The sequence below is a fragment of the Rhodanobacter sp. MP7CTX1 genome (assembly GCF_014205795.1).
Lineage (GTDB): Bacteria > Pseudomonadota > Gammaproteobacteria > Xanthomonadales > Rhodanobacteraceae > Rhodanobacter.
This window is the reverse complement of sequence record NZ_JACHCN010000001.1, coordinates 170,339-285,681: the sequence shown is the minus strand read 5'-3', so window position 1 is coordinate 285,681 and position 115,343 is coordinate 170,339. Positions and strand designations below refer to the sequence as shown.

Here is a 115,343-nt window from a genome sequence, read left to right as displayed (position 1 = left end):
ACTGATGTACGGCACGATTCTTTCCGTGACTGGCGGCGCCTTGGCGTTCGGCGACCAGGACAAGCTCGGCGACACATTCTGGCGCTCGATCGATGCCATGGCTATCAGCACTGCGGGTGCCGAAGTGATGAAATACACGTTCCAGCGCGAACGGCCCTCGCAGACCAACAATCCGAACGAGTTTTTCAAGGGCGTACACGCGACCAGCTTCCCCAGCGGCGAAGTGACCGCAATATCTGCCGCCGTGACACCTTTCATGGCCGCCTATGGCGACGATCACCCGGCAATCTACGCGTTGGCCTTGTTGCCTGCCTATGACGCGGTGGCGCGCGTCAAGACCCACGGCCACTGGCAGAGTGACGTGCTGGTTGGCGCGGCGCTCGGCACCGGGGTCGGCCTGTGGGCCTCACACCGGCAGTCACCCTTGATTCTCAGCTGGTTGCCGGGCGGTTTTCAGATCGGCTTCGTGCATCACTTCAAACCTTGATCAGATGAAACGTGGCTGACTCTGCGAATGGCGTTCACGCGAATGAAGCTGTCATAGCAAGTATCATGTGGCGCAATGTCCACCCCTGCCGCCGCGGATCCCCACGCTGCCGCCCCCGCTGAATCGATACCAGCGACGGTTTCAGCAGCCCTGCCCGACATTTCCTCTCGTGAGCAATTTCGCGGCCTATTGTGGCTGGTTGCCGCCGCGTTTTTCATGCAGGCGCTGGATTCCACCGTCGTCAATACCGCCGTGCCGGCGATGGCCGAGGCGCTGAAGGTCACGCCGCTGGGCATGCGCACTGCGCTGACCAGTTATGTATTGACCCTGGCGATCCTGATTCCGGCCAGCCCATGGTTGTGCGACCGCCTCGGCACGCGCCGGGTATTCGGCCTCGCGATCATCGTGTTCGGCGTGGGCTCGCTTTTATGTGGCGTCGCGCAGACGCTGCCGCAACTGGTCGCGGCGCGGGTGCTGCAAGGTATTGGCGGCGCCTCGTTGATGCCGGTGGGTCGCTATGTGCTGGTACGCAGCATCGCCAAGCGCGAATTCGTGCACGCTATGAGTACGGTGGCTACGTTCGGTTTGCTCGGTTCCGTGCTTGGGCCCTTGTTGGGCGGCGCGTTGGTGGAGTTCACCTCGTGGAGGCTGATCTTCCTGATCAACGTGCCGGTCGCGGTTGCCGGCGTATGGATGAACCGCCGCGACATGCCCGACTATCGGCTGGAGCGCGCGAATCGTTTCGATTTCCTGGGCTTCCTGCTGTTTGCCGCCACCTCGGCCTTGCTGCTCACCGCTTCGGAACTGGCTGGCAGCAAGCCGGTGCCGTGGGAGCGGATCGGATTGTGCACTGGCGTCGCACTGCTGCTGGGCACGGTCTATGTGTGGCACAGCCGACGCACGGCGCATCCAGTGGCCGACCTGAGCCTGCTGCGCGTACGCAGTGTGTGGGTGGCGCTGGCGGGCGGCCTGTTTACCCGGCTGGGCATCTCCGGCATGTTTCTGCTGTTGGTGTTGTTTCTGCAGGTGGGTTGCGGCTGGTCGCCGCTGATGGCCGGCTTGATGATGGTGCCGCAGGCGCTGGGTTCGATCAGCGCCAAATGGGTGATCAACCGCGCACTGGTTTACTTCGGTTACCGTCGTCTGCTGCTTGGCAACACGCTGCTGGTGGCGGTGCTATTGGCCATGTTCGCCTTGCTCGGGCCCACTTCGCCGGTCTGGGTCATTGCGTTGCTGACGTTCCTCTACGGCAGTTTCTCGGGGCTGCAATACACCGCGATGAATACGCTGATCTACAACGACCTGGACATCAAGCACGCCTCGATGGCCTCGTCGATGGCCTCGACCGCGCAATACCTCGCGATGAGTTTCGGCATCGCACTGTCCACCCTGCTGATGGAAGCGATGCTGCAAGGTCATGCGCACGAAGACTACGTCGTCGCGTTCCGCTGGACGGTCGTATTGCTGGCGGCGATCACCGCCGCAGCCAGCCGTGTATTCAGCCGGCTGCGGCATGATCGTCCCTTGCCAGGCGCACCCGTACCCGAGTAGCCCGCACAAGCTCGCGTAGGTTGGGGTGAGCAAAGCGATGCCCAACATCATCGCCGAGTGATTGTTGGGCATCGCTGACGGCTTATTCGAGATGTGAGGCAAGTAAATCACGCCCGCACGGGCCTGCTGGGCAAGCGTCGCGTAGGTTGGGGTGAGCGCAGCGATGCCCAACATCATCGCCGAGTGGTTGTTGGGCATCGCTGCGCTCACCCCAACCTACGATGGGTCACGCCGTGCCGGCCTGCATGTAGCATGCAGGCACTGCCGACAACCTGGATGCGCGCCTCATGCATCACGCCAGCGAGATCCTGTTTACCTTGTTCATCGTGTTCGTCGCCGCGCAGATCGGCGGCGAGATTGCGCAGCGCTTGAAACTTCCTGGCGTAGTCGGCGAGATCGCCGCCGGCTGCGTGATCGGTCCGTCGTTGCTCGGCTGGATCACTCCCGATCAGATTGCTACCGGCATGCCGCTCGATGTACTGGCCGAGATCGGCGTGGTGTTGCTGCTGTTTTCGGTCGGCCTGGAAACGCGGCTTGAGGATCTGAAGAAAGTCGGCAAGGTGGCGCTGCTGGTCGGCGTGCTCGGTGTGCTGGTTCCGTTCGGCATGGGCAGCGTATGGGCCCATGGCAGCGGATTCGGCTGGGATAAATCGTTGTTTGTGGCGGCCGCGTTCGTTGCCACCTCGGCCGGTATCACCGCGCGCGTGCTGCAGGAGTTGAACGCACTTCAGCGGATCGAGAGCAAGGTGATCCTCGGGGCCGCGGTGATCGACGACATCCTCGCCATGCTGCTGCTCGGTGTGGTGGTTTCGCTGCAGGGCGGTGGCGGCTTCGACCTCTCGCACCTGCTGATAGTCCTGGCCGGCGCGATCGGTTTTATCGCGGTGATCGGCTGGGGCGGCGCGCGCGTCATGCGCTGGAACTCCAGCTGGCTGGAGCGGCCCCTCAGCCCGCATTCGCCATTGATGATCGTGCTGGCGTTGTGCCTTGGGCTGGCCTACCTGTCGACCCTGTTCGGGCTGGCCGCAATCATCGGCGCGTTTCTGGCCGGCATGATCGCTTCGGAGTCCCGTCAACGACATACGCTGGAACAGCAGACCGTGCCGCTGCTCGCCTTGCTCACGCCGTTCTTTTTCGTGGTCACCGGCAGCAAGATCGACCTGCACGAACTGGCCAACGCCGACGCACTGCTGATGCTTGCCGTGGTCACCGTGATTGCGATCATTTCCAAACTCATCGGCGGCTGGCTCGGTGCGCTGTCGCTGGGCCAACGCAGCGCCTTCATCATCGGTTTTGGCATGGTGCCGCGCGGCGAAGTGGGCGTGGTGATCGCCAGCCTCGGCCTGGCCGCCGGGGTTTTCAACGATCGTATCTACGCGATCATCGTGGCCATGTCGCTGCTCACCGCGATGGTCACGCCGCCGGTGCTGGCGTGGTTGTTGAAACGCTCGGGACGCGGAGACGGCGGGGTTTCGCAGGCTGGTTCAGAAAGTATTCCGTGAAGCCGGGCAGTACGTGATTGCGGCTACTTGAGCTCGTCACTACGAGGGCTAACTCTCCCGTTCGTTACTACGGTGCCAACTACCTCGCCCGTTATCCCTGCCAAGGCAGGGACCCAGCGACTTCAAGTTCTGCGCAGGTGGGGGTACGGGGTCCCTGCCTTCGCAGGGATGACGGGCGGGCGCCTTCAAGTTCTTCGGGGGTGTGGGTACTGGGCCCTTGCCTTCGCAGGGATGACGAGTTGAGCGCGATCCGCAAGAATTTGACAAATGATTCAGCTGACTTATCTAGACTGGTCAACGTCCCACCCCTGCGCACCGACACCCAAGGAGAAACACATGAACATCAAGCCCCTGCTGACCCTGTCCGTCGTCACCGCGCTCAGCCTCGCCGGCACCGGCGTTGCCCTCGCGCAGCCAAGCAACGGAGTTTTGGTGCGCCAAGACGGCATTTACTTGCGCTGCGATCAGTGCGGTACCGTGCAAGGCGTGCAACACAATGTCACCCAGGGCCGCAATAGCGGTACTGCCGGCGCCATCATCGGCGCCGTGGCCGGTGGTGTGCTTGGCAACCAGATCGGCAAAGGCAGCGGCCGCACGATCGCCACGGTCGGCGGCGCTGTCGGCGGCGGCTTCGCTGGCAACGCGATTGGCAAGGGTGGCGGCAGCGATACCTGGGTACTGAACCTGCGTATGGGCAATGGCACCTACACCAACATCCAGGTAAAGGATGCCAGCACCATCCGGCAGGGCGACCTGGTGGAAGTCGACGCCAACGGCAATGTGACGCGGATTCAGTAAGCACTCGCAGCAGCGACAGCGAAACGCCCCGCCACGGGGCGTTTCGTTTATGTGGCCGCGGAAGCCATCAGTTTAAGGCCATCCGTGGCGCCCTCGCCGTGTGTGCCATGCTCGGCTCGGTGTCTGCGCACTCCGCGCAGTGGGAGCACCGCGATGACCGAGCAAACCCCTACCGATGAAGGTCGAACGGGACCCTTATGGGGTCGACTGAGTGCCGGGCTCATTACCGGTGCTGCCGACGACGATCCCAGCGGCATCGCGACGTATTCGCAGGTCGGCGCGGCATTCGGCTATGGAATGCTTTGGTGCATCCTGCTGACCATGCCGCTGATGATCGCGATCCAGGGCATCAGCGCAGGTATTGGGCGGGTCACCGGTCACGGCCTGATGGACGGCATCCGCAAGTACTACCCCAAAACTCTGGTGTATGGCCTGGTGCTGTCCATCATCGTCGCCAACGTCATCAATCTTGCGGCGGACATTGGCGCCATGGGTGCTGCATTGAAGTTGCTGATCGGCGGCCCTGCGCTGTTCTATGCCGCGGCGTTTGCCTTGTTGTCGCTGCTGCTGCAGATGTTCATTCCGTTTTCGCGTTATTCGCCGGTTCTCAAACTGCTCACGCTCAGCCTGTTCGCCTATGTGGCAACCATCATGGTGATCAACGTGCCGTGGCTGGCCGTGCTGAAGAGCATCGTCGTACCGCCGATCACCTGGAATGCGAAATACGCTGTCGGCCTGGTGGCCCTGCTCGGCACCACGATCAGTCCCTACCTCTTTTGCTGGCAGGCGGCGCAGGAAGTGGAAGAGATCCACGCCAACCACGAACGAAGATCCTTGAGGAAGGCACCGCTGCAGGCACCGAATGCATTGCGCCGCATTGGCATTGATACGGCGGTCGGCATGGTCTTCTCGAACCTGATCGCATTCTTCATCATCCTGACCACGGCTGTGGTCCTGCACGCCCACGGCAAGACCGACATCAACACTTCGTCCGATGCAGCCCTGGCGTTGCGTCCCCTGGCGGGCAAGCTGGCGTTTGCACTTTTTGCGGCGGGTATCATCGGTACCGGCCTGCTGGCCGTCCCGGTGCTGGCCGGTGCCACGGCATATGCAGCTGCAGGGGCGTTTGGCCAGCGTGCTGGACTGGAGCATAAGCCGCGCAGAGCGAAATTCTTCTACGGTGTGCTGATCGTGGCCAGTCTGGCCGGCATCGCGCTGAACCTGACGCCGCTGGATCCGATCAAGGCGCTGTACTGGAGTGCGGTGATCAACGGCGTGGCGGCCGTGCCGTTGATGTTCGTCATGATGCTGATGGGCTCGAGCTCGAAAGTGATGGGTGAATTCACGATGCCCCTGCTGTTGAAGATCTTCGGCTGGCTTGCTACCGCAGCGATGGCTACTGCCGCGATCGTGATGTTTGCCACCTGGGGACATTGAGCAGCAGCCGCTGGATTCCATCGCCCAGGCTCAGATGACGGTCGAGATGAAGAACCGCCCCCCGTCGTCAAGTGGATGCAACCGCGTCACGCAAAGTCAACGTGAGCTGCACATGTGAAAGGCCAGGCTTGCCCCACGGACATCATTCGAGGCCCCGCCCATGAAGAAGTCAATCTTGCTGGCCACCTGTTTCGTCGCTGCTGTTTCATGCACGTCGTTGTATGCGCAAGCCTCGGCCGGTGATGGCCCGAAATTGGCAGGCGACACTATCCCGCAGGAAGACCGCATGTTCGTCAGCCAGGCTGGTGCCGCCAATATGGCCGAAGTCGCGCTGGGAAATCTGGCTATCTCGCAAGGCCAATCCGACGCAGTGAGAAATTTCGGAACCCGGATGGTCGCTGATCACACTGCAGCCAATGTAGCGCTGAACAACCTCGCCGGTCCGATGGGGCTAGCCTTGGCCCAGCAGCCGACGATGCTGCAGGAAAAGACCATTGATTCCCTGACGAACATGAGTGGCGCTTCATTCGACCGGCATTACGGCAGGGTCGCGGTGAAGGACCACGAGGATGCCGTCAGGCTATTTACCCAGGAGGCGTCGTTCGGTGCCAACGCGGACTTGCGCACCTTTGCAGCTCGAATGCTTCCCGCGCTGAAGCAGCACCTCAGCATGGCGCATTCACTGCCTGGTGGTGGGCTGTGATGGATTGCTGGCCATCCGCTTCAGGCTATCGCCGGCGAGTCAGGTGGCCATGCAAACCCGCAGATGTTCGGCGAACCGCAGGCACAACGCGACGATGCTGAAGGTCGGAAACGCCCAGCCTCCGGTCGGGAAGACCGAGCTTCAGCAACATAGAATTGCCGACACTGTGCACCCGGCACTGACGGTCGACGCCCCCTTATGCGGATCGTCGGAGATCAGGGTCGCTCCCACCGGCAGCCTCACGCGCACACTCCAGGTCAGCCTGCCCCGATTAAGAAGGGCCCCCTAGTTTTCGCCGAAAACCTCGTGGGCTGTTGAACCTCCGCGGTCATGGCTCTGAGGAGGCCGCCCCTTGGACCACGAGCGAGGCCGTAACGGGGCCTTTCGCGACGCCATCGCGCCGGACATGAAACGAGGCCGGCCGTGTGCGGACGGCAGCGTTACAATAGGCGCCCGCAATCCTGCCAAGCCAGTCCCGTCCACGTATGCGCAATCCCCTGCAGGAACAACTGCTCAAGGCCGGCCTGGTCAACAAGGCCAAGGCTGCCCAGGTCGTGCGCGAGCAAACCAAACAGCGACAGGGCAAGGCGCCTGCACCACCCAGCGCCGAACACGTGGATGCACAGCGACTACAAGCGGAACGCGCCGAGCGGGATCGCACCCTGGCTGCCGAGCGCAACGCGCAAACCCGCGCTAGCGAGCAGCGCGCGCAGATCCGTCAGATCGTGGAAGCCCACAAGGTGAAACGTGAAGGCGAGATCGCTTACCGCTTCACCGACGGCGACGCGATCAAAAGCCTGCTGGTCAACGACCCCCTGCGCGCCCAGCTCGCCAGCGGCACACTCGTGATCGTTCGCCACGACCAAGGCTACGAGCTGCTGCCCCGCGTCGCCGCTGACAAGGTCCATGCCCGCGATGCGACGATGATCGTGCTTGACCATGGCAGCAGCGCGGCGACCGGCGAAGTCAGCGAAGACGACGAGTACTATCTGAAGTTCCAGGTGCCGGACGATCTGATCTGGTAGGTGCTGCTCGTGTAGGTACCGATCTACCGGGTCGCGATTTGATCGCACTCACGACGTGGCACGCGTCTGTCCAAACGATTCCCCTTGGGTGAAGTGCTGGATAGTCGCCACGCTCCGTGGCGGCGTATATTGCCTACGGCGTTACCGCAGGGGGCGGTAGCAGCCCACTCTCGGGGGTCCATACCGTATGAAGCGGATCGTCAACGTAACCGACGGTCCCAGGATGCATCGTGTCCTGGGCGTGCGGGATCTTGTGCTGCTCAATATCGCTGCGGTGGTTGGATTGCGTTGGCTATCGACTGCCGCGCAGATCGGACCGTCGAGTCTGGCCCTGTGGGTATTGGCGCTGATCATTTTTTTCGTGCCACTGGCATTGACGGTACTGGAATTGAGTTCGCGTCTTCCGGGCGAAGGCGGTCTCTACCTTTGGTCCAAAGCCGCTTTCGGCGACTTGCATGGATTCATTGCCGGCTGGAGTTACTGGACCTCCAACCTGGTGTTCTTTCCTTCCGTGCTTCTGTTTGTTTCAGGCGTGTTTGTGTATGCCGCCGGTGACCGATGGTTGCCGCTCGCGGGCAACGCCATCTACAACGCTGTGTTCTGTCTGGTGGCGCTGTGGGGCGCCACCCTGCTCAACATCGTCGGCCTTTCGCGCGCGAAATGGCTGCAGAATATCGGTGGCATGGCCACCTGGCTGGTGACCGCGGTGATTGTTTTGAGCGGAGTTTGGGCCTGGTATCGATTCGGTGCGGCTACGGCATTTACCCAATCAAATGTGCTGCCCCATATTGGATCGGTGAATGAATTGACGACACTGGCGATCATTGCATTTGCCTATTCCGGCCTTGAGCTGGGGCCGATTCTCGGTGGCGAAATCAAGGACCCGAGAAAAGCGATACCGCGCGCCATCCTGATGGCTGGAGTGATGATCGCAGCGATCTACATCGCAGGAACAGCCGCGCTCCTGGTATCGCTCCCCACCAGCCAAATCGATCTTATCGGCGGTATTCCACAGGCTCTGGCCGCCGTCGGAAAACGCATCGGAGTGCCGACATTCGGACCGATAACTGCCGGACTGCTCGCCCTTTCGCAACTGGGTAGCTTCGGAGCGTGGATCACCGGTACCGCGCGCCTTCCGTTCGTCGTAGGTGTCGATCGCTATTTACCCAAGCCATTGGCCGTGTTGCATCCGAAGTTCGGCACTCCCTATGTCGCACTGCTGATTCAGAGCACGGTGGTAACCATCATTCTGCTCGCCGCACTCTCCAGCGCCACGATTCACGAAACGTATTCGATCTTGATCGACATGACCGTGATCCTCGGCCTTTTGCCGCTGCTGTATATCTTCGCTGCCCTGCCGATGCTCCGACGGCGAGCGACGGCTGACACCAAGGGCATCATGGTTGTCCCGGGAGGAGCCGTCGGTTGCTGGCTCGTGAGCGGACTCGGCTTTTCGACCACCTTGCTGGCCATCGTCACTTCGATGATGCCGCCTGAACACAACGGCCACCCCGGCCTGTTTTTCCTCAAGGTCGTCGGCGGCAGCTGCCTGATCATCGCCATCGGGCTGATGTTTTACGTGCGCGGTCGCCATGCACAGCGGAGGGAGGCGATTCATTTTCGCGGCAGCCATGCTGCGGACAATGTTGAGTGATGGCATACGAGCAACATGGGTTGCGCTGTGCCCGTCGCCGGTGCGCGACGCATCACGTTGTGTCGGAGCCAGTTCTACTTCACTGACGACGCAGGCGCCGGAGGCTTGTGCGCCAGCGACTTTTTGATGAAGTCATGCACGTCATCCTTGGACACCAGGCCACGATGTTGCGTGTCGATCGCATCAAAGTTTTTCACGATGAAGGGAATGCCCCCTGCCTTCGCTTCGTCCTTGCTCAAAAGACCGTCGTGGTTCCTGTCGGCAATATCGAAATTCCTGTCCAGCCTCATCACGCTGGTGGCAACACCACTGAGTCCCGCCTGCGCGATGACAGGCGATGGCGAGACAGCGTAGACCGCGAATGCCAGTGCGACGAGCATCATACGAGGCATGGCACTCTCCCTAAGGCAGGTGGCTGCGAATCTACCCGACGCGCGATGGCCATGGCTCGGCAGCGTCGGCGAAGATGCTACTGAGGCATAGCGCATCGTGCAGCGAAGAGCCTGTCAGTTCGCTTTTGAAATGCTCATTCCACCGATGCTGACGCCCAGATCAATCCCTTGCCCCGAGCCGGAAAGCGCCAGCGAAACGGTGCCCTTCGTCAGCACCTGAGCGGTACCGGACTTGATGGCACCGGCACTGGCATCGGCTTGCGCGTACACCCCGGGGATTTCGCTGATGCTGCTCACCCCACTGAACTTGCCGATACCACCCTCGATTTTCGACTTGCCCGCGGTGAGGCCACCACCGTTGGCGGTGATCTTGACGTTCATATGTGTTCCGTCGGAACAGCTGATCTTGCCGGTTCCGCTGGAGTGCTTGTAGATCAGCGACCAACCAGAAATATTGAATGACATTTTGCATTCGACCGATCCGGCCGATGCCACCTGGGCGAGCAACAAGGCACTGACGAGCACAGCCGTTTTGACCAACATGAGCTTTTTCATCGCTGATCCCTCCCGAGAGCAATCCGCGTCGATGGAGAGGTGAGCACCAAGGATCGCGTCGTTGATGGTTGGTCAATCTTGCGCCGCAAGATCTCAAGCTGCAACACAGCGAGAGCCGTCACCTGAAAACACTGTCAGGTCAGCACCGGGCTTCGGCCATGTCACAACAAGGTGCCCGCCTCCCTGCGGCACCTTGCTTGAGACGCTGCCCCGTCAGCCAGGCGGATTGACCACGACGTAAGTTACCTGGCTGCCGGAATAACTGGGCTGGTACCAGGTGGAACCGCATTGCGAGTACGTGGCGCCATTCTGCACGACGGTCACGCAGCTGGGCGGTATGGAGTGAACCATCGATCCCACGACGGCCGCGGTGACGGCGACCGTTGCGGTGACGGCCGCAGCAGTGGCGACGGGATGGTCATGCCAGCCATTGTCCCAGCCATTGTCGACATCGACATGGACATCACGATTCACGTTGACGTTGTTGTTGACATTGACGTTACGGTTCGCGTTGACGTTGGTGTTTCGGTTGCCATTCGCGTTGACGTTGCGGTCTCCATTGCCGTTGACATTGCCGCCGGCATTTCTGTTGCCCGCCGGCGCGTTGATGCTGGAGCGCGAGGCCGAGCGCGCGCCGCCACCACCACCACCGCGTGCGGCGCCACCACCCCCACGGATGGCGGCATCAGCCTGAGAAGAAGCCATCAGGCACGCGGCGGCCAGGATCACGACGCACGAAAGTCCCGAAAACGAGAGATTATTTCGACGATTCATGGCGAGGCCTCCGTTGTCTGCGAACTATCTCCAAGGACCTTGATGGGATGGTCATCCTTGCCTGGCGTGAAAGCGAAGGCGCTATCCGGCAGGCTGCTGGTCGTATCCCAGTTGAACGTTGCGGTGTACTCGGGCTGGGTTGGATCATCCCGATTGGCAATGACGAGCTTTTGCGGAAGCAGGGTTGCCCGCGAGATCCAGACCTGCCAGTCCACGCTGCCCTGATGCATCAGGAGATGGTCGCATTCGACTTTGTTGATGTGCGCGGGACCTATCACGACGGCTGACTGGATCGCGGACAACGGAGCCCGCTCCGTACCCCAATAGAACAGGTCGGCCAAGGGCATCTCGATACCGTATTTATCCTGCGCGGCATCCACGAGATCACGCACTCTCCCGGTCATCGGCTTCTGTGCGTAGTAATGCATCCGAGGCGCGTAGATCGTAAACTTCGACCCGTCGTAGTAGAAGCTGCGCTGCTTGCGATCACTGTCGAGCGCGGCGAAGAACTTGTCGGGTGCCCTGATCTTGTAGGTCACCGTTCCGCCGTAGCTGACCTTCTGACCTGAATCGAGCACTTCTTCAGTGGTGACGTCGGCGCTCACGGTAAACGCTGTCAGCGTCCGCAGCTTCTGCGCCATCAGATCGATCGCGTGAAGCGCCGATGGATCCACAGCAGGCGCAGCCTGTATTTTCTGCGCGGATTTTGGCGCGGGAGTCGACGCATCCAGCGCCCACGTCGGTGTCGCAACGCACGCCGCCGCGATCATCAAGCCCAAGGGCAAACTCCATTGACGAATCATGATTCAACCTCCTCCGGAAACATTGAGTCGGGGTCTGCAGACCGGGCGCTCGGACATCCATCGAGAGCGACGCTGGAGCTTGCCGACCTGCAGGTCGGCACGGACCGGAAGATGGCGTTTCTCCACTCCAGTAGCCACTGGCAGTAGCTGCTGGTCGCAATGCCATCAGATTGAAGCTGAGTGGGCAGTGGGACTTTAACAATTCCTGCGCGCACTCAGTACGGAGGTTTTGCGTAACTGGCTGCCGTAGTTCTACGTACGGGTGAATGCGTCCGAATGAGTTCGGTTTCGTCGTTTCACATGGCGCATTCGACGCCCCTTTCTCGATCATGCCGTGACGACATTGATCAGGAGAGGGCTGGCGCAAGGGAGTGGGGGTCGCGGGAAAATGTTGCTCTTGTGGGAGCGACTTCAGTCGCGATGCTCTTAGGCACTTAGGCACTTAGGCACTAAAGCGCTGAAGCAAGAACTGCAAAGCCAAAAGCCAGAGCATCGCGACTGAAGTCGCTCCCACAAGATCGCTCGCTCTTGAGTTTCTCCGTGACGACGATACCTTGCAGCTGTGCGAGGTGTGCAGGCGATATCTGCAGGGTGCCCCGCCCTTGAATCTCGGCAAACCGCCAGCGCACCAAAACCAGGTTGCCAGCCGATCCGCAGAGGAAGAAACTCCAGAGATACCTATCGCCGCCGGGTCGCATCATGACGCTACTCGAAACACGCAGGGCACAACTCTTTCCTGTGCTTAACGCAACGCAGCTGGCGCTGGTCGGCCGTTTCGCGATGGCGCCGCCACGACGCTTCGAGGCTGGCGAGACCCTTTATGCGGTGGGTGAGCGCAACGCTTCGGTGTTCGTGGTGACGGCCGGTGACGTGCTGGCTAGCCGGCGGCAGGTGACTGGCAAGGAAGAGCTCATTGCCATTCTCGGCGTTGGCGGTTTCACCGGCGAAATCAGTCAGCTCGGCGGTCGGTCCGCATTGGCCACCGTACGTGCGGGAACACAGGGCTGCGAGGTCCTGTCTTTCGACACGACGCATTTGCGCGCGCTCATCATTGGCTCCGCCGATATCGGCGAAATCGTGATGCGCGCTTTCATCCTGCGTCGCACCTCGCTGATTTACGAGGGCGCTGGCTCCATCCTGGCCGGTCGTCAGGGCGATCCCGCGCTGGTCCATCTCGAGGGCTTTCTGTCACGTAACGGTTACCCCTACTCCGTGCTGGACGTGGCTGACGGTGGCGATGGCCAGGCGTTGGTCGAACGCTTCGGCCTGCAAGATGACGACTTGCCCATCGTGCTGTGCCCCAATGGCGCATTGCTCAAGCGTCCGTCCGACGTCGAGGTGGGCGCCTGCGTCGGCATCACGCCAGAGATGGACCCGGAGCGCGTGTTCGACGTAGCCGTGGTCGGCGCTGGGCCGGCCGGCCTCGCTACTGCGGTGTACGCGGCCTCGGAGGGGTTGTCGGTGCTGGTACTCGACGCGTGCGCGTTCGGTGGGCAGGCCGGTGCATCGGCACGGATCGAGAACTATCTCGGCTTTCCCACCGGTATCTCCGGTCTTGCGCTGACCGCGCGTGCCTTTACCCAGGCGCAGAAATTCGGGGCGGAAATCGCTATCCCGGTCAACGTGACGTCACTGCAGTGCAAGGGACAACAGCCGGGCGACCTGTTCACGCTGCATCTGGAAAACGGCACCGGGGCCCGCGCGCGCGCCGTTGTGATTGCCTCGGGCGCGCGCTACCGTCGTCCGCAGATCGAGAACCTGGATCGTTTCGAGGGCGCTGGCGTGTCTTATTGGGCTTCGCCAGTGGAAGCACGACTGTGTGCGGGCGAGGAGATCGCCTTGATCGGCGCGGGCAACTCGGCGGGTCAAGCGGTGGTGTACCTCGCGCCGCAAGTCAGACACCTGCATCTTGTGGCCCGCGGCGAAGGACTTGAAGCGCGGATGTCGCGATATCTGGTTGAGCGCATCGCGGCACTTCCCAACGTCACCCTGCACACCCGCACCGAGGTCGTCACCCTGCACGGCAGCGAGTCGGGTCTGTCCGGAGCGACCTTCCGCCGGCACGACACCGGGGCCGAATGGACCGGACCGCTGCGGCACCTGTTCCTGTTTGCCGGCGCCGAGCCCAATACCGCCTGGCTGGAAGGCTGCGACGTACGGGTCGATGCCAAAGGATTTGTCTGTACCGGGCAACCCGGCAGTGGGCCGCTATGGTCAGCGATGGGCCGCGAGCCGATGGCACTGGAGACGACGACGCCAGGCGTGTTCGCCATCGGCGATGTGCGTGCAGGCTCCACCAAACGCGTGGCTGCCGCGGTGGGCGAAGGCGCACAGGTAGTCGCCGCCTTGCACCAGTTTCTTGCCAGCACCAAGGAGCGCGCACCATGAGCAAAGAGTGCCTCCACCTTGCGCACGTGGCCAACGTGATACCCGGAACGCGTGGTTGCGAGGAATGCCTCAAGACAGGTTCGACCTGGCTGCACCTCAGGCTGTGCCGCAGCTGCGGCCACGTGGGCTGCTGCGATCAGTCGCCCGGGCGCCATGCGACCGCGCATTTCCACGCTACCCAACACCCCATTATCGAGGGCTACGATCCGCCCGAGGGCTGGGGTTGGTGCTACGTCGACGAAATCTTCTTCGAGCTGCCGAACCAGACACCTCAGAAAGGGCCGATTCCGCGATTCTACTGACGCGCCGTTGGTGACGCCGCGCCATAAAAAAAGGGCCGCGCAATCCGTTTGCGCGACCCTCAGGGGATAAAACGTCACTCAGAACTTGACGGTGACCCGGCCGAAGAAGAAGCGGCCAATCGTGTCGAAGTCACTTGGATCGGTATTCGCATTGAGCGTGTTATTGGCAAATAGAAACGGCGGCTGCTTGTCGAAGACATTGTTGACGCCAAACTCGACGCGCGTATTCAACGGTTCGATGTTGTAGCCCAGCGTGACATCGTTGTAGGTGGTCGCACCGAACTTGTACACCGCACCTTGAATCGTGCAGTAGCTGCCGAAGTAGCACGAACCATCCGGATGCACGTCCTGCGACGGGCTCTGCGAACCCATCTGGAAGCGACCGATGTAGCGCAGGCGCCACGACGCGTCCCAATTACCCAGTCTCCAATTCACGTAGCCCTGGCCCTTCCAGCGCGGGAACAAGCAGTTGCCGGCAGCACCCGGACAGGCCGCAGCCTGAGCAGAGCCGAATGGCATGTAATGCCCGGCGTCGTTGTAGGTGACGTTGGCGGGCGTTCCGGGTGCCGTTTGCTCGTTGTAGTACTTCATGTAGGTGGTGTTGAGGCCTACGCTGAACTGGCCGAACGAGAACTCCGGCAGCTTGTAATTCAGCGAGAAATCGACGCCACCGGTGCTGGCGGTGCCGAGGTTGACCGTGGGCTGCAGGGTATTCGGCGCGATCTGTCCCTGATTGACTCCGCTGTCGACGCGATGGATGAACTGGCAGTAGAAGAGCTGCCCTGCCGAGCACAGGTCGAGCTCGCTTTGCAGTGCAATCGGGGTGATGACGTCATTCAGATACAGATGCCAGAAATCCACCGTGGCGGACAGGCCAGGGGCCCACGCCGGACTATAGACGGCACCAAAATCGAAGGTCTTGCCCTGTTCCGGCTTGAGCGCGACGCCTGCATATTGGGCACCTGTCGCGAGCGTAGCGGCCTGCACACCGGTAACCACGTTGGTGTTTTTGAAGCTGCCGTCGGTAGGTACATTGACGCAGGCGGGATCGACCGGCGTGCCGGTATAGCCGGTGCAAGGATCGGTGGAGAGCCTGGGTGCCGAGGAAGCCGGTGACCCGAACACTTCAAAGAGGTTCGGCGCGCGGAACACCTCGGCCACCGTGCCGCGCAGCAACAGATCATCGATTGGTTTGTATTCGATGGCGACCTTCACGTTGTTGGTGGTACCGGACATGCTGTAACTGGAAAAGCGGTCGCCGATGTCGACGTTGAGCGATTTGATGAATGGCAGATCGTTCAGAATCGGGATGAATAGTTCGGCGTAGGCCTCCTTCACGTTGTAGCCGCCCTGCAAGCCCGAGGCGCACTGGCTGCCCAAAGTGCAGGTGCCGGTGGCCGGATCGATGGTCAGCAAGCCATCGACTTTGGCGTCCACGTATTCCTTGCGATAGTCCCCACCCACCGCCAGGTTGACGGTACCGGCAGGCAGGTCGAACAGACCACCATTGAGGTCGACGTGCCAGATCTTCTCGATCTGGGTAGCCGTGGCAAGACCTGGCGAGGACGCCGCCTGAAGCGCGGCGAGCGACTGCCGGGTGTTGGTGTCGAACGGGTTGAACGGAATGCAGCCGACGATGATGTTGCCCGGCGTACCGCAAACCACCGCACCCGAGGCCGGATCCAGGAAGGAGGGACCGGCCTCCTGATTCAGGATATTCAGATTCACCAATTTCGTGACCGTGGTGGTCGAGCTGACATGCCCATAGTCCAGGCCCGCGTCCCACTGCCAGGTCTGGCTGCCAATCGGGAAGTCGCCCTTGAGTCCGGTATGGACCTCTCCGGTGGTGATGCCGGCGAAGGTTTCGCGCAGGCCCAATGATGTGAGGCGCACACCAAAATCGCTTGCGCCATTCGCGTACTGGACACCAAACGGATTGAAGAAGTTATCGGGCGAAATGACCAGTCCGCCGGCGGTGGTCAAGGGGTCCGGTGCCAACGCAAAGTTGGAAGCCGTCTTGTCGACGTAGGCGTCCAGATAGGCGATGACATGATCGGTCAGATTGTAGTTGCCCATGATGAACGCATTGGTGCGCTCCTGCGGCGTCAGGATCAGGTTCACCGTCGCGTAGTTGTACTTGTCGCTGGCCGGACCATTGTTCTGGAAGCAATGGTAGTCAGCGGGGGCATCGGTGCCCGCTCCCGGGTTATGCGCCAGGTAACCGCAAGTGGGGATGGAGCCGAAAGCCGACTGGAAAGCCGGGTTGGTGGTTCCCGTCAGCTGGATATGTCCGTTCGCCCCCGAGGAGGAACCGCCAATGTTCCCGGTGACCGGCTGCGGTGCGGACGGGCCCCGTCCATTCGTGCCATACAACGACACCGCGTTCCTGGAGAACTTGCGACTGCCGGCCTCGATGCCATCGGTCTTGTTGTAGTCCACGCCGCCCATGATGTTGCCTTTGTCGGACGTCTGGCCAAACGTGAAACTGTAACCCTGCTGCTCGCCGTCGTTATGGTCGGACTGACCAAAGTTCGCAGAGAACTCTGCGCCCTGGTAATTCTTTCGCAGGATGAAGTTGACCACACCGCCGATCGCGTCGGAACCGTAGACCGAAGACGCGCCGGTAGTCAGCACATCGATGTGATCGATCATCGAAGCCGGGATCGAGTTCGGATCCACGCCGCCAGCAATGAGTGGATTGCCGATGATGCGATGGCCATCGACCAGGATTAGCGTGCGGTTTGGACCCAGGCCGCGCAGACCGATGGTGCTGGCGCCGGTGCCACCGCCGTTGTTGACCGAAGGATTGACGTTGCCGCCGGTCACCGCCGGTAAATCCTGCACCAGATCGCCCAGCGTCAGCTTCCCGCTGGCCTGGATCGCCGCGCGATCGATGGTGACGACCGGGCTGGCCGTTTCCAGATCCACGCGACGAATGTGAGAACCGGTAACCACCACGGTCTGCAAGGTAGATGCTTTTTGAGGAGCGGCCGGAGTGGTATTGCCCTGCGTCGGCGCGGGTTGATTCTGTGCGAATGCCGCGCTCGTGGCGCCCGCCGTGACGACTGCACCCAACGAAAGTGCCATACGGACTGCTGAGGAAAGCCTTGTGGCCCCAAGTTTCATGAAAACGTCCTCCGATTTATTATCGACCATGGGTCGGAATGCTTCCGCCCAAACCCGTAATTCAGCCAACATCCGAGGTCGGCCAGTCCACTGGCACGGTAACGTCAACAGTTGATCGTTATCGCCATGTAGAAATCAGTCGAACAGTCATTATCAAGATCGCGACGGGATGGAAAACATCTATCCCGCCTTGTCCAGCAACCGGGTCGTCAGTTCGATCAGGACATCACGCTCCATGACGACTTCATGCAGCCGCGTCTTCAATTCAGCGACCTCACCCAACCGCGATCTGTTATTGCGAAATCGCTTGACCCATATCAGAACGGTCTCGTTCCGAATGTGGAACTTGGACGCAACCTCCGAAGCCGAGTAGCGCTTCTCAATCACCAAGCGAACGGCCTCGGCCCTTAATTCATACGAATAGAATTTAGTACGCATGGGCATACCAATCGTGTCGATTGAAATTGAATGGTAAAACTCAAGACAAATTGTGCGTTTATTAAGTCACCAACAAACTTGTCAGGAATTGCAGCTCATGATCTACGCATACATCACAAACCGCACAATCGATCTTGCAACGACGGCTTCACGATATATGAACTAAGACATTTTTTACATGACCAATCGGGCTATTTTTTTCATAGCCAATCGGAATAAATCGTTAAAATTCATAGCCAATTCAGCGGCTATTTTTTTACCAATTCTCAGGCGTGTGTGAGCTTGACAAGCTCTCGGATCGACCTGAGTGCGCACAGCTGGTTCATGCCATCGCTGATGTGTCAGATCATTGACCTGTCCTGGATCGATGTCACGCGCAGCTCACCGGACAGTTCGGCGTGGCCGTAGCTGCAGACTGTCGAATTCGGCGTTCGGCGGTTTCCGGTCCGACATCAGCCGATCGGCGGGAGTGCTTCGGATCTTTCATCGGTGTAACGAACCGCAGAAGTCAAGAATGCGGGCGCACGCCCGCGGTCCGCGTATGCGTAGGCACATGCGTACGCAACTATTGTCGAAGCACCTATGCTTGATGTCCGATGCCCGTCGTTCAATGTCCTGCGTCAGAAGTAGCCACCCTGGTTGCATCAAAGTGCCCGTGTCAGAGCACTAACGTAATGCTTGGAGTCTGTTGAAAGCGAATGACGGCATGGGATGGCGGCATGGGGTGGATGAGCATTGGCGGTGCCTTGAATGCGCCATGCCTTTGCTTCTGCATCCTGCAACTTGCCCAACTATCGCCGTCGTCAGCGAGATTTTTCAGTGGCCGTGCCGATCCAGCAACGCGCCCATCGATAGCCCATAGGTCACGTCGAAGTTCTGTCCTCGCGCCTCTACAATCCAAGCAGCAGAGCTTCCATCTTGCTGACGGCGATCTCACCCACTTCAGCAGCAGTCAGCTCTGGAAACTCTCGGCAGGGTCGTCGCTCCCCATCGCGCTTGACCCTGCACGGAACTGCCAACTCTTCTGCCATCACTGATGCAATTGAGAGGCGTTGATCTGTATGTTTCTTGAGCTTGACGGACACGGACCGCACTACGCTCAGCTGACCCGCGCGATCAAGGCGGCTGTCCTGAGTGGGCGTCTGGCGTCCGGCTCGCGCCTGCCACCGACTCGCGCGCTGGCACAGGAACTTGGTCTGTCGCGAATTACCGTCCTCGCAGCCTACGAACAATTGCGCGGCGATGGTTTCATCACGGGTCGGGTGGGTTCGGGTAGCTTTGTCTCCACTCTGCAGCTCACGCCCGCCTTGCCTCCTCCGGAATCCACGGTCGCCCCACCATCGCGCTATGCCAAGCGCTCGCGGGCGGTCCATGACCGAATGATTCCTCTTTTACACAATGGTCTGCCCTACAACCTGCAATATGGAAACCCGCTGACCAATCCCGCACTGAATACAGCCTGGGGCCGCGAACTGGCACACGCCGCCGCTTACACGCCAATGCGAGGCGTCGGCACCCAGGGCCTGGAGGCTTTGCGCCAACAGGTATGCGATTACCTGGCGCGGCGGCGCGGCATCAAGGTCTTTCCGGAAAACGTGTTGATCGTCAATGGTACCCAGCAAGCCTACGCGTTGAGCGCGCGCGTACTCATCGACGAAAATGACGTCGTGGTGATGGAGGAACCGCATTATTTCGCGGCGTATCAGGCACTGGCCGCCCACGGAGCAGCCATCCACGTGGTACGCACCGACAACGACGGCATCGTCTGTGACGAACTGCCCGCGATTGCTCCGAGATTGGTCTGCGTAACACCTTCCCACCAGTTTCCGAGCGGCGTCGTTTTGTCACTGCCGCGGCGGTTGCAACTGTTGCGTTATGCAGCATCGAAACAGTGCTGGGTCCTGGAAGACGACTACGACGGTGAGTTCCGCTATGACGGCCATCCGTTGGCTGCACTGCGCTCGCTCGATAACGGCGACCGCGTCATCTACGTCGGCACGTTTACGAAGGCGCTGTTCGGCTCGCTCCGATTGGGCTATATGGTGATGCCCGCGGCACTGCGCCAGGATTTCATCACCGCGAAGTACTACAGCGACATCTCCTCGTCAGGCATCGAGCAAACGGCGCTGGCGCATTTCATGGGTAACGGTGGTTTCGAACGGCATTTGCGACTCACGCGCAAAGAGCTGCAGGCACGTCGCGAGGCGTTGGTCGACAGTCTGCGCCGACATGCCGGCGATCGGGTCGATATTGTCGATACACCCGCCGGCATGCATGTCGTCGTCTGGCTTCGCCACTACGACTACGCACTCGCTGACGCACTCGTCGCGCTGGCCCACGCGCGCGGGCTCGGCTTGCATCCGATGGCACCACACTATTTGAAAAAGCCACCACGCCCAGGTTTGATACTTGGTTACTGCAGCCTGTCGCCGAGTGCACTGCGTGAGGCAATGAAGCTGTTCGGCGAATGCCTGGATGTGATCGACGCCAAAGCGCGAGGGTCACTTCACGTCGCCTGACGTGGCTCGAAAGCTCCGATCCCGGTAACGACCGGCAACTTCCTCGCGCACACGGACTATCCGGGAGCAGTCCAGACGGACCTGCCTTGAATTCACATCACGGGTGGATCCGTCGGATTGGGCATCGGCGGATCGGTGGGATTGGGCACAGGCGGATCAGTAGGGATCGGCATCGGTGGATCGGTCGGCGTGGGTGGTTGCGGATCGATCGGAATGGGTGGTGCCGGATCGATCGGCCTGGAAGGTGGTGGATCGATCGGGCTGGAACCGGCCACCGTTGAACGCGGTGTTTCACCGAAGCCATCGATTCCCTTGACGAACGTCTTGCTCATACTCGTTGCTCCTGACTTATCCAGGAAGCAGCGTTCACCACGCGATGTCACGGGAACGAGAATTATGCGTGGCTTTGCACGGGACGCGTCAGCGAAGCGCTTCGCTTCAGCCGATGAGTCAACAAGACGTGCACTCCAACCCACGCAAGCGTCACAGGCTGTCCACACCGCTCAGAAGAGCATCCACCACGGCGCCCGGGCTGCGAAGTCCTGGCTGTTTGGATGACTGTCAACAGAGGGTGAACACCATGGGTGCTACTGATCGAGCAACTGGCTCCGAAGCAGGTAAACAAAAGGGCGGCATTGGGTATGTGCTGTTATGGCTGATGGGTGTCCCGATTCCGCTGCTGATTCTTTTCGCGCTCTTGCGTGGATGTGCGTGAAGCGTGCCGTACGCGTTGCGTGTGGTGCGATGCCTGCTCACTTGAAGGGAGATGACAATGTCTTATGTTCCAGATCATTCGATCGCAGCCGTTGAACGAGGCCTGCATCCAACAATGAAGTTTCGGGCTGTGATTGCTGGTTGGCTGGTCGCGACGGGCGTGGCTGGTCTTCTTTACATCGCGGGGCTCGCCCTGGGCTTTTCCAGTTTTGACGCGTGGCACGCTGCGGGCAGTGCCAAGGGAATCGGTATTGGGACGGCTATCTGGTTGGTCATCACCTGGGTCGCCGCGCTGTTTCTCGGCGGCATGTTCGCGAGTTGGTTTGACGGCCGAAACGACGACACCATGGGCGCGCTGCACGGCGTAACGGTCTGGGGGTTGTCTGTCACCACCACGGCGTTGTGGGTCGCATTGGGGCTGGCACACTCCATGTCCGGCCACGGCGGTATGGGCGGCATGCACGACGGCGGGCCAAACCCGCACGAAGGCGGGCCTGCGGCCATGGCAGGCCACGGCGCCGTTGCCGTCCTTGACGCGAACATCGCGTACCAGCTTACGGGTCGCGAACGTGGTGGTTCTGATCCGATCGTGGCTGCATTGATTGCCAATCAGGACGATACCGCCAGCGCGCTGCTGGCCGCAGACACCGGAACGACCCAGGCCAGTGCGGCGCAATCGCTGCAGCGTCTCGCTCCGCAGATCGATGCGGCTCGAGCTGAAACAAAAACGACGGCGGACCGCACTGCCCACTACGCCGCCCTTACGTTGTGGATCGCCTTCATCAGCGGCTTCCTTGCCCTGCTCGCTGCCGCGCTGGGCGGCTCGATGGGCGCGAGCCACATCCATCGCGTCTATCATCTTCGCCAATACCCAGCGGCCCCAGCCCGCCGCCTTGGTTAAGTTCCAGAACTTGGAAGAGGCCGGTCGAACCTTCGACCGGCCTCTTCGCTGGTTGACCATCTGGATGGTTCAGCGCTCTATTCGACTCGCGCGTACCGACCGACTGATCCGCATGCCCGCCGACGGATTCGCTTCCACGTTGCCAACCGAACTGGCCAACGCTTACTGCGCACAGGTGTCGAGTCTCAGGGCGCTTATGTTCACGTTGGAGCACCCATGCCCTGCCCCCTTCAACGCTGGAAGCTTCAGGATTTGGCAGAGACCACGAGCGAAGCCACACCCTCGATAAAGGTTGCAGCGGTATAGGGCTTGGACAGCACCGGACAGTCTTGAAACTGTGCCGGAATAGCATCAAGGCCACCACCGGTGGCGAAGGCGAATGGGACATCCAATTCACGCAGGCGCCCCGCCAGTGGAAAGACGGGCGCGTCACGAAGATTGATATCGAGAATGGCGGCGTCAAAGCGCTCCGTTTCCAGAATGTTCAGCGCTTCATCCAAACGATTCGCGGACGTCACGCGATAGCCCTCATCTGAAAGGATGTCTTCTAGCAACATGATGATGAACTCTTCATCTTCAGCAATCAGAATGTGTGGACCATCGCCCATGTTGACTTCCTCGGAATTGAATTTCTTTTGTGACCTATGCTCTGCCGGTCCCGATACTGGCGTTGACCGTGTGATCGCCGTGTCATCAAGCCACTGTCCATGCCGTTGCAAGCGAGGGAATGCCGCTTCGCACTACGGGTGCGCAAGTCTGCCCTGACCGTTGTCGATCAACCCGTCAATTGCGCTGAGTGCCAGGTGACAGACTTATGAAGCGTGCGCGCAAGCTCCTCCATCGAGTACGGCTTGTGAAGCAACTCGAACCCGAAGGTTCCACTCTGCGCAAGCACGTGGCTGTAACCACTGGTGAGCACGACGGGCAGATCACGGTAAAGGCGACGAATTTCCTGCCCCAGTTCTATGCCGCTCATTCCCGGCATGACAACGTCTGAAAACACGACGTCAAAGCGCGAGGCATTCCCTGCAAGTACGGCAAGCGCGTCCAACGCATTCGCCACCAACAACGTGGTGTGGCCAAGCTCCTGCAATGCTTGTGTTGAAAACGCACCGACTTCTTCATTGTCTTCGACGACAAGCACCTGGAGCCGGGTCCCCGCTAGCGCAACCTGAGACGCTTCTACCCGCTCACCGGTCGACAGTTCACCATAGACCCGTGGAAGGTAGAGCGTAAAAGCGGCCCCCTGCCCCTGTTCGCTTTGAACCTGTACCTCGCCACCCGATTGCTTGCTGAAGCCAAAAACCTGAGACAGGCCCAAGCCAGTGCCATGCCCGATTGGCTTGGTGGTAAAGAACGGCTCGAAAATCTCGTCCAGATTGTCTGCGGGAATGCCCTTCCCGCTATCAGCCACCGTCACGGCGACAAATTCGCCAGGACTCATCGGCTGTCCACGCAAGGGCGGCATCTGAGACACGCCGCGCACCTGGATCATCAACCTGCCGTCCCCACCCATTGCGTCGCGCGCATTGACGGCCAGATTCAGTAGCGCGGTATCGAACTGACTTGGATCCGCACAGACCAGGCAGGGTTCTTCGGGCAATTGCATGGTCAGGACGATGTGCGAGCCGGTCAGTGTTCGAATGATATTGGTGACGGACAGTACGCTCTGAACGACATCAAAGACCTCGGGTTTGAGTGCCTGGCGACGCGCGAAAGCAAGCAGCTGACCTGTCAGTTTCGTGGCGCGGCTCGCCGCATCTGCAATCGCTTCGACGTAGCGGGGGCGCCTGCTTTCCAGCGTAGTCGGCCGGCGCAGCATCTCCACCGAGCCGCAAATGATCGTCAACAGGTTGTTGAAGTCGTGGGCCACGCCTCCCGTGAGCTGACCCACAGCCTCCAGTTTCTGAGACTGTCGCAGTTGCGCCTGGGTGGTCTCCAGCGCCGCAGCTGCCTCCTTCTCCGCTGTGATGTGTCGACCGCTCGCGTAGATCAACTCACCCTCGGGAGCGCCGACCCAGGAGACCCATCGATAACTCCCGTCCTTGTGTCGACATCGATTTTCGACAGCCGACGCATGTTCCCTCACGGCCGCTGACAGCGCGTTGGTACTGAATGCGCGATCGTCGGGGTGTACGAATTCGAGATAGTGACGACCGACAACTTCTTCGGGCTTCCACTCCAGCACCGTCGTCCAGGCGGTGTTCACCGCCCTGAAGATTCCGTTCGACCCCAGGACAGCCTGAAGATCCTGAGAATTGTTCCAGGCGCGATCTCTCTCCCTGGTGCGCTCTTCCACACGCCGCTCGAGCGTCTCATTGAGTTCGAGTAGCGCTGCTCGCGTGCGCCGTTGTTCCGTGACATCGATAAAGGTACACAGAGCGCCATCAAGCCTGCCGTGTCTAATGATCGGGTGAACCCAGTACTCCACCGCAAGCGATGAACCATCGACGCGAAAAAATACTTCGTCCGTCACATGGGCAGACTTGCCTTCGCTCGCACATAGATAGATGGGGCACTCCTGAAGAGGATAGTGCTCACCGCATGGATGCGAATGATGAATGACTTCATGCAGTCTCAGCCCCAACGCCTGGGTTTCGTTATCGAAGCCCAACATGCTGAGAAAGGCAGCGTTGCACAGAGTGGTATTTCCATCGCAATCGACGGCATAGAAGCCTTCCGATGTCGATGCCAGCAAGAGGCGAATGTAGGCCTCGCTTTCGCGCAACGACTCAGCTGTTCGATGGACATCGGTGACATCGTAACCACCGACGAAAATGCCGGTCACCTGACCGTCGTCATCTCTGATCGGCTCATAGAGAAGATCGATTCGGCGATCCTCCTGTTCTCCGGACAATCGAATCGGTGCCGATGACATCGAGAAGGCCTCGCCGGTCGAATAAACCTCGTCGAGACGTTCGAAAAACCCCTGATCGTGCAACTCCGGAAACACATCACGGACGCTGCGGCCAATGAAACCGCGTGGCCCGGCGATGCGTACATAAGCATCGTTGACATACTGATATAAGTGCGCCGACCCGGAAAGCACCGCCACGAATCCAGGCATCTGCTGCAGCAGGCGCCGTTGCCGCTGTCGCTCAGCCTCCAGCCGACGCTGGGCGAAAACCTGCTCTGTCGTTTCCGTGCACGCACAATACAAACCTTTGACCGTACCGTTCGCGTCCCGCACCGGAGTGTAGGAAAAGACGAAATGCGCTTCACTGGTAGCACGGCTTCGACGATCCAGCGTGACCGTAATGTCTTCCATGTGAACGGCGTGCCCTTCGGATACCCTCTGAAAGAGCGGCGACACGGTGTCCCACGCCTCGGCGAAAACTTCGTGAAATGGCTGACCAAGACTTTCGGGATGTTTGTCGCCGACTATCTCGATGAAAGCATCGTTGTACAGAAGTGTTCTCGCTTCACCCCACGTGATGAACATCGGCTGCCCCGCGTTCAGCATCACGTTGATGAGCGTCTTCAGCTCGGGAGCCCAGTGCAAAGGCGGACCGATCGGACTGTCGGTCCAGTCGCGGGAGAGGATGATCGCTCCTACTTCTCCACCATTGGCCAGGAAGTAAGGCAGCTCCCCCATCGAACCTCGGGCATGGGTTGAACGTTCGCTGACATCGGCCATGGTCTGCGCTTCCTCTTATTCGATGTGCGGCGGCCCGCCCCCATCTTGCATGACGAATTGAACATTCACACGTACATCACCCTTGGTTGGTACTTCGTCGTGCGGTGGTGCAGTAGAGCATGAAATCCAGGCGTGTTTGTTTCCCTGGCGTCCAGACTCTCGAGGTTTCTTTGCTTCTCGGTTTTTTCACTGCAACGCAAGCACGCTCGGCACAAATACCAGGAGACAACGCCGTGCTGCAGCTCAATCCTCCCATTCCGATGAATACGCCAAAGGGCGAAGGGTTTGCGCATATCCTGATCGACTATGGACCCGAATCCGATCTGTACTGGACCGTACTCATCACGGCAACGGGCGAAATATGGACTTATGCAAATCGCCACGTCCGGGCGTCCAAGAACATCACCCTTGGACGTACCGACCCTTCTCCTCCGACAACAGGCGGATCCGATCCGATTCCCATGCGACCGCGCAGCGTTGAAAGTCCGGAAAGGTCGTGAGACACAGGCCAACGGCGATTGCGTCGTTCATCTGGTTGGTGCGACCAGACGTATATGGCCGGTATTTACGGGCAACCAACACGTTCCAACGCCAGTCGCAGCGGCTAATTCATTAGTCGGACATCAGTTTGATTTCGCCGGAAGGCACCGGATAACCCTCGTGCAACTTGCCGAATTCGTCCAGGATGCAACCGATCTGGCCATGTATCCATGCATGATCTTCGCTGGCGGCGTCACTCGTGATGAGGTCTGCTTCACGCACGAAAGCCGACATGAAGTCGCCGCCACCAGGATACTTCTCGATCATGGCAGGCATGGATTTTTCGAGAACCAGCAGGATCTCATGAAATTGTACGCGGGATTTCGGCATGGCCATGTCCTCTTCTGATTTGGGACAAGCATTACCGCGACGACGTCAAGCTGGAGTCAAGTCGCATGGCACCAGCAGATACCGCGCGCCCGATCCGGCGAGACACGATCCGCTATCGGTTCGATGCATCATCGACTGCGTCCGCACTGACTATCGTCGACTTTCTTCGCACGTGAAAATGGCATCGCGATGTTCGGCATTTTTCCTCACGGTTTTCGCACGCAGGCGTCTCTATAAATTGCCCACCGCAATTCCGCGGGACGGAGAAAATCATGGACAAGAATCGTACTGAAGGCACCAAGCACGAAGTGAAAGGCGCCGTGAAGGAAGTGGTCGGCAAGGTGACCGGCAACAAGGCGAAGGAAGCTGCGGGCAACATTGAAAAGAACGTCGGCAAAGTACAGAAGGAAGTGGGCAAGTCTGCCGACAAGGCACGCGACGAGGCGAAGAAGCACTAATTGTGCCCATATCAGCGACGTCAAACCTCCCCGAATGGGAGGTTTGTCGTTGCCTTGGCTGCTTGCCCGAAGACGTTCGTGGGTTGGCGGCAATGATCTTGACCGCGGCTTGACGATAGGGACGCTATGTTTCGCCACATTCAACCACGTCATCATTGAGAATCAGGGGTTGACCCATGGCCAAGTCTCGCGACGAACTGCTGAACCTGCTGGATACCCTCGACAAGCATATGCCAATACTGATCAAGGCAAACCCTCGCGAGGTGGAGTTTTGGCAAGCGTTCTGGAGCGCATCCGACCCTATCGTCGGAGATGCCGGCCCATTCGACTACGATTGGGTCCTGATCAGGTTCGATCAAATCCTTGAAAGACACGGCAAGGTGCCGAGCCAAGACCTGTTGTCCGGCAGCGGCGGCCTATAGCCCGTCGTAAGTCCTGAAAGTTGAAGCCGGCACGCGCTACAGCCATGCGCTCGCAAGCGCCTATACTCGATGAATCGGGCGCTTGATCTCGATCCAATCAGGGGTACAGCATGAAAATTCAGCCAGTCGTTGTCGTCATCGACGATGACGTTGCCGTGCTGTCCGCCATTGAGGATATCCTCGAGGCAAAGACCGAATTTCTTGTTCAGACGTTCCGCACCTATAGCGAAGCGATGCAAATGCTGAGCGCCGGTCGCGTAGACATCGTGATCGCAGACATCATCCTGGGTACTGATGCTACTGGCATCGACGTGTGTATCGCCGCTGTTGAGCGACATCCGCAAATCGCTTTGATTTTGATCTCGGCCGATTCAGCTCGCGACCATGGTGGCTATCCACTTCGAACTGTGTGCCTACGCAAACCCTTCAGCGCCACCGAACTGATGGACGCGATTGCACAGGCTCAGGAAACGAGCGCCACAACCGAGCAAGAATAGTCCGCTGGCTAAACTGTGATTCGAAAATTTCATTCAGGACGAGTTCTTCCATGATCCAGGCGATCAACACGCCCACCAAGGTGACCCCGCGATTTCACGTCCGCTGGGTATTCGGCAGCGTAACCGAGGCCATGCGGCAACAACTGATAGCGTTCTGGCTACAAGAAGGAGCATTGACGAATCCGGATGAGGCCTGGTGGCGCTCGTGGGAAGTCGCGTGTGTTCTTCAGGAAGAAGAGAGCCATCATATCGTCGGCGTTTGCACCGTCGCGATTCGCATGGACGAACATAATCGGTCTTACGGATTTGTCCGCATGTTCATCCGTCCAGGCAGCCGACTGATCGGCCTGAATGTTAGCCTGATGGAACGGATGATCGAAGGTTTCACCGCACTCGCGCGCGAGCCCGGCGCTCCGCATCGCCTGATTGCCACGATCGAGAATCGCAAGCTCGAACGTCGAGGCGCTCAGCGAATCTTTGCAAGACTTGGTTTTGTCCATGTCGGAACGGCGCCAAATGGCGAACTCGTCATGCAGCGTGTTTTAACAACCTAGTTAGAAGTTCCTGGTGAGGCCGTCTCCATCAAACCTTCAATCCGTTTGCCCTGAGCGTAGCGCAACGAAGTCGAAGGCTCCTCGGAGCGTGCCCTTCGACTTCGCTGCGCTACGTTCAGGGCGAACGGAGAGGGGCGTACCAACAAAAGTCTCCACGCTTTGCGAATACGAAGAGGCCGCAGTGATTGAACCAATCAATGCGGCCTCTTGGTTTGTATTCCCCCCAGCAGCCCTGCTGCCGGGGAGGTGTTATCAGAAGCTGACGTTCAACGCCATCTTCGCGCCCTGGTCAGTGGCCTGGTTCGCGAATTGACCGTGGTAGCCCGCATCGACCGTGACGTTCTTGCTTATCGTGAAGCGGATGCCGAGGTCGACGACGCCAGCGTTCGTGGCCACCGGCAGACCGGCGACGGTGAAGCTGTCGCTGCCGCCAGCAAACTGCTGCTGGTTGATCGATTGCAGGTCACCCCAGGCATGCTGATAACCCACGCTCGCATGCAGCTGCAGGCCCGGCGAGGGCTCAAACACGCCGCGCACCCCTGCCGTCCCGTAGTTGACGCTGCTGCTGTTCGCCTGCACATCCAGTGCCGGCGCCCCACCGCTCTCGCTGATCGCACCCTGGTGGATCCAGACACTGGCGAGATCCACGAACGGCGTCAGCGTGCTGCGTGCAAACGTGAACTGGTAACCACCGTCGACATACGCCTGCGTCAGGCCACTGTCGTAGCGAGCCGTCTCGGAACCGGCGATGCCCGGCACGTCGATCTGACGATGACTGCGCGTCGTATACCAGCTATGCGCCGCCCCGCCCTGCAACTGCCAAGCCCCAAGGTCCAGACCGGTGTACAGCCCCAGCACGGTGTCGGTGCTGTGTGCATCGGCAGACGTACCTTCGGTGCTGCTGTTGGACAGCTCTCCGGAACCTGCCACCGCGCCTACGCGCCAGATGCCCAGATCACGATCCGCACCCACCAGTACACCACTACCCGTGCTGCTCATGGCCGCGGCATTGTCGTCGCCGTCATGATTGCCACCGTGGCCCCAAGTGCTGACCCAGACGCTGCCCTGGTCATCCTGATGTGTCGTCTCGCCAGTGCCCTGCACGCCCTGCAGGTGGTTGTTGATCGCATCGCGCACATAGTGGCTGTCATCGATCATCGCCGTGCGTGTGCTGGCCAGGCTGTCACCCGAAAGGCTGGCGAACGCGGCCTGCGCCGGGCCCACTGCCAGCGGCAGCACCGCGTTGTAGAGCGGCTTGGCCGAGCCCAGCGCTTCGATGGCGGCAGCGGTATGGACTTCGTTCGCTGTCACGCCCACCGACGGGAACGTCGTGGCGTTACGCACCAGTGTGAGGTACGCATCGTTCGCGTCGTAGCTCATCGTCGGAGTCAGGAACGCGAAGTTGTTGCTGACCGAACCGAAGGTGCCCACCACGCCGCCGCCGGCCGTCAGGATCGTGTACCGGGTGGTGGCGTTCCAGTTGCTACCCGCTTCCACCGCGATCACCGAGCCGCCGCCCAGCGCCGCCGTACCGGTCGCATGGATCAGATCGCTGCCACCGGTATCGTTGGCATTGACCTGATACATCGAGCCAGCAGCCAGGCTCACGTTGCCGTTCACCGTCAAGGTGCCGATAGCATTGGCGCCGGGCGATACCAGGCCACCACTAGCCACCGTCAAACCGCCAGTGCTGCCCGTGCCCACCAGCGTCGCGCCACTATCCACGCTCACCGCACTGGTCAGGCTGCCTTCCACGTCCAGCGTGCCCGCTGCCGCTTCGGTGCCACCGGTGTAGGTGTCAGCGCCCGTGAGCACCAACGTACCGGTGCCGGTTTTGACCAGATCGCCCGCCTGTGCGCCATCGCTGATGCCACCGCTCAGCGTCGTGCTCAGACCCGTGGCGACATTGACGGTAGGCTCGCCCGACAACGTGATCGCGTTCGCTAGCGTAAAGCTGTTGGCGAACTCCAGCGTCGTGCCGGCCGCCATCGCCAGCTTACCGCTGCCGATTTCCGAGGCATTGCCCAGCACCAGCGTGCCAGCGTTGAGCGTCGTGCCACCGGTATAGCTGTTGGTGTTGGTCAGCGTCAGGCTACCTGCGCCGAACTTGGACACGCCACCTGCGCCTGAAATGACGCCGGCAAAGCTCACATCGCCGGACCGATCGAACGCCAGCGTGCCGTTGTCCGTGACATTGCCGACGATCGAGCCGGTCGTGCCACCGCTACCCAGCTGCAGCGTGCCGCCTGTGATCTTGGTACCACCGGTATAGGTGTTGGTACCGGTCAAGGCAGTGATGCCGCTACCGATTTGCGTTACTGCACCGGTGCCGCTGACGACACCGTCGACGGTCACCGCGTTGGCGCGATCAAATGCCAGCGTGCCGTTGTCCGTGACATTGCCGGCGATCGAGCCGGTGTTGCCGCCGTTGCCCAGCTGCAGTGTGCCGCCGCTGATCGTGGTGCCACCGGTGTAAGTGCTGGCGGATGTCAGCGTCAATGTCGCGTTACCGGTCTTTTCCAACGTACCGGCACCGGACACTACGCCGGCATAGATACCGTTCTGCGTCTGATCAAAGTCGACGATCGCGGTATCGCCTGTCGCTGGCGCAAACGTGACGTTACCCACAAGGCTGGTTGTGTTGCCAGCCAAGGTGCCGTCGACGATGGTCCATGCTTCGCTCGCGTTGCCGGCACCAGTCAGGGTCCAGGTGCTGGAGCCGGTCTTGGCGAAGTTGGCAAAGCCTTGATACTGCGTACCGCCGCCGACTGCGCCGATCTGCGACACGTTGAAGCTGTCGTTGGTGGCACCGCCCAACGCGAGGGTATCCCCACCCTGTGTCGTGCCGCTGGTGCTGACGACGTTACCGGTCAACACGTAGCCCGCGTCGATTTCCAGCGTGTTGTTGCCACCGCTGAAATTGACGGCGTCGGCCTGCGTACCGTCGGCGCCCAAGCCACCGGCGATGGTGCCGCTGTCGACCACAATCGAGTTGCTCGTCGAGATCACGCCCACGCCACCCGCACCACCGGCACCGGCCACGCCGGCAGTGCCTGCAGCTGCACCGCTGTAGTAACTGCTGCCCGCACCAGCCGCGCCGCCGATACCGCCGGCACCGCCCGTGATGCTGCCACTGTTGATCACAGTGAATCCCGTGCCGATAACACCCGCACCGCCCGCGCCACCAGCGCCGCCGTTACCGCCGTTGCCGTTGGCGTTATTGAAGGAGGAGCCATTCTTTCCGTAGGCCCCGGTGCCGCCCACACCGCCGGTAACCGTAGCGACATTGTTCAACTCGAAAGCGGAGCCCGCGATGCCTGCACCGCCGGTGCCGCCGGCGCCGCCTACGCCACCGGCGGACAGGAGAACCGTGTCATTGAAGTCGTTAGCGCCGTAGTGACCGCTACCGCCCATGCCACCGTTGATGGCGCCTGCATTGTTGATCAGTAATTGCGTGCCGCTGATACCGGCACCGCCGACACCGCCCGCACCACCCGCACCGGACGTGGCTCCGGTGGCATTGCTGTAGCTGCCGTAACCACCCGTACCACCCTGGCCACCGGTGACGGTGCCAGTCGCGTTGTTGGTCACGGTGACATAACTGCCGCTGATGCCCGCCCCGCCCGTGCCGCCCATGCCGCCAGCCATCGCTGTGGCCGTCGTGAAATTGTCGCCAGGCTCGCTACCCATGCCGCCGTAGCCGCCGCTGATCGCGCCATTGTTGGTAACGTCGAAATGATCGCCGCCGATGCCCGCACCGCCAATACCCGCCACACTCGCGATACCACCTGCGCCATAGCTGCCTGTCGCGCCGCCGCCCGCCGTGAGGCCGCCATTGCTGCCACGGCGGCTGTAGCCGCCGTAGCCGCCTTGGCCACCGGTGATGCTGCCGGTCGTTTCGTTCGTCACGTTGAAGTAGCTGCCCGCCACGCCGGCGCCACCTGAGCCGCCCACACCGGCCACGCCACCCGTACCACCGTTGCCAGGCGCCGCGCTGCCGCTGGAGTAGCTGCCGCTACCCGCCGAACCACCCTCGCCTGCCGAACCACCTGATCCGCCAAAAACGAGACCGCTGTTGTCCAGGCCGAACTGGACACCGCTCACGCCGGCGCCGCCGTTGCCGCCATCGCCGCCGACACCCCCATTGCCGCCGGCCTGCGCCGCATCGGTCGCACCCTGGGCACCGTAACCACCTTGACCGCCGCGGCCGCCGTTACCTCCGGCAATGCTACCCGCATTGCTCAAGTTGAAATCCGTACCCATAACGCCGTCATTGCCGGCGCCGCCTGCACCACCGTTGTAGCCGTTGCCAGCCGCTCCCTGGGTCGCGTTCGATATGCCACCACCACTTCGACCGCCGTCACCGCCGGCGCCGCCACTGATGGAACCCGTGTTGGTCAAGCCAAAGCCTGCACCACTCACGCCGGCACCCCCGGCTGCCCCCACGCCACCGTTGCCGCTCAGCCCATTGCCATATTTTCCCGCACCGCCACCGCCGCCGGAGCCACCGCTGACAGTGCTGTTGTTGGTCAGCGCAAAGCCGCTGCCGCTGATACCGGCACCGCCGGCAACGCCGTTGCCGCCCGCACCACCATTGAAGTATTTGGAACCCGAACCGTTGGATGTGACTATTCCACCGTTGGAACCAGACATGCCGCCAGCACCCGTCACATTGACGCCGGCGCCCGCACCACCCACCAGCAGCGTGGTGCCGTTGGCCAGGAAGATACCGCCGTCGAAGGTGCTGTTGTTGCCATTCAGATCCAGCTCGCCCGCGTTGACGGACAACAATCCGCTGGTGTTGTCCTGGCCGCTGAGAAGCAGCGTGCCATCGCCAGCTTTAGCAAAGCCGGCACCGCTGACTGTCCCGCTCAAAGTGAGCGTGGTACCGGCATCGGTGTCGAACGTGCCACTGTTTCCCGTGACGGAAACCGCTCGCGCCGAGGTAAAGCTGGCCGTGTTCTCCAACGTGCCGCCATCAAGCGTCAAACCACCGCTGGCGTCGCCGAGGTTGGCATCACTGCCTACCGAGAGCGTGCCGCCTGCGATCGTGGTGCCACCGGTATACGTGTTGACGCCAGTCAGCACCGCGGTGCCGAAGTCGTTTTTAACCAGCCCGTCCGTACCGGCCAGCACGTTGTTGATGGTGGCGACGTCGCTCGCACTTTGAATCGTGCCATCACCGACATTGATCGTTGGCGCTACGTTGTTGCTGTCCGCAACCAGCGTCAGCGTGTCGCCATTCATCACGTAACCCGTGCTCATGAATTGCATGCCGGTCGTGCTCACCGCGCCGACACTGTTGTCCACCGTCACCGTGCCTGCCGTGCCTGCGAAAACCGCGAAGCCTGGCTGCGGCTGCATCGCGCCGACGAAATCGGCGTTGGCGTCCGTCCAGTTCGGCGCGGTCACCGACCACGTGCCACTGCCGCCGCCCATCTGCGTGGACGAGGCCTGACCGTCGGCGTCCCAGAACTGCAGGCTACCCACGGCACTGAGCAGATTGATCTGGCCCGTCAACGTTTGAATGGCGAGCGCATCGCCGGCAGGCTGGTTGCCCAGCAAGATGCCCCCGTTGGTCTCGGCCAGCGTGCCACCGTAGCTGATCAGCCGGTATACACCGGGACTTGTGACGGAGTTGATGTTGAGCGTGGCGCCATTGAGCGTCAGGTTGCCAGCAACGCTGACCTGATCGCCGGTACCGGCCTGCGTGCCAAAGGTGTAATCAAGGATGCCGCCCTGGGCCACCGTAAGATCGCCGGCAACGGAAAGCGTACCGATGGCCCCATTGGTCCCAGGGTCCAGATGTGCGCCGCTGCCGATAACGACATTGCCGCCGACCAAGCCATCGCCAGCCAGCGTCGCGCCGCTGTCGACATTGACGTTGCCCGCCACCGCCGCGTTAGCCGTGCTGCCGTCACCCACTACCAACGTGCCACCTTGCAGCGTGGTATCGCCGGTGTACGTGTTGGCGCCATTGAGAGTCTGCAAGCCACCTGTCAAAACCAGGCCGCCGGTGCCGCCGATCACGCCCGCAAACGTGTCGTTCGCGTTGGTCAATGTCAGCGTCTGTGCACCAAGAGTCACGTTGCCTGTACCACTCAACGTGGTGATCGAAGCTCCGGGCGTGTTGCTGATATCGAACGTGCCGTTGTCCACCACACCGCTGGAATTGGCAATGCTGCCATTACCGCTCAACGCCAGCGTGCCGCCGCTGATCGTGGTAGCACCGCTGTAGGTGTTGTCCGCGGTAAGAATCGTCGTGCCGGCCAGCACATCAACTGCGCCGTTACCGCTGATCGTCGGATCGACCGTGTAACCGGTATCGGTAAGGTTGAACACCAGGGAGCCGGTACCCGCACCAAACGTGACCGTACTTGTATTGAGCGTGCCCGCAGCCGTCGCGGCACTACCTGCGGCCGCACCGATGTTCAGCACACCGACCGAGCCTGCATCGCCCGCAATCACCACACCGTCCGCCGTGACCGAAGCACCGTTAGCGACGGTCAGCGTGCCATTGCCAGCATGGTTGCCGACGATGATTTCGCCGCCTGACGCAACTGTCAGCGATGAACCGACATCCGTCACGGTCACCGCGCCGGTCGAACCGGCCTGATCGGCGATCGACAGAAAGCTGCTGTCGACCGAACCGCCATCGGAGACCGTCAGCGAACCGCTGCCGTATTTGCCAACATTCATGCTCCCCGCCGCGTTTACCTGCGCACCGCTGGTGACGTTCACCGTACCGGTATCGCCAGCGCTCTGGCCGATGTTGATTTCACCCGTGCTGTTGACGGATGCACCATTGCTCGCCGTCAGGCTACCGGTGCCGTTGCTGCCTACCTCGAACGGTGTGCCGCCAGCATTCGCGGTGATGCTCGAACCGACGCCGTCCACCATCAACGTGCCGTTGTCGATGACGTTCCCGGTGCTGTTGACGCTACCGCCACTGGTGATCGCCAGCGTACCGCCGCCGTTGATCGTCGTGTCGCCCGTGTAGGTACTCGTGCCGGTCAATGTTTCAGTGCCGGCCGCGAGCGTGAGACCGCCGCCACCATTGATCGCACCACCGAATGTATCGTTGGCGTTGGTCAACGTCAGCGTCTGTGCGCCTAGGGTCACCGTGCCTGTGCCACTCAACGTCGTGATCGAAGCGCCGCTCGTATTGCTGATATCGAACGTGCCGTTGTCCACCACAGCGCTGGCATCGGCAATGCTGCCGGTGCTGTCAAGCGCCAGGGTACCGCTGTCGATTTGCCATGCGACGCTGGAGCTGTCGGTGCCCGAAAGCGTCCACGTGCCGGTGCCGATTTTCTCATAACTGGTGAAGCCCTGATATTGCGTACCGCTGCCAAGGTCACCCAGTTGCGAAGCGTCAAACGCCGCATCAACAGCGCCCCCCAGAACAAGCGTATCGCCGCCATTCGTGGTGCCACTGCTGCTGACCACGTTGCCGGCGACGTTGTAACCGGCATCGAGTTCCAGCGTGTTCCCGCCTCCGCTGAGGTCGATTGCGTCGGCCTGCACACCACCAGTGGGGGTGAAACCGCCGATGATGCTGCCTGAATCGATGATGGTCGAACTGCCGGTGGACACCACGCCCACGCCGCCTGCACCGTCAACGCCGCCGGAGTAGGTAAACCCATAGCCACCGTTGCCACCCGTCACGCTACCCGCATTGATCAGCGTGAAGGACGAACCGCTGACACCAGCGCCGCCATTGCCACCAGCGCCGAAGAGGGTGACCAACCCTTGGCCGGCGTAGGCCCTAAATATACTGCCCTGGCCTCCGCGGCCTCCGGCAATCTGGCCGGCATTGGTCACCGTGAATGTCGAGCCACTGACGCCAGCGCCACCTTGGCCGCCACTACCAAGCAATCCGATGTTGCCAGTAGTGCCTTGATAGGCGCCAGTCGTCCCATTCCGTCCACCGCGGCCATACCATCCGCCGAAATTACTGCCGGAGCCGCCAGCGCCACCACTGATCACCGCGTTATTGTTATTGGTCAGTGTGAACCCGGAACCATCAACGCCTGCGCCACCCTGACCGCCCATGCCGGCGCCACCACCGTTGCCACCGTTGCCGAAACTGCCATTTCCCGAAATGCTACCGCCGCCGCGACCACCACTGGAACCTTGCGCGCCGTAACCGCCGCTACCACCCGCAATGGACCCGTTATTGGTCAGCACGAAATCAACGCCGGTCACGCCGTCACCGCCCTTACCACCTGCGCCACCCGCACCGCCATTGCCACCGTTCGAGCCAACGCCATCGTAGGTATAGGTGACGTTGCCACCATAACGACCTTGTCCACCGGCACCGCCGGCACCGCCGTTGATGGATCCGCTATTGGTCAGTGTGAAGGCGGGACCACTGACGCCCGCCCCACCTGCACCACCGACACCACCGGAACCAGCATTGCCACCGGCACCGCTGACTCCGGAATGCGAGTAAGCACCGTAGCCACCGTTGCCGCCATTGCCGCCACGACCACCGGCTCCGCCTGAAATGCTCGCGTTGTTGGTCAATATGAATTGTGCACCGGTAACGCCGTCACCACCCATGCCGCCCTGGCCGCCGGCACCGCCTTGGCCGCCACTCCCCCCATTCCCAGAAAAATCTTCGTTTCCACCCGCGCCGTAACCGCCGGCACCGCCTGTGCCACCCGCGCCAGCGGCAATCACGTTGTCGTTGGTGAGCGCAAAAGTCGACCCACTGACCGCCGCGCCGCCAGCCCCGCCTGCCGCCCCCACGCCGCCATCACCGCCCACGCCACCGCGGTAACCGCCATATCCAGCCTGACCGCCAGCGCCGCCTGCGCCACCCGCACCGCCGACAACAGCGCCGTCGTTGGTCAGCGCAAAACCAATACCGTCGACGCCCGCGGCGCCGGCACCACCATTCCCACCATTCCCACCATTGCCGCCATTGCCGCCAGCGCCGTAACGACTGTAACTGCCACCGCTGCCGCTGCCACCGTTACCGCCGATGCCACCCGCCCCGGCCGCGATGTTGCTGTTGTTGGTCAGCGTAAAGCCCGTCCCGACAACGGCTGCCGAACCCGTGGCGCCGTCGTATCCCGCGCCGCCGCCAGTGCTGGCGTAGCGACCGTAGCTTCCGTTGGCGCCATTGCCGCCTGAGGCACCGATAACGTTCACACTGGCACCCGCACCGCCGACAACCAGCGTGGTGCCGCTGGCCATGGTGAACCCGCCAGTGAAGTTGCTGCCATTGCCGTTCAGATCCAGCTCGCCGCCGTTGACCGACCACGGGCCGTTGACATTCGCCGCGCCGGTCAGCGTCCAGATGCTGGTGCCGGTCTTCTCGAATTGATTGAAGCCTTGATACTGCGCGCCGAGTTGCGACGCATCGAAGCTGGAGTCGGTGTTGCCACCGAGATCAAACGTATCACCACCGTTGGTGGTACCGCTGGTGCTGACCACGTTACCAATAATGGTCGAGCCCGCGTCGATCTCCAGCGTGTTGCCGCCACCGCTGAAATCGATTGCGTCGGCCTGTGCACCGCTGCCGCCGTTGGCGAAGCCGCCCTGTATCGTGCCGGTATTGATTACCGTGGCATTGCCCGCTGCGATGATACCGACGCCACCATTGCCGACGTATCCACCGCTGCCGGCCACACCACCATTGCCACCGCTGATGCTGCCGCCATTGGTGAGGGTGAAGCCCGAACCGCTGACGCCCGCGCCGCCGTTGCCGGCGTTGCCACTCGCTCCGCTGTTGCCACTTGTGCCGCGTTGCCCCCAGTACTGTGAGTTGCCGCTTGAACCGCCGTTCCCGGCAGCACCGCCATTCCCACCGGCGCCACCGGTGATGGTGCCCGCGTTGGTCAGCGTGAAGCCGACGCCGCTGACACCGGCGCCACCGTTGCCTCCGTTGCCGCCATTGCTGCCATTGCCGCCATTGCCGCCGTATTTGTAGCCATTGCTGCCATTGCCACCGTTGCCACCGACCCCGCCGCTACCGCCGGCACCGCCGACAACATTGCTGTTGTTGGTCAACGTGAAGCCACTGCCATTGACGCCTGCACCACCGACACCACCATGGCCACCGATGGCACCGCTGCCGCCGACGGCACCACGCGAATATTTGTTGTTGTAATAACTGGCATTAATACTGCCGCCTGCGCCGCCTGAGCCGCCGACGCCGCCAGCGCTACCAGCCCCACCAACAAGATTGCCGCTATTGGTCAACGTGAAGCCAGCACCATCAACGGCTGCCGCACCGGCGCCGCCATCCCCACCACTGGCACCGCTGCCGCCGGTGCCGCCGGTATTTTTTACACTGTAACCGCCGCTGCCGCCGTTGCCGCCAGCGCCGCCAGCGCCACCGGCGCCGCCAGCGAGGCTGCCATTGTTGGTCAACGTGAAACCGATACCGCTAACGCCCGTGGCGCCGTCAGCGCCAGTACCACTGGCAGCGCCGTTGCTACCGTTGCCACCAGAATTCCAACCGCCGCTACCACCGTTGCCACCGTTGCCGCCGCTGCCACCGACACCACCGGCACCGCCCGTGATGTCACCATTATTGATCAGCGTAAAGCCCGATCCTGTGACCGCCACGGTTCCCGCACTGCCATTGGCGCCGGCCGTGCCGTTGTAGCCGGCGCTGTGATAGCCGCCCACACCCCCGTTGCTGCCGTTCGTACCGGGGCTGCCATTGGCACCCGTGACATTCACGCTGGCACCCGCGCCGCCAAGCACCGCGGAAGCGCTGTTGAGCGTCATGCCGCTGGTCAGGCTGGTGCCGTCGCCCGCGAGGGTCAACGTGCCGCTGCCGGTCAAGGTCACCGGCGCGCTGCTGAGCAAAACACCATTGACGGTCACATTTCCGGCTTCGTCGATGCTGGTCGGCGTAGTGATCGTGGGCAGCGGACCGCTGACGTCGATCGTGTTGCCCGAGGCGAGCACGATGCTGATCGTGCTGCCCGGCACGGCGTTGGCCTGCTGGATCGCCCAGCTCAGCGTGCCGGTGGTCGCGCCCGTGCCGTCATCGGTGGACTGCGTGACCGTATAGCTCGACGGCAGTGCGGATGCCGGAGTCGCGATCAGCATCATCGCGCCGCCAAGCGCGATCGGCGCGAGCAGACCAAGCAGCGCGCGCGGCAGCGGGCGCAAGGCAATGCCCGGCACGCGATCCGCGGCGCTGGCGACATTGCCGCCTTGCGGCGAGCTTGCGAATTCGGAGGCGACTTGCAGTGCGCCCAAGGCGCGGTTCCAGACCAGACGATAGATACGGTTCATTGAAATGACTCCCTGAAAGGTCGCGCGAGGCAAGCCCGCTTGATGTAAATCGACATGACTTCGGCGTGGTCGGCGCGCGGTTATCCCTCGCGTCGTACCGGCGATATGAAAATTTGATTACGGAAGTAGACGAACGCTGAGTGGTTGCTCAGACCACGCGCACCCCGCGCAAGTTGAGCTGCGGGTCGCGCCAGAAGGCGTCGTTTTCGAATCGCCGGAAGACATCCGGCGGCAACACGCTGGTACGTTCACGCACGGCTATCTTCCGTCGTACGGTATGCAGGCCCGGCGTGCCGGCACGTATATCGAACTCGTCGGCGTCGTAGCTGACGTTGTCGAAATCGTGGATAAAAGCTGGCTCGCCGATGAAGTCGTAGATCGCCTTCAGGGCCGAAGCCGGATTGCTGACCAACGTCTCGTACTGCAGCAGCATCAGGTTCGCGGTGTCTTCGCCGTAATACGCTTCCTTCAGCGCGTTATAGGCAAAGCCGACCATGCCGTCGCCGTTGGCGAGACCTTCGCTGCGCGAGTACACGGTGCCACCGGGCTGATAGTTGAAGATGGCCGACGGCTGGAAGGTATTGCGACGGATCAGCTGCTCGATGCTGTCGATGATCCACGGCACGTGACGCACGCAGGCAATCACCTTGGCCGCGGGAAACAGCTCTTTCAGGCTGCGCAGCTTGCTGCACCAGATGCGGTTGGTATCGAAAACCACCTCGGCGGCGAATTCCGGACCGTAGTACTCATCGAACAGACCTTGCAGGATGCGCCGGCGCTGCGTATCGGAAATGAAGACCGAGTACTCGTTGCGACCGCTCATGTCGCCCTGCAACGTGTTGAACAGGCCGCCGACAGGGCCGCTCATGCCGGCATGGAAACGTGGGTTCTGGCGCAACAGACCGGCAAGCAAGGTCGATCCGGACCGGGGTAGGCCCGAGATGAAGTGAACAGGTCGCAAGAATTTCCCCTGATGAATGTCGCTTAGCCACAACGCAGCAGCAACGAATGTGCCATGTAATTGCGAAAGCGTGAAATGAGTCGCAATCTATCTTCATGGAGTAGGTTGCAGCGAACAATGAGTTGTGGCAAACGCATTAAGGGCACCTTGTGACGCGAAAGACTCGAATCGCGCCAGTTTTTTTTAAAGGAGTCGCGGCACACAGATGACCCTTCGCCGTGTGTTTGGCGCCCGACGCCCGGACCGTGACCCACACCAGCTCAGCAATGGGCAACGTCATCCCTGTATCCGCAAGCAATGTCATGCCCAGCTCATCTGACGACTCCGGCGGGTGCCCAACGAACTGAATTTCCAGTTTTGTGATTGCGACCTCACAATTTCGATAGATTTGACCGTCCGTCTCACTCTTCAAAAACAATTTTTCATCCGTGGCCAAGCCAGCCCTGATAGGCTGTAACCGGATCTCAGTTCCTGACGCCCGCGCCAAAGAAGTTGCGCTGGCCGAAGCCACTGGGCGGGTACTGCATCCATCGTTCATCGAAATGCGCCTATGTCTCAATGCTCAATGCCGCCTCGACCTGTTCGCGGCAACTCGCCGTGCTCTCGCATCGAGACGAGCAGCTTCAGCACGCGTGTGCTGGCTGCCGACAAGCAATAGCTGGCCTGGCGTGCGCGCGTGGGGCATGTGGTTGATGTGCCCCCTTCAATCAAACAATTTGCTGCGGGATTCGGCGCAAACATCGACAGGTATGCGGTCGACGGGAGGGCGTTTACCGATTCCCGCACCGACGCGATGGTGCTGGAGCGCTCGGTGGCGCGCGTTTCGACCGACTCCCATCAGGTTACGTCTTTCATGTTTTCCTGGAGGGTGAAGCCGGCAACGTGACGGGCATGCAGAAGAAGCGCAGCGCGACTGGCTCAGGACACGAAATCATCGCGTTCAATCTCAACCAGGCATTTCGCGTCGAGCGACCGGCCTGTCATGTTCTGAGTCTGTTCGTACCGAGGCGAATCGTGGATGCAGGCTTGTCCGACGGCGAATCGATTCATGGCCGCGTCGTGCAGCAAGGCTCTCCACTTGCAGGTCTCGTGCTGGATTCGCCACGGCCATCAGCCGTTTTCCACAAATTCCTGTGACAGAAATAGCGTACGGGCTCGGCTTAAAAAGCGCCTCGGATTTCACTCGCGCGTTTCGCCGCGCTTTCGACATGAGTCCGCAGGACACGCGCGCACGCGCGCTCGCTTTGCAGCACGCCCGCACGTCGGACGCCTCGGCTGTGCCTGCCTAGCCCTCTTGGTCGTACGCCGATAGCCAATATCGTGGCTCGCTCAAGCGGCGACGAGGTCGTGATCATGCTGAGCGGACACGCCGATCCCACCGCAGCTTCCGCAGCAGCGGCCCGAATCCTGAACGCGATGGCACAGCCGTTCACTCTGAACGGAGAGGACCTGTTTGTAGGGGCAAGCATCGGCGTCAGCCTCTGTCCGGATGACGGGCGTGACGGCGTGACGCTGCTCAAAAATGCCGCCGCCGCGATGTATCGGGCAAAGCAAAGTGTTCGTAACGCACTTGGTTTCTACAGCGCATCGCTCACCAAGCAAGCAAGTTATCTGCTGCAACTTGGTACTTCCTTGCGCCGCGCATTGGAGCGAGAGGAGTTCGTGCTGGTCTACCAGCCGCAGGTGCATGTGTCTTCGGGCGAATCGTCGGCGTGGAGGCGCTGAATCGCTGGCAGAGTAATGCGGGCCTGATTCTCCCTCCCAGTTCATTCCCTTTGCAGAAGAAACGGGGTTGATCGAATCGATCGGGCTCTGGGTGCTGCACACCGCCTGCCAACAACTCGCTGCATGGTTGGCGGCCGGCTTGCCGCCCGTGCGGATGGCAGTGAATCTTTCGCCCCGCCAGCTCGCCAGCGCCGACCCGGTGAAGCAGGTGCAAGCGGCCCTGCATGCGTCGCAGATACCCCTCAGCTACTGGAGCTGGAGATCACAGAAAGCGCGCTCATGGTGCATGGGGCTGCTGCAACGGAGATTTTGATGGCTCTGCGCGAACTGGGCTTCGGGCTTGCCGTCGATGACTTCGGCATGGGGTACTCTTCCCTGGCCTATTTACGCCAATTCCCGATCGAGCTTGTGAAGATCGACCAAAGCTTCATGCGGGGCGTACCCGAGGAAGCAGGCGCAGTGGAGATCGCCTCGGCCATTGTTGTGATGGCCCACACCCTACACATGCAAGTGATCGCCGAAGTCGTGGAAAACGTCCAGCAATGGACGTTCCTGCAAAACATCGATTGCGACTACGCCCAAGGCTGGTATCTCGGCAAGCCGATGTCAGCCGTTGATATGGAAGTCGTGCTCCGGGCGAACATCTTGTCTATGCAAGGAGTCGCTAACGAATGAATGCTGGTAAGCACCGGCTGTTCTAGCCAGGCCGAAGACTCACCCAATTAGGGATCCACAACGGCAATGCGTCGCATCAGATGATGTCTCAAACCGCTTTGAATTCACACGCCGGCAAAGGCGACGCGCTAGCCGATCATACGTCTGAGGCGTCGGCACGAAATCCGATGTACCGGCTTAGCCCTGAGGAGGTGTTCGAGGTGAGGTGGGCGCCGGCACCCGCCGATGTCAGTGCCTTGATGGTGCTCGCTTGATTCGACAGGATCGTCCACGATGGAAAATTTTCCAGATCGACGTCTTGAATACCCACGCGAAGTGCCTCAAGCAGCTGATCCGCCGGCGGTGCATGCACGGCAAACCCCTCCCCGCCGAGGCCAGCGCTACCGATGCCCAGTAAGGCACAGAGCGCCTGCTTCGAGACCGCCTCGCGCTCGTCGTCGCGACGTGACTGCGCAACATGCAATCGTATTTCGTCATCGGCGATCGTATCGCCGCGCATCAAAGGCACTTGCGATGCCCATGCCTCCGGGGGACAGAGCTTGTTGGCGGGCGAAAGCGCGATAAATGGGTTGATCTCGGCGGGATATATACGGCACACATGGGGCCGGATCTCGTAAATGCTGCAACGGAAGTCCGCATCAAGGTTGGGGCAGGCACCGGTGTAAACGGCCGTCAAAACGACGATCACACGCACAGGAAGGTTCCCGCTCATCGTGGGAAAGGACCGGCGGCGCTTGTGTTGCGCTTGCAGATTCGACGGATCAGGCTCTTCAAGCCACGGCAATGCCTCGCACAGGAGTTCGACGGTTCCCTTACGCGCAAGCCAGTCGGTGGCTTCATGCCAAGTAAGAGGCAGGCGAAGGTCGTGGCAACATTTGCCGCACGAGACACAACTGAAATTGAGGTTTGGCATCGTTGAATTCCCTCGGGGCCAATGAACGCCCCTTACGGGCCCTGGATAATCTGGTTCACGGCATCATGCCTCAATGGGCGATGGATGCGTTCGGTTTGAAGGTTGATTAGCTTGGCGCTCTATCTTCTTAAAGGTGTTGGAGCAGCGATTCGGTACCGTCTTCGGCATGCCACTGATCGAACCATACGACGTCGCGAAGTGGCATGCGCGGAAGCCAGCCGGCCGTTTCCAACTCGGGCCTTTTGAGGAAGTGGGTGACGTAGCCGACACAGAGGTAGGCGATCGGAACAATGGAATCGGGAATGCCCAATGCTTCGCGCAGGTGTTGCGGATGCACGATGCTCACCCAGCCCAGGCCGATGTTTTCCGCCCGCGTCGCCAACCACAGGTTTTGTACCGCGCAGACCGCGCTATAGAGATCCATCTCGGGCTGGTGCGTGCGACCAAGAACGACGGGACCGGACCGGCTTCTGTCGCAAGTAACGCAGATGCCCACTGGCGCATCGAGAATGCCCGCCAATTTAAGTGACTGATATGTCTGTCGGCGTTCGTCAGAGAACATGGATGCCGCTTCATCGTTCGCAATCTTGAATGCGTCATGGACGCGACGCTTTACAGCGGGGTCCCGCACCACGATGAAATCCCACGGCTGCATAAAACCGACTGACGGTGCGTGATGAGCCGCGCGCAGAATGCGGGCCAGCACATCCTCGGGAACGGGATCGGGAAGAAATTGGGAACGGACATCGCGCCGATTGAAGATGCACTTGTATACGGCATCTCGCTCCGCATCCGAAAAAGTGGCATCCGCATCACTACCGACACTCATTGTGCTCATCTACTACTACCTCGGACCCAAACCGTAGAGCATATGGTATCGGGTAGCATGGATAGATGCTGATCTCCGACTTGAAACATGGTCCATCCGAAACGGTGGTTGCCGAGTTGCACGATTACCCGGAGTGGCATCGGCAGCGGCAGCGATATGGCGTTTGGATCATCCCCGTGAATGATTCTCCGCTGTTGGATTACATCGAAGCCACGCAACGACAGCTTGCTGACCTGCTGCATCCGTCCCAGCAGCGCCAACCGCATCTGACCCTGTTCGTTTGCGGCTTCGAGCAGCCAGTACACGTCGCGGATGATGATTTTTCACCCACGCAACTGCACGATCAAATCGAGTCCCTGCAGCGTTTGCGAGGTGCCACATGTTCGCTTGCACTTGGCGCGCCCGATAGCTTCGCCACTGCCGCCTTCATTCCCGTGATGGATCCATCCGCGCAGCTGACCCTGTGGCGCAACGCCCTGGAAGGGGCCGCCAACGAAGTTCGGCAGGCCGTCTATGTGCCGCACATCACGCTGGGGCTGTATAAGCGCAAAGCCACGGCGGACGAACTTCGCCAGCGACTGCGTGAGATCGATGCGCCATCGATGTCGCTACGAATAAGCCAGCTGCACTACGCAACCTATGATGCCCGCCTGCACTTCGGGCCGCTGGAGACACAGCAGGTCATCAGCCTGGAATGTGCTTAGAGCCTGTTTAAAGTCCTTTCTGGCTGACATTGAATCTGAGCGAGCTTGGCTTTTGGCTCCCTCCCCTGCTCGCAGGTGAGGGTTGGGGTGGGGTAACGCTCTTGCCTCAGACGTGCTCGCTTGCCTAAGCCATGCTCCAAAGAGAGGGCTCTTAGACCAGCACGACCAGCACTGCCGCTTCGGCGAGTTCGGTCAATGCTCCCAGCGTATCGCCCGTCATGCCTCCCAGCCGATGCATGCAGGCATAGCGCCAGCATCCAAACACGACCGACACAGCCAGCAATGCACGCACGCCATGCCATCCAGTACACGCGGCCACTGCAACAGCCGCTACCACGCCAGCGATGCTGGCCAGTCGGGGCGCATGTGCCAGGGCGCTGCCAAGGCCTTCGCTACGTACATAGGGCGTACACAGGAAGGCCGCTGTGATCGCCGCACGCGCCAGCATCGGCGCCAGCCATATCGCCGCCCCCGCGAGCGGCAGGCTCGCCAGTGCGGCGAACTTGAGCAGCAACACAAGCACCACGGCGGTCACGCCCATCGGACCGCTACGTGGATCTTTCATGATCGCCAACGTACGCTCACGATCGCCTAGGCCACCCACCCAGGCATCGGCACTGTCGGCCAGACCGTCCAGATGCAGGGCACCGGTCAATCCAGTCCACACGAGCAAGAGCAGTGCGGCCTTCAGCAGCGGCGGCAGGTCGCTGCCAACCCACGCCAAACTCCAAAGCAGCCCTCCTATCAGCAACCCCACTGCCGGGTACCAGGCCAGCGAGGATTTCGTTGCTCGGGCATCATTGAATACCCACGCAGGCACCGGTACCCGCGTGAGAAAACCGAGCGCGGCAAGCAACGAACGCATCAGGCTGATACTCGCCAAGGCAATGGATGCAGCGAAGCATGCGGCACTTCAATGCTGGCCATGTCGCCGAAATCGCGCCCCTCGGACTCGCAACGCAGCAGACGGATGGCACCACCGTGAGTCACCACCAGGACGCGCCGAGCTTCGACGGCGATATCGTTCAATGCCGCAAGCAGGCGATCCCGAAATGCCGCGAAGGTTTCAGCGCCCGGCGGTGGAAAATTCACCGGGTCAGCCCAGAACTTTCCCAGCGCATCACCCTGCTCCTGTGCAAGCCGTTCGATGCTCACCCCCTGCCATTGGCCGAAGTGATACTCCGCGAGTCGACTGTCTACGCGCAGGGACACGCCCTGCTGCGTGGCCAGCTCCCGCGCAAAATCAGCGCAGCGGCATAGTGACGAAGTGACGATGGCATCCCATCGGCGATCCGCAGTCGCCGCACGCAGTTGCTCCCAACCCAATGTACTGAGTGGATCGTCGAGCTGACCTCGATAACTGCTCTGGCCAGTGTCGCCGTGACGAAGCAGCTCGATACTTCCACTCATGCGTTGCTCACTCCAGCCTGGGCAAACGTTGCCATGCCCGCATGCAGCTCGCAGGCCAGACGCAACAAAGGCACCGCCGTCGCCGCACCACTCGCCTCGCCCAGGCGTAAGCCAAGATCCAGCAGAGGATCAGCATCCAGTGCCGCAAGCACGCGCGCGTGTCCCTGCTCGTGCGAACGATGACCGAAAAACATCCAGGCACGGCAAGCGGGATTGATGCGCACCGCAACCAGTGCGGCAACCGTCGTAATGAAACCGTCGACGAGCACTGCCATGCCACGCTGCGCCGCCGCTATGTAGGCACCGGTCAGCGCTGCGATCTCGAAGCCGCCTACGCGCTCCAGCCAGACCAGCGCATCATCCGCGTCTTCGGGATACCGGGCCAGCGCGCGCGCGATCACCTCGGCCTTGTGCCCAATACCTGCAACATCCAGCCCCGTGCCCGCGCCGGCCAGTGTCACTGGCGACTCGCGTAGTAAGGCGCAGGCCAGCGCCGTTGCCGACGTGGTGTTGGCAATACCCATTTCCCCGCCGATGAACAATTGCGCGCCAGCTGCATGAGCTTGCGCCACGCTGTCGGCACCGGTACGCAACGCAGCATCGAGCTGGGCCGGCGTCATCGCCGCCTGCTCGCTAAAATTTTGCGTCTGTGGCGCGATGATCGCCCGACGTACCCCAGGCAATTCGCCGGGATCGTTCACCGTACCCAGATTCACCACTTCCAGCTGGGCGCCAAGGACTCGTGCGAGCACGCTGATCGCGGCGCCGCCGTGGGCGAAGTTGCGCACCATTTCGCCAGTGACTACTTGTGGGAAAGCCGACACGCCTTCCGCCGCAACGCCATGATCGCCGGCGAAGACACTGATCCATACCTGCTGCACCGATGGCCGGGCACTGCGTTGCAACCCGGCCAGACGAATGGCCAGCGTTTCCAGCGCACCGAGTGAACCCGGTGGTTTGGTCAGTTGTGCCTGATGATCGCGGGCAGCATTTTCGCTGTCCGCGTCGCTGACGGCACACGGCTGAAACAACCAATCATGACTCATGCAAGATTTCCTTTGAGAGGCAGCGGTAGCCCCGCTGCCACAAACAACACACGTTCGCAGCGGGCCGCCATGGCCTGATGCAGGCGCCCCGCTTCATCAACGAAACGGCGCGCCAATTCACCCATCGGTATCACGCCGAGTCCAACCTCGTTGCTGACAAACAGTAACTCGCCGGGTAGCGCAGGCAACACCTCGAGCAAGGCTTCGCATTCACGCCCGAGGCGCTGGTCGTCGGCATCACCAAGCAGGTTACTGAGCCACAGGGTCAGGCAATCGACCAGCACGCAACGGTTGGCGCGCGCGTATGCGCGCAAGGTATCGGCCAGCGCCAGCGGCTCTTCCACACTTTGCCAGTGCTCCGGGCGACGATCGCGGTGATGTGCGATACGGGCAGCCATTTCTGCATCGTGTGCCTGTGCGGTCGCGATGTAGATCACCTCTTGCCCGGATTCACGCGCCAGTCGCTCGGCCAGAGCACTCTTGCCCGAACGGGCACCTCCGAGTATCAGTGTGCGCACGATGGTTCTCCCATGCCGATCAGTCCAAGCAACGCGGCACTATCCAGATGATTTTCCACGGCATCGGCCAGCCGGTCGATACTCTCTTCGCGCAAGGCATGCACCTCCATTGGCGCAGCATCGCGTACACCGGCCCATGCCAGCAACGCGGACAACGCCTGCGGCTGATCGAACAAGCCATGCAGGTAACTGCCGAGAATTTGCCCGTCCGCGGAGAGCGCACCATCGCTGCGCCCGTCATCGAGCAGACTCGATGGACAGGCCAATGCACCACCGTGACTGATGCCACAATGGATTTCATAGCCAATGACCGCAGCATCCGTCCATGCCAGTCGGCCATGCGCGCGACGCAACTGCTTTTGCGGCTCCAGCACGGTCTCCATATCAAGCCACCCCAAACCTTCCGTTGAACCGGGCTCGCCTTCGATACCGTGCGGATCGTGCACGACTTGTCCCAACATCTGAAAACCGCCGCAAATGCCGATCACCTTGCCGCCGTAGCGCAGGTGTCTGGCGATGGCTTGCGGCCAGCCCTGCCTGCGCAGCCACGCCAGATCGGCGCGGGTGGACTTGGAACCCGGCAGCACGATCAGATCGCAGGCTGTCGGCAACTCGCGTGGCCCCAGCACCATCAGCTCGACATCGGGATGCGCGCGCAAGGCATCAAGATCGGTGTGATTGCTGATGCGTGGCAACGCCGGCACCATCACGCGCAGCCGCGCCTGCGGCTTGTGTTCGCGACGGCGCGGCAAGGCATCTTCCGCTTCCAGTTGCAGGCCATGCAGATAAGGCAGCACGCCCAGCACTGGCTTGCCGGTTTCGCGTTCCAGCCAGTCCAGGCCTGGTTGCAGCAATGCCATGTCACCGCGAAAACGATTGATGACGAATCCCGCTACCCGCTTGCGCTCGCTCTCGGACAATAGCGCCAGTGTGCCGACCAGATGCGCAAACACGCCGCCACGATCAATGTCGGCGATCAACAGCACCGGGCAATCCACAGCTTCGGCATAGCCCATGTTGGCAATGTCGCGGTCGCGTAGATTGATTTCGGCGGGGCTACCGGCGCCCTCGACAATCACCACATCGTATTGCGCGACCAGCCGTGCATGTGAAGCCAACACGGCATCCATCGCCACGCGCTTGTAGTCATGATAGTGGCGTGCGTCCATGTTGCCGATGGCGTGCCCATGCACGATCACCTGCGCCCCGACATCGCTATTGGGCTTGAGCAGCACCGGATTGAAATCGGTATGGGGATCGAGTCCCGCCGCTTGTGCCTGCACCGCCTGCGCGCGACCAATTTCTCCGCCATCCACCGTGACGGCCGAATTGAGTGCCATGTTCTGCGGCTTGAACGGCGCCACGCGTACGCCGCGTCGGCGCAACCAGCGGCACAGCCCGGTGACCAAGGCGCTCTTGCCGGCGTCGGAGGTACACCCTTGGACCATCAGGACGCCGCTCATCGCCGACACCGTGCCAGTGCAGCATTCAATCGCTCAAAGGCGGTGTCGTCTTCCGGCAGGCCGAAACGAAGGCTGTGCGGCCGGTCAAAAAGTCGCGTGAGAATCCCTTGCCCGGCGAGTGCGCGGTGCACATCGCCAGCCCGCTCACTCCGCCACCACTGGAAGAACGCGCAACCTGCGGTGGGCGCGATATCGTGTTTCGTCATCAATTGCGCAAGACGTGAACTGCACTCCTGCAGGCGCGTTCGTGCCTGCGCGTGCCACGCGAAATCGGCTAATGCATGACGCAAGGCATAGCGGCCCGGACCACTCACAGTCCATGGGCCAAGCTGCTCACGCGCCGCATCAAGCAAAGTGGCGTTGGCACAAATGAAACCGGCGCGTGCGCCCGCCATACCGAAAAACTTGCCCACCGAGCGCAACACGATCAGCCCCTCGTTGGCAGTCTGCGGACACAGGCTGTCGTCAGGCGTTGCATCCATGAAGGCCTCGTCCACGATCAGCCAACCGCCGCGAGCTGCCAGGCGTGCATGGCAAGCCAACAAAGTGGCTGGATCAAAACGATCACCACCGGGATTGTTCGGATGGATCAGCACCACTACGTCGACATCATCGACCCGGGCAAGCAACTCTTCCGCTGCAAGCTCGATGACTTGATGACCGGCGCGCCGCCACGCATGGGCGTGCTCGTTGTAGCCGGGCGCAATAACGCCCACTCTCGATAGGGATCGCAACAGGGGCAACGTCTGGATCGCCGCTTGCGAACCTGCGACAGGAAGCAGCTTTGGCGCGCCGTAGTAAGCCTGAGCCACCTCGACGAGACCGTCCTCGTCGTCGGGCAGTCGTGCCCATGCGTCGGCTGGTATGGGTGGCACCGGCCACGCGAAAGGACTGATACCCGTAGACAAGTCGAGCCAGTCCGCTGGCGCGATGCCATAGGTGCGAGCAGCACGCAACAAACGTCCGCCGTGTTCAAGCATGGGCTAGCCCACCGCATAGAAACGCAACCACCAACCACAGGACCATACTGCGGCGTACCAGCACCAGCGAGCGCACGATGACGTTGGCGTCTGGTGGATCGCCTTCGCCAAGATTCGGACGCGATTCCCACACTCCGTCATAGGGCGCGGCGCCTCCCAATTGGACTCCCAAAGCACCGGCACCGGCGGCCATTACTGGTCCGGCGTTCGGGCTGTCCCACAGCTTTGCCTGCGTGCGCCAGCAGCGCCATGCGCTGCTTGTCTGACCAAGCAGCGTGTAACTCAATGCAGTGAGTCGCGCAGGAACATAATTGAGCCCGTCGTCGATGCGCGCCGCGGCCCAGCCGAAGTTCTCGTAGCGCGCCGTGCGATAACCCCACATGGCATCGAGTGTATTCGCGAGCCGATACAGTAGCGCTCCCGGGACTCCCAGCACGGCGAACCAGAACAACGCGCCGAACACGGCATCGTTACCGTTCTCCAGTACCGACTCGGTGGCAGCCGCAGCCACTTGACGCTCGTCCAGCAGCGGCGTGTCGCGGCTGACCATGCGCCCGACCATTTGGCGGGCGCGCGCCATGTCACCGTCCCGCAAGGCCGATGCCACTGGCCTCGCATGATCGCCAAGACTGCGCAGCCCGATAACGGCATAGAGCACCAGCACGTTAAAAACAAATGCCGCCCATGCCGACAGCCGGCCCAGCCAAGCCTCGGCGCACCACGCCAAAATCACCAGCGGCATGACCGTCAACAACCATGCGAAGACACCCGAACCACGACGATCAGCGTACAGGTGCGCTTCGATCCAGCGCGCCAGGCGCCCGAACCCCACCAGGGGATGCGCGCGCGATGGTTCGCCCAACCACGCATCGATCAACACCGCCGCCAGCATCGCGCACGCCGTCGTCATGGCATGAACAGCCTTGGGGTGGTCAGCAGATTCAAGGCGTAGGCGCCATGCGCTAAAGCTCGATACCCTTTTGTGCACGGATGCCCGCCTGGAAAGCGTGCTTCACCACGCGCATCTCGGTGACCGTATCTGCCAGCTCAACCAACGCATCCGGAGCACCACGGCCCGTCACCACGACATGCTGCTGTGTAGGGCGCACACGCAGCGCGGAGCACACTTTCTCCACATCGATGTAACCCTTCACCAAGGCAATGTTGAGTTCATCCAGCAATACGAAATCGTACTGTGGATCGGTCAACATGCCAGCCGCCACCTGCCATGCAGCGTCAGCGGCCTGGATGTCGCGTGCCTTGTCTTGTGTCTCCCACGTATAGCCCTCGCCCATCACGTGATAGTCGAGCTCATCGGGAAAACGACGAAAGAAGGCCTCTTCCCCAGTGGAGAAACTGCCCTTGATGAACTGCACTACGCCACAGTGAAAGCCATGCCCGAGCGAGCGGGCGAGCATGCCGAAGCCCGATGAACTCTTGCCTTTGCCATTACCCGTGTTGACCACCAGTACTCCACGTTCGATTGTGGCTCGAGCGATACGTCGATCGATCAGGTCTTTCTTGCGCTGCATGCGCTCGCGATGGCGCTCATCGGCGGTCAGTTCATCGGGGCGTGATTCGTCGCTCATGTGCGCGCCGCCGACGATTGGTGTGCGCCGTACCAGGCCACCAAGAGGCTGCCCATGACGTAAGCGACCAACGCTGCCGTGACATAACCGAGTGTGGTGCGAACGAAGAGCGGACCCCACTGCCACAGGCGCTCCAGATATTCGGCCATGTGAGGATTCGCGTAGCGACCGCCAAGCCAATAGAACGATCCATTGGAGACGGCAAAGGAAAGCGATGCCGAGATCAAAGCCACGCACCATGCCCCAAGCAGCGACCATCCGTCAGCATGCAAGCGTGGCGAGTACAAGCGACCGCCGTACCACAGCACCGCATAGGCCAGTGGAAGAAACGCATAGGCGTCCGTGATGCAGAAGTCGCTGATGCCGGCGTAATGGATCGACACCTCATCCAGTCCTACGGCCAGAAGGATGAAGACGGCGAAAGCCCAGTGCTTGCGCAGGAACAGACCGCCCACAAAAAAGATTGCCATCGACGCGTCAGGCAAATGCAGCATGTCGCCGAAGTGCTTGAACCGGGTCGTAAGCATGACCAGTACGAGTGCGGAGAACAGCAGGATAAAGCGGGAACCCGATAGTGATTTCATCGCACGACTCCTCAAGTGCTCATGTGGGCGTTGCACGGCGGTGATGGACTGGCGGGCGCCATTCCATCACCGCCGAACATTACAGTCCTGGCTGGTGACGCAGCGTCAGATACCAGGTGCGACCAAGCTCGTTGTAGTAATAAGCCGTCTCGTAGCTGTGATCGAACACATTGTCGAGTTTCGCCTCCACCTGCCAGCTGGGCGCGAAGGTATAGCTGGCGCGAAGAGCGGTGGTGGCGTAGCCGCCGAGGCGGATCTGGTTGGCCGCATCATCGAAGCGCTTGCCGGAAGCGAAGAAGGTGGCGCCGACGTTGAACTTGCCGAGCTTGCGGTCTACGTCCACGCGCGCCGTCTCACCCGCACGCCGCGGCAGCCAGTTGCCGTGGTTGGCATCATCGCTGTTGTCTTTCGGTTGCAGCCAGCTCAGATCGGTCTGCACGCGCCAGTCGTCCAGGGCGAAACCGAACTGGCCTTCGACGCCACGGATCTGCGCGCTGCTGATGTTCTGTGGCACAAAGTTGCTGTCGAGCGTGATCAGGTCACTGATGCGCGTCTGGTACGCATTCAAACCCCAATGCCAGTTGTCGAGCTGCTGGGTGAGACCGAGTTCGGCCGAGTCTGAACTTTCCGGCCTCAGGTTCTGGTTTGCGGTCGGCGTGCCGTCGAAAGGCGGATAGTACAGATCGTCGAAAGTCGGCGCGTGGAAGGCACTGCCATAGCTGGCCGACAACACGAGACCGTGATCGAAGTGGTAGCCCCAGGCCACCGCGCCGGTGTTGTGGGAACCGTACTCGTCGTCATTGTCGTGGCGTCCGGATACCTGTACTTCGTTCTGGCCGAAGGTGCCCTGATACTGCACGAAGGTGCCCGTATCGCCGCGGGTATTGATGGTGAAGTCGGTATCGCTGGCGATGTGCTGCTGCAGGTAGTCGACTCCGGCGCTGAGCACCTGACCGGGGGCCAGTGTGAAGTCGTTCTGCCACGACGCCTGGTTCTGACGCGAGTCGAAATAACCCGTCGGCGTGCGCGGGTAATACTGGCCGAAATAGTTGCCCTGGAAGAACGTGGAAGAATCATCGCGCGTCTGGCCGGCGCTCAGCGTGACTTTCCAGATATCCAGTGGACTGAAGCTCAGGCGCGTGCCGGTGGCGTATTGCTCTTCTTCGTTGTTGTTGCCGCCGAAAGGGCTGCCGGCGTAAAAGTTGTCGCTCTTGCTGCGCAGCCAGTTGAAGGCCAGTTCCGTGCCGTCGTCCCAACGGTAGCCGAAGTTGGCCAGGCCGTTGTAGTTGCGGTACGGATCGTTGCGCGGGTCATCCGAAAAACAGGCCACGCCCAGCTCAGCCGCTCCCATGCGACAGGCCGGCGTGCCGCTGGTGTATTCGCCACCGAGGGTGGCGTTAAACCAGTAGTGGCCGTCTCCACCGGATACGCCCGCCTGACTATTGATGAAGCCATGGCTACCGGTGGTCACGCTCAACGACGGCACGATGTTGCCGGTGTCTGAACCATGACGGGTGAAGATCTGGATGACGCCGCCCAGCGCATCCGAACCGTACAGGCTCGATCGTGGACCCCGCACGATCTCGATGTGATCGATCGCGTTCACCGGAATCTGCTCCAGCGCCGGCCTGCCCAACGACACGCTGCCGATGCGGATGCCATCGATCAGCACCAGCGTATGGGTGGAGTTGGTGCCGCGCAGGAACAGCGAAATCGGCTGGCCAATACCGCCCAACTGGGCGATCGACACACCAGGCAGGCCGGTGAGCAAATCCACCAACGAGGTCGGCCGCAGGCGCTCGATGTCCTCTTGCGTGATGACGGTGACCGACGACAGCGTATCGTTCACGGTCTCGGCGGTACGCGTCGCGGTGACGACCACGGTCGGCAAGGTGCCCGTCTCTGTGGTGGTTTGTGCAAAGGCAACGGGCGCAAGCAGGCCCAACAAGGCGGCCGTGAGCGCGCGGTGTTTCAAAGTTGTGTCGTGCTTCATTTGGCAATTCCCCAGCCGCACGGCCCCGTACGGCAAAGATAAATATGCCGGCGACCGTGGAAGAATGGAGACATGAAAAGCTCGACGGGCGCGTGACCCGCACCCTGCGCTCTCAAGCCTCGCCCCACCGCGAGTAAGCCGGAGTTCACGCTTAAGGCCGGTCTCCGGGCTCGTGGTCGAAGACTTTGCGTCTTCTGGATCGACGCCTTCCCATGCATGAAGCACAGTGGCTTGATGTCGATCCGGCGACCCTTGCGGGTCGCAACTCACTTACCGTTGCGGGGGCAGCTCCGGAATAGACGCATCAGGCAAGCCTGTGTGTCGCACCGGATTCACGTTTCAACTGCCGGCCTCATGCTGGCAGTCACCTTAGGCCGGGGCATCTTAGCAGAAGTGCGGGGAGCTTTATTTCCAACGCCAGCACCCTGTGTCCGATGCCTCTTGCGGCCAACCCAAGCGGCCCATGCGCTCCCCGCACGGGTCATGCCAAAGCGGCTCGTCCACCCAGTCGCCATGGGAGAAGAACCCGACCGCACCGTGCATTCGATCGACGCGGCGTGACCTGTCGGTTGGAACTTCGCAAGCCAAGCACGCCCGGCGGAGCGATCACTACGTCAACTGGTTCGCGACGCATGCCGGAACGACTGACCGATCGCTACTTCAACAGTGACGCCAAAGTGAAAGCGCAGATCGACACAGCGAACGTACGCGACAGATTTTGAATCTGTGATCGCCACACCGACAAAATCATGCCGCGACCGTCACGCACAGCCAGGCCAAATGAAGTGGCAACTCCCCTTCGTTCAATAAGGGAATTTCTTCAAGAGCCCCAGGAGCGCATTCGATGGAAAACAGTCACGACATCAAAACCCTCAACAGCCTGATCGAGACCACACTTGACAGTGCAGACGGCTACGCCGAAGCCGCCAAGGATGCCAAGAGCCAGTCACTCATTTCGCTTTTTCGGGAACGCTCAACCGAGCGCAAGCAGGTCGCTTCGACCTTGCAGCAACGTGTGCTCCTTCTGGGCGCAGAACCCGAAAAGGACGGCACGGTATTGGCCTCCGCACATCGCGTGTTCGTGAACCTGCGTGCGAGTCTCACCTCCAACGACAACAAGGCGGTGGTGGACGAAGTCGAACGCGGCGAGGATCACATCAAGGCGAAGTTCGAGGACGCCATGAAGGACAAGGAGGTTTCCCCCGATACAAAGGCCGTCATCACCGATGTCTACACATCAGTGCGCAACGGCCATGACCAGATGCGGGATATCAAGCACACATTCCACGAATAACCTGTCTGCACACAACTTACTGCAGGGGGCACTTTCGGGTGTCACCCTGCATTTTTTAGTGCCGATGGTACATGTAGCGCTCAGTACACAGCGCAGAACTCGACATGAGCCATGGGTGATCAGACACATCCACACTGCGCACATCCAGCTTGCCGCTGCGAAGTTAGTGGCGGCGAAGCGTGATGCAGAGAACATTGCCGAAGACGCGCCGGATCCCCACTCCCCGACCAGCCCGCTGGCTGCCAGTGCGAACATCCCGACTGTCAAGATGCTGCTGCACCATAGCGATACCATTGCCCAGGAAATCTGGACGCCAATGATCCGCTTTCGCCTCTTCGGCAGCCGTGCGAATACGGACACCGTCATTCCCACGTAGAAGAGGTCGACGATAAGAGCTCGCGCGCGTTGGCACGCAAGCCCCGTAAGTAGTCATGCAGACATCTCTTGTCCGCGGCTCAAGGCTGTGTATGGACGTCCATCATGGAGCTCGGGGCGATCATGTTGATATTTAGGTGGTACATGATCCATAGCGATCCAGCTATGACGATCCCGACAATCAGTACACCAAAGGCAAGCGCCAGGGCGTTGTTGGCGTTATCCGGACCTGTCGTGATGTGCAGGAAAAAGGCGAGGTGCACGCCCATCTGTGCAATCGCGAGCGCAGCCAATGCCATCGGTACGCCTGGCACGTAGATGAGGCTCGTACCACTGGCAACCCAGAATGATCCCGCCGTCAGGCCTGCAGCAAGCGCCACGCCGATGAGATAGTTGCGGACACCCTCCGACACACTATGCGTGCCCGGCTCCTGATCGCCAGGGGCGGAATCATCGCCCAATTCGGTTTCAGTCTCGTACTCGCTCATGGACCGGTCCCAAGAAGATAAACGTTGGTGAAAATCCCTACCCAGATGATGTCGAGCGCGTGCCAGAACAACGCGAAACACAGGCCTCGCCGAATGATGTCGGGGCGAAATCCCTTCGCCCAGAACTGAGCCATCATTGTCCCCAGCCACAACAGGCCGACTGTCACGTGCAGCCCATGCAGGCCTACCAACGCAAAGAATGACGAAAGAAATGCACTACGCGAGGGCCCTGCCCCCTCTGCCAACATCTTTCCGAACTCGCTGACCTCCAGAAAGAGAAACCCCACTCCAAGTAATCCGGTGATCAAGTACGACACCTGGGTCCAAAGCATGTTGCGCACGTTGCTCGCGATCGTAGCCATGCCGCAAGCGAAGCTGGACAACAGAAGAAATGTGGTTTCGAGCACAACGATCTTCAGGTCGAATAGACCCTTCGCCGCCGGACCGCCCGCCGTTGCGTGTGACAACACGGCATAGGAAGCATAGAAACCAGAGAACAACACGAAATCGGAGAGCAGGAAGATCCAGAAGCCATAAGCCGTGGTGATGCGCTTCGACGCCGGCCCCTTGTAGCCAGCATCCGGATCCATGTGGAAACCCGTCTTGTACGAGCCATGAGCAGGGACGTCGGAATATTCCACCGGTGTTATCCCGGGCTCACGACCTTCGACGAGCGCGATACGCGCCTCACGCCGCCGGTGATCGGCCTCGGCCAGTTCCTCCGCGGACAAATGGAATTCCGAAACGTCGCGCCAGGCGAAGGCAACAAACGTGGCGAACGCGCCGATGAGACCAATGATCACCATCCACCAGATGTGCCAGATCAGGGCGAACCCCGTCAGGACAGCGAAAAATGCCGTTACAAAGCCTGTCGCGCTGTTGTGCGGCATCTCGATGGTCTTGTAATCGGGCAGCTCGGTGAGGCGTCGTTGCTCGAGCGCCTTTTGCTTCATCCCCCAATAGGCTTCTTCGCCGGTGACGTTCGGCATCACCGCGAAATTGAATGACGGCGGCGGCGAGGTGGTGATCCACTCCAGCGTACGGCCGTCCCAAAGATCACCGGTGACATCACGCAGCGAGTCGCGGTTGCGAATGCTGACGACAAGCTCTGCGACCTGACAGCAGATCCCGAGAAGGATCAGCACTGCCCCGACGGCGGCAACGATCAGCCAAGGCTGCCACTCAGGCACGTCGTAGTGCTGCATGCGCCGTGTCATGCCTTCAAGACCCAACACGTACAGCGGCATGAACGCAACATAGAAGCCGATAATCCAGAACCAGAAGGCGGCCTTGCCGAGCCGATCATCCAGCCTGAAACCGAACGCCTTGGGGAACCAGTACGTGTAGCCCGCAAACGCGCCGAACAGCACACCGCCGATAATCACGTTATGGAAATGCGCGACAAGGAACACCGAGTTGTGCAGCACGAAATCGGCTGGCGGCGCGGCCAGCAGCACGCCGGTCATGCCACCAATGACAAAGGTGACCATGAACCCGATGGCCCACAGCATCGGCACCTCGAAGCGCACCCGCCCGCCCCACATGGTGAAGAGCCAGTTGAAGATTTTCACTCCGGTGGGGACGGCGATAATCATCGTCATGATGCCGAAAAAGCCATTGACGTCCGCACCGGCGCCCATCGTGAAGAAGTGATGCAACCAGACCAGGAATGACAGGATGCAGATCGCCATGGTGGCGACGACCATCGACCGGTAACCAAACAACGGCTTGCCGGAAAAAGTCGAGATTACCTCGGAGAAAACGCCGAAGGCAGGAAGGATCAGGATGTAGACCTCCGGATGTCCCCACGCCCAGATGAGGTTGACGAACATCATCGGGTTTCCGCCGGCGCCCACCGTGAAAAAATGGAAATCGAGATAGCGGTCAAGCAGCAGCATTCCCAGGCTCGCAGTCAGGATGGGAAAGGCAGCCACGATAAGCAGGTTCGCCGCCAGCGCCGTCCAGCAGAAAATCGGCATACGGGTGAGGATCATGCCGGGCGCGCGGATTTTCAGGATCGTCGTGACGAAGTTGATCCCGGTAATCAGCGTTCCGATACCTGATATCTGGATGGACCACAGGTAGTAGTCGACGCCGACCCCGGGCGAAAATTTGAGTTCCGAGAGTGGCGGGTAGACAAGCCACCCGGTCTGCGCAAATTCGCCGACGAACAGCGACAGGTTCACCAGCAATACGGCGGCGGCGGTCAGCCAGAAGCTGACCAGATTGAAGGTCGGGAACGCTACGTCGCGCACGCCGAGTTGCAACGGCACCGCAAAGTTCATCAGGCCGATCATGAACGGCATCGCGACGAAAAAGATCATGATGGTGCCGTGCGCGGAAAAGATCTGGTCGAAATGTTCCGGAGGCAGGTAGCCCGGCGAATGAAGCGCGACGGCCTGTTGCGCCCGCATCATGATGGCATCGCTGAAGCCACGGATCAGCATGACCAGCGCCAGCAAGCAGTACATGATCCCGATCCGCTTGTGGTCGACCGAGGTGAGCCACTCGCTCCACAGATAAGGCCAGTGTCGCTTGACGGTAAGCCAAACCAGCAGGGCGACAATGATGACGATCAGCACGATCGACGTGATCAGCGGAATCGGCTGGTCGAGCGGCAGGGATGACCACGAGAGTTTGCCGAGTATCACGGTTGTTTCCTCGCAGGCGCAGGCATCATCTGTCCGCCGTTCGCGGTGCCGATACTCGGCGTGGGTAGGCGTTCGTCGACAATAGAGTCGAACAAGGCCGGATCGATCGCCTTGTAGGTCGTGGGAGCCACGTTCTCGCTTGGCTCAGCGAGCGCGGCGTACGCCGCGTTGTCGAGGTTCGGCCCCGCCCTCTTCGTATTGGCTACCCAGTTCGCATAGGTGTCTGGCGCTACGGCGCTGACTTCGAAGTGCATGTCGGCGAACCCGTGCCCGCTGAACTGTGCAGAGAGGCCGTGATAGGTTCCGGCGTGATCGGCCTGCAGGTTGAGTTGGGACGTCATGCCGGCCATCGTGTAAATCTGGCTGCCGAGTTGCGGCACGAAGAAGCTATTCATCACGCCCGACGACGTCAGGCGAAAATGCACAGGCAGCCCGACGGGAACCACCAGCTGATTGACGGTGGCGATGCCTTCGTCCGGGTAGATAAACAACCACTTCCAGTCCAGCGATACGACCTCTACCTCGACCGCCTTCGACGCCGATGGAAGCGGCTTGTAGGGATCGAGCTCATGCGAGCCGAACCAGGCGATGCCACCGAGGAAAGTCACCACGATCGCGGGAATCGCCCAGACGATAAGTTCCAACGTGCCTGAAAACGCCCAGTTCGGCCGATACGTCGCCCGCTTGTTCGAGGCGCGAAACCACCAGGCAAAAGCAAAGGTCGCCAGGATGACCGGTATCACGATCACCAGCATGATCGCGAACGAATCGAAGAGGATAAGTCGCTCCGAAACGCCAACGGGGCCGCGCGGATCAAGCACACCGCTGCATCCCATGAGAGGGGGCCCAAGAATCACGGAGGCGAGCAAGGCTCTTCTGGGAATACCCAGAGTGAAAAGAGTTTTCACACCGGCTCCAAAAAACATCCCGGATCTCCCCTTCACCCAATTCTACTCGTGGCTTGTCCACCCGTGGGTGTGCACGAAATGTGAAATTCGCGTCCGGCCGGTATCCTAAGCGCGCCGCGCTGCCCAACGTTGCTTTCCCGGCGACAATCGGGACCGAGGCGGCGCGGCTTCATGATTGTGACGCGGCTTTTCTAGAATGTGCCCTGTCACAAATGTCGCGGGTGTATACCTAGAAGGGTTACGTTTGGAGGTTCTGCCGCGTAACGTTCGATCGGCCTCACGCCCCCTCAATGAGGATGCCGCCATGCCCGTCCCGAGCGACCTCTTTCTCGACCCGTGGCCCTCTCTTTCCTATCCGGATTTTGCGGACGCGCATTATTTTCTCCGCATGGGCCTGCAAGCCATTGGCAAGCTGAAGCTGAAAGAGCCGTTTCAGCCGCAATGGTCCGGAGTACCTCTGTGGCTCAGTGCTCGAGGACTGACAACGGGGCCGATCCACTACGCCGGCGGAGCGTATGAGGTCAGTGTCGACCTTATCTCGCATGAGACGGTATGCGTTACCAGTTGGGGCACCTTGGGACGGCTTAAGTTGGAGTCGATGTCTGTCGCGGAGTTCGTGGAGCGTCTCCTTGATCTTCTCAAAAAGGCGGGAGTTGATGTTTCCATTAACTTGAAGCCGCAAGAAATGCCTAACCCCATTGCCTTTGACCAGGATAAAGCGCGACGCTCCTATGAGCCGCAGATGGCCAATAACTGGTGGCGAATTCTACTGAGCACGCAACACGTGATGCGGATCTTCAAGGGGAGCTTCCTGGGTAAGACTCAACGCATTGGCCTCATGTGGGGAACACTGGATATCCGCGACGCGCTTTATAACGGCAAGCCCGCGTCACCTGGCGCCAAGGCCGACTACATACGTCGTAATGCCATGAATGCGGAGCTCATCGAAATGGGCTGGTGGGCTGGCAGCGCCGCATACCCGAAACCGGCGTTCTACTCCTTCGCCCATCCGCAACCTGCGGGAATCGAAGACGCAAAGATCAGCCCGCCAGGCTCACGGTGGGAATCTTCCATGGGTGAGTTCATTCTGGACTATGACGATCTGCGCAAGTCCAAAGACCCCGATGGAGATTTGCTATCGTTTTTCCGATCCGCCTTCAAGGCTGGCGCAGAGTGCGCGGGTTGGGATCCGAATCTCATGGGGACCGGACAGCCTGATTAGCTTAGTTCCAAAGTGTGGTCGGGTTGAGCTACCCGGCCTTTCTCGGACAGTGGAATCACGAGACACGCACCTGACCATTACTCAGGATGAAGCTCAGGACTTGCAAGCCGGCGTCTGATTGTCGACAACGCGGGCCCTGACGCACTCGATAAACATGGGACGTCGACATGACAGAGTTGCACTTTGAGATCGATGTTCGAGCCCCGCTGGAACAAGTGTTTGCCCTCGTCACCAACCTGAGGGCTTACGACACCTGGCTACCGGGCTCCACCGCGTTTCATGGCACCACAACGATCTCCAATGGCCCGATCCGCGTAGGCACAACGTACGTTGAGCCAGGCCCCTTCGCTGTGCGTCATGGTCGCGTCATTGAACTCCTGCCACCCACACACGTGGCGTTCGAACAACCCATGACACTGAGGCCGGGTTTCTTCGGAGTGGTCGGCATCCACCTCGCTTGCGACCTCACTCAGGCCGTCGATTTCGTGCGTGTGCGACGATCCCTTGACTTGTCCTTCCACGGGCCCGTCAAGCTCGCAAGAGCCGTCATCATTCGCTTGTTCAAAGACGAAAACGAGCGAACACTGGAAGCCCTTAAAACATTCGCGGAACGCCATGTTCAGGGCAGCTGACTAATGGCCCATTACCTGCCTGCGATTGTCCCTGACACCTTTTCTAGCACTTGCATCAGTGATTCGCTCCTTCCGCGTCAGTGCCTTTTTCGTCGGCGAGCTCGCTATCCAAGGTTTGCGTAGCTTGGTCTGCAAGGCGGCGGCAAGCCGAAGTGCCTACAAGTCCTTTGGGCCGCCTCCCGGATACGTCCGGCATGGCACGACCCGGGAAATCACTCGCCTCGGGATGGACGGTCATCAATATGTCGCAAGGCATGCCGCGGATTTTCGCAATCGACTGGCGAAACTGTTCGACGCGTTGAGGGCGGGATACATCGTCGGTGTATCGATACGTGCCATTGGTGATGGCGGTAAGGCTATCGGAGTAGACCATGTGCAAGCATTTGCCCTTTTCGCACGACTGCCAGGTCCAACTCATGCTGCCTGGCGTGTGTCCCGGGGTGGCGTGCCCGACAAGATCCAGATCGCCGACACGTACATGTCCGAGGTCTGCAACGACCTTGGCGTCGACTGGCGGAAATTTCACGTTGCCGTCGTATTGGGGGTCCTGTGGATCCTTGCCCCCGAGACGCAACGCAAGCGCGCCTGCCCGGCTGGCATAGACCGGTGCCCCCGTGTCTTTGGCCAACTGCGCCAGTGCCCCGGCGTGGTCCGAGTGCGCATGGGAATTGACGATCGCCTTGATGTCCGAAAGCTTGAAGCCTGCCGCTCGAATGTTCGCTTCAATCAGCGGCGCATTTTGCTTCAGCGTTCCATCGATAAGGATATGGCCCTGCGGGGATGTCACAAGCACCGCACTGAGCCCCTTGCTGCCCACATAGAAGCTATTTCCGTAGATACGAAATGGCTTTATCGGGGTTGTCCAGCTCGCATGTGTATCTGGCGCAGATGCGCCGAAGGCCTGATTGGATAGCGCCGCAAGCACAAAGGCGCCGAAAACCATTCGCTTCAACACAGCCATCGGTCGCTCCTGTTGACAGTTGAGGGCCGGATTCTATCGATGTCGACGAAACGAAAAATGGCTGAAACATGGCGGGACTCTGATCATCAGAGAGAACCTCGAATTACGAGCCACTTCGACAATGCGTCGCATCAAGTCATGCCTCCAACCTCTTTGATTGCTGAAGCTCAAGGTCCGACACGATCCCACCGCATCGAAATGATCTGTCCTGACCTCGACCCACGACGAGAACCGATCCGTCCCCGGCACCTTCCAGGAATTATCCCTGGCACCTTTTTCGTTCGTGGGTTCTTGTTGAACTGTTTATGACTCAATACCGTTGATGGGATTCGAGTGGATCAGGCTGTGCATCGTCAGCGGGCCGCCAAACTGTTGCAGCAAACCGCCTTCTTCAAGACGGCCAAGGATGATGGGACTGAAGCCAAGCAAGGTAGCGAGCAATGCGACCTTCTCGTTGGCATCGGCGTTGCCACCTGAAACGAAGATCGTGCGATGGCCCTCGCTCCGGCGCGGCTCATCCGCGAGCACTGCCGCCGGTAGCGTGTTGAATGCCTTGACGACCTTGGCGCCCTTGAACTGCTTTGCTACGACGTGACTGGAAGGCTGCCCGCCAAGATCCAGCGGCTTGAAGGAGGGAAACTCGATTGCGTTGGTGGCATCCACCACGATCTTGCCGGTCCAGTCGTTGCGCAACTTGGCGACCTCCCCCACCGCCCCGAACGGGACGGCAAGGATGATCACTTCCGCATCCATCGCATCGGTGATTTCGGCGGCGCTTACGGTAGGGGCGAAGGCTTGCAGTGCATCCCCAAGCGAGGCTGGTCCGCGACGATTGGCAACCACAGCCTTGATCTTGCTGCGGGCAAACTGCTTGGCGAGGGCGCCGCCGATGGCGCCCGATCCGATGATGGCGTAGCTCATGTGATGTCTCCTGATGGACGATCGGCAAGATGGATGCGAGGGATCAGCGCGACTTGTTGTCGATGCTGATGCGGCCTGCGCCATTGACAGTCAGCAGCAGGAAGGCGCCGGCGATCGACACGTTCTTCATGAACATGATCATCTGGATCTGGTCGGCGAAGTTGTGATGGAACACCAGCGCCGTCAGCACTGAATAACCAGCAAGCAAGAACGCCGCAGTACGCGTCTTCCAACCGATGGCGATGGCCACGCCGCCAAGAAGCTCGGTGGCAATCACCACTGGAAGCAAACCGCCGGGAACGCCCAGTACTGACATGTAGCCGATGGTGGCGGCGTAGGCGCCGATCTTGCTCAGGCCAGAGAGAACGAACAACGCCGACAGAAGGATGCGACCGCCCAGTTCGGCCGTATCGCGAAGCTTGACGTTGGAGTACGTGGTGCTGCTCATGTTGGCTTTCGTGGAAGCAATCGTTGAGGTGTTCATGGCAATCTCCAGGTGGATGAGTGGAACGATGTCGCCATATTAAGAATCCCGAATTGACGGATAAATAGCTTTTTGCGGTAATATTTATCCCGCAAAACAGGATAATCCGGGACAATCTTATGGACCGATTCCTCTCGATGCAGGCATTCTCGAAAGTGGTCGAGGCCGGCAGCTTCGTGCGCGGCGCCGAGAAGCTCGGCATGTCGACAACCTCGGTGTCACGGCTCATCGCCGAGCTCGAAGATCATCTCGGCACACGACTGTTGCAGCGAACGACGCGCCGGCTTCATCTGACCGATGCCGGCCACCGCTTCATCGAACGCACGACGCAATTGCTGACCGATCTGCAAGAAGCGGAAGCCGAGGTCGGTTCGGCAACCACGACACCGCGTGGCCGGCTGCGCATCAGCGTGCCGCTCACGTTTGGTGTTCGTCACCTGGCCGAACTATTCCCCCGATACCGCATGAAGTACCCCGAGGTGGAACTCGAAGTACATGCCACTGATCGGCGCGTCGACCTGATCGAAGAAGGCTTTGATCTTGCCCTGCGCCTGTCGCTGGAAATTCCTCCCACCTATGTGGCACGTCCACTAACCGTGGTGCGACTGGTGGTCTGCGCGGCTCCTGACTATCTCAAGCGCCACGGCACGCCACGCACGCCACAGGACCTGGCAGGACACAACTGCCTCACCCTACCGAGCGGAGGGTTCGAGAATCGCTGGCCGCTTGAGGGCACGGACGGTGTCGTCACCGTTCGCGTCAGCGGGGACTTCCGTGCTGACAGTGGTGATCTATTGCGCAGTGCTGCACTTGCAGGGCAAGGAATTATTCTGCTGCCTACATTCATCGTCGGCGACGATCTTGCGCGCGGCGACCTGGTGCCGCTACTGCCGACATGGCGACCACCACATACCGACGCCATGATCATCTACCCGACCCGCCGATTCGTGTCCGCGAAGGTCCATACGTTCACCGAGTTCCTGCAACAGGAGTTCGCCGGTGATCCTCCGTGGGATCGTTGGATGGCTGTCCGGCGCCATGGGACTAAACGGCAATAGTCGACGATGTCAGGACCTGTTCAACGACCACAGTCACACGTTCCATCGGGATCCGGGTCCGGGAACAGGTTCTTTTTCCAACGCTCAGAAAGGGCGCCGGGCTTGGCGAAAAATCAGTCCCACCCCAGGCTCCGCGGCGCTTCAGCGAAATAGCGCGGACATATATCCTATGTCCATGTACGTCTATCGGTTGGTTAGATTCTGGAATTCGGCTTTGTAGCAAACATGGCCCACAGGAGCAGACTATGCAGGTATATCTCTTCAGAGGTCCTGGTCGCGTATTCGGGTGTACGACGGAGTCATCGGGAGCAAACCTTCCGTCCAAGTACGCGCCCTGGACTGCTTTCAAAACCGTCGATCTGCAAAAGGGCGAGCCAACACCGGGTCTAGTCGTTGACGACTGCCTGCGCGACCTGGAAACCTTCGGCGTGCATGTCACTGATGCGCATGATCGCATTACGGAAGATGCCATTCCGTGATCGGATATCGATGGATGCCGCGCGTTGGAAAGATATGGTGTCATGGAGAACTTGAAGAACGCGGTCGTCGTTGGATCTCTTGCACCGACACGAAATGATCCTTTCTGGCTTCGATCGACGACCGGAACCGATAGGTCCCCAGCGCCTTCCAGGAATTGCCCCTGATACTTTTTTGGGAGCCTGATTACTCATAGGTAGCATTTGTAAGCAGGGCTTCTGCCCATAACCTGACGATTCACCGGATCGCCACTTCCTGGAGAATGACATGTCTGTCCTGATCTCTGCTTTTGTGTTGGGTTTTGTGTGTGGCCTGCGCGTGATGGTTGGTCTTGCGGCAATAAGCTGGGCCGCCAGCACTCAGCATCTTCCTCTGCAGGGGACGTGGCTCGCATTTATGGGTAGTCGCATAACGTCTTACATCTGTAGCGCGCTGGCCATCGGGGAGATGATCAACGACAAGCTGCCCAAAACCCCAAGCCGCCTCGTGCCGCCCCAGTTCGGCGCCCGAGTCGTCATGGGCGCTCTAACGGGTACGGCCATCGGGATCGCGCACGGAAGCCTCTTGCTGGGGATCCTGGCCGGCATCGTAGGCAGCGTGATCGGAACACTCGCTGGTGCGAAAGGTAGGGCTTATGTGCGGAAGCTGTTCAGCGGACACGACCTGCCTGCCGCCCTGCTTGAAGACGTTTTGGCTGTCGCCCTGGCTTTTTCTGCCCTGAGCTACGTCGGGTAAATTCGACGCCGGGTCAAAGTTGAGAAGAAAGAACAGGAGCCGATCCCAGGTTGATCTGGCCCCTTTGACCCGTTTGTTTGACGGAACTACGGCAGCACCCTCGCCCACGCACGCACAGGGAAAGCGCCGATCCCGACGATTCGCATCGGAGCGGCGGAGAAGCGAAGGCCTTCGGAAGGCAGTGAACTCAGCCGCGCGAGATTCTCCACAATCGGGATCCCTGCCTCGAGCAGAATCGAATGCGCTGGCCGCTGGGCATCCTGGGTGTCATCGATGTTGATGGCGTCAATGCCGACCAGCACCGCACCGTTGTCGCGCAGATACTCCGCCCCATCGCGCGACAGATAGGGTGATGCGTCCGTGTAGGCCGGCATCCCCCATTGCACCGCTTTACCGGTGTCCAGAAGCACGGCTCGTCCACGTACTTCTGTTGCGGCAATGGCCTCGCGCGAAATAGTGCGCCCTTTCATTCCCGCCAAACGAATCACGACCGCTTCGACGTCGGCAATCGATGCCAGGGGAAGGCCCGCCACGTCCATCGTTCCCGGGTAGCGATGAAAAGGCGCGTCGATGGCGGTGCCGGTATTGGCAACCATTTCCACCCGGCCGATCTGGAAGGTCACGTCAGGCGCATAGCGGCCACGACTTGCCTCGTGGCTCATGTGCTCCGTGATGCTTGGCGCCGGCAGCCCGGGATAGACAACTTCACCGTCCCGAACCGGATGGCTCAGGTCGATCAGGTCGCTGCGCGCAGCACCTTGCGTGATCACCGCGGCACTGGCACGCCGCTTGTGCCGCTCGTTGATGATCTGCTTATTCAGGATGCGGACCTCTCCTACCATCAACAAGCGAAGGTCCTCGATGATGTATTCGGCCAGCGCCTGATCGTTGATGTCGTCTGCGTCGATATCCAGACGGAATCCCTGCCCCTGTATCCCTCCGCCGTTCGAGAAATCGACTTCGAAGTCGAAGCAAACCCGCTTGTCCGTGGTCTGGTCGCTGGTGGTCACAGTACTGGCCCTCCGTGTGATTGATTGCCGAGTCACTAGCCAGGTTGGATCGTCAAGACAATCCAATAGTTCTTATGTCATCTATAAATAATTGATGACGTCACTCGACCTCGATCTCCTGCACTCGTTCGTTGCGGCTGCAGAGCGCGGTTCCTTTGGCGAGCCACGAAATGGATGAGTGGACCCATGTCCCCGAGCGCCCGAATTGAGCCGGCCGCGAACCGAGTGCGACTTGAACGAATACCTAGATGGCCAGCCTGAGCTCATAGAAGCGCGTGCCGGGTAAGTGAGTGCTGTTGTACGCGGGGATCTCGGAAAAACCAAGCGAACGGTACAGTCCTTGCGCCGCCTCCATACTCGGAAGCGTATCCAATCGCAGCATGGTGTAACCCGCGCGGCGAGCGGTCTGGATGGTTTCGCCAATGAGATGTTGGCCAAGACCCCAACCGCGAAACGCCGGCCTTACGTACAGGCGCTTCATCTCGCCGGTTTGCTCGTCAATACGCCGCAGGGCAACGCAGCCAGCCGTCTCGCCGTTGATCTTGGCGATGAGCAGGGCACCGTGGGGCAGCACGTAAGGTGACGGCAAGGCAGCAAGCTCCGCAGTGAATCCCTGGTACTCAAGATCCACGCCGATCGCGGCCGCATACTCAAGAAACAGTTCGCGCACAGCTACGGCTTGCTCTGGGCTTTCTACCGATGTGAGCGTGATTGGGTCTGGCATGAGCGTCTAACACCTAAGTTCCGGACCAGAGGATTCAGAGTCATTATCCACTCTGACCCCTTTGCTATCAGCAATGCGGAATGAAGGATCCCCGGCTATCATTCAGTCCATAGCTACCGTCAGGCCCGCAGGATCCGAGGTTTCTGGCTTGCGAATGTCGACCCCTCTGATTTGGAAATCAGAAGGTCCAGCCCAACCCCTGCCTTTTTTTCGGTAGGGCTGGCGGTGTTGGCGATTCTTCACAGGGGAAATCATGAAACTGATCTTGTTTGCGGTAGCGATAGCTCTCCCGCTGGCCTGCACAGCCGCGCCCAACGATGCAGCCGACACGTTCATGCACGGGCTCAATGAAGTCGCGTCGCATTGCCAGACCATGGGATTCAACATCGCTTTTGATCAAGAAACGGCTGCCCTGCAGCGCAGACAGCAGGCCGCCCTAAACAACAATCCCGCAGAGACAGTGCCGGACTCTAACGTGCTGATCGCTCAGGCCAAGCCATTTGTGGACTGTGTGGTTGCCGCAAGAGGCGCCGGCACCAAGCTATACATGGACTTCGTCGCAACCACGACTGACCCGAAGATCACAGAGGATGCAAGAAAGGTTCTCGCTGCATGGCTGGTCTACGTAGACAGTCTGACCATTTCCAAAGACCCCATGTCCAAAGCCCAGGCGGCTGCGGCCGATCAAGCCGAGTCCGAAATGCTCACCGACATGCTCTGATACCCGCATTGCACAAAGAGTGGCTCGCCACGCAGCAGTACTGAAAATTCTTACCAGGGGAGAGCCATGAAACCGATCTTGTACGCAGTTGCATTGATGTCGCTTGCCGGATGCGCGACGAAACCCGTTGCGCCAAATCTCGCGTCCGAAGCCCCAGCCGAACGCATCATCGCGCATCAAATGCCCATACTTGGCGGCGGTTCGGTCACAGTCGTCCGCGACAAGGGGTTTACGGGGAAAGGATGCTATTTCGGCGTGTTCGTTAACGGCGACTTGGCGGCAAAACTGGGGACGGCAGAGCGCGTCCAGCTTTACCTGCCTGCGGGTCGTTCGCTTCTTGGGTCGCACACGGTAGGCGGCGGCTTATGCCACGAAAATGACCGCAACGAGCGCGCCGAGGCCGTACAAATCGCGTCAGGCGACTCATTCACGTACCGGCTTGCGATGTCGTCCGATGGCATCGTGACGATCACTCCGCTGAATTGACGGGATCACCGAGCAGAGTCGGTTTGCGCACACCAAGAAACGAGCCGCCGCAGGGCGGCCTTTTTGTTATGCGCTGGCGGCTCGATAAGCATCAGCACGCGTGCTCTGCATCGCAGTCTATGAACCCGATATTGGGGAAGGAGGTAGGAAAGCCCTCGTCATCGGCAGTTAGGGCCGACGCAAGACGATCGCAACGCGGCAAACGGACGAAAGCTGAGTCCGGCGATCGATCAACTACTCCCGTTCCCTTTGCCGGCCCTCGTCCGCAGCTGGCCCTCATAGTCCCGCTTGCCAATCGGCACACCCTTCATCCGCAGGATGTCGTACGCGGTGACTGCGTGGAAATGGAAGTTCGGCAGCGAGAAGGAGAGGAAGAAGTTCTCCGCCGTGAAGAGTATCCTCCGCGGGCCGATCTGGAAGTCCAGATCCCTGCCCGCCCAGCTGTTGACCTCGTCGGGGGTGAACGCCTTCAGCGCCGTTTCCGCCTGGGCCATCATGGCCTGCAACTCGACGAAAGGGATCGGTCCGACCAGCGCGGGAGGGGCGAACAGGCGGATCTTTACCGCCTCCAGCGCCCAGACGGAATGGTGGTACACGCATTCAATCTGGAAATGGAAAGGCGACATATCCTCGAACAAGCGCGCGCCCACGTAGTCGTCCGGATCGGAGCCTGTCTCCGCGCAATGCTTGGCCGCGCGATCAAGGAAGCCAGCCACCGCGCCCACCGTCTGCAGGTAGCTGGCTACGCTGAGGTCATAGAGTGAAGTCGCCATCGCAAATCCCCTGACGTTCAGTTCCTGAACATTCTGCCACACGGACCGCGCACGGGAACTCAGTTCAATTGCGGGTATCGTTTCGCTTCCGACGTGAGATTTTTCGCCCCTCTTGGTGAGACCTTTTCCCAGAGCGACAATGAGGACGGAGGTGGCTAAGCCACCGTCTTCGCCAGCTGCGCCGACGCAAGACGATCGCGACGTAGAGAAACGGACGAAAGCTGAGCCCGACGAACGATTCAACTACCTCGCTCACCTTTGCTGGGACGCCGAACGGACAAGGGGACGTCATGAGACGCCGAAGTGGACAGGTAAAGTTGAATCGGCTGGAATGGGTTCGCCACACCAAGGTGAGGACCCAGCATGCGACGCGTATTTTTTCTTTCGATGCTTGTGTGGCTCGCGCTCATCGCGCCTTCGGTGCATGCGGCTGTTTCCATCGATCTCGGTGAATCGGTCGTCGCGCTGAACGGACCGTGGAAGTTTCATACAGGCGATGACCCTCGCTGGGCCGCGGAAGGTTTCGACGATTCCAGCTGGGAAACTTTCGATCTAACGCCCGCGTCGGGATCGCATGACGACGATGTCGGCCTCAAGAACTATGTGCCGGGTTGGGCGGCGCACGGCCATCGCGGCTACAGCGGATTCGCCTGGTACCGCACAACTATTCGCGTCAACGATACGGGCGAAAACACGTTTTACCTTGTTGGGCCCGCCGACGTTGACGATGGCTACCAGGCCTTTTTCAATGGTCACCTGCTAGGCGGCATTGGTGACTTTACCCACAATCCGCCGTCGCTCGTCAGCATCCAGCCACGTCTGTTTGCACTGCCGCCTGCATGGTGGACGAGAAATTCTGATGGCTTAAGCGCCCTTGTCGCGTTTCGCGTTGTGCTGCTCAAAGGGGCATCCGCGTCAGCTTCGGCGGATGGTGGTGGTATTCATATCGCGCCACTTATCGGTACAGGCAAGGGCGCTGGCGATCACTACCGGCTGCAATGGCTGCAAACCGTCGAAGGCTATGCGGTCGATACTGTGCAACCGTTGCTGTTTCTGGCCCTCGCGATCATGGCTCTCTGCCTGCTTCCGTTTGACCCTCAAAACAGGTTCTATCCCTGGCTTTCCGCAACGCTCGTGCTGCTTGCTGCCGCAAGAGCAAACCAGCCCCTGTTCTTTCTCTGGCAGTTCGAAACGATCCGCGAATTCGTACTTTGGCGATTGACCGTCGTTGACGCTCTCACGTTCGCGGCCTGGACGCTGGCATGGAGTAGCTGTTTCGGATTGCAAGATGTGCGATGGATAAAAATCTCCAGCGTGACGCTTGCCATCGCCTACCTGGTCGCGCGTCTTCTCAGCACACCTTTGCTTTTGCCGTCGCTGCCGTCGGCGCTGCCGCAGACATTCGCTGCGATCTTGCAATACGTTCGCTACGCCTTCCTCATCCTTTCGGGGTATATCTTTTATCGGGGAATTTTGCGGCGTGATCAAACGGACTGGATCGCTCTGTGCTCCATGGTGCTGGGTGCGATTGGCCTGTTCGCATCCGAATTGAGTCGACTCGGCGTGCCGGGCATATGGTTCCCTTACGGGGTGGGTGTTTCGCGCACGGAATACGCCTACTTCGTATTCGACATCGTTCTTTTTATCTATCTGCTGCAAAGGCTCTGGCGGTTCACCCCATCACGGCGATTGCAAATAAAAAGTCCAAGCTGACCCTCGTTTGCAGCATCAGTCAGAGCGTCACACCTACCAGCACCATGTTCTCGCCACGGTTGGACCTGGACTGGAAGTTGCCATCGGAGATGTGGCGAATGCCGATCACCCAGTGACGTGCCTGCCAACCGAGTGTGAAGGCAAACTCGTAATCTGTACTCAAGGCCTGCGTTCGACCGTCATGGAGAAGCGGGTCAAAACTGAAAAAGATCGGTCGATACCAGGCGTAGGGTTGACCGTACTGGAGGCGCACACCGGCACCAAGCAACCCTATGCTGTCGCGAGTATTGGGGTGGGCGCGCTCGTAGCGCTCTACGTTGCGACCACCAACCCAGCCGCCGAGGATGTTGGGGGCCAGGCTGAATTGGCTGCCGCCAATGAAGTGTGGGGCGAATACAACCTGCCCAAAGGCCGCGACAGCGCCGTAACTATCCATGTAACTCACAGCGCCCTCCAAAGTGAACTGCGCGGCGTCGACGCGCAGCACACGAAGACACAAAATCAATGCGATGGCAACGCGACAGATTCTCTGTGGCCGGCACATCTTATTTCCTTACGGATCGGGTTTGGACCGGTGAACTCCCTCTCGCCTTCGAAGCTTCGACACCTCAAAAACACATCCCCTGTTGTCATCGACATATTCGAACGCTCGGCCAATATCCGTTTGTCGCTTCCTGTGTGAGCGTGAGCGCTTCTTCAGTTAGCGAACTCGCCGCCAGAGCCTCCAGGCAAGATGAACTCATACTCCGCCTCATCATCCAACGCAAAGCGAGGCGCAACGGACATCCCTCCCGGGAGTCGCCCCATAGGGAAAATCACTCAACCGCCCCGAGCGATCCGGGGCCGTCTTGCCTATCGCAAACGAATGGGGAAGCTGCCCTTTGCCTGAAGGCGGTTGAGATCCCCGCGACCACAAACCCTTGGCCTTGATAGCAGGCCAGCCAACGCAGATAAATGGACGGAATGTGAATTCCCTTTGGTCGCCATACCGGGAATCTTGTCGTTAACAAAAGGACAACCAAAAGGAAGTGGCTTGGACGTGCCTTCAGCTCCTGCAAGAAACCGACGTCGCAGCTACCGGCGCGATCACCTTGTCGATGAAAACGCCGTTGCGTCGTCGGCATTAGCCGGAAGCCGCTTGGCCAACTCAGCGTGTAGAAAATCGACGAACCGGCGTACACGCGGCGGCTGAAAGACGTTCGGGTGATACATCGCATGGATTGGCGTGGGGGTAGACCACGCGGGTGCGTTGACGAGCATCAACCGACCTTCGCGTACATCCGCGGCCACCGCCCAAAGCTGCCGATAGGCGAACCCGCGACCGAGAACAGCCCAAGTGCGTATGACCTCGCTGTCGGTGCACTCGTGATATCGCCGAACCCGCACGACGGCTTCCCCAAGACGCCACTCATTTCGTGGCCCGGCCTTCGTGGTCAGTACCAGCGTCGGCAATTCGACGAGATCTTCGGGATGCTTTGGTGTCCCATAGGTCGTGATGCAGCTTGGCGAGGCACAGACCACGCGCCAACTATCAGCAAGATGACGCGCGACGAGATCGCTGTCCTCCAAGGGGCCGACGCGGATGGCTACGTCGATATCATCCGGCACGAACCGTGAGAGCGAATCCGACAGCGTCAGGACCATGCGCACCTCCGGGTAGAGGTCCATAAAACTGTCAAGGATGTAGACCAGCAGGTTGCGCCCCAGATCGGATGGCGCCGATACGCGCAGCGTCCCGCTTACGCCGTCGGTGCCGCTGCGAATCGCGCGCTCGGCTTCCCTCATGGTCTCGATAGCGACCCGACAGGACGCGATGTAGATGCGCCCCTCATCGGTCAGGCGCAATTGACGACTCGTGCGTTCGAAGAGCCGCGCGCCGAGCATGGCTTCGACCCGTTGCAAACACGCACTGGCGGCGGCAGGCGAGAGCCCTGCCCTGCGCCCGGCAGCCGACAGGCTGCTGAGGTCGGCCGCATCGATCAGGAGCTGCATATCACTGAGGCGGTTCATCGGGTCAGGTCCCAGGTGCAGAAGGCACAGGCGGAATCATCTTCAAATTCCATTTGAAGATCAATAAAGATCAAAGCCTATTATCAAAATGGGAAGCACAGGAGACGATGCCACCCACCCCACACACGCGAAGGTGTCGCCATGTCACGCGCAAAACTCCTGTTGCTCGCCTCTCTCCTCGCCCCAATGAGCACATCGCCGATCCTGGCCGCCGCCACCGCCCGAGATGTGGCGATGAAACACAGTGAAACGGCCGGTGATCACGTGATGGTGCCCAAGGAACTGATCGGCGCCTGGACCCTCGTTCGCTGCGATAACGTCTACCCGGATGGTCACCGCGTAGAGCTATACGGCCCCCACCCGGAGGGCATGTGGCTTATCGATGCACAGGGCGACTACATGATGCAGATCGTGCGGGCGAAGCGCATGCCATTCGCGGCCAACGACAAATCCAAGGGGACCCCCGACGAATACCGTGCCGCCTCGATGGACAGCAATGCCCACTTCGGCCACGTCAGTGCCGACGCCATGGTCATGCACAGTCAGATCCTGCATGCATCGTTCCCGAACTGGGACGGCAAGAGCGGTGACTCGAATTACACCATCGTCAACGATGAGTTGACCTATCGCGTGGCCAAGCCATCGAGCGGTGCGGCCGAGGGAGCCCATGGCGAGGTCATGTGGCGTCGCGTTCACTCGTAGTGGCTGAGCTGACGCCGTGGTGACAGGGACGAATTGAGGAAGGTGGTGGCTGACCGATCGGGCGCACGGCAGTGAAACAGCCCGTCCTGGTTCCGATCGCCGATCCGTCCCAGCGCTTTTCAGGAGGTGAGGTGTCCCTGTTCAAAGGTGTCCGTCAAATCCGGACCAGCTCAACTGGCCCCAAGCTCGCCAATGCCCAGGCGGCTGCGGCCGATCAAGCCGAGTCCAAAATGCTCACCGACATGCCCTGATACCCGCATTGCAGGAATAGACACTAGCCGCCTCAGGGCGGTTTTTTTTGCGCTGGCGTTGGCGGCTCGGCGGAATCGGAGGGCTGCACCATGGGCATCAGGCGCGCGGGTAGACCAACTTAACTACCTCCATCCGCTTCGCTGCAGGACTTGCAGCCACCCAACTGAGAGCGCAAGATCGTGCGGCTAAAGGAGCATCGGGGGGGTGCTATGGCAACAGTGGACGTTTACCTGGACGGCACGCTCTTTTCCGCCGATGTCGCCGCGCGGACCGCGCATCGCTACCAGCGGACCGTCAATGGCATCGAACGAGGACGCAGCGCGCTCGGTGAACACTCGGTCTCTGCACTGACCACCATCACCCGCAAGAGTCTCCAATCGCCGCACGAAATCATCGACGAGTATCGAAAACTTGGCTTCCATTCAATTTCCCTGCGTCCGCTTAGCCCCTATGGTTTTGCCCGAAAAGCAAAAGTCCGCAACGGCTACCCCATTGACGACTTCCTGAAGTTCTACCAAGTGGCACTCGACCATCTGCTGGCCGTCAACCGCGAAGGCTACTTCATGGAAGAGACCTATGGACGCTTATTGCTCTCCCAACTGCTGACACCGTTCTCTCATGGGTATGTCGACCTTCGCTCGCCCACAGGTGTCGGGCTTGGTGCCGTGGTCTATGACTACGATGGTCAGGTTTAGACATCCTCGATATCTGGACGATCTACGCCAGATTAGAAAGTCCAACCTGACCCTGAAGTTTCCCCACAAATCCCCTCGATCAATCAACACGTTGCGCGCAGATTGAAGGAACAGTGCACGCATGATGCGGTCGTTCCTCATGGGTTACGAAGCCAGAGGAGACCACACCATGCGCGCCACCGAAGTATTGCAAAAGTGCCTGTGCGACGCTCTGGGTTCGATGCATGCGTTGCGCAGCCGCGTGCTGCTGCGGGCCGTCGAGGCGATGATTCACGGCAGACGCCTGACGCTGATGGATCTGGCGCGCGCGTGGCCCGGAGCGGAGCGCATTCGCGCGCCACTGAAGGCACTGGATCGGTTGTTGGGCAATCACCATCTGCACGCCGAGCGCGAGCACATTTATCGGGCGATGACACAGTGGCTGGTTCGCAATAAGCAGCCCGTCATTGTGATCGATTGGTCGGATCTGAAGCAGGATCGAAGCTGGCATCTGCTGCGCGCCGCGATACCGGTCGGTGGTCGCTCCTTGCCGATCCTGGACATGGTATTTCCCGGCGGGCAGCAAGGTTCGCCGAAGGCCGAGAAGCAGTTTCTGCAACGTCTGGCACACGTGCTTCCCGATGGCGCATGCCCGATCCTGGTGACTGATGCCGGCTTCCGGGCGCCGTGGTTCCGGGCGGTCGAAGCGATGGGTTGGCAATGGCTGGGGCGCTTGCGCAACACAACTTATCTCAAACCCGCCGAGGTGCCGAACGAGCCGTCGCAGTGGGTGTCGTGCAAGGCCATGTATGAACTGGCGAAGCGAACTTCACGCGACTTGGGGCAGATGGAGATCGTGCGCAGCAATCCACTGACCGCACACGTGGTACTGCATGCCAAGCCGCCCCGAGGCCGCAAGCAGCGCAACCGACAAGGTGTGCCGGCGCGTAATTCAAATAGCCGCAAGCATGCGCAACGGGAGCGCGAACCATGGCTGCTGATGGCCTCGCCAAGTCTCAAGCTCGCCGCGCGTCAGTTGATCGCGCTGTACGCGCGACGCATGCAGATAGAGCTGTCGTTTCGCGACCTCAAATCGCATCGTTACGGGCAAGCGTTCGAAGACAGCCTCACGCGCAAAGGTCCTCGTATCGAAGTGCTGCTCTTGCTCAGTGCGCTGGCCGCGTTCGCCGCCTGGCTAGTCGGCATGGCATGTGAGGCGAGCGGCATCGACCAATGGCTGGCACCGTTTCGATCGAAGCGGCGACTTTACTCAGTCATGCGTCTGGGCCGTGAAGCCCTGGTGCGACGATGGCTACAGATCCCGCTCTGTCGACTTATCGAACAGATAAGGCAGCTCTCGCCCGGTTTGCTTGATCAGCTTAGCGTTCCCGCATGAAAACGTGGGGAAACCTCAGAACCTGACCCCCATTTTGGATCCGCTATACGCCAAGAGCTCCGCGCGCAGAGGCAACCAAGCTACCTTAGCTTCACCTTGCGCAGCGCAGTCTCCGCCCTATCTTTCATGTATCGACAGGAGGAGTCCGACCCATGGCCACGCAAGTCAAACGCAAGCCGGCAGCGAGCAAAGAAGTCACGGCCAAACCGGCGAAGAAAGTCGCCGCCCCAAAAAGGCCAGCCAAGAAAGTCATCGCCAGGAGTAGCGCCTCCAAGAAAAGCGCGGCGACGAACGGCAAGGGCGTGATTGGTGTCGTCGGCATGGCCGTGATGGGCCGCAACCTGGCGCTGAACATCGAAAGCCGTGGCCATGTGGTGTCGATCTTCAACCGCAGCCGTGAGAAGACCGATGAGGTCATCAAGGACAACCCCACTGCCAAGTTCGTCCCCAGCTATACCATCGAAAAATTTGTCGCCTCGCTGGAAAAGCCGCGACGCATCCTGCTGATGGTGCAAGCGGGCGCCGGTACCGATGCAGTGATCGCGGAACTCAAGCCGCTGCTGAGCAAGGGCGATGTTCTGATCGACGGCGGCAATACCAATTTCAAGGACACCATCCGGCGCAACCAAGAGCTGGCCAAGGCTGGCCTGCACTTCATCGGCACTGGCGTATCCGGTGGTGAGGAAGGCGCCCTGCATGGTCCGTCGATCATGCCCGGTGGCCCGCGCGATGCGTATGACCTGGTCGAACCGATCCTTACGGAGATCGCCGCGAAGGCGCCTGACGGCGAACCTTGCGTGGCCTATATGGGCGATGACGGTGCCGGTCACTACGTCAAGATGGTGCACAACGGTATCGAATACGGCGACATGCAGCTCATCGCCGAAAGCTACTCGGTACTCAAGCATGTTCTTGGCCTTACCAACAAGGAACTGACCAGGGTCTACCGCAAATGGAACGAGGGCGAACTCGACAGCTACCTGATCGAGATCACCACCACCATTTTCCAGAAGAAGGATGAGGAAACCGGCAAGGATCTGGTCGACGTGATCCTCGACCGCGCCGCGCAGAAGGGCACAGGCAAATGGACCAGTCAGAGTGCGCTCGATCTCGGTGTGCCGCTACCCCTCATCACTGAGGCAGTTTTCGCGCGTGTGCTGTCCTCGCTGAAAGACGAACGTGTCGCCGCCAGCCGCTATCTGCACGGACCGAAGACCAAGGCCTTCAAGGGCGATCGCAAGGTGTTCATCGAATCGGTGCGCCGCGCTTTGTACCTGAGCAAGATCGTCTCGTACGCGCAGGGCTTCGCGCAGCTGCGCGCTGCTGCCGAGGAGTACCAGTGGAAGCTGGACTACGGCACCATCGCCAAGATCTGGCGCGGCGGCTGCATCATCCGCGCTCGCTTCCTGCAGGACATCACTGACGCCTACAAGCACGACGACAAGCTGGCCAACCTGCTGCTGGCACCGACCTTCGGCAAAGTCGCGCAGAAGTACCAGGAGGCGCTGCGTGAGGTGGTGGCCACGGCGGTGCGCCTCGGCGTGCCGGTACCCGGTTTCAGCTCGGCGATCGCCTATTACGATGGCTACCGTTCCGAGCGTCTGCCGGCCAACCTGATCCAGGCGCAACGTGATCTGTTTGGTGCGCATACCTTTGAACGCATCGACAAGTTGGGCAGCTTCCACGCCAACTGGAACTGACGACACATGCCTGAACTGCCCGAAGTCGAAACCATCCGACGCGGTAATCACACCAACTGCGAAAGCGGGCCCAACAAGGCTCAACGAGACAGAACCAGAAACAAAAACGGCTGGCATACCCAATGGCATACCAGCCGTTTTGCATCACAGATAAGTTGCGTTAAATCAATGACTTATGGTACATTATTGGCGGAGAGAGTGGGATTCGAACCCACGGTAGGCTCACACCTACGGCAGTTTTCAAGACTGCTGCCTTAAACCACTCGGCCATCTCTCCATAAACTCGTTGTCCTGTCGAAGACGCGCGTTGCGCGTCACTACGGCAGTTTTACTGCGGGCATCCTGCCCTTCGCCCTTCGCCCTTCGGGCCATCGACTTCGTCGATGTTCGCTTCGGCTTCCTGCCTTCGCGTCAAGTTCTTGCCGCCTTAAACCACTCGGCCATCTCTCCAAAACTTGTCGGCGTAGTTTATCAGGAACGATCCTGCACACGACTACACCTGTATCGCTGCGATCACGCGATGCGATCCAACCCAGCCATATAGGGCCGCAAAACTTCAGGCACGTTGATCGACCCATCAGCGTTCTGGTTGTTCTCCATCACCGCGATCAACGTGCGGCCGATAGCAAGGCCCGAGCCGTTCAAGGTATGCACGAGTTCAGGCTTACCAGTCTCCGCGTTGCGCACGCGGGCCTGCAAACGCCGCGCCTGGAAGTCTTCGCAGTTGGAGCAGCTGGAGATTTCGCGGTAGGTGTTCTGGCTGGGGAGCCATACTTCCAGGTCGTAGGTCTTGGTGGACTGGAAGCCCATGTCGCCGGTGCATAGCAGCAGCTTGCGGTATGGCAGGTTGAGTTTCTGTAGGACTTTCTCGGCGTGGCCGACCATTTCTTCAAGCTGGTCATAGGAGTCGGCGGCGCGGGCAACCTGCACCATCTCGACTTTCTCGAACTGGTGCTGGCGGATCATGCCGCGCACGTCGCGGCCGTAGCTGCCGGCCTCGGCGCGGAAGCACAGCGAGTGTGCGGTGAATCGCAGCGGCAGCGCGTCGGCATCCTGGATGGTGTCGCGTACCAGGTTGGTCAGTGACACTTCGGCGGTGGGTATCAGGTAGCGCTTCGATTCGCCGACACTGGTGGCGAACAGATCTTCTTCGAACTTCGGCAACTGGGTGGTGCCCAGCATGCTTTCGGCATTGACCAGCACGGGCACGTTGCATTCGAGGTAGCCGTGCTCGCCGGTGTGCAGGTCGAGCATGAACTGGCCGATGGCGCGATGCAGCCTTGCCAGCTGGCCGCGCAATACGGTGAAGCGTGCACCGGAGAGTTTAGCGCCGGCGTCGCCGTCGAGCCAGCCGTGACGCTCGCCCAGTACGACGTGATCCTTCACTTCGAAATCGAACGTGTGCGGCGTGCCCCAGCGACTGATCTCGACGTTGTCGCTCTCGTCCTTGCCGACCGGTACGGACTCATGCGGGATGTTCGGAATGACCAGCGCAATGTCGGCGAGCTTTGCCTGCACGCCGGCCAGTGCCTGTTCGTTCGCCTTCAACTTGTCGGCGATACCGGCCACTTCTGCCATCAGCGAGGCGACGTCCTCGCCCTTGCCCTTGGCCTGACCGATCGCCTTGGAGCGGGTGTTGCGCAGGTTCTGCAGTTCCTGCGTCTCCATCGCCAGTTGCTTGCGCGTGCTTTCCAGCGCCTCGAAAACGGAGACGTCCAGGAGGTAGCCGCGGGTCTCCTTGAGACGCGCGGCGGTTTCGGCCAGGCGCGAACGCAGCAGTGCGGGATCCAGCATGATCGAGTCCAGAGAAAGGCTTGAACCCTCAATTATCGCCGCCTAGTGGCAAACACCGCAATGAAGACGCCACTGGTGGCAAACACCGGAATGATGACGCCACGCCGTGGCAGGCACCGCAACGAAAACCGGGCGATGGCGCCCTCCCCCGGCACCACCGCCCGATCTGACCCTTGCCTCAGCGTGCGAGCCGGCGCTCGCAGCGGCCCAGCCACCAAGCCATCGCGGCTCCGGCGATCAGCCAGCCGATGAGCTGTTCAATCAGCGCCGCCTGGACAAAGTCGAGCGGAAAGCGATACCAGTTCCAGTACGGCACCATGGTGTTGAGCCACGCATAGATGGCCACCGCGGCGGCGATCCCGATACGTCGGCCGAAACTCAACCCGGCGAAGGCCATCACGAACGCCAGCATCAACGCTGCCAGGGTGTCTGACGCCCATTGCCGCGGCAGTTGCCGGCCCATCTGGGTGAGATCCTCGCCCTGCGGCATGTAGACCACCCAGGCATACGGCGACCTGATGCTCTTGGTCGAGTAGGCCAGCTTTTGCGCAGGATCATTCATCTGACTCGGATCGAGCCACGGCAGGATGTAGACGCCCGCCTTCTCGCCCAGACCCTCGTGCAGGCTGCTGAGCACCGCGTTTTCATTCGCTGGCGCCCTGATGCCGACATTGCCAAGGCCCAACGCCAGATGTGCCACGGCACCCCAGAGGAACATCAGGATACCGCCGATCAATCCCGCTACGAGTACGCGCATGATTCACCCTCCCCGTGTGGTGGGCCGAATCTATGCCCGATACCTTGGTGCAGGCAAGGGCACTCGCAGCAGGCCGGGTGTTTTGTTTGGGATCGGGTTAGTCGTTCGGGGTCATTTGCTGTCTTGCGGGTGCGGGCGAAACACGATGTCGAATACGGGGGTCCAGGTCTTGCCGCCGTCGGTTGAGCGCTGTGCGGTCTCGCGTACGGTGGACCCGTCGGGTTGCCATATGCCGCGCAGGAGTGATGAGGTGCCGTCCGCGGCCCGGTCTGACGCTGTCAATATCATGCGGTTGCCTACCAGTCGGCCGTCCAGTTGGAGGAGCTTGCCGTTGTTGGTTACCCAGGTCTGATGCCAGGTGTCTCGCGTTGCGTCGTAGATGCTGAAACTTTCTCCGTGCAGGCCGTCGTTTTGTTGATAGTTCTCGTGGATGACGCAGCCGTTGAGGGTGATGGTTACGTGGTTGCGGGCTATGAGCTTGGATGGGGCGTTGAGGTCGTAGGTGTCCCAGTTGCCTGCGAAGAAGTCGAATTGGCGGTGGGCTGGGGATGTGCAGGATGGGGTTGGGTTTGTGGCGGGGTTGGGTGTGGTCTTGTTGGCTTCGATGGCTTCGATGCGAGGCGCTGTTGCGGTGAGGATGGCGAAGATCAGGGCAAGAAATGTCACAGTATTCATTCGGCCCTCAAACAGCTGGGCGCGGCGACCCTTCGACTTCGCTGCGCTACGCTCAGGGCGAACGGTGGAGGTGGTGCCCTTCGACTTCGCTCCGCTACGCTCAGGACGAACGGAGGTGGTGGTGCCCTTCGACTTCGCTGCGCTACGCTCAGGGTGAACGGTGGAGGTGGGGGTGCCCTTCGACTTCGCTGCGCTACGCTCAGGACGAACGGAGGAAGTGGTGGTGCCCTTCGACTTCGCTGCGCTACGCTCAGGGTGAACGGTGGAGGTGGGGGTGCCCCTCGAGTACGCTGCGCTACGTTCAGGACGAACGGTGGAGGTGGCGGTGCCCTTCGACTTCGCTGCGCTACGCTCAGGGCGAACGGTGGAGGGAACGGTGGAGGTGGGGTGCCCTTTGAACTCGCCGCGTTGTGCTTATCAGCGGGCTGCATGATCGGGTTCCCGGTTCGCGCGGGTGATTTGTGCGCTGACTACTTTCCACTCGTCGTCGTTGCGCACATAGACGTCTATATATCGACTGATGCCGCGCGCGCCGGTCTTCATTGTCCATGAACCCAGTGCCCGCACGAGTGCGACGTCGCCGTAGAACTGCACGTCGACGTCATCAAGTTTGTAATCGGCTAGGTCCGAGCAGCCTTTGGCGGTCAGGCGCAGGAAAGCCTCCCTGTTGAGCAGCGAGCCGTCCGATTCGATGCAGACGAACTCGTCGGCCAGATGCATGCGATACCAGTCGACGTCGCCGGCTAGCGAAGCCGCCACGTAGCGCTTGTTCATGCGTTGCAACTGCTGCTCGTGAAACATGGGCGCACTCCCGGATTCGATGACATGGGTGACGTCTGTCGACAGCACGCACTTCGCGTGAGCGAATGCTTCAGCCCTTGCGACACGACGATGCGCATCCCTCAGCGGAATGCACATCGTCGTCCAGCCGCACTACTCGGATGCGTTCGGCCCCAGGCGCTGCAGGAGTTTCGCGCGCAGCTTCGCGGGCAACGTGACGCTCTGGGTTGAACCCACCGCAGCGCGGCGAGCCAGGCCGAAGCCGGGGGTTGCCACGAAACTCAGCGCGTCGCCTGCCGAGTTGACTGCCTGGCCGGTGATCACTCCCTCGTCGTTGATGTCGTTGGCCGCGAGCAGCTGATCGTCGTAGCCCGCTGCCACCAGCGAGTTGAGGTTGGTCATGACGCCGTTCTGCCACAGGAAGGCTGCGCAACTGGCGAACCCCGCCGTGCAGGAGATACCGACGACCTGCCCCTGATCGTTGATGCCCAGTGCCTGACTTTGTGCATCGACGCCCTGCCCCGGCAACGTGCCAAGGTCCTTCATGCCGCCGCCCTTGGTCCAGATGAAGGCATGTGCCAGCAGCGCACCACCGGGCTGCACGTTGGCAAACCCGACCACCACGCCGTTCTGATTAATGGCCATGGGGGTGTTCCATGCCGCGCCGCCAATATTGCCGATATCGGTCGGCTTGGCGTTTTGCCAGATCACGGCGTGAATGGCGCTGAATCCACCCACCGCATTCGAGCAAATGCCGGAAATGCCGACGACCTGGCCATGATCGTTGATCGCCGTCGCGGCGCTCACCGTGTCGCTACCAGGGAGTGGCGGCAGTTGTTCGATCTGATTTTTTCCTGGCCCCCAGATGACAGCACGGAACTGCAGCACTTGCGGCGGATTGCAGGTCGAATCATGCACGGTGTTTTCGGTCCAACCGACGGTCTGGCCAAAGTCATTCGTTCCGGTGGCGAAGCCGTTATAGCCGCCTAAAGTCGGCAGCGCCCGCAGCTGTCCCCACTGGGAGACAAAGCCGACACAGTTATGCAGGGTGGCGTTGCCGGGGAAGAACGCCGAACAGCTCCAGGCCTCGCCCAGTTTGTTGATCTGGGTGGTTTCGGCAATACCCGAGATCACGCCCACATTGTTTTTCACCGGCCACTGCACGCCGCTGTTGGGACCGCCCAGCGTCCCCAGGTCGAATCTAGACCCCAACAGCCAGACGGTCGCGTGCGTCGTCTGGTCACCGGGCTGATTGGAATCGCCACTGACGATGCCGAAGTTGTTGATGCTGTTGCCGGAGCTGACCGTGCCGCCCGCCGAAGGGAGATTGAATACGGTATAGCCTGGACCACTCGATGCTGCCGAAGACGCTTGTGTCACGGCGCCCACGCCGGCCAGGGTTGCGATAAAGATCGCATACGGAATCTTGCGCATGGCGTTCTCCCATTGATGTGGGTGTTCAGCCTGGCCCGGTGCCGCGCGCACCGGAAGCTCCACTTTTGCGATAGCTGCTGGTCCGGTTGGCACACCGGGACTAGAATCGCGGCATGCGCCGATGGGAACTGACGATCGCGTTGGATCCTTCGCGGGAACAGCCGCTGTTCCTGCAGCTTGCCGGCGCCATCGCCGAAGACATCCGGCGCGCCGTTCTCAAACCCGGTGAAGCGCTGCCCGGCTCGCGTGAACTGGCCGAGCGTTTGGGCATCAATCGCAACACCGTGGTCGCCAGCTATGGCGAGCTGGCATCGGAGGGATTGATCAGCACACGCATCGGCGGCGGTACCTTTGTCGCCATGTCGACCATCGATCCGTTCGCCTCGCGCAAGCCGTTGATCCAGGAGCCGACGTACGCGCTGGCACCGCCGGTATATACGCCTTCGCCCATCAGCGTGGCGCCGCCGGGCACGCTGCTCATCTGCAACGGGATGCCCGACGCGCGTCTGTTTCCCGCCTCGGCATTGGCACGCGCGTTTCGCCGCGCGATCGGACAGCGTGGCCGCTCCATGCTGACCTATGCCGACCCGAGCGGCCACCCGCGCTTGCGCACGGAATTGGCGGCGATGCTTGCCCGCACACGCGGCCTGCCGGTAGTGCCGGATAACCTCATGGTTACCCATAGCATCGAGCAAGGCATCGATCTGGTGGCGCGCATGCTGTTGCAGCCGGGTGATGTCGTTGTGGTTGAGGCGTTCGGCTATCCACCCGCGTGGAGCGTGCTGAAACTCGCTGGCGCGCGCTTGATTCCACTGCCACTGGACGGCGATGGGCTCGACGTCGATGCACTGGAGGCATTGCTGACACATCAGCGTGTACGCGCCGTGTTCCTGACGCCGCACCATCAATTTCCGACGACGGTTGTGATGTCGCCTGCGCGGCGCACTCGACTGGCCAAGCTGGCGTTGCAGCATGGCTTTGCGATTATCGAAGATGATTACGACCACGAATTCCACTACGTCGGCAAACCGATTTTGCCGATCGCCGCAGGTGCCGGGGGCGCCAATGTCATCTATGTCGGTTCGTTGTCCAACCTGCTGGCACCGGGGATAAGCACCGGTTTTGTGGTCGCTCCCGCACCGGTGTTCGAACGACTGGCCAGCTTGCGTGCGGCAAGCGATGCGCGCGGCGACGTGGCGATGGAATGCGCCATCGCCGAACTATTCGAGGATGGTGAAGTATTGCGCCACATGCGCCGGATGCGGCGCATCTACATCGCCCGACGCGACGCGCTGGCCACGTCGCTCACGCGTCACCTTGGCAGCGCCGTGACATTTCGCATTCCTGACGGTGGCATGGGCTTGTGGGCGCAAGTCGACGACGCAATCGATATTGCTGCCTGGTCGCGGGCAGGCGAACACGAAGGTGTGCAGTTCTTCGATGCCGGTCGCTACGAGTTCTTCCAGCGCGAGCAGCCTTTCATGCGGCTCGGCTTCAGCTATTACGACGAAGGCGAACTGGACGAGGCCGTGCGCCGGATGGCACGCGCGCTCGCACAGCTGCACGGGCGTGCTATCAGCTCGACGCGCGACGCCACCGTGCGATCCGCACAGACCGCATCGTCCGGATAACACCCAATGGGCCGCGCCTACTTGTCGCGCGCTTGCTCACGAGCGGCACGCAACGCCAGCAGTTTTTCGCGCAACTGAAGCTCAAGCCCGCGCTCGACCGGCTCATAAAAAACCGTACCTGCCAGCTCATCGGGCAGGCATTGTTGATCGAGTGCCACGCCGCCTTCGGCGTCGTGATCGTATTGATAACCCTTGCCGTAGCCGAGACCTTTCATCAGCTTGGTCGGCGCATTGCGCAGATGCATCGGCACTTCCAGCGTGCCACCGTCGCGTATGGCGGCACGCGCCTTGTTGTACGCCATGTAGGCCGCGTTGCTTTTCGGCGCGATGGCCAGCCAGATCGCCAGCTGGGCCAGCCCCAGCTCACCCTCGGGACTGCCCAGGCGTTCATACGTATCCCACGCATCCAGCGCCATGCGCCAGGCACGCGGTTCGGCCAGGCCGATATCCTCTACGGCCATGCGAGTCATGCGCCGTGCCAGGTAGAGCGGATCAACGCCGCCATCCAGCATGCGGCACAACCAGTACACCGCGGCATCGGGGTCGGACGAACGCACCGATTTGTGCAGCGCCGAGATCTGGTCGTAGAACTGCTCGCCCTTCTTGTCGAAGCGACGCGTGCGATCAGCCAGCACCTGGGTCAGCGTGGCCTCATCGATCCGCTGGTCCTGTGCCAGCTCGGCGGCGATCTCCAGCAAGGTCAGTGCTCGACGCACATCGCCGTCTGCAGCCTCGGCAATCGATTCCAGCGACCCATCACTGATCTGCAATTGCAACGCGCCAAGACCGCGCTCGGTGTCCACCAGTGCGCGCTTGAGAGCAGCCACGATGTCAGTCACCGAAATCGAATCCAGCACATGCACGCGACAGCGCGACAGCAATGCGGAGTTCAGCTCGAACGACGGATTTTCGGTCGTTGCACCGACGAACACGATCACGCCTTTTTCGATATGCGGCAGGAAGGCATCCTGCTGGGTCTTGTTGAAGCGGTGCACCTCATCGACGAACAGCACCGTGCGCCGCCCCTGCGCGAAATTCACCTCGGCCTCGGACAGCGCCTTGCGAACTTCCGGCAGACCCGACAGCACCGCGGAAATCGCACGGAAATCCGCATCGGCATAGCGAGCCACGAGCAGCGCCAGCGTGGTCTTGCCGCAACCCGGCGGCCCCCACAGCACCATCGAATGCACCCGCCCGGCTTCCAGTGCCGTGCGCAGTGGTTTGCCCGACCCGACCAGTCGCTGCTGGCCAACGATCTCGTCGAGGCTACGCGGCCGCATGCGCTCGGCCAACGGCTTGAGGTCTTCGGACTCGGCAAACAGACCGGGGCTGCTGGAGGTTTCACGGCGTGGCATGCCCGAATGATAAGGCATCCGCCTGGCATCAGAGCGAACGAGCAGCTCGGCTTGCCGGCGCTGCAAACATCGGCGTAGCCGTCCGTTAGCGAGCGGCCGACCCCATCGTGTACTGCCGGTAGACGCCGTAGCTCAGGCCGCACAGGCCGGTGAGCACCGCGGGAATCAGCAAGGTGCGCTCCTGCATCACGCGAAAAAGGAGCGCGCCAACGACACTGCCGAGCAGGAAGGTGCTGGTGACCAGCACACAGACGCGAATGCGCTGCGTATCCACTTCGAGTCCGCGCAACCGCTGGCCGATGTAGATGCCAAGGTCAGTGAACATACCGGAGACATGGGTCGTGCGGAACACCATGCCGCTATAGGTGCTGGCCATGCCGTTTTGCAGGCCAGCCGCCATCGAAGCCAGATACAGACCCACCGGGTTGTTCGCACTCAACAGTGGCACCGCGGCGAACAGCAGCAACGATTCCAGCATCAGCGCGACGCCGTAACGGCGACCGAGTTTCAGTGTGCGCTGTTGCACGATCAGGCCGCTCAATACGGCGCCAACCACAAACGCGGCAATCGACAACGCCCAATGCCATGCTTCGCCGCTATCACCGGTACCCAGCGCCACGCCGAGCAGGCTAGTGGATCCGGTCAGGTTGGTGATCGACTGATGCCGAAAACCCATGTACCCCGCGGCGTTGACGATACCGGCAATGAACGCCAGCATGCCGCCGCCAATCCATGCCCAACGCGGCAACTGCCGCAGCACGGGCATGGCAGTATCAGTCCTTCAGCGGCTGGGTGGAGATCACCGGAACATCGCCGATCACGTCCGCGCCTTTCGGTGGCACGAAGTTGAACTCGGACGGCGAGATCGCCGCGTTCCGTTGCCAATCGGAAAAGCGGATGTCGGTGGTGGAGCCCAGCTGGTCGCGGAATGTCATGCGCGCCAGGCCGTTCGCATCGAAGCCGAGGTCGGCGTAGTCGAACTGCGGATCCTTGCCGGTGGAGGTAAGGCGCAGCCAGACCAGCCCGTCGCGTTCGCCCTGCTCGGTCGTCTTGAAATTCTTGTCCATCTGCTTGAGGTCGGTCAGCACGGTGAGCGGGCTGTGTGCTTCTTCGCTGCTCTGCACGGTAACCGTTACCTGCTGCAGTTCAGGGTCGTACAGCCAGACCCGGCTGCCGTCGGCAACGATGGTCTGCTTGTACGGGGTCAGCGTGTCCCAACGGAACTCACGCGGCGCCTCGAGTGCCAGCGTTCCGGCGCTGGTCTTGCCGGTCTGACCGTTGGTGTCGGTCAATGACTGGCTGAAGTGGCCGGTGAGCGAATGCAGGTTCTGTGCAAACGCATCCAGTCGCGCGCGCGCCGGCCCGGTGGCGGCCTGTGCCACAGCGCCAAAGGACAGTGCAAGCACGGCGGTGATTGCGGCAAGCGTGAAGCGTTTCATCGGTCTTCCCTGAAACATGGCGTTAGCGGTGAAGTTTGAGCACTGGTGACTTAATGGGAGGCAAGTGGAGCATCGCGGCTGAAGCCGCTCCCCCAAGAGCCTGCTGTTGCGCGTGGAGAACGTAGGTTGGGGTGAGCGTAGCGATGCCCAACGCTTTTCCGGAGGTTGGAGTGAATGTTGGGCATCGCTGCGCTCACCCCAACCTACGGGTCTGCGTGGGGTCATTGGCGCTGGTTGAGTTTGTCGTCTTTGTAGTAACGCGTACCCTGGCGGTGATCTTGCGTGCAACCATAAAATCTCTCACAAGAGCCGCTCCCACGAGAACGAGGGAGCGGCCGGCGTTAATCTCGCGGAGGCGGGGGCGCCAGCACTTCGCGGTTGCCGTTGTGCTGCGGGGCGCTGACTACACCGTCCTGTTCCATCTGTTCGACCAGACGTGCGGCTCGGTTGTAACCGATGCGCAAGTGGCGCTGCACACCCGAGATCGAAGCGCGGCGGGTCTGCGTGACGATGGCTACAGCCTTGTCGTACAACTGGGTATCGGCGTCGCCGCCGCCTTCTTCGCCATCCTGCGGCAGGCCGGAGTCGTTGATGAACTTGCCATCGCTGGTGGCCTGCACTTCTTCCAGCACGCCGGTGATGTATTGCGGCGCACCCTGCGATTTCAGCCACGCGACAACGTGATGCACCTCGTGATCGTCCACGAACGCGCCATGCACGCGCTCAGGTGTCGCGGTGCCCGGCGGCAGATACAGCATGTCGCCGTGGCCAAGCAGGGTTTCCGCGCCGGACTGATCGAGAATCGTGCGCGAGTCGATCTTGGACGACACCTGAAACGCGATGCGGGTCGGGATGTTCGCCTTGATCAGGCCGGTGATCACATCCACCGATGGCCGCTGGGTGGCCAGGATCAGATGCACGCCGGCCGCACGCGCCTTCTGCGCGAGGCGGGCGATGAGCTCCTCCACCTTCTTGCCGACGATCATCATCATGTCGGCAAATTCGTCGATGATCACCACGATGTACGGCAGTGGTTCCAACGGCTCGGCGGCAAGATTCGGCATGTCGGGATTCGGACGGAACAGCGGATCGAGCAACGGCTGACCCGCGTTCTCGGCATCCTTGACCTTCTTGTTGAAACCACCGAGGTTACGCACGCCGACCGCAGCCATCAGCTTGTAGCGGCGCTCCATCTCGGCGACGCACCAGCGCAGCGCGTTGGCCGCCTCCTTCATGTCGGTGACCACCGGCGCCAGCAGATGCGGGATGCCCTCGTATACCGAGAGCTCCAGCATCTTCGGGTCGATCATGATCATCCGCACGTCTTTCGCGCTGGCCTTGTACAGCAGGCTAAGCACCATCGCATTGACGGCCACCGACTTGCCTGAACCGGTGGTGCCAGCAACCAGCAGATGCGGCATCTTCGCCAGATCAACCACCACCGGCTTGCCGCCGATGTCCTTGCCCAGCGCCAGCGCCAGCGGCGATTTCAGCTGGTCGTACTTGTCCGAACGCAGGATCTCCGAGAGGTAGACGATCTGCTTCTTGGTGTTGGGAATTTCCAGCCCGATCACATTTTTGCCGGGAATCACGTCGACCACGCGCACACTGACCACGGACAGGCCGCGGGCGATGTCCTTGTCCAGGCTCGACACCTGGCTACCACGCACGCCGGCGGCAGGTTCCATCTCGAACCGGGTGATCACCGGACCCGGATAGGCGCCGACCACCTTGGCGTCGATCTTGAAGTCCTTCAGCTTGAACTCGACCTGGCGCGAGAGCACTTCGAGGGTTTCCTCGGAATAGCCCGGCCCTTGCGGGGGCGCCTCGTCCAGCAGCGACAGCGGCGGCAGCTCGCCCGGCGTGGCAGCACCGGTGAACAGTGGAATCTGGGTTTCGAGCCGGGCACGCTCGCTTTTCACCACCGGGGCCGGGGCGGCCTCGATGCGCACGGGCTCGCGTTTGGCCTGCTTCACGGCATCGGCTTTCTTGACCACCTCACGCTCGGTCCGGGCCTGCCGTGCGGCCAGCACCTGCGGGGCCGCGCGCAGCTTGGCGCGGCACCAGCCAAGCAGCTTCAAAACACCTTGCCCGGTCCAGTCCATCACCCTGAACCAGGACAGCCCGGTGGCCAGCGTCACCGCCACCAGGAACAGCGCCAGCAACAGCAGTGGCGCACCCTTGAAGCCGAATACGTATTGCAGGCCCTTGCCCACCGCCTCACCGATCACGCCACCGGCACCTTGCGGTGCCATGTCGCTATCGGGGAAGTTCAGCCAGCACAGGCCCGGTGCCGTAATGAAGAAAAACACCGAGCCGATCAGCCGCAGGGAAGGCTCCCAGTGGCTGGTCGTTTTTTCATCGCGATGACGCAGCACGTGAATGCCCAGTCCCAGCAACAGCAGCGGGAACGCGTAGGCAACCATGCCGAACAGATAGCGCAGCAAATCAGCCACATAAGCACCGAGCATGCCGCCGAAGTTGCGAGCATGCTCGGCCTGGCCGACGTGGGACCAACTGGGATCCAGCGCGTTGTAACTGAACAGGCACACCAGCAAATACAGCGCCAGTGGCAGCAACAGCAAAGCGCCGGCTTCACGCAGCCGGCGCTTCAGCTCATCGCTGAGGCCTTCCTTCGGTTTTTGTTTGACGTTCGCGCTTCGCGCCACCTTGGAGGGCTTCCCTTATTTCGACTGGCTCAGTCCAGACAGGGTCAGAGCATACCTTGCAATGCCGGATGCACCAGCTTCCCGCCGTCAACATTGATGCCGTCGCGCAGCGGAGCGAAGTCGCGCCACTCGTTGCCGGTCGCCAGACGCTGCACGTACGGCAGGATCGCCGCGGAGATCGCCACCGACGAGGTCTGCGGCACGGCGCCCGGCATGTTGGTCACGCAGAAATGCGTCACGCCGTGCACGTCATAGGTCGGCTCCTTCCAGGTGGTCGGCTTCGAGGTCTCGAAGCAGCCGCCCTGATCGATCGAGATATCGACCAGCACACTGCCCTTCTCCATCGTCTTGACCATGGCCTCGGTGACCACGCGCGGCGCCTTGGCGCTGGGGATCAGCACGGCACCGACCACGATGTCGGCGTCGCGCACTTCCTCGGCCACCGAGGATTCATAGGCGTACAGGGCGGTGACGTTCGGGCCCATCGCCATCATCTCGGCGAGACGATCCTGGCGCTTGTCGAACACCACCACATTGGCGCCTGCAGCAGCGGCCAGCGCGGCGGCGTTGCCACCGGCAGCGCCGGCACCCAGCACAACCACTTTGCCACGCGGGGTGGAGGCCATGCCGCCCAGCAGCTTGCCCTTGCCGCCCTGCGGACGATGCAGCAGCGTGGTGCCGATCTGGGTCGCGATTCGGCCGGCGATCACCGACATCGGCAACAGCAGCGGCAGCACGCCGTCTTCTTCGACCGACTCGAACGCGATCCCGGTCAGGCCGATATCGAGCAGGCTCTTGGTCAGCGCAGGCTCGGCGGCCAGGTGCAGGTAGCAGAACAGCAGGTGGTGCTTCTTCAGCAGCGCCAGATCACCGGCAACCGGCTCTTTCACCTTGACTATCAGCTCGCCGACTTCGTACAGCGCCGCGGCATCCGGCACGATCTTGATGCCCTGCTTGACGTAAACCTCGTCAGCGAAGCCGCTCTTCAGGCCAGCGCCCGACTGTAGGAACACTTCGTGGCCACGGCGCACCAGATCGGCAGCAGCAGCGGGAACGAGGGCAACACGACCTTCTAAGGTCTTGGTTTCGGAGGGGATACCGATACGCATGGGGGAAGTCCTGTGGAGTTCGTAGCAGGGTTGGGGAACCATCTATGGCTGGAAACCTTGAATCGGGCTGCTCCCTTCCCCATCCTTGCGGGTTCAAACCCCCGCCGCGACACCGCGAAACGGTTGCATGAAACCGCGGCAGGGCGTGAAGCGAATAACGTTCAAAGCTGCCAGCTAACCGAAGGATTATAACCATGACCACCCCCAAGCACAGCCGCCTGCTGATCCTCGGCTCCGGCCCTGCCGGCTACACCGCCGCGGTTTATGCCGCGCGCGCCAACCTGAAGCCGACCATGATCACCGGCATTCAGCAGGGCGGCCAGCTGATGACCACCACCGATGTGGACAACTGGCCGGGCGATGTGGAGGGGCTGCAGGGTCCGGCGCTGATGCAGCGCATGGCCGAACATGCCGAGCGCTTCCACACCGAGATGATCTTCGACCACATCCACAAGGTCGACCTCCAGCAGCGCCCGTTCCGCCTCAAGGGCGACTCCGGCGAATACACCGCTGATGCCTTGATCATCGCCACCGGTGCGACCGCGAAGTATCTGGGCATCGCCTCGGAGGAGAAGTTCAAGGGTCGCGGCGTATCCGCCTGCGCCACCTGCGACGGCTTCTTCTTCCGCGACCAGGACGTGGTGGTGATCGGCGGCGGCAACACCGCGGTCGAGGAAGCGCTGTACCTGTCCAACATCGGGCGCAAGGTGTACCTGGTGCATCGTCGCGACAAGTTGCGCGCCGAGAAAATCATGCAGGACAAGCTGTTCGAGAAGGCCGCTCACGGCAAAATCGAGCTGGTCTGGAACCACAGCATCGACGAGGTGCTGGGCGACGACTCCGGCGTCACCGGCGTGCGCGTGAAGGACGTCAACTCCGGCGTTACCCGCGACATCCAGGCGACGGGCTTCTTCGTGGCGATCGGCCATACGCCGAACACCGGTATCTTTGAAGATCAACTCGACATGCACGACGGCTACATCAAGATCCGCACCGGCCTGCACGGCCTGGCGACGATGACCTCGGTGCCGGGCGTGTTTGCCGCCGGTGACGTGGCTGATCATGTCTACCGTCAGGCTGTGACCTCGGCCGGCTTCGGCTGCATGGCCGCGTTGGACGCCGAGCGTTGGCTGGATCAACAAAGCTGATCCAGTAGGGCCGATCCACGTCTCGCAACCCATCATTGAAGGCAGCATGACCCAGGCCACCCTGCACTACATCCACGACCCGCTCTGCGGCTGGTGCTATGCCGTCCAGCCGTTGATCAGCGCGGCGATGGAGCGGCTAGGCGGCCGGATCGCTCTGCAACTTCATGGTGGCGGCTTGTTCCCCGAGCCCACGGTGCTGGATGAATCACTCGCCCGGCACATCACGCAATCCGACCAGCGGATTGCGCAATACAGCGGGCAGCCATTCGGCAAACCCTACCTGGAAGGCTTGCTGGCCGAACAAGGCACCGTGCTGTATTCCATGCCGCCGATCGCCGCCGTCATGGCGGCCACGGCCATCGAACCGACCAAAGCCTATCCACTGCTGGTGGCGATCCAGAACGCGCACTACCAGCGCGGTCTTCGTGTGGTCGAACCGCCCGTGCTCGGCGAGCTGGCCGAGGAAACCGGACTGGATGGAGCGCGCTTCGCCATGGCGTTCGCTGAAGCCAACGGCCATCCGCTGATGGAACATGTGCAGGCCAGCCGGCGCATGCTGGAAAGTGCCGGTGGCAACGGTTTCCCCACCCTGCTGCTGGAGCAGCGTGGTGAGCAGCGCGTGTTCGACCACTCACGTCATTACGGTCAGCCGCAGGCGTTCGTCGAGGCGCTGGCCGCCGCATTGCCGGCGTTGCATTGATCGAAGCACGCTTCCATTCTGCGATAGACCAGCTGCCTGCTGCGGCATGGGATGGGTTGCGAGCCAACGCCAACCCGTTTGTGTCGCATGCCTTTCTTTCTGCGTTGGAGAACGGCGGTTGCATCCGTCCCAACTGGGGCTGGCAGGCCCATCATCTGGGTCTGTACGAACATGGCGAGTTGATCGCTGCCGCACCGCTGTACTTGAAGGGAAATTCGCACGGCGAGTTCGTATTCGACTTCAGCTGGGCGAGCGCGTGGGAACGCGCCGGCGGCGAGTACTACCCGAAGCTGCTCAATGCCGTGCCCTACTCTCCGATACCCGGCCCGCGCCTGCTTGCTGGCAGCGACGACCGGACGCCAATGCTGCAGCAGGCACTGGTCGAGGCCATGCGGCTGGAAGCTGAGCGGATGGGCCTGTCTTCGGTGCACGCAAATTTTCTTGAAGCTGCGGAACTCGATGCGTTCGATCACGGGCCACGCGATCAACGCTGGCTGGCCCGTTCGGACGTGCAGTTCCACTGGCACAACCACGGCTATCGACACTTCCCGGATTTTCTCGCCGCGCTGAGCCACAAGAAACGCAAGAACATTCGCCATGAACGCGCGCATGTAGCCGCCAGCGGCGTGGCGATCGAGATGCGCAGCGGCGACACGCTGAGCGTGGGCGAGTGGCGACGGGTGCATGCCCTGTACGCGGCCACGTTCGACGCCAAGGGCAATCATGCAGCGCTCACGAGGGCGTTCTTCAGCCGTCTTGGCGAGTTGGGCCAAACCGTACAGGTGGCGCTGGCGCGACACGCCGAAACCATCATCGCGATGGCGTTGTTCGTGCAGAGCGACAGCACCCTGTACGGCCGTTACTGGGGCGCGTCGGTGGACGTGCCGGGGCTGCATTTCGAGCTGTGCTACTACCGCGGCATCGAGCATGCGATCGCCAACAAACTTGCGCGTTTCGAGCCCGGCGCGCAGGGCGAGCACAAGCTCGCGCGAGGCTTTCTGCCGGTTCGCACGCACTCGCGGCACTACCTGGTGAACCCGGATTTTCGTACGGCCGTGGCCGCGGCGCTTGCACATGAGGCGGAAGCGGTCGACGCTTACGCTGCGGAGCTGCAAAGCCACAGCCCTTACGCTGATCACGGCCACGCCGAACGATGATCTATCTGCCGCAACTCGACCCCGATCTGCCGGATTTTTTCCCTGATCCGTGCGGCGCACTGACCGATCCCAACGGCCTCCTTGCGATGGGTGGTGACCTGTCTCCGCAGCGCTTGTTGAATGCCTATGCCCAGGGCATCTTTCCCTGGTTCAGCGAGGGCGAGCCGATCCTGTGGTGGTCACCGGACCCGCGCTGCGTATTCCGCACCGAGGCGTTGAATATGCATCGCAACCTACGTCGTCAGCTGGCTGGCAAGCAGTGGCGACTCACCGTCGATCATGCCTTCGACGACGTCATCCGCGCCTGCGCTGCACCGCGCTCCAATGAATCGGGCACCTGGATCATGCCGGCGATGATCGACGGCTACTCGCGACTGCATGCGCTGGGTCACGCCCACAGCGTGGAGGTGTGGGAAGGTGCGCGACTTGTCGGTGGCATCTACGGCGTCGCGGTCGGTCGGCTGTTCTGCGGCGAATCGATGTTCAGCGCCGAAAGCGGCAGTTCGAAGATCGCCCTGATCGCACTCGCCGACCTGCTGCGCAGCATGGATTTTCCGCTGATCGACACTCAGGTCAGCAATGCGCACACACTCCTGCTGGGGGCGCTCGAAGTGCCACGACAGGACTATCTGCAAGACGTCGAACTACTCACCCAGCTGCCCGGATGCGTAGGCAGCTGGGCCGACTACACGCCGCGGTTGCTTCAGCTGAGCTGAGAAAGCCCGCTGTGAAGCGGTAGTTTGGGTTCGAGGTGAGACCTATCTTCTTATCATTCGGAAGCTTCCCATTTCGACGGGCAGCATCCTTGATGGCCAAAGTAGCTAAATAGGCTACTTGTTACAATTTGTACCATTTAACCAGTCGGTGTATCGTGATTCCAATGACGCGCCTATGCGTGTCGCCCGGTGAAGACGCCATGACCACGACCATGCTGCTGCCAACCGTGCACGGCCAGACCGCCCGCGTTGAAACGCTGCCCAGCACCGATGCCAAGAACCGGTTCGCCCAGCTGATCGAACGCGTGGCACGTGCCGGGAAACCGGTAGTGATCACGCGCAATGCGCGGCCAGCCGCGATCATGCTGTCGATGGCCGAGTACGAGCGCCTGGTACAGGCCGCCCCCGATCCACTGGCCTCGCTGCAGGCCGGGTTCGATCGCCTGGTGGATTCAATGCAGGCCCCAGAGGCCGCCGCTGGCGTCGATGCGCTGTTCAGTTCCACACCGGAGCAGTTGGGCGCGGCAGCCTTGCGGGCGACCCATCAAGACAAGCCTTGATGCCACGCATCACCGTATTGGCCGGCACCAACGGCGCGGGCAAGAGCAGCATCGCGGGAGCACGCTTGCGCGAGGCGGGAGGTGTCTACTTCAACCCCGATGAAGAGACGCGACGCATCCTGACCACGAATCCCGGGCTGGAACCTGGCGAAGGCAATGCTCTGGCGTGGCAGGAAAGCGTGCGCCGTCTGCGTTTGGCCATCGGTACAAAGACCGACTATGCGTTCGAGACCACGCTCGGGGGACAGACCGTGACCGCGCTGCTGCTGGAGGCAACCGACGCCGGTCTGGAGCTGTTCGTGTGGTATTGCGGACTGGATAGTCCCGAGCGCCATCTGGCCCGCGTGCGGGCTCGGGTGAGCAAGGGTGGCCACGACATTCCCGAAGAGAAAATTCGGCAGCGCTACCAGGCTAGTCGGCAGAATCTGGTGCGTCTGATTCCGCGGGTGACGGCTTTGCGTGTCTATGACAACAGTGTCGAGGCTGATCCGACGAACGGCCTGACGCCGTGCCCTCACCTTGTGCTGGAACTCGCCCGGAGCGACGTGACGTTTCCCGTGAGCCCGGCGGCGATCGCCGCAACCCCGGCGTGGGCCCAGCCCATCGTGGCCTGCGCGTATCAGTCATGCACCGCCCAGCCCGCAATGACCTAGTGGACTAGCTCGCGATTCGCACGCTGTAAGCAATTCACCCCCGAAGCTGCTGTGCCCTGCCGCTTTGCTCTGCCGCTTTGCTCTGCCGCTGTGCTCCCTCCCCTGCTTGCAGGGGAGGGCTGGGGTGGGGTCGCTCTTCGCCGCGAAGTTCAAAAGCTTCCCCCCCTCCCGACCTCCCCCTGCAAGCAGGGGAAGGAGCAAAGAAACTCTGCAAGCTTTGGGAGAAGTGGTACGGCTGGTGCCTTAAAGCATCCCGATCAAGACGCGTCGCGCACCGCATATTTGCGCGCGACGTAGTCGTCCAGAATGCCCACGAATTCGTTCGCGATATTGTCGCCACGCAAGGTCATCGCCTTCTCACCGTCAATGAACACCGGCGCTGCAGGCGTCTCACCATTGCCAGGCAACGAGATGCCGATGTTCGCGTGCTTGGATTCACCCGGGCCGTTGACGATGCAACCCATCACGGCGAGCGTAAGGTTCTCCACGCCGTCGTACTTGATGCGCCATAGCGGCATCTGTTCGCGCACGTGTTCCTGCACGGTCTTGGCCAGCTCCTGGAAGAACTCGCTGGTGGTGCGTCCACAGCCCGGACACGCAGTAACCAGCGGCGTGAACGAACGCAGGCCCATGGTCTGCAGCAGCTCCTGCGCCACGATCACTTCACCGGTGCGCGAAGCGCCTGGCTCGGGTGTGAGCGAGATGCGGATGGTGTCGCCGATGCCTTCCTGCAGCAATACCGCCAGCGCGGCGCTGGATGCGGTGATGCCTTTGGAGCCCATGCCGGCTTCGGTCAGACCCAGATGCAGTGCGTAGTCGCAGCGTGCGGCGAGGTCGCGATAGACGGCAATCAATTCCTGCACGCCGGACACCTTGCACGACAGGATGATGCGGTCGCGCGCGAGGCCCATTTCCTCGGCACGTGCAGCAGAGTCCAGCGCCGAGCGGATCAATGCCTCGCGCGCCACATGCGAGGCATCCCAAGGTTCGGCGCGGCTGTGGTTCTCGTCCATCAAGGTGGCAACCATGCTCTGGTCGAGCGAGCCCCAGTTCGCACCGATGCGCACCGGTTTGCCGTAGCGCAGCGCCATCTCGATGATCGCGCCGAACTGGCTGTCTTTTTTCTTGCCGAAACCGACATTGCCCGGATTGATTCGGTACTTCGCCAGCGCTTCGGCGCAGGCTGGTTCGTGCTCGAGCAATTGATGGCCGTTGTAGTGGAAGTCGCCGATGATCGGCACGTCCACACCCATCATCGCCAGCCGCTCGGCGATGCGCGGAACTGCAGCGGCAGCGGCCGGCGTGTTCACCGTGATGCGCACCAGTTCGGAGCCGGCGCGGGCCAGCTCGGCGATCTGCTTCGCGGTGCTGGCCGGATCTTCGGTATCGGTATTGGTCATCGACTGCACCACGATCGGCGCGCCGCCACCGACCATGATCTTGCCGATCTGCACGGCCACGCTGGGGCGGCGCAAACCCGTTTCAGCGACAACTGCCTTGGCTGGACGGGGGGACGAAGAAGACATTGCGTTCATGAAAATGCTGGACCGGATCGTACTGCCGCGATGACGGGGCGGCGAAGCCGCAAGGATAGCCGAAGCACGGTTACAACTTCAGCGTCGCAGTCCCGCCTGGAGCAATCGGCGTTGCAGACGGTCAGCCATGGTTACGGGCGTGGTAAGACCCATCCGCGCCAGTGCCTCGCCCTCACCTCCCGCCACCGCCCCCGGCCGGCAAAGGGCACGCAGCAGCCCGAGTTTGCCGCGCCAGTGGCTGCTCGATGCTTGCAGCCAGTTCAGCGCCGGCAGCAGGCGTTGCTCGACTTCGGTGAAATCGCTGCCGAACGGAAACGGCGGTAACAGCCCTTTCTGGCGCAGCGGTGCCAACGCCTCGTGTAGATGTTCCGGACGATGGTGCCGCCATGCCTCGGGTATGACGAAGTCCGCGGCCAGCTTGCGATGCGATTTTGCTTCGGCGCAAAGGGCATCCAGAAAGCGCGCGTCACAGATCGACAGCATCGCCTCGATGCATTCGTTATCACTCTTGCCGCGCAGGTCGGCAACACCGTATTCGGTGACGAATACATCGCGCAGATGACGTGGAATCGTAGTGTGTCCGTAGTTCCAGCGAATATTGCTTTCAATGCCGCCGTGGACTTTCCGGGTCGAACGCAGCAAGAGCACCGAGCGGCCGCCGGGCAGTTCGTGTGCCATCGCCACGAAGTTGTACTGGCCGCCGACGCCGCTTACTACTTCACCATCCTGCAACCCATCGGAGACCGCCGCACCGAGCAGGGTTGCCATCATGCAGGTGTTGAAGAAACGCGCATCGCGACGCTGCAGCATCGCCAGTGCCTGATGATCGCCATACAGCTGGTTGACGTTGGAAACCGGACCCATAGCGATGGCGCCCGGATCGCTCGCTTCGGCGGCCTGCAACCATTCGTACAGTTCACGCGTGCCCAGGAAAAAAGCTCCGCGCAGATAGTGGCCGCCCGGCACATCGTCAGCCAGACGGCCAGCCGCGGAAGCGCGTTCCAGCGCGAGGTTGTCCCAGCTTCGACGTCTCAGCACATCTGCCCGCTGTAGATGCATGAAGCCGTCCATCACCATTTCGCTGGCGCCGTACAGGCCCACTTTGAATGGAGCGAGACCGCCCAGCCATGCAGCCAGCGTATGGGTGCTGGCGCTGAGATCCAGCGCCGCCAGCGCACTCCGCCACAGGGTGTTGTCCTGCTGACGCAACAGCAGCGCCTTGACCAACGCATCGGACAGCGCGCCAATACCGATCTCCAGGCATCCGCCGTCCTTCACCAGCGCACTGGCATGCAGCCCCAGCGAGTATTCGGCCAGATCGACCGGTAACCGTGGCAGCGCGAACAATCGAGGGGACGTGGCCGGGCGCAACTCCAGGTCAAAATAGTCTTCGGGCACCTCGGCCGCACCGCCCAAATACGGCAGGTCGGGATGCACCACCGCCACGCACACCGGCCGTTGCTTGCCGGCGACATGCATCTGTTTGAGAAAATCGAGCGTCAGATCCGGGTTGCACGACAGGCTGTAATGCACACCGTTGGGCCCCTCGCGCCGCGCCACCAACTGCACCAGCAGATTGATGTCCTGCATCACCAGATCGCGCGCAACATGGGTGTAGTTCTGGCTGATGTAGTTGCGCTGGGCACTGCCCGAATGCAGCATCGAACCCGATTCCAGATAAAACTCATGCACTTCGACATTCGATGGCAGCGCGTCGCGTGCCTGATCCAATGCGTATTGCGGGTCGATGTAGTCGGCGCCGAAATGCCGCTGCAGGAACGGCTCGAGAAAACGCGCCTCCAGCCCTGGCTTCGGTTGTGGCCGCGCCAGCGATAGCGCGGTGTACAAGCGTAGCGACCGTGTCGTGTCCTTCAGCGTGAGCTGATAAAGCGCGTTGAGCAGCTCGTGCGGCTTGCCCAGTCCCAGTGGCGCGGCGATGCGCAGATCAGGCCCCAGCCAGCCAGCAATGTGCTGCGCGCAGGCCTCGGTGTCGGTGTGACGATGCTCGATCGGCATGCGCCAGATCATGCCAGAAGCATGGCCTCGCAGTGTCAATCGGTACCTGGCGTGCATGGTTGATGCACTCTCTGCACAACCTCCCGCAAGCGGATGTTTCCACACGACTCAGTGAGGTCGGCCATGTTAGGCTCGCCCTCCCATGCTTGAGTCCGACGATACCAGCCAGCGCCACATCCTGACCCCCAGCTCGCTCAACCGGCTGGTGCGTGATTTGCTGGGCGATGTGTTTCCGCTGGTGTGGATCGAAGGCGAACTGTCGAACGTAGCGAAGCCGGCTTCCGGGCACCTGTATTTCACCCTGAAGGACAGCGGCGCGCAGGTACGTTGCGCGATGTTCAAGATGAAAGCGGCGACGTTGCGATTCCGACCTGTCGACGGCATGCAGGTGCTGGTGCGCGCCAAGGTCGGGCTGTACGAACCGCGCGGCGAATTTCAACTGGTCGCCGAATCCATGGAACCCGCTGGCGAAGGTGCGTTGCAACGCGAGTTCGAACAGCTCAAGGCACGACTCGATGCCGAAGGCCTGTTCGCGCAAGCACGCAAGCGTCCCCTGCCCCGTTACGCACGGCGCATCGGCGTGATCACCTCGGCCACCGGCGCAGCAGTACGCGATGTGCTGAGCGTCATGGCACGTCGCTGGCCACTGGCTGATGTCGAGGTGCTGCCGGTGCCGGTGCAGGGTCGCGAAGCACCGGCGGCGATTGTCGCCATGCTGAGCAAGGCCTCAGCCAGCCAGCGCTACGATGTGCTGCTGCTGACTCGTGGCGGCGGTTCGCTGGAAGATCTGTGGGCGTTCAACGACGAAAAAGTTGCGCGAGCGATCCATGCCAGCGCGGTGCCTGTGGTCAGCGCCGTCGGGCACGAGATCGATTTCAGCATTGCCGATTTCGTTGCCGATCTGCGCGCGCCCACGCCATCAGCCGCCGCCGAATTGCTGGTACCCGATGCCGCAGCGATAAGCCGCCATCTCCAGCAGTTACAGCAACGCCTGCTCACCCTTCAACAACGCAAGTTGCAGGCACACGCGCAACGCGTCGATCACCTGTTCGCACGATTGCAGGCACAACGGCCGCAGGCTCGGCTGGCGCGTGATCACGAAAGACTGCTGCATCTGCAGCGGCGCTTGAGTGCCGTCCTGCGCGAACAAAGCCAGCGTCGGCACACTCGACTCGAACGGCTGCATGCCCGTCTGCTGGCGCTGCATCCACGTGCACGACTGCCGCTACTCGCCCGCCGCCTGGCCGAGCAGGATCAGCGCCTGCGCCGCGCCATCGCCTACACCCTGGAGCGACAGCAGACTGCCCTGCGGCATGCCGGCCACGCTCTTCATTCTGTGAGTCCACTGGCCACGCTGGAGCGCGGTTACGCGATCCTGTTCGACGATGCGGGACAGGTCGTGCGTTCTTCCGCAAACGTCTCCGATGGCGACACGGTGAAGGCACGTCTGGCCGACGGCGAGCTCAAACTGCGAGTACTTGGCGAGTGATTGGCGCCACCTGAGATGGGTCGCCAATCACGTACCTCCCGATCGGTCAGCCAACGTCTCCAGTAGCTTTGTCGGCGAGTCGTACCAACGCACTGGCTGCACTGACGAACTCCGACGGCATCATCACGATGGTCATCGTGTTCTGTTCCGCGCCCACCTCGGTCAACATCTGCATGCGCCGCAGCTCCATCGCCATCGGCATGTGAGCCATCTTGGCGGCCGCCTCGGTGAGCTTCAACGCGGCATCGTGCTCGGCTTCCGCCTTGATGATGCGGGCGCGTTTCTCACGGTGAGCCTCGGCTTCCTGCGCCATCGCGCGCTGCATGGACTGCGGGATTTCCACATCCTTGATCTGCACGCGATCGACTTCCACGCCCCAGGGCTCGGTGACTTTGTCGATGATTTCACCCAGCATGCTGGACAGCTTTTCCTGTTCCTTCAGCAGCTCGTCGAGCGAATGCTGACCCATCACGCTGCGCAGGCTGGTAAGCGCGGTTTGGCGCACCGCATCCTCGAAGTTCGCCACCTCGATGATCGCGCGCTCCGGGTTGATCACCTTGTACCAGACCACCGCACGCACCTTGATCGGCACGTTGTCGTTGGTCATGGTTTCCTGTGGCTCGATGTCCTGGGTAACAACGCGCACATCGATGATCTGCATGCGCTCGATACCGGGAATGATCCACGTGAGGCCCGGCGAGCGGGTGGAATGGTAGCGTCCGAGCCGAAACACCAGCCCTCGCTGGTACTGCTGGAGTACCCGCAAACCAGAAATGAGAAACAGCAACAGCAGGACAACAATAAAGAACACGGGCATGAAAATCTCCGTTGAAAGATCGGGCCGAGCCGGCCCAGTGTACGGTGTGCGCAGGGATGGCGACCGGTCCAATGTCTCTGCGTAGCTACCGTGAGAGCTTATGGCGCTCCGGGCTGCGTTGCCGTGACGTTCCAGCCCATCGCGTTATACAGATGGTAGAGAGCCATGCCGAGGTATTCGTGCATCGCGATATCGGTCACGGCGAAGTTGTACGTCTGCGGCAGCCATGTCATCTGGGCCGCCACGTAATCGGCGCGCACCGGAATCGCCGCGATGCCGAAATGCGCGAAGTACAAGCTGGCGCGAGGCAAGTGCGTGCCCGAGGTCACCAGCACGATATGTTGCGCACCCAACGCCTTCAGCAACGGCTGGCTGAACTGTGCGTTCTGCCAGGTATTCATGCTTTGCTGTTCCAGCATCAGATCGGCGGCATCCACACCGAGCCTGCTCAGCACACGACCGTAGACCAGAGACTCCGCCTCACGGTAGTGCTGCGACCGGCCACCGCTCACCAGCAGCTTGCAGTCCTGCCCGGTGGACTTGCATTGCCGGTATAACGCGGCCGCCTGGACGATCCGGCCATAGCCGACCCATTGCGGCTCCAGCACGTAGCTCCCGGCCACCGGCACGCTTCCTGCGGTTAGCAGCACGATCGCGTTGTGTGCCACCCAGTCGCCGGGTGCCGTCGCCACATAGGGTTGTTGCAGATGACGCAGCAACCATCGCGGCAGCGGCCCGCTACCCACCGCAAAGAACAGCACGATGGTGAGGCCTGCAAGACTGCGAGCCAGTCCGCGCCGCCTGCGCCAGTTTGCTGCAAACGCCAGAAGCAACAGGACCGCAAACACGATGCACGTCATGGCGATGGAATCCCCTAGTGGTAGCGCAGCGTAACGCAGGTCGCTGGGCCATGTTGCGAACCCACTTCATGACCTGAGCAGGTCGCCTCGGCATCGTGCTTGGCGAGGTTACCCCCTGCAGAACAACACTGGCGTGCGCCCACACGCTGGCGTATATGTTCGGCTCCGCTCGATACGGGTATCGCGTGATTGGCTGGAGAGATCCATGCCTGCTTGCGCATCATCGACACGGCCTTGACCCTCCCTCCGTCGCAAGAGAACTCACATGGCAAGAACCTCCTCTGGCAGTCGCGGCAGCATCAAACCAGGCAATCTGGACAACATCGTTCGCTCCGGTAAGCCGGGGGCACCTGCTCGCGGGCCTGGCGGAAAAGCCGGCGCGTTTTCGCGCATCTGCATCGGCACCGTTCTCGCCTTCACCGGACTGGCGGCGGCGATGGGCGCCAGCGCCGACGACATCGGACGCGGCGACCGCTACTCGGGGCAGACCTGGGCTTCGCGCTCGCCCGTGCTCGCGCAGCACGGCATGGCCGCGACCGAACAGCCGCTCGCCTCGCAGATCGCCGTCGATATCCTCAAGAAGGGTGGCAGTGCGGTGGATGCGGCCATCGCGGCGAATGCAGCGCTTGGCCTGATGGAGCCGGTGTTGAACGGCATCGGTGGCGACTGCTTCGTGATCGTGTGGGATCCGAAGACCAAACAACTTTATGGCTACAACGGCTCCGGCCCTTCGGCGAAGGGGCGCGACCTCGAGAAAATGCGCGCCGAGGTGGCCGCCGCTTACAGGAAGGCTGGCCTGCCGGCCAAAGACCACATTCCTTCGGTGGGTTCGTTGCCGATCACGGTACCCGGCACCGTCGACACCTGGTTTGCGCTGCACGACAAGTTCGGCAAGCTGCCAATCGCTGACGATCTGGCACCGGCCATCGCCTATGCAAAGAACGGTTACCCGGTCACCCAGCTGGTTGCCAAATACTGGAAAGGCAACATGGCGGCGTTCGACAAGAGCCACGCCCTGATCGAGGAGAGCGCGAACGCGCGTTCTACGTATCTGATCGATGGACATGCGCCGGCTGAAGGCGAGGTGTTTCGCAATCCCGATCTGGCCAACACGCTGACCCAAATCGCCCAGGGTGGACGCGACGCGTTCTACAAGGGTGCGATCGCGCATACCATCGATGCGTATTTCAAGCGCATCGGCGGCGATCTTCGCTATCAGGATTTCGCGGACTATCACGGTGAATGGGTCACGCCGCAATCGGTGAATTATCACGGCTACGACGTCTACGAACTGCCGCCGAATGGCCAGGGTTTCGCCGCGCTCGAAATGCTGCAAATACTCAAGGGCATCGACCTGAAGAAGATGGGCGTCGGCAGCAGTGATGCGATCACCGCGATGCTCGAAGCCAAGCGACTCGCCTACGAAGATCTTGCCAAGTATTACGCCGACCCGCGCTTCGTCGACATCCCGATGAAGGGCCTTCTCTCCGAAGGCTATGCCGACCAGCGCCGCAAGTTGATCGACCTGGCCCATCCGCGTGCCGACATCGGCCCCGGTGATCCGAAGCTGTTCAACGGTGATACCACTTACTTCACCACCGCCGACAAGGACGGCATGATGGTTTCGATCATCCAGTCCAACTATCGCGGCATGGGCTCAGGCCTGGTCGCCGACCACCTGGGCTTCATGTTCCAGGATCGCGGTGAGCTGTATTCGCTGGATGCGAAAGCCGCGAACGCGTATGCACCAGGCAAGCGCCCGTTCCACACCATCATTCCCGGCTTTGTGTTGAAGAACGGCGCGCCCTACATGTCGTTCGGCCTGATGGGCGGCGACATGCAACCGCAGGGGCACATCCAGGTGCTGACCAACATGATCGACTACGGCATGAACGTGCAGGACGCCGGCGATGCCGCGCGCTGGCGCCATTACGGCAACGCCGAGCCCACCGGTGAACCCTCGCAGGGGCTAGGTACGGTCGAAATGGAATCGGGCTTCGACCCGCAGGTGAAAGCCGAACTGGCGAAGCGTGGCTACAAGATCGTGCCCGGCACCGGCAACTTCGGTGGTTACGAGGCGATCATGTTCGATGCCACGCAGCACGTGTACTGGGGCGCCACCGAGATGCGCAAGGATGGCGAGGTGGTTGGGTACTAGGCTCTCTGTTCGTCTGCTTTGCTCCCTCCCCTGCTCGCAGGGGAGGGCTGGGGTGGGGTCGCTCTACGCGGGGAGCTCAGCCGTTGCCACGCACCCGTAACGTCAGCCCCTTGAGAAAGTTGCGCAACAGCTGATCGCCGCAGAGGCGGAAATTCTTGTGGCCGGGCTGGCGGAACAGCGCGCTCAGCTCCGGCTTGGAGATCGGGAAGCCGGCGTCAGCGAGGATCTGATGCATGTCCACGTCCTTCAGCTCGAACGCGACACGCAGTTTCTTCAACACGACATTGTTGGTGACACGCTTTTCCACCGGACGCGGCGGCAGGCTCTCGTCGCGTCCGCGGCGATAGAACACCAGGCCATCGAGGAAGTGTGCGAGCACCTGGTTGCTGCATTCCTGATAGCCCTCTTCCTCGTCCTTCTTCAGAAACGCCAGTACATCGGCCTTCTCGATCGGGAAGTTCGCGTCCGCCAGCTTGGTGATCTCGACCACCTTGGTGTCGCTTAGGTCGAGCATGTAGCGGATGCTGCGCAGTACGTCGTTGTTGATCATTGGCTTGTTCCGGGGAGGCGCGCGTGAGGGCTCCATGCTACCGCGTGCGTCAAGTGTTGAACGCGTCGGCGGGAGTGACATGCGAAACTGCGCGAATCATGAGCGAGACGCTATACACACTGGCCCAACCGTGCCGGCATCAGGAAGAGATCAAGAAGAGCCGTTTCCTGGCACTGGCCGCACCAGTGGATTCGGGCGAACAGGCGCTGGCGTTCGTGCGCGAGGTGAGCGATCCAGCCGCCACCCACAATTGCTGGGCCTACAGGATCGGCCAGGATTACCGGTTCAACGACGACGGCGAACCTGGCGGCACCGCCGGCCGACCGATCCTGCAGGCCATTGAAGGCCAGGGCATGGATCATGTGGTGGCGATGGTGACGCGCTGGTATGGCGGCATCAAGCTCGGTGCCGGCGGACTGGTTCGCGCCTATGGCGGCACTGCCGCCGAATGCCTGCGTCGCGCGGAACGCCTGCCGATCGTGGCAATGGCCCGCCTTGCCGTGCACTGCGAATTCGCCGTGCTGGCCTTGTTGAAGGCGCGATTGAAGGACTGGCACGCCGAAGTGGCAAGCGAGGTCTTCGTCACTGATGGCGTTGAACTGGAGCTTCGCCTGCCGGAAAGCTGGGTGACCGAGGCGCAGGCACACATCGTCGACCTCAGTCGTGGACGCAGCCGGGCAAAACGCCTGGACTGACGGGCGCAACGGGTTCGGTATGGATTGAATCGGCGACCATGCGCCCCACCTTCAATGGCAACGCCTGCGCTCAACGTGTGTCCGGCACCTCCGATCGATCCTGCGAGAGCTCATGAGCCAACCCATCCCCGACAGCTCCCCCCCTGCCCGCCGCGTCGGCGCATTGCGCCATCTTTGGCCGTTCTTGAAACCGCACCGCGCGCTGGCCATCGGCTGGCTGGTGTTTCTCGCGTTGTCGTCTGGTGCTTCGCTGGTGCTGCCGATGGCGTTTCGCCACATCATCGACCAGGGCTTCGGGCATTCCAGTCTTGAGGTGATCAACCGTACCTTCGCCGGCATGTTTGGCGTGGCGCTGGTGCTCGCGTTTGCCACGGCGGCGCGCTACTTCTGCATCACGTTGTTGAGCGAGCGGGCACTGGCTTCATTGCGCACGACGCTTTATGCGCACGTGATCCGGCTGGACGTGGGCTTCTTCGAGCGCAGTCGCGTCGGCGAACTGCTCTCGCGTCTGAGTGCCGATACTGAAGTGGTGCAAGTGCTGATCAGCTCCGGCGTCTCGGTAGCACTGCGCAGTGCGGTAATGCTACTGGGCGCGGCCGTGGCGATGGTCTGGACTGCACCATCTTTGGCCGGACTGACCGCGCTGGTGATTCCAGCCGTGATGCTGCCGATCCTGGTCTTCGGTCGACGCGTGCAGAAACTTTCGCGCGCCAGCCAGGACCGCCTGGCCGACGCAGCCGCCATCGCAAACGAGACCTTGAATGCGTCGACCGCGGTGAAGGCATACGCCCGCGAAGATATCGAGAGCACACGCTATGGCAGCGCGATCATGCGCGCACTGGCCACGGCACGCCGCCGCATCGGGGTGCGCTCGTTGCTGACCATGGCGGTGATCGTGCTGGTGTTCGGCGCGATTACGTTGGTGCTGTGGGCTGGCGCTCGCCACGTGCTCGCCGGCACGCTGGACCCCGGCGTGCTGGGCCAGTTCGTGCTGTACGCGATCTTTGCGGCCGGCTCGGTGGCAGGTTTATCCGAAGTGTGGGGCGATGTGCTACGCGCAGCTGGCGCGATGGAGCGCATCGGCGAACTACTGGGCGAGCGGGCCGAGATCATCGAGCCGGCACAGCCAACACCTCTGCCGGCACCTGTGCATGGCACGCTGCGTTTTGATGACGTGACGTTCCACTACCCGACGCGGCCCGATACGGCGGCGCTGCACAACTTCACGCTGGACATCCGGCCGGGCGAAACCGTGGCCCTGGTCGGTCCGTCCGGCGCCGGCAAGAGCACGGTGTTTTCGTTGCTGCTGCGTTTCTACGATCCGCAGAGCGGTCGAATCAGCATCGACGGCATCGACCTGCGCGCGCTCACCTTGCACGACCTGCGCGGGACAATTGCGCTGGTGCCACAGGAAACCATCATCTTCGCTGGCACGGCAGCGGACAACATCCGCTTCGGGCGCCAAGAGGCAAGTGACGAGGAAGTACGCGACGCGGCGCGCGCCGCCGAAGCGCATGAGTTCATCAGCGCACTGGGTGATGGCTATGGCGCCGAACTGGGCGAGCGTGGCGTGCGGCTATCCGGCGGCCAGCGCCAGCGCATCGCGATCGCACGCGCCATCCTGCGCGATGCGCCACTGCTGTTGCTGGACGAGGCCACCTCGGCGCTGGATGCGCAATCCGAAGCAGCCATCCAGCAGGCACTGGAACGATTGGAGAAGGGCCGCACCACGCTGGTGATCGCCCATCGCCTCGCCACCGTGCAACGCGCCGATCGCATCGTGGTGATGGAGGACGGCCGAATCGTGGCGCAAGGCACCCACGAAAGCCTCCTCGCCGAAGGCGGCTTGTACGCCGAGCTGGCGCGTCTGCAATTCGTGGCTTGAACTGATCAGCGCCGCACTGCGTCAGTGCGGCGCTGATCACGTCACGACGGTATCAGAGCTCGATGCAATCGAAGCGGCGATCCGACTCTGCTTCTTCTTCGTAGTCCACGTCCTGCCGCGCGAAACCGAACAGGCGCAGGAACTCCTGCTTGTATCCGGCGTAGTCGGTGATCTCCCATAGATTCTCGGTCGTCACCGTCGGCCACAGCTCTTTGCAGGCCTGCTGCACGTCGTCGCGCAACTCCCAGTCATCCAGACGCAGGCGCCCTTCCTCGTCGAGCAACGGAGCCGCGCCGTCCGCACGATAAAGGAAATCATGGAACAGACGATTGAGCTGCTCGATGGTGCCTTCGTGCAGTCCCTTCTCCTTCATGATGCGGAACACCATCGCCACATACAGCGGAATCACCGGAATGGCGGCGCTGGCCTGGGTGACGACTGACTTCATCACGCCCACGTAGGCGTCCAGTCCCTGCGCGGCATAGCGCGTACGCAGCTCGCGCGCGGTGTTGTCCAGGTGCTGCTTGGCCTGACCCAGCGTGCCATGCCAGTAGATCGGCCAGGTGATTTCCGTGCCCACGTAACTGAAGGCGACGGTCTTGGCATGCTCAGCCAGTACGCCGGCCTTGCTCAGTGCCTCGATCCACAGCGCCCAGTCGTCACCGCCCATGACGGTGACGGTGTCCTTGATCTCCTGCTCGGTCGCCGGCTCTACCGAAACCTGCACGACGGCATCGCGGTTGGTGTCGACCGAGGTCGCCGTAAACGTCTCGCCGACGGTCTTCAGCGCGGAGCGGACGACCTCACCGGTATCCGGCAACTTGCGCACGGGCGATGCCAGCGAATAGACCACCAGGTCGATCGGGCCGCCCATCTCCTGCTGGATCAATTCGATCGCGCGGGCGCGGGTTTCATGCGAGAACGCGTCGCCGTTGATCGACTTGCTGTACAGACCCGCCTCTTTGGCAAGCTGGTCGAAGGCGGCGGAGTTGTACCAGCCGGCGGTGCCGGTCTTGGCTTCGCTGCTGGGCTTCTCGAAGAACACGCCCAGCGTCGCCGCGCCATAGCCGAACGCTGCCGTGATGCGCGACGCCAAGCCATAGCCGGTGGATGCGCCGATCACCAGCACACGCTTGGGACCGGTGCCCTGATGGCTGACGGCCTGGGTGACCTTGATCTGGTCGAGCACGTTCTGCTCGCAACCGACCGGATGGGCCGTGATACAGATGAATCCACGCACTTTGGGCTTGATGATCACTCGACGGCTCCTGCTGGCCTTTCACAATCCGCCATCTTAACCAAGCAAGCCGACATGCGCCGCCGTAGGGATCGATTGAGGGCTGAAAAGATCACCTTCCCGATCGGCTATCCAGCCCCAGGCCACTCATGGGTGAAGCCTCGATCGGCATGGGCGTGTCCCGTCCGCCAAAAAGAAACCCCGCACAGGAGCGGGGTTTCTGATTCACATCACGACCGATGTGAGGTTGATCAGGCGGCCACTTCGACGCCCGAAGCCTGGGCGCCTTTCGGCCCCTGAGTGACTTCGAACTGTACCCGCTGGCCTTCCTGCAGGCTGCGAAAGCCCTTGGTGTTGATGGCCGAAAAATGGACGAATACGTCGTCCCCCCCATCCTCAGGCGCGATGAAACCGAAACCCTTGGCATCGTTGAACCATTTGACCGTACCGAAACGCATTGCGTAAACCCCTGGACATGGAATGGATGCGCCGAGTCAATCGCTGAACCATTTACCCCCCCTGGTTCGCCGTCCCGGCGGAGGAAAAGTACCAACATGTTCAGGGCCAGCGCAATATCCAACGACACGCCGACCGCCCGAAGCCGTTCCCTTCGCTCAGCTTTTCAACATCGCCGCGAGGATGCGTGGCACCTCAGTCGTGGCTGCCGCGAGATGCGCAAAGATCTCCTCGATGCTGATCTCCGCTTCGTCGCCGCAGCCGGCCGCGAAATTCGCGACCAGTGCCAGGCAGGCGTATTCCAGTGCGAGCTCGCGCGCCAGCGCCGCTTCCGGCATACCGGTCATGCCGACCAGGTCGCAGCCGTCGCGCTTCATGCGGGCGATCTCGGCGCGGGTTTCCAGCCGTGGCCCCTGGGTGGCTCCGTAGCAACCGCCATCGATCACCGCGACGTCGGCCTTGCCTGCCGCCGCCAGCAACTGCTGTCGCAGCGACCCGGTGTACGGCTCGCTGAAATCAATGTGCTTGACCTCGGCACCCTCGACGTCGCAGTAGCTGGTGTAGCGGCCGTGGGTGTAGTCGATCAGCTGATCCGGCACCACGATCACCCGCGGCCCCATGTCACTGCGGATGCCGCCGACCGCATTGACGCCGATCACCCTGCGCGCACCGAGGCTGTGCAGCGCCCACAGGTTCGCGCGGTAGTTGACCCGATGCGGCGGCAGTGTGTGGCTCTCGCCATGGCGTGCCAGAAAAGCGATACGTTTGCCGGCGAAGTCACCCATCACCACCTCGCCCGAGGCGGCACCGTACGGCGTATCAACGGCATGCCGGGTGGCGTTTTCCAGCCCCGGGAAGTTGTACAGGCCGCTGCCGCCGATCACTGCCAGATCCATCGTGCTCATGCTGATTCCTCAGTTGTCGCGCAGCGCGTAAATGCCCGGCAGGTTGCGGCCCTGCTCGTGGTAATCCATGCCGAAACCAAACACGTAACGATCCGGCAGCTCGACACCATTGAAGTCCGATGCGATGCCCTCGGCCAGGCGATCGTGGCGCTTGGTACATAGACTGGCGATCAGTACGCGCCGCGCACCACGCTGGTAGCAGTCATCGCGCACGGCCTTCAGCGTGTGGCCCTCGTCGAGAATATCGTCGACCAGCAACACCACCCGATCGACCAGCGACACCGCTGGCTCGCGCAGCCAGTGCAGTTCGCTGCCCGAGGTGCTGCCGCGATAGCGCGTCGCATGCACGTAGTCGAATTCAAGATCGGTGCGGATCGCCAGCGCCAGCTGGCCGGCAAAGATCAGCGCGCCATTCATCACGGTGAGAAACACCGCGCGCTCGCCGTCCAGCGCCGCATCGATCCGTCGCCCCATGTCGGCGATCACGGTGTCCAGTGTGCCGCGCTCATGCAGCAAGTCGGCATTTGCCAATGCATCGGCAAGCGAAGGTGTCGGAGTATTCATGCCGATTCCTGGTTCGTATTCAACGCCGTGACGCGAGCGACGAAGCGATCGCGCTGAGGGTTGTCGGTGAGGCCTGCCCAGCTGGCGCCGAGCGCGCCGCGCAAGGCTGCAAGCTGCGGCGGTAACGATGTCGTGTTGTTCTGCATGGCGGCGATCGCTTCGTCCACCACCTCGGGAAAACAGGCCAGCACCAGATCGCAGCCGGCCTCCAGATGAGCTTGCACACGTTCGCCGACACTGCCGGCCGCGCCCGCCGCGGCCATGCTGATGTCGTCGCTGATCACGGCGCCGGCGAAACCCAACTCGCCGCGAAGGATCTGTTTGATCCAGCGTTCCGAATAGCCGGCCGGATGACTATCCACCTCCGGGTAGATCACGTGCGCCATCATGATCGCCTCGACGCGCGCCTCGATGCATTCGGCGAACGGCAGCAGGTCATCGCGACGGATTTCGTCCATGTTGCGTGGATCGATCGCCTGCGCCTTGTGCGTGTCGGCGGCGACCGAACCATGCCCGGGAAAGTGCTTGAGCACCGCCGCCATGCCGCCAAGATGCATGCCGCGCACGTACGCCTGTGCCAGCTCGGCAGTCACTGCAGGGTCGGCATGGAATGCACGCAGGCCGATCGCCGCATTGCCGCGGGCCAGATCCACTACCGGCGCAAAACTGAAATCGACACCGCTGGCGCGCAGCTCGCTGGCCATCACCCAGGCATGTTCTTCCGCCAGTCGCACGGCCTCATCGGGATCACGGTCGTAGACGGCGCCGATCGCCGCCAGCGCCGGCAGACGGGTGAAGCCCTCGCGAAAACGCTGCACCGGACCGCCTTCCTGATCGACCGCAATGAGCAGCTCATCGCCACCAACCTCGCGGATCGATTCGCACAATGCGATCAGCTGCTCGCGCGACTGGTAGTTGCGCGAAAACAGCAGCACGCCGGCCACTCCCGGTGCGGTGAGCCAACGCTGTTCGTGTTCGGCCAGTTGCAGCCCGGCTACGCCGATCATCAGCATGCGGCATCCTCGGCAGTGCGTTCGGCCAGCGACCATTGCCGGTACGGGTGGTCGATCAGGTTGACGTTGTAGTAACGCAGCAATGCGCTCACTTCGTGTCCCAGCCATGACGGTCTTGGAAACGCTGCGTCAACGGCTGGCAGTTCGACTTCGGCAACGATCAGGCCGCTGTTGTCGCCGAGAAACTCATCGACCTCGAACAGCACGCCATCGACACGGACATGATGGCGAACCTTTTCCAGCACGCCATCGCACAAAGTATCCAGCAAGGTTCTGGCATCGGATACCGGTATGGCGTATTCGAACTCGGCCCGCTCGACGCCGAGCCGGGCTGCCTTGATATTCAACCACGCCTGCTCACCGGCCAGGCGCGCGCGCACCGACGCTCGTGCGCTGCCATCGCGCAGTGCCTGTGCACCGATCAGGTAGCCCTGGGCGATCTGCTCGCTGTGCTCGACGGCGCCGCGCCAGCTGTCGTCGCACACCAGAAATTTTCGTTCGATCTCGATGCCCATGTTTATCTCACCGCTCGAACAGCGCGATGGATTCCACGTGTGCGGTGTGCGGAAACATGTCCATCACGCCGGCGGATTTCAGTTTAAAACCATGCTGATTGACCAGGATGCCAGCGTCGCGCGCCAACGACGCGGGATGGCACGACACGTAGACAATGCGCTGCGTCTGCTTGTGCGGCAGGTACTCAAGCACCTTGTCGGCACCCGCACGTGGCGGATCGAGCAGCACTTTGTCCCACGGCTGGCGCGCCCAATCGCTGGCACGCTGATCCTCGAACAGATTCGCAACATGGAAATGCGCGTTCTCGATACCGTTGCGTGCGGCGTTCTGCGCAGCACGTTCGACCAGTCCGTGCTCACCTTCCACACCTGCGACCTCGGCGACACGGCGGGCAATCGGCAAGGTGAAATTGCCCAGGCCGCAGAACAGGTCGAGCACGCGATCGGTCGGTTGCGGATCGAGCAACTCCAGCGTCCGAGCCATCATGCGCTGGTTCATGTCGGCATTGACCTGCACGAAATCGAGCGGCTGGAATTCCAGCTCC

103 protein-coding genes, 1 tRNA gene, 2 pseudogenes and 1 riboswitch (2 of these 107 running past the window's edge) are annotated in these 115,343 nt (G+C 61.2%); of the genes and pseudogenes, 47 read left to right on the top strand and 59 right to left on the bottom strand.

What is annotated here, in order from left to right; all coding sequences use genetic code 11:
* From HDE77_RS01395 to HDE77_RS01360, 8 genes are all read left to right on the top strand, one after another.
* Positions 1-487: the 3' portion of a phosphatase PAP2 family protein gene (locus tag HDE77_RS01395; protein WP_184415353.1), read on the top strand. Its footprint begins 140 nt before the window's first position; the window shows 487 of its 627 coding nt (coding positions 141-627); its start codon lies beyond the left edge, outside the window; the stop codon is at positions 485-487.
* Positions 488-562: 75 nt separating this feature from the next.
* On the top strand, positions 563-2,038 hold the full coding sequence (locus tag HDE77_RS01390; protein WP_184415352.1) for an MFS transporter: 1,476 nt from the start codon (positions 563-565) through the stop codon (positions 2,036-2,038).
* A 287-nt stretch (positions 2,039-2,325) separates the two neighbouring features.
* The gene (locus HDE77_RS01385) at positions 2,326-3,540 is read left to right on the top strand and encodes a cation:proton antiporter (protein ID WP_184415351.1); all 1,215 of its coding nucleotides are present in this window, start codon (positions 2,326-2,328) and stop codon (positions 3,538-3,540) included.
* Positions 3,541-3,876: 336 nt separating this feature from the next.
* Positions 3,877-4,338: a glycine zipper 2TM domain-containing protein gene (locus tag HDE77_RS01380; RefSeq protein WP_184415350.1), complete on the top strand. Its 462-nt coding sequence runs from the start codon at positions 3,877-3,879 to the stop codon at positions 4,336-4,338.
* Positions 4,339-4,491: 153 nt separating this feature from the next.
* Positions 4,492-5,775, top strand: coding sequence for a divalent metal cation transporter (locus HDE77_RS01375; RefSeq protein ID WP_184415349.1), 1,284 nt, complete (start codon positions 4,492-4,494; stop codon positions 5,773-5,775).
* Between the two features lie 160 nt (positions 5,776-5,935).
* Positions 5,936-6,478: a DUF4142 domain-containing protein gene (locus tag HDE77_RS01370; protein ID WP_184415348.1), complete on the top strand. Its 543-nt coding sequence runs from the start codon at positions 5,936-5,938 to the stop codon at positions 6,476-6,478.
* A 485-nt stretch (positions 6,479-6,963) separates the two neighbouring features.
* Positions 6,964-7,503, top strand: a complete 540-nt coding sequence (locus tag HDE77_RS01365) for a DUF2058 domain-containing protein (RefSeq protein WP_184415347.1) — start codon at positions 6,964-6,966, stop codon at positions 7,501-7,503.
* A gap of 223 nt (positions 7,504-7,726) precedes the next feature.
* A complete protein-coding gene (locus HDE77_RS01360) occupies positions 7,727-9,157 on the top strand; it encodes an APC family permease (RefSeq protein WP_184415346.1) in 1,431 nt (476 codons plus the stop codon).
* 74 nt (positions 9,158-9,231) lie between these two features.
* Here HDE77_RS01360 and HDE77_RS01355 read toward each other — a convergent pair whose 3' ends face one another.
* From HDE77_RS01355 to HDE77_RS01340, 4 genes are all read right to left on the bottom strand, one after another.
* The gene (locus tag HDE77_RS01355; RefSeq protein ID WP_184415345.1) at positions 9,232-9,549 is read right to left on the bottom strand and encodes an EF-hand domain-containing protein; all 318 of its coding nucleotides are present in this window, start codon (positions 9,547-9,549) and stop codon (positions 9,232-9,234) included.
* A 114-nt stretch (positions 9,550-9,663) separates the two neighbouring features.
* Positions 9,664-10,104 (bottom strand): hypothetical protein, encoded by a 441-nt coding sequence (locus tag HDE77_RS01350; RefSeq protein ID WP_184415344.1) that lies wholly within the window; start codon positions 10,102-10,104, stop codon positions 9,664-9,666.
* 213 nt (positions 10,105-10,317) lie between these two features.
* Entirely contained in the window at positions 10,318-10,878 is a 561-nt protein-coding gene (locus tag HDE77_RS01345; protein WP_184415343.1) for a hypothetical protein, read from the bottom strand.
* Positions 10,875-11,681 carry a DUF2092 domain-containing protein gene (locus HDE77_RS01340; protein ID WP_184415342.1) on the bottom strand — a complete coding sequence of 269 codons (807 nt, stop codon included), beginning with the start codon at positions 11,679-11,681 and terminating at the stop codon, positions 10,875-10,877. Before HDE77_RS01340 ends, HDE77_RS01345 begins: the two co-directional genes overlap by 4 nt.
* Positions 11,682-12,380: 699 nt before the next feature.
* Between HDE77_RS01340 and HDE77_RS01335 the strand changes: the two genes are divergently transcribed.
* Both HDE77_RS01335 and HDE77_RS01330 read left to right on the top strand, forming a co-directional pair.
* Entirely contained in the window at positions 12,381-14,069 is a 1,689-nt protein-coding gene (locus tag HDE77_RS01335; RefSeq protein ID WP_184415341.1) for an FAD-dependent oxidoreductase, read from the top strand.
* The gene (locus HDE77_RS01330) at positions 14,066-14,371 is read left to right on the top strand and encodes a UBP-type zinc finger domain-containing protein (RefSeq protein ID WP_184415340.1); all 306 of its coding nucleotides are present in this window, start codon (positions 14,066-14,068) and stop codon (positions 14,369-14,371) included. Before HDE77_RS01335 ends, HDE77_RS01330 begins: the two co-directional genes overlap by 4 nt.
* Before the next feature lie 78 nt (positions 14,372-14,449).
* Here the strand turns inward: HDE77_RS01330 and HDE77_RS01325 are convergent, their stop codons facing one another.
* Together HDE77_RS01325 and HDE77_RS01320 are read right to left on the bottom strand one after the other, a co-directional pair.
* Positions 14,450-17,458 (bottom strand): TonB-dependent receptor, encoded by a 3,009-nt coding sequence (locus HDE77_RS01325; protein WP_255482473.1) that lies wholly within the window; start codon positions 17,456-17,458, stop codon positions 14,450-14,452.
* Between the two features lie 219 nt (positions 17,459-17,677).
* Positions 17,678-17,935: a helix-turn-helix domain-containing protein gene (locus HDE77_RS01320; protein WP_184415338.1), complete on the bottom strand. Its 258-nt coding sequence runs from the start codon at positions 17,933-17,935 to the stop codon at positions 17,678-17,680.
* A 1,061-nt stretch (positions 17,936-18,996) separates the two neighbouring features.
* On the opposite strand from HDE77_RS01320, the gene HDE77_RS01315 reads away from it, so the two are divergent.
* A complete protein-coding gene (locus HDE77_RS01315; protein ID WP_184415337.1) occupies positions 18,997-20,454 on the top strand; it encodes a PLP-dependent aminotransferase family protein in 1,458 nt (485 codons plus the stop codon).
* Between the two features lie 92 nt (positions 20,455-20,546).
* Here HDE77_RS01315 and HDE77_RS01310 read toward each other — a convergent pair whose 3' ends face one another.
* Positions 20,547-20,786, bottom strand: a complete 240-nt coding sequence (locus HDE77_RS01310) for a hypothetical protein (protein ID WP_184415336.1) — start codon at positions 20,784-20,786, stop codon at positions 20,547-20,549.
* Positions 20,787-21,283: 497 nt separating this feature from the next.
* Here HDE77_RS01310 and HDE77_RS01305 point away from each other — a divergent pair, with 497 nt between their 5' ends.
* Positions 21,284-22,069, top strand: coding sequence for a hypothetical protein (locus HDE77_RS01305; RefSeq protein WP_255482472.1), 786 nt, complete (start codon positions 21,284-21,286; stop codon positions 22,067-22,069).
* 245 nt (positions 22,070-22,314) lie between these two features.
* Here HDE77_RS01305 and HDE77_RS01300 read toward each other — a convergent pair whose 3' ends face one another.
* Together HDE77_RS01300 and HDE77_RS01295 are read right to left on the bottom strand one after the other, a co-directional pair.
* Positions 22,315-22,677 carry a response regulator gene (locus HDE77_RS01300; protein ID WP_184415334.1) on the bottom strand — a complete coding sequence of 121 codons (363 nt, stop codon included), beginning with the start codon at positions 22,675-22,677 and terminating at the stop codon, positions 22,315-22,317.
* 167 nt (positions 22,678-22,844) lie between these two features.
* Positions 22,845-25,706, bottom strand: a complete 2,862-nt coding sequence (locus HDE77_RS01295) for a PAS domain-containing protein (RefSeq protein WP_184415333.1) — start codon at positions 25,704-25,706, stop codon at positions 22,845-22,847.
* 119 nt (positions 25,707-25,825) lie between these two features.
* Here HDE77_RS01295 and HDE77_RS20275 point away from each other — a divergent pair, with 119 nt between their 5' ends.
* Positions 25,826-26,206, top strand: a complete 381-nt coding sequence (locus HDE77_RS20275; RefSeq protein WP_221444065.1) for a hypothetical protein — start codon at positions 25,826-25,828, stop codon at positions 26,204-26,206.
* Between the two features lie 112 nt (positions 26,207-26,318).
* On the opposite strand, the gene HDE77_RS01285 is transcribed toward HDE77_RS20275, so the two are convergent.
* A complete protein-coding gene (locus HDE77_RS01285; RefSeq protein ID WP_184415332.1) occupies positions 26,319-26,576 on the bottom strand; it encodes a hypothetical protein in 258 nt (85 codons plus the stop codon).
* A gap of 272 nt (positions 26,577-26,848) precedes the next feature.
* Between HDE77_RS01285 and HDE77_RS01280 the strand changes: the two genes are divergently transcribed.
* From HDE77_RS01280 to HDE77_RS01265, 4 genes are all read left to right on the top strand, one after another.
* On the top strand, positions 26,849-27,034 hold the full coding sequence (locus tag HDE77_RS01280; protein WP_184415331.1) for a CsbD family protein: 186 nt from the start codon (positions 26,849-26,851) through the stop codon (positions 27,032-27,034).
* Between the two features lie 176 nt (positions 27,035-27,210).
* The gene (locus tag HDE77_RS01275) at positions 27,211-27,456 is read left to right on the top strand and encodes a hypothetical protein (RefSeq protein WP_184415330.1); all 246 of its coding nucleotides are present in this window, start codon (positions 27,211-27,213) and stop codon (positions 27,454-27,456) included.
* Positions 27,457-27,566: 110 nt separating this feature from the next.
* Positions 27,567-27,953 (top strand): response regulator, encoded by a 387-nt coding sequence (locus HDE77_RS01270; protein WP_184415329.1) that lies wholly within the window; start codon positions 27,567-27,569, stop codon positions 27,951-27,953.
* Positions 27,954-28,003: 50 nt separating this feature from the next.
* Positions 28,004-28,507 carry a hypothetical protein gene (locus tag HDE77_RS01265; RefSeq protein ID WP_184415328.1) on the top strand — a complete coding sequence of 168 codons (504 nt, stop codon included), beginning with the start codon at positions 28,004-28,006 and terminating at the stop codon, positions 28,505-28,507.
* 252 nt (positions 28,508-28,759) lie between these two features.
* Here the strand turns inward: HDE77_RS01265 and HDE77_RS01260 are convergent, their stop codons facing one another.
* On the bottom strand, positions 28,760-39,769 hold the full coding sequence (locus tag HDE77_RS01260) for an autotransporter-associated beta strand repeat-containing protein (protein WP_184415327.1): 11,010 nt from the start codon (positions 39,767-39,769) through the stop codon (positions 28,760-28,762).
* A 148-nt stretch (positions 39,770-39,917) separates the two neighbouring features.
* Positions 39,918-40,730 (bottom strand): sulfotransferase, encoded by an 813-nt coding sequence (locus HDE77_RS01255; RefSeq protein ID WP_184415326.1) that lies wholly within the window; start codon positions 40,728-40,730, stop codon positions 39,918-39,920.
* 891 nt (positions 40,731-41,621) lie between these two features.
* Between HDE77_RS01255 and HDE77_RS20270 the strand changes: the two genes are divergently transcribed.
* The 3 genes and pseudogenes from HDE77_RS20270 to HDE77_RS01240 all read left to right on the top strand — a co-directional run bounded on the left by HDE77_RS20270 (position 41,622) and on the right by HDE77_RS01240 (position 43,130).
* Complete coding sequence (locus HDE77_RS20270) at positions 41,622-41,867, top strand: hypothetical protein (protein WP_221444064.1); 246 nt, start codon at positions 41,622-41,624, stop codon at positions 41,865-41,867.
* A 183-nt stretch (positions 41,868-42,050) separates the two neighbouring features.
* Positions 42,051-42,455: a diguanylate cyclase gene (locus HDE77_RS01245; RefSeq protein WP_343206033.1), complete on the top strand. Its 405-nt coding sequence runs from the start codon at positions 42,051-42,053 to the stop codon at positions 42,453-42,455.
* 67 nt (positions 42,456-42,522) lie between these two features.
* A pseudogene (locus HDE77_RS01240) lies at positions 42,523-43,130 on the top strand (EAL domain-containing protein).
* A gap of 136 nt (positions 43,131-43,266) precedes the next feature.
* Here HDE77_RS01240 and HDE77_RS01235 read toward each other — a convergent pair.
* Both HDE77_RS01235 and bluB read right to left on the bottom strand, forming a co-directional pair.
* Positions 43,267-44,043 carry a YkgJ family cysteine cluster protein gene (locus tag HDE77_RS01235; RefSeq protein WP_184415323.1) on the bottom strand — a complete coding sequence of 259 codons (777 nt, stop codon included), beginning with the start codon at positions 44,041-44,043 and terminating at the stop codon, positions 43,267-43,269.
* Between the two features lie 127 nt (positions 44,044-44,170).
* Positions 44,171-44,881 carry a 5,6-dimethylbenzimidazole synthase gene (gene bluB, locus HDE77_RS01230; RefSeq protein WP_221444061.1) on the bottom strand — a complete coding sequence of 237 codons (711 nt, stop codon included), beginning with the start codon at positions 44,879-44,881 and terminating at the stop codon, positions 44,171-44,173.
* A 167-nt stretch (positions 44,882-45,048) separates the two neighbouring features.
* Here bluB and HDE77_RS01225 point away from each other — a divergent pair, with 167 nt between their 5' ends.
* Positions 45,049-45,576, top strand: a complete 528-nt coding sequence (locus HDE77_RS01225) for a 2'-5' RNA ligase family protein (RefSeq protein WP_184415322.1) — start codon at positions 45,049-45,051, stop codon at positions 45,574-45,576.
* A gap of 151 nt (positions 45,577-45,727) precedes the next feature.
* Here the strand turns inward: HDE77_RS01225 and HDE77_RS01220 are convergent, their stop codons facing one another.
* The 10 genes from HDE77_RS01220 to HDE77_RS01175 all read right to left on the bottom strand — a co-directional run bounded on the left by HDE77_RS01220 (position 45,728) and on the right by HDE77_RS01175 (position 55,159).
* Positions 45,728-46,444, bottom strand: a complete 717-nt coding sequence (locus HDE77_RS01220; protein WP_184415585.1) for an adenosylcobinamide-GDP ribazoletransferase — start codon at positions 46,442-46,444, stop codon at positions 45,728-45,730.
* Complete coding sequence (locus tag HDE77_RS01215) at positions 46,441-46,986, bottom strand: histidine phosphatase family protein (RefSeq protein ID WP_184415321.1); 546 nt, start codon at positions 46,984-46,986, stop codon at positions 46,441-46,443. Before HDE77_RS01215 ends, HDE77_RS01220 begins: the two co-directional genes overlap by 4 nt.
* Positions 46,983-48,032, bottom strand: coding sequence for a nicotinate-nucleotide--dimethylbenzimidazole phosphoribosyltransferase (cobT, locus tag HDE77_RS01210; protein WP_184415320.1), 1,050 nt, complete (start codon positions 48,030-48,032; stop codon positions 46,983-46,985). Before cobT ends, HDE77_RS01215 begins: the two co-directional genes overlap by 4 nt.
* Complete coding sequence (gene cobU / locus HDE77_RS01205; protein ID WP_184415319.1) at positions 48,029-48,550, bottom strand: bifunctional adenosylcobinamide kinase/adenosylcobinamide-phosphate guanylyltransferase; 522 nt, start codon at positions 48,548-48,550, stop codon at positions 48,029-48,031. Before cobU ends, cobT begins: the two co-directional genes overlap by 4 nt.
* Entirely contained in the window at positions 48,538-50,013 is a 1,476-nt protein-coding gene (locus tag HDE77_RS01200) for a cobyric acid synthase (RefSeq protein ID WP_184415318.1), read from the bottom strand. The genes cobU and HDE77_RS01200 overlap by 13 nt, the downstream gene beginning before the upstream one ends.
* Positions 50,010-50,993, bottom strand: a complete 984-nt coding sequence (cobD, locus tag HDE77_RS01195) for a threonine-phosphate decarboxylase CobD (RefSeq protein WP_184415317.1) — start codon at positions 50,991-50,993, stop codon at positions 50,010-50,012. Before cobD ends, HDE77_RS01200 begins: the two co-directional genes overlap by 4 nt.
* On the bottom strand, positions 50,986-51,903 hold the full coding sequence (cbiB, locus tag HDE77_RS01190; protein ID WP_184415316.1) for an adenosylcobinamide-phosphate synthase CbiB: 918 nt from the start codon (positions 51,901-51,903) through the stop codon (positions 50,986-50,988). Before cbiB ends, cobD begins: the two co-directional genes overlap by 8 nt.
* 52 nt (positions 51,904-51,955) lie before the next feature.
* Positions 51,956-52,582: a cob(I)yrinic acid a,c-diamide adenosyltransferase gene (gene cobO, locus HDE77_RS01185; protein ID WP_184415315.1), complete on the bottom strand. Its 627-nt coding sequence runs from the start codon at positions 52,580-52,582 to the stop codon at positions 51,956-51,958.
* A complete protein-coding gene (locus tag HDE77_RS01180; protein ID WP_184415314.1) occupies positions 52,579-53,166 on the bottom strand; it encodes a hypothetical protein in 588 nt (195 codons plus the stop codon). The genes cobO and HDE77_RS01180 overlap by 4 nt, the downstream gene beginning before the upstream one ends.
* Positions 53,167-53,245: 79 nt before the next feature.
* Positions 53,246-55,159 carry a TonB-dependent receptor gene (locus tag HDE77_RS01175; protein ID WP_184415313.1) on the bottom strand — a complete coding sequence of 638 codons (1,914 nt, stop codon included), beginning with the start codon at positions 55,157-55,159 and terminating at the stop codon, positions 53,246-53,248.
* A 137-nt stretch (positions 55,160-55,296) separates the two neighbouring features.
* A riboswitch (cobalamin riboswitch) is annotated at positions 55,297-55,546 on the bottom strand.
* A gap of 457 nt (positions 55,547-56,003) precedes the next feature.
* On the opposite strand from HDE77_RS01175, the gene HDE77_RS01170 reads away from it, so the two are divergent.
* Together HDE77_RS01170 and HDE77_RS01165 are read left to right on the top strand one after the other, a co-directional pair.
* Positions 56,004-56,453: a PA2169 family four-helix-bundle protein gene (locus HDE77_RS01170; protein WP_184415312.1), complete on the top strand. Its 450-nt coding sequence runs from the start codon at positions 56,004-56,006 to the stop codon at positions 56,451-56,453.
* A 115-nt stretch (positions 56,454-56,568) separates the two neighbouring features.
* Positions 56,569-56,829: a hypothetical protein gene (locus HDE77_RS01165; RefSeq protein ID WP_184415311.1), complete on the top strand. Its 261-nt coding sequence runs from the start codon at positions 56,569-56,571 to the stop codon at positions 56,827-56,829.
* Positions 56,830-56,908: 79 nt separating this feature from the next.
* Here HDE77_RS01165 and cyoD read toward each other — a convergent pair whose 3' ends face one another.
* From cyoD to cyoA, 4 genes and pseudogenes are all read right to left on the bottom strand, one after another.
* Positions 56,909-57,316: a cytochrome o ubiquinol oxidase subunit IV gene (gene cyoD / locus HDE77_RS01160; protein ID WP_184415310.1), complete on the bottom strand. Its 408-nt coding sequence runs from the start codon at positions 57,314-57,316 to the stop codon at positions 56,909-56,911.
* Positions 57,313-57,906, bottom strand: coding sequence for a cytochrome c oxidase subunit 3 (locus HDE77_RS20260; protein ID WP_221444082.1), 594 nt, complete (start codon positions 57,904-57,906; stop codon positions 57,313-57,315). The genes cyoD and HDE77_RS20260 overlap by 4 nt, the downstream gene beginning before the upstream one ends.
* A gap of 123 nt (positions 57,907-58,029) precedes the next feature.
* Positions 58,030-59,964 (bottom strand): annotated as a pseudogene (cyoB, locus tag HDE77_RS01155) (cytochrome o ubiquinol oxidase subunit I); the annotation flags it as partial.
* Positions 59,964-60,803 carry a ubiquinol oxidase subunit II gene (gene cyoA / locus HDE77_RS01150; protein WP_255482496.1) on the bottom strand — a complete coding sequence of 280 codons (840 nt, stop codon included), beginning with the start codon at positions 60,801-60,803 and terminating at the stop codon, positions 59,964-59,966. The gene cyoA and the pseudogene cyoB, both read right to left, overlap by 1 nt.
* A 376-nt stretch (positions 60,804-61,179) precedes the next feature.
* Here cyoA and HDE77_RS01145 point away from each other — a divergent pair, with 376 nt between their 5' ends.
* Both HDE77_RS01145 and HDE77_RS01140 read left to right on the top strand, forming a co-directional pair.
* The gene (locus HDE77_RS01145) at positions 61,180-62,097 is read left to right on the top strand and encodes a DUF5996 family protein (RefSeq protein WP_184415308.1); all 918 of its coding nucleotides are present in this window, start codon (positions 61,180-61,182) and stop codon (positions 62,095-62,097) included.
* A 167-nt stretch (positions 62,098-62,264) separates the two neighbouring features.
* Positions 62,265-62,729 carry an SRPBCC family protein gene (locus tag HDE77_RS01140; protein ID WP_184415307.1) on the top strand — a complete coding sequence of 155 codons (465 nt, stop codon included), beginning with the start codon at positions 62,265-62,267 and terminating at the stop codon, positions 62,727-62,729.
* 55 nt (positions 62,730-62,784) lie between these two features.
* Here the strand turns inward: HDE77_RS01140 and bla are convergent, their stop codons facing one another.
* From bla to HDE77_RS01125, 3 genes are all read right to left on the bottom strand, one after another.
* Complete coding sequence (gene bla / locus HDE77_RS01135) at positions 62,785-63,690, bottom strand: subclass B3 metallo-beta-lactamase (protein WP_255482470.1); 906 nt, start codon at positions 63,688-63,690, stop codon at positions 62,785-62,787.
* 303 nt (positions 63,691-63,993) lie between these two features.
* On the bottom strand, positions 63,994-64,611 hold the full coding sequence (locus HDE77_RS01130; RefSeq protein WP_184415306.1) for an NADPH-dependent F420 reductase: 618 nt from the start codon (positions 64,609-64,611) through the stop codon (positions 63,994-63,996).
* A 43-nt stretch (positions 64,612-64,654) separates the two neighbouring features.
* Positions 64,655-65,059, bottom strand: a complete 405-nt coding sequence (locus HDE77_RS01125) for a DoxX family protein (RefSeq protein ID WP_184415582.1) — start codon at positions 65,057-65,059, stop codon at positions 64,655-64,657.
* A gap of 155 nt (positions 65,060-65,214) precedes the next feature.
* On the opposite strand from HDE77_RS01125, the gene HDE77_RS01120 reads away from it, so the two are divergent.
* Together HDE77_RS01120 and HDE77_RS01115 are read left to right on the top strand one after the other, a co-directional pair.
* The gene (locus HDE77_RS01120; protein WP_184415305.1) at positions 65,215-66,153 is read left to right on the top strand and encodes a LysR family transcriptional regulator; all 939 of its coding nucleotides are present in this window, start codon (positions 65,215-65,217) and stop codon (positions 66,151-66,153) included.
* Between the two features lie 744 nt (positions 66,154-66,897).
* Positions 66,898-67,365, top strand: coding sequence for a DUF4126 family protein (locus tag HDE77_RS01115; protein ID WP_184415304.1), 468 nt, complete (start codon positions 66,898-66,900; stop codon positions 67,363-67,365).
* A gap of 86 nt (positions 67,366-67,451) precedes the next feature.
* Here HDE77_RS01115 and HDE77_RS01110 read toward each other — a convergent pair whose 3' ends face one another.
* Together HDE77_RS01110 and HDE77_RS01105 are read right to left on the bottom strand one after the other, a co-directional pair.
* On the bottom strand, positions 67,452-68,375 hold the full coding sequence (locus tag HDE77_RS01110; RefSeq protein ID WP_184415303.1) for a cyclase family protein: 924 nt from the start codon (positions 68,373-68,375) through the stop codon (positions 67,452-67,454).
* A gap of 244 nt (positions 68,376-68,619) precedes the next feature.
* Positions 68,620-69,045 carry a GNAT family N-acetyltransferase gene (locus HDE77_RS01105; protein WP_343206032.1) on the bottom strand — a complete coding sequence of 142 codons (426 nt, stop codon included), beginning with the start codon at positions 69,043-69,045 and terminating at the stop codon, positions 68,620-68,622.
* Between the two features lie 307 nt (positions 69,046-69,352).
* On the opposite strand from HDE77_RS01105, the gene HDE77_RS01100 reads away from it, so the two are divergent.
* Positions 69,353-69,820 carry a hypothetical protein gene (locus tag HDE77_RS01100; protein WP_184415301.1) on the top strand — a complete coding sequence of 156 codons (468 nt, stop codon included), beginning with the start codon at positions 69,353-69,355 and terminating at the stop codon, positions 69,818-69,820.
* A 66-nt stretch (positions 69,821-69,886) separates the two neighbouring features.
* Positions 69,887-70,306 carry a hypothetical protein gene (locus tag HDE77_RS01095; RefSeq protein WP_184415300.1) on the top strand — a complete coding sequence of 140 codons (420 nt, stop codon included), beginning with the start codon at positions 69,887-69,889 and terminating at the stop codon, positions 70,304-70,306.
* A gap of 230 nt (positions 70,307-70,536) precedes the next feature.
* Here HDE77_RS01095 and HDE77_RS01090 read toward each other — a convergent pair whose 3' ends face one another.
* The gene (locus tag HDE77_RS01090; protein ID WP_184415298.1) at positions 70,537-71,079 is read right to left on the bottom strand and encodes a DUF1993 domain-containing protein; all 543 of its coding nucleotides are present in this window, start codon (positions 71,077-71,079) and stop codon (positions 70,537-70,539) included.
* A 363-nt stretch (positions 71,080-71,442) separates the two neighbouring features.
* On the opposite strand from HDE77_RS01090, the gene HDE77_RS01085 reads away from it, so the two are divergent.
* The gene (locus HDE77_RS01085) at positions 71,443-72,792 is read left to right on the top strand and encodes a glycoside hydrolase (RefSeq protein WP_184415296.1); all 1,350 of its coding nucleotides are present in this window, start codon (positions 71,443-71,445) and stop codon (positions 72,790-72,792) included.
* Positions 72,793-72,811: 19 nt separating this feature from the next.
* Here HDE77_RS01085 and HDE77_RS20375 read toward each other — a convergent pair whose 3' ends face one another.
* Positions 72,812-72,955: a hypothetical protein gene (locus tag HDE77_RS20375; protein ID WP_255482469.1), complete on the bottom strand. Its 144-nt coding sequence runs from the start codon at positions 72,953-72,955 to the stop codon at positions 72,812-72,814.
* Positions 72,956-72,973: 18 nt separating this feature from the next.
* Here HDE77_RS20375 and HDE77_RS20370 point away from each other — a divergent pair, with 18 nt between their 5' ends.
* Positions 72,974-73,474, top strand: coding sequence for a hypothetical protein (locus HDE77_RS20370; RefSeq protein WP_255482468.1), 501 nt, complete (start codon positions 72,974-72,976; stop codon positions 73,472-73,474).
* A gap of 404 nt (positions 73,475-73,878) precedes the next feature.
* Here HDE77_RS20370 and HDE77_RS01075 read toward each other — a convergent pair whose 3' ends face one another.
* Positions 73,879-74,802 carry a LysR family transcriptional regulator gene (locus HDE77_RS01075; protein ID WP_184415294.1) on the bottom strand — a complete coding sequence of 308 codons (924 nt, stop codon included), beginning with the start codon at positions 74,800-74,802 and terminating at the stop codon, positions 73,879-73,881.
* A gap of 141 nt (positions 74,803-74,943) precedes the next feature.
* On the opposite strand from HDE77_RS01075, the gene HDE77_RS01070 reads away from it, so the two are divergent.
* From HDE77_RS01070 to gndA, 5 genes are all read left to right on the top strand, one after another.
* Positions 74,944-75,504 carry a lipocalin-like domain-containing protein gene (locus HDE77_RS01070; protein ID WP_184415292.1) on the top strand — a complete coding sequence of 187 codons (561 nt, stop codon included), beginning with the start codon at positions 74,944-74,946 and terminating at the stop codon, positions 75,502-75,504.
* Positions 75,505-75,575: 71 nt separating this feature from the next.
* A complete protein-coding gene (locus HDE77_RS01065; protein WP_184415290.1) occupies positions 75,576-75,755 on the top strand; it encodes a hypothetical protein in 180 nt (59 codons plus the stop codon).
* Positions 75,756-75,965: 210 nt separating this feature from the next.
* On the top strand, positions 75,966-76,451 hold the full coding sequence (locus tag HDE77_RS01060; RefSeq protein ID WP_255482467.1) for a hypothetical protein: 486 nt from the start codon (positions 75,966-75,968) through the stop codon (positions 76,449-76,451).
* 169 nt (positions 76,452-76,620) lie between these two features.
* Positions 76,621-77,826, top strand: a complete 1,206-nt coding sequence (locus HDE77_RS01055; RefSeq protein WP_184415288.1) for an IS4 family transposase — start codon at positions 76,621-76,623, stop codon at positions 77,824-77,826.
* Between the two features lie 152 nt (positions 77,827-77,978).
* Positions 77,979-79,526: an NADP-dependent phosphogluconate dehydrogenase gene (gene gndA, locus HDE77_RS01050; protein ID WP_184415286.1), complete on the top strand. Its 1,548-nt coding sequence runs from the start codon at positions 77,979-77,981 to the stop codon at positions 79,524-79,526.
* Between the two features lie 187 nt (positions 79,527-79,713).
* On the opposite strand, the gene HDE77_RS01045 is transcribed toward gndA, so the two are convergent.
* The 6 genes from HDE77_RS01045 to HDE77_RS01020 form a co-directional block, all read right to left on the bottom strand.
* A tRNA-Ser gene (locus HDE77_RS01045) sits at positions 79,714-79,803 on the bottom strand.
* Positions 79,804-80,039: 236 nt separating this feature from the next.
* Positions 80,040-81,320 carry a serine--tRNA ligase gene (gene serS, locus HDE77_RS01040; RefSeq protein WP_184415284.1) on the bottom strand — a complete coding sequence of 427 codons (1,281 nt, stop codon included), beginning with the start codon at positions 81,318-81,320 and terminating at the stop codon, positions 80,040-80,042.
* Positions 81,321-81,498: 178 nt separating this feature from the next.
* Positions 81,499-82,077 (bottom strand): hypothetical protein, encoded by a 579-nt coding sequence (locus HDE77_RS01035; protein WP_184415281.1) that lies wholly within the window; start codon positions 82,075-82,077, stop codon positions 81,499-81,501.
* 111 nt (positions 82,078-82,188) lie between these two features.
* Entirely contained in the window at positions 82,189-82,752 is a 564-nt protein-coding gene (locus HDE77_RS01030) for a hypothetical protein (protein ID WP_184415280.1), read from the bottom strand.
* 417 nt (positions 82,753-83,169) lie between these two features.
* A complete protein-coding gene (locus tag HDE77_RS01025) occupies positions 83,170-83,553 on the bottom strand; it encodes a nuclear transport factor 2 family protein (protein WP_184415278.1) in 384 nt (127 codons plus the stop codon).
* A gap of 132 nt (positions 83,554-83,685) precedes the next feature.
* Entirely contained in the window at positions 83,686-84,966 is a 1,281-nt protein-coding gene (locus HDE77_RS01020) for a DUF3466 family protein (RefSeq protein ID WP_184415276.1), read from the bottom strand.
* Between the two features lie 113 nt (positions 84,967-85,079).
* Here HDE77_RS01020 and HDE77_RS01015 point away from each other — a divergent pair, with 113 nt between their 5' ends.
* Positions 85,080-86,597, top strand: coding sequence for a PLP-dependent aminotransferase family protein (locus HDE77_RS01015; RefSeq protein ID WP_184415274.1), 1,518 nt, complete (start codon positions 85,080-85,082; stop codon positions 86,595-86,597).
* Positions 86,598-86,614: 17 nt separating this feature from the next.
* On the opposite strand, the gene HDE77_RS01010 is transcribed toward HDE77_RS01015, so the two are convergent.
* From HDE77_RS01010 to HDE77_RS00990, 5 genes are all read right to left on the bottom strand, one after another.
* Entirely contained in the window at positions 86,615-87,952 is a 1,338-nt protein-coding gene (locus HDE77_RS01010; protein ID WP_184415272.1) for a replication-associated recombination protein A, read from the bottom strand.
* A gap of 85 nt (positions 87,953-88,037) precedes the next feature.
* Complete coding sequence (locus tag HDE77_RS01005; RefSeq protein WP_184415270.1) at positions 88,038-88,718, bottom strand: YoaK family protein; 681 nt, start codon at positions 88,716-88,718, stop codon at positions 88,038-88,040.
* A 7-nt stretch (positions 88,719-88,725) separates the two neighbouring features.
* A complete protein-coding gene (gene lolA / locus HDE77_RS01000; protein WP_184415268.1) occupies positions 88,726-89,391 on the bottom strand; it encodes an outer membrane lipoprotein chaperone LolA in 666 nt (221 codons plus the stop codon).
* A 341-nt stretch (positions 89,392-89,732) separates the two neighbouring features.
* A complete protein-coding gene (locus HDE77_RS00995; RefSeq protein WP_184415266.1) occupies positions 89,733-92,060 on the bottom strand; it encodes a DNA translocase FtsK in 2,328 nt (775 codons plus the stop codon).
* 44 nt (positions 92,061-92,104) lie between these two features.
* Positions 92,105-93,169 carry an alanine dehydrogenase gene (locus tag HDE77_RS00990; protein ID WP_184415264.1) on the bottom strand — a complete coding sequence of 355 codons (1,065 nt, stop codon included), beginning with the start codon at positions 93,167-93,169 and terminating at the stop codon, positions 92,105-92,107.
* 194 nt (positions 93,170-93,363) lie between these two features.
* Here HDE77_RS00990 and trxB point away from each other — a divergent pair, with 194 nt between their 5' ends.
* From trxB to HDE77_RS00960, 6 genes are all read left to right on the top strand, one after another.
* Positions 93,364-94,317 carry a thioredoxin-disulfide reductase gene (gene trxB, locus HDE77_RS00985; RefSeq protein WP_184415262.1) on the top strand — a complete coding sequence of 318 codons (954 nt, stop codon included), beginning with the start codon at positions 93,364-93,366 and terminating at the stop codon, positions 94,315-94,317.
* A gap of 46 nt (positions 94,318-94,363) precedes the next feature.
* The gene (locus tag HDE77_RS00980; RefSeq protein ID WP_184415260.1) at positions 94,364-95,017 is read left to right on the top strand and encodes a DsbA family protein; all 654 of its coding nucleotides are present in this window, start codon (positions 94,364-94,366) and stop codon (positions 95,015-95,017) included.
* Entirely contained in the window at positions 95,014-96,174 is a 1,161-nt protein-coding gene (locus tag HDE77_RS00975; protein ID WP_184415258.1) for a GNAT family N-acetyltransferase, read from the top strand. Before HDE77_RS00980 ends, HDE77_RS00975 begins: the two co-directional genes overlap by 4 nt.
* Positions 96,171-96,890, top strand: a complete 720-nt coding sequence (gene aat, locus HDE77_RS00970; protein ID WP_184415256.1) for a leucyl/phenylalanyl-tRNA--protein transferase — start codon at positions 96,171-96,173, stop codon at positions 96,888-96,890. The genes HDE77_RS00975 and aat overlap by 4 nt, the downstream gene beginning before the upstream one ends.
* A gap of 200 nt (positions 96,891-97,090) precedes the next feature.
* Positions 97,091-97,450: a type II toxin-antitoxin system Phd/YefM family antitoxin gene (locus tag HDE77_RS00965; RefSeq protein WP_184415254.1), complete on the top strand. Its 360-nt coding sequence runs from the start codon at positions 97,091-97,093 to the stop codon at positions 97,448-97,450.
* Entirely contained in the window at positions 97,450-98,103 is a 654-nt protein-coding gene (locus tag HDE77_RS00960; RefSeq protein WP_184415252.1) for a ZTL protein, read from the top strand. Before HDE77_RS00965 ends, HDE77_RS00960 begins: the two co-directional genes overlap by 1 nt.
* 257 nt (positions 98,104-98,360) lie before the next feature.
* Here HDE77_RS00960 and ispG read toward each other — a convergent pair whose 3' ends face one another.
* Together ispG and HDE77_RS00950 are read right to left on the bottom strand one after the other, a co-directional pair.
* Complete coding sequence (gene ispG / locus HDE77_RS00955; protein WP_184415249.1) at positions 98,361-99,629, bottom strand: flavodoxin-dependent (E)-4-hydroxy-3-methylbut-2-enyl-diphosphate synthase; 1,269 nt, start codon at positions 99,627-99,629, stop codon at positions 98,361-98,363.
* 87 nt (positions 99,630-99,716) lie between these two features.
* Positions 99,717-101,654, bottom strand: a complete 1,938-nt coding sequence (locus tag HDE77_RS00950; RefSeq protein WP_255482466.1) for an acetyl-CoA hydrolase/transferase C-terminal domain-containing protein — start codon at positions 101,652-101,654, stop codon at positions 99,717-99,719.
* A 142-nt stretch (positions 101,655-101,796) separates the two neighbouring features.
* Here HDE77_RS00950 and xseA point away from each other — a divergent pair, with 142 nt between their 5' ends.
* Positions 101,797-103,143: an exodeoxyribonuclease VII large subunit gene (gene xseA, locus HDE77_RS00945; RefSeq protein WP_184415246.1), complete on the top strand. Its 1,347-nt coding sequence runs from the start codon at positions 101,797-101,799 to the stop codon at positions 103,141-103,143.
* A 46-nt stretch (positions 103,144-103,189) separates the two neighbouring features.
* Here xseA and HDE77_RS00940 read toward each other — a convergent pair whose 3' ends face one another.
* Both HDE77_RS00940 and HDE77_RS00935 read right to left on the bottom strand, forming a co-directional pair.
* Entirely contained in the window at positions 103,190-103,960 is a 771-nt protein-coding gene (locus HDE77_RS00940) for a slipin family protein (RefSeq protein ID WP_184415244.1), read from the bottom strand.
* A 98-nt stretch (positions 103,961-104,058) separates the two neighbouring features.
* Positions 104,059-104,820 carry a YdcF family protein gene (locus HDE77_RS00935; RefSeq protein ID WP_184415242.1) on the bottom strand — a complete coding sequence of 254 codons (762 nt, stop codon included), beginning with the start codon at positions 104,818-104,820 and terminating at the stop codon, positions 104,059-104,061.
* A gap of 265 nt (positions 104,821-105,085) precedes the next feature.
* Here HDE77_RS00935 and ggt point away from each other — a divergent pair, with 265 nt between their 5' ends.
* On the top strand, positions 105,086-106,978 hold the full coding sequence (gene ggt / locus HDE77_RS00930; RefSeq protein WP_255482465.1) for a gamma-glutamyltransferase: 1,893 nt from the start codon (positions 105,086-105,088) through the stop codon (positions 106,976-106,978).
* A 76-nt stretch (positions 106,979-107,054) separates the two neighbouring features.
* Here ggt and HDE77_RS00925 read toward each other — a convergent pair whose 3' ends face one another.
* Positions 107,055-107,528 carry a DUF1456 family protein gene (locus tag HDE77_RS00925; RefSeq protein WP_184415240.1) on the bottom strand — a complete coding sequence of 158 codons (474 nt, stop codon included), beginning with the start codon at positions 107,526-107,528 and terminating at the stop codon, positions 107,055-107,057.
* A gap of 98 nt (positions 107,529-107,626) precedes the next feature.
* Here HDE77_RS00925 and HDE77_RS00920 point away from each other — a divergent pair, with 98 nt between their 5' ends.
* Both HDE77_RS00920 and HDE77_RS00915 read left to right on the top strand, forming a co-directional pair.
* Positions 107,627-108,223, top strand: coding sequence for a YigZ family protein (locus tag HDE77_RS00920; protein ID WP_184415238.1), 597 nt, complete (start codon positions 107,627-107,629; stop codon positions 108,221-108,223).
* A 112-nt stretch (positions 108,224-108,335) separates the two neighbouring features.
* Positions 108,336-110,108, top strand: a complete 1,773-nt coding sequence (locus tag HDE77_RS00915; RefSeq protein WP_184415236.1) for an ABC transporter transmembrane domain-containing protein — start codon at positions 108,336-108,338, stop codon at positions 110,106-110,108.
* A 52-nt stretch (positions 110,109-110,160) separates the two neighbouring features.
* On the opposite strand, the gene fabV is transcribed toward HDE77_RS00915, so the two are convergent.
* The 7 genes from fabV to rlmD form a co-directional block, all read right to left on the bottom strand.
* Entirely contained in the window at positions 110,161-111,366 is a 1,206-nt protein-coding gene (gene fabV, locus HDE77_RS00910) for an enoyl-ACP reductase FabV (RefSeq protein WP_184415234.1), read from the bottom strand.
* Between the two features lie 230 nt (positions 111,367-111,596).
* Positions 111,597-111,803: a cold-shock protein gene (locus tag HDE77_RS00905; protein ID WP_184415232.1), complete on the bottom strand. Its 207-nt coding sequence runs from the start codon at positions 111,801-111,803 to the stop codon at positions 111,597-111,599.
* 156 nt (positions 111,804-111,959) lie between these two features.
* A complete protein-coding gene (locus tag HDE77_RS00900) occupies positions 111,960-112,706 on the bottom strand; it encodes an S-methyl-5'-thioinosine phosphorylase (RefSeq protein WP_184415230.1) in 747 nt (248 codons plus the stop codon).
* A 9-nt stretch (positions 112,707-112,715) separates the two neighbouring features.
* Positions 112,716-113,270 carry a hypoxanthine-guanine phosphoribosyltransferase gene (locus HDE77_RS00895; RefSeq protein ID WP_184415228.1) on the bottom strand — a complete coding sequence of 185 codons (555 nt, stop codon included), beginning with the start codon at positions 113,268-113,270 and terminating at the stop codon, positions 112,716-112,718.
* Entirely contained in the window at positions 113,267-114,283 is a 1,017-nt protein-coding gene (gene nagZ / locus HDE77_RS00890) for a beta-N-acetylhexosaminidase (RefSeq protein WP_184415226.1), read from the bottom strand. The genes HDE77_RS00895 and nagZ overlap by 4 nt, the downstream gene beginning before the upstream one ends.
* Positions 114,277-114,798, bottom strand: a complete 522-nt coding sequence (locus HDE77_RS00885) for a CYTH domain-containing protein (protein WP_184415224.1) — start codon at positions 114,796-114,798, stop codon at positions 114,277-114,279. Before HDE77_RS00885 ends, nagZ begins: the two co-directional genes overlap by 7 nt.
* Positions 114,799-114,805: 7 nt before the next feature.
* Positions 114,806-115,343: the final stretch of a 23S rRNA (uracil(1939)-C(5))-methyltransferase RlmD gene (gene rlmD / locus HDE77_RS00880; RefSeq protein WP_184415222.1), read on the bottom strand. Its footprint extends 800 nt past the window's final position; the window shows 538 of its 1,338 coding nt (coding positions 801-1,338); its start codon lies off the right edge, out of view; it ends in the stop codon at positions 114,806-114,808.

Excerpts from the sequence above, each read along its gene's own strand:
- HDE77_RS00935 (WP_184415242.1), bottom strand. The coding sequence starts at position 104,820 with ATGACGTGCATCGTGTTTGCGGTCCTGTTGCTTCTGGCGTTTGCAGCA.
- HDE77_RS01025 (WP_184415278.1), bottom strand. The coding sequence starts at position 83,553 with ATGTTTCACGAGCAGCAGTTGCAACGCATGAACAAGCGCTACGTGGCG.
- HDE77_RS01020 (WP_184415276.1), bottom strand. The coding sequence starts at position 84,966 with ATGCGCAAGATTCCGTATGCGATCTTTATCGCAACCCTGGCCGGCGTG.
- HDE77_RS01305 (WP_255482472.1), top strand. The coding sequence starts at position 21,284 with ATGAAGTTTCGGGCTGTGATTGCTGGTTGGCTGGTCGCGACGGGCGTG.
- HDE77_RS01200 (WP_184415318.1), bottom strand. The coding sequence starts at position 50,013 with ATGAGCGGCGTCCTGATGGTCCAAGGGTGTACCTCCGACGCCGGCAAG.
- HDE77_RS00990 (WP_184415264.1), bottom strand. The coding sequence starts at position 93,169 with ATGCGTATCGGTATCCCCTCCGAAACCAAGACCTTAGAAGGTCGTGTT.
- HDE77_RS01215 (WP_184415321.1), bottom strand. The coding sequence starts at position 46,986 with ATGAGTGGAAGTATCGAGCTGCTTCGTCACGGCGACACTGGCCAGAGC.
- HDE77_RS01325 (WP_255482473.1), bottom strand. The coding sequence starts at position 17,458 with ATGGCACTTTCGTTGGGTGCAGTCGTCACGGCGGGCGCCACGAGCGCG.
- HDE77_RS00940 (WP_184415244.1), bottom strand. The coding sequence starts at position 103,960 with ATGCCCGTGTTCTTTATTGTTGTCCTGCTGTTGCTGTTTCTCATTTCT.
- HDE77_RS01300 (WP_184415334.1), bottom strand. The coding sequence starts at position 22,677 with ATGGGCGATGGTCCACACATTCTGATTGCTGAAGATGAAGAGTTCATC.
- bla (WP_255482470.1), bottom strand. The coding sequence starts at position 63,690 with ATGGCTGTGTTGAAGCGAATGGTTTTCGGCGCCTTTGTGCTTGCGGCG.
- HDE77_RS01310 (WP_184415336.1), bottom strand. The coding sequence starts at position 20,786 with ATGAGCAAGACGTTCGTCAAGGGAATCGATGGCTTCGGTGAAACACCG.
- HDE77_RS01125 (WP_184415582.1), bottom strand. The coding sequence starts at position 65,059 with ATGAGCAGCACCACGTACTCCAACGTCAAGCTTCGCGATACGGCCGAA.
- HDE77_RS01375 (WP_184415349.1), top strand. The coding sequence starts at position 4,492 with ATGACCGAGCAAACCCCTACCGATGAAGGTCGAACGGGACCCTTATGG.
- HDE77_RS01095 (WP_184415300.1), top strand. The coding sequence starts at position 69,887 with ATGAAACCGATCTTGTACGCAGTTGCATTGATGTCGCTTGCCGGATGC.
- cyoA (WP_255482496.1), bottom strand. The coding sequence starts at position 60,803 with ATGGGATGCAGCGGTGTGCTTGATCCGCGCGGCCCCGTTGGCGTTTCG.
- HDE77_RS01015 (WP_184415274.1), top strand. The coding sequence starts at position 85,080 with ATGCGCCGATGGGAACTGACGATCGCGTTGGATCCTTCGCGGGAACAG.
- HDE77_RS00965 (WP_184415254.1), top strand. The coding sequence starts at position 97,091 with ATGACCACGACCATGCTGCTGCCAACCGTGCACGGCCAGACCGCCCGC.
- xseA (WP_184415246.1), top strand. The coding sequence starts at position 101,797 with ATGCTTGAGTCCGACGATACCAGCCAGCGCCACATCCTGACCCCCAGC.
- HDE77_RS01265 (WP_184415328.1), top strand. The coding sequence starts at position 28,004 with ATGATCCAGGCGATCAACACGCCCACCAAGGTGACCCCGCGATTTCAC.
- HDE77_RS01360 (WP_184415346.1), top strand. The coding sequence starts at position 7,727 with ATGCATCGTGTCCTGGGCGTGCGGGATCTTGTGCTGCTCAATATCGCT.
- HDE77_RS01315 (WP_184415337.1), top strand. The coding sequence starts at position 18,997 with ATGTTTCTTGAGCTTGACGGACACGGACCGCACTACGCTCAGCTGACC.
- HDE77_RS01275 (WP_184415330.1), top strand. The coding sequence starts at position 27,211 with ATGGCCAAGTCTCGCGACGAACTGCTGAACCTGCTGGATACCCTCGAC.
- HDE77_RS01335 (WP_184415341.1), top strand. The coding sequence starts at position 12,381 with ATGACGCTACTCGAAACACGCAGGGCACAACTCTTTCCTGTGCTTAAC.
- HDE77_RS01145 (WP_184415308.1), top strand. The coding sequence starts at position 61,180 with ATGCCCGTCCCGAGCGACCTCTTTCTCGACCCGTGGCCCTCTCTTTCC.
- HDE77_RS01355 (WP_184415345.1), bottom strand. The coding sequence starts at position 9,549 with ATGCCTCGTATGATGCTCGTCGCACTGGCATTCGCGGTCTACGCTGTC.
- HDE77_RS01035 (WP_184415281.1), bottom strand. The coding sequence starts at position 82,077 with ATGCGCGTACTCGTAGCGGGATTGATCGGCGGTATCCTGATGTTCCTC.
- HDE77_RS01090 (WP_184415298.1), bottom strand. The coding sequence starts at position 71,079 with ATGGCGACTTCACTCTATGACCTCAGCGTAGCCAGCTACCTGCAGACG.
- HDE77_RS01345 (WP_184415343.1), bottom strand. The coding sequence starts at position 10,878 with ATGAATCGTCGAAATAATCTCTCGTTTTCGGGACTTTCGTGCGTCGTG.
- HDE77_RS00900 (WP_184415230.1), bottom strand. The coding sequence starts at position 112,706 with ATGAGCACGATGGATCTGGCAGTGATCGGCGGCAGCGGCCTGTACAAC.
- HDE77_RS01270 (WP_184415329.1), top strand. The coding sequence starts at position 27,567 with ATGAAAATTCAGCCAGTCGTTGTCGTCATCGACGATGACGTTGCCGTG.
- HDE77_RS01390 (WP_184415352.1), top strand. The coding sequence starts at position 563 with ATGTCCACCCCTGCCGCCGCGGATCCCCACGCTGCCGCCCCCGCTGAA.
- HDE77_RS00950 (WP_255482466.1), bottom strand. The coding sequence starts at position 101,654 with ATGCCGATCGAGCATCGTCACACCGACACCGAGGCCTGCGCGCAGCAC.
- ispG (WP_184415249.1), bottom strand. The coding sequence starts at position 99,629 with ATGTCTTCTTCGTCCCCCCGTCCAGCCAAGGCAGTTGTCGCTGAAACG.
- gndA (WP_184415286.1), top strand. The coding sequence starts at position 77,979 with ATGGCCACGCAAGTCAAACGCAAGCCGGCAGCGAGCAAAGAAGTCACG.
- HDE77_RS01180 (WP_184415314.1), bottom strand. The coding sequence starts at position 53,166 with ATGAAATCACTATCGGGTTCCCGCTTTATCCTGCTGTTCTCCGCACTC.
- HDE77_RS00925 (WP_184415240.1), bottom strand. The coding sequence starts at position 107,528 with ATGATCAACAACGACGTACTGCGCAGCATCCGCTACATGCTCGACCTA.
- HDE77_RS01295 (WP_184415333.1), bottom strand. The coding sequence starts at position 25,706 with ATGGCCGATGTCAGCGAACGTTCAACCCATGCCCGAGGTTCGATGGGG.
- HDE77_RS01085 (WP_184415296.1), top strand. The coding sequence starts at position 71,443 with ATGCGACGCGTATTTTTTCTTTCGATGCTTGTGTGGCTCGCGCTCATC.
- HDE77_RS01370 (WP_184415348.1), top strand. The coding sequence starts at position 5,936 with ATGAAGAAGTCAATCTTGCTGGCCACCTGTTTCGTCGCTGCTGTTTCA.
- HDE77_RS01070 (WP_184415292.1), top strand. The coding sequence starts at position 74,944 with ATGTCACGCGCAAAACTCCTGTTGCTCGCCTCTCTCCTCGCCCCAATG.
- HDE77_RS00895 (WP_184415228.1), bottom strand. The coding sequence starts at position 113,270 with ATGAATACTCCGACACCTTCGCTTGCCGATGCATTGGCAAATGCCGAC.
- HDE77_RS01280 (WP_184415331.1), top strand. The coding sequence starts at position 26,849 with ATGGACAAGAATCGTACTGAAGGCACCAAGCACGAAGTGAAAGGCGCC.
- nagZ (WP_184415226.1), bottom strand. The coding sequence starts at position 114,283 with ATGCTGATGATCGGCGTAGCCGGGCTGCAACTGGCCGAACACGAACAG.
- trxB (WP_184415262.1), top strand. The coding sequence starts at position 93,364 with ATGACCACCCCCAAGCACAGCCGCCTGCTGATCCTCGGCTCCGGCCCT.
- lolA (WP_184415268.1), bottom strand. The coding sequence starts at position 89,391 with ATGAAACGCTTCACGCTTGCCGCAATCACCGCCGTGCTTGCACTGTCC.
- HDE77_RS00960 (WP_184415252.1), top strand. The coding sequence starts at position 97,450 with ATGCCACGCATCACCGTATTGGCCGGCACCAACGGCGCGGGCAAGAGC.
- HDE77_RS01030 (WP_184415280.1), bottom strand. The coding sequence starts at position 82,752 with ATGAATACTGTGACATTTCTTGCCCTGATCTTCGCCATCCTCACCGCA.
- HDE77_RS01140 (WP_184415307.1), top strand. The coding sequence starts at position 62,265 with ATGACAGAGTTGCACTTTGAGATCGATGTTCGAGCCCCGCTGGAACAA.
- cbiB (WP_184415316.1), bottom strand. The coding sequence starts at position 51,903 with ATGACGACGGCGTGCGCGATGCTGGCGGCGGTGTTGATCGATGCGTGG.
- HDE77_RS01320 (WP_184415338.1), bottom strand. The coding sequence starts at position 17,935 with ATGCGTACTAAATTCTATTCGTATGAATTAAGGGCCGAGGCCGTTCGC.
- HDE77_RS01130 (WP_184415306.1), bottom strand. The coding sequence starts at position 64,611 with ATGAGCTACGCCATCATCGGATCGGGCGCCATCGGCGGCGCCCTCGCC.
- cobD (WP_184415317.1), bottom strand. The coding sequence starts at position 50,993 with ATGCTTGAACACGGCGGACGTTTGTTGCGTGCTGCTCGCACCTATGGC.
- HDE77_RS01340 (WP_184415342.1), bottom strand. The coding sequence starts at position 11,681 with ATGATTCGTCAATGGAGTTTGCCCTTGGGCTTGATGATCGCGGCGGCG.
- HDE77_RS01235 (WP_184415323.1), bottom strand. The coding sequence starts at position 44,043 with ATGCCAAACCTCAATTTCAGTTGTGTCTCGTGCGGCAAATGTTGCCAC.
- HDE77_RS20370 (WP_255482468.1), top strand. The coding sequence starts at position 72,974 with ATGGAGAAGCGGGTCAAAACTGAAAAAGATCGGTCGATACCAGGCGTA.
- HDE77_RS01100 (WP_184415301.1), top strand. The coding sequence starts at position 69,353 with ATGAAACTGATCTTGTTTGCGGTAGCGATAGCTCTCCCGCTGGCCTGC.
- HDE77_RS00915 (WP_184415236.1), top strand. The coding sequence starts at position 108,336 with ATGAGCCAACCCATCCCCGACAGCTCCCCCCCTGCCCGCCGCGTCGGC.
- HDE77_RS01175 (WP_184415313.1), bottom strand. The coding sequence starts at position 55,159 with ATGAAGCACGACACAACTTTGAAACACCGCGCGCTCACGGCCGCCTTG.
- HDE77_RS01385 (WP_184415351.1), top strand. The coding sequence starts at position 2,326 with ATGCATCACGCCAGCGAGATCCTGTTTACCTTGTTCATCGTGTTCGTC.
- cobO (WP_184415315.1), bottom strand. The coding sequence starts at position 52,582 with ATGAGCGACGAATCACGCCCCGATGAACTGACCGCCGATGAGCGCCAT.
- HDE77_RS01010 (WP_184415272.1), bottom strand. The coding sequence starts at position 87,952 with ATGCCACGCCGTGAAACCTCCAGCAGCCCCGGTCTGTTTGCCGAGTCC.
- HDE77_RS20275 (WP_221444065.1), top strand. The coding sequence starts at position 25,826 with ATGAAATCCAGGCGTGTTTGTTTCCCTGGCGTCCAGACTCTCGAGGTT.
- HDE77_RS01115 (WP_184415304.1), top strand. The coding sequence starts at position 66,898 with ATGTCTGTCCTGATCTCTGCTTTTGTGTTGGGTTTTGTGTGTGGCCTG.
- HDE77_RS01380 (WP_184415350.1), top strand. The coding sequence starts at position 3,877 with ATGAACATCAAGCCCCTGCTGACCCTGTCCGTCGTCACCGCGCTCAGC.
- HDE77_RS01170 (WP_184415312.1), top strand. The coding sequence starts at position 56,004 with ATGGAAAACAGTCACGACATCAAAACCCTCAACAGCCTGATCGAGACC.
- HDE77_RS00885 (WP_184415224.1), bottom strand. The coding sequence starts at position 114,798 with ATGGGCATCGAGATCGAACGAAAATTTCTGGTGTGCGACGACAGCTGG.
- serS (WP_184415284.1), bottom strand. The coding sequence starts at position 81,320 with ATGCTGGATCCCGCACTGCTGCGTTCGCGCCTGGCCGAAACCGCCGCG.
- HDE77_RS01120 (WP_184415305.1), top strand. The coding sequence starts at position 65,215 with ATGGACCGATTCCTCTCGATGCAGGCATTCTCGAAAGTGGTCGAGGCC.
- HDE77_RS01055 (WP_184415288.1), top strand. The coding sequence starts at position 76,621 with ATGCGCGCCACCGAAGTATTGCAAAAGTGCCTGTGCGACGCTCTGGGT.
- cyoD (WP_184415310.1), bottom strand. The coding sequence starts at position 57,316 with ATGAGCGAGTACGAGACTGAAACCGAATTGGGCGATGATTCCGCCCCT.
- HDE77_RS00980 (WP_184415260.1), top strand. The coding sequence starts at position 94,364 with ATGACCCAGGCCACCCTGCACTACATCCACGACCCGCTCTGCGGCTGG.
- HDE77_RS01060 (WP_255482467.1), top strand. The coding sequence starts at position 75,966 with ATGGCAACAGTGGACGTTTACCTGGACGGCACGCTCTTTTCCGCCGAT.
- cobT (WP_184415320.1), bottom strand. The coding sequence starts at position 48,032 with ATGAGTCATGATTGGTTGTTTCAGCCGTGTGCCGTCAGCGACGCGGAC.
- HDE77_RS00905 (WP_184415232.1), bottom strand. The coding sequence starts at position 111,803 with ATGCGTTTCGGTACGGTCAAATGGTTCAACGATGCCAAGGGTTTCGGT.
- bluB (WP_221444061.1), bottom strand. The coding sequence starts at position 44,881 with ATGAGCACAATGAGTGTCGGTAGTGATGCGGATGCCACTTTTTCGGAT.
- HDE77_RS00920 (WP_184415238.1), top strand. The coding sequence starts at position 107,627 with ATGAGCGAGACGCTATACACACTGGCCCAACCGTGCCGGCATCAGGAA.
- HDE77_RS20270 (WP_221444064.1), top strand. The coding sequence starts at position 41,622 with ATGCAGAAGAAGCGCAGCGCGACTGGCTCAGGACACGAAATCATCGCG.
- HDE77_RS01365 (WP_184415347.1), top strand. The coding sequence starts at position 6,964 with ATGCGCAATCCCCTGCAGGAACAACTGCTCAAGGCCGGCCTGGTCAAC.
- HDE77_RS01285 (WP_184415332.1), bottom strand. The coding sequence starts at position 26,576 with ATGCCGAAATCCCGCGTACAATTTCATGAGATCCTGCTGGTTCTCGAA.
- aat (WP_184415256.1), top strand. The coding sequence starts at position 96,171 with ATGATCTATCTGCCGCAACTCGACCCCGATCTGCCGGATTTTTTCCCT.
- HDE77_RS01005 (WP_184415270.1), bottom strand. The coding sequence starts at position 88,718 with ATGCCCGTGCTGCGGCAGTTGCCGCGTTGGGCATGGATTGGCGGCGGC.
- HDE77_RS01330 (WP_184415340.1), top strand. The coding sequence starts at position 14,066 with ATGAGCAAAGAGTGCCTCCACCTTGCGCACGTGGCCAACGTGATACCC.
- HDE77_RS01075 (WP_184415294.1), bottom strand. The coding sequence starts at position 74,802 with ATGAACCGCCTCAGTGATATGCAGCTCCTGATCGATGCGGCCGACCTC.
- HDE77_RS01260 (WP_184415327.1), bottom strand. The coding sequence starts at position 39,769 with ATGAACCGTATCTATCGTCTGGTCTGGAACCGCGCCTTGGGCGCACTG.
- ggt (WP_255482465.1), top strand. The coding sequence starts at position 105,086 with ATGGCAAGAACCTCCTCTGGCAGTCGCGGCAGCATCAAACCAGGCAAT.
- HDE77_RS01350 (WP_184415344.1), bottom strand. The coding sequence starts at position 10,104 with ATGAAAAAGCTCATGTTGGTCAAAACGGCTGTGCTCGTCAGTGCCTTG.
- HDE77_RS20260 (WP_221444082.1), bottom strand. The coding sequence starts at position 57,906 with ATGGATCCGGATGCTGGCTACAAGGGGCCGGCGTCGAAGCGCATCACC.